The organism is Variovorax durovernensis, assembly GCF_977011995.1.
In genome coordinates, this window is record NZ_CDRNCW010000002.1 from 731,677 (window position 1) to 841,488 (window position 109,812).

The following is a 109,812-nucleotide window of genomic DNA, read 5'->3' on the forward strand; positions in this document are numbered from 1 at the left end:
CCCATCGAGATGCTCGGCGGCATCGCGCCCCGGCCGCTGGCCGCGATGGTGTTGCTGATCATGGGGGTACAGGCTGCGGGACAGGCTGCGGTGCGTTGGCTCGGCGTGCGCAGCGGCATGCTGGGCGCGGGCCTGGCTTCCGGCTTCGTGTCGAGCACGGCCACCATCGTCGCGTTCGGCAACCGCGCACGCGAGCAGCCGCTGCACACCGGCCTGCTGGCCAGCGCCGCGGCCTTGTCCGCGGTTGCTACCTGGGTGCTGGCCCTGGTGATGACTACCGCGCTGTCTCCGCAGGCGGCAGTCGCCTTGCTGCCTGTGGCATTGGCCGGTGCCGGAGGCGCGGCGGCGGTGGGTCTGTTGCCGCTTCTGTCGCACCCGCCGGCCGTCGCGCCGGAAGTGCCCGCCAGCGCCGGAAGCGCGCTGCATCCGCGCGAAGCGCTCATGGTTGCACTGGCTCTGGCGCTCGTCGCGCTGCTGGTGGGCACGGCGCAGCGGCACTTCGGCAATACGGGGCTGCAGATCAGCATCGCGCTCGCCGCACTGGTCGATGCGCATGCGCCCATCGCCTCGCTCGCCTCGCTGCAAGCGGCCGGCACGCTGTCGACGGAGCATTTCATCCGGGGCGTGCTGGTGGCTGTCGCAACCAACACGCTCACGCGCTGCGTGGTGGCCGTGGCAGCCGGCGGCAGGATCTACGCACTGCGCGTGGCCGCCGCGCTCGTGGCGAGCCTGGCCTGCGCATGCGTCGCCGCCGTCTGGCTCGTGGGCGCCTGAGCGCTCGCCGCGCCTTGATCCAGCGCAAGTCGCCGGGCCGGGCGACCTCCTAGAGTCGCCCCGAATTCATCACATCGCGCGGCAAGAGACCGGCACGACCGGCGGGCGCATACATGAGGAAAACCATGGCACGTCACTTCCGGATACCCGACATCACCGTGCGAATTCCCTTCGGGACCACGGAATCGGAGCGCACTGCCCTGCTGCGGGCCGCCGGCGTTCCGCTGGACGCGCACGGCGACATCGCCGGGGGTTTCCTGCACGAGCGCGGGCCCTTGAGATTCGGCGGCGACACCATCTGCCGCTGGCTCTGCACCGGCGACGCATCGCCGGCGCGACCCTTGGCCGATGAGGAGCCCGGCCCCATGTCCGCCCCGCAAGGAGCCTGAGATGAACGCGATCCGTTCGATCCTCGTCCATCTGGATGGCACCGACCGCGCCGAGGCTCGGCTGCGGCTCGCGCACCGGATGGCGGCCCTGCACGAGTCGGCGTTGACCGCGCTCTTCGCGGTGTCCCCCAGCGTGCTGGCGGTGCTGCCGATGATGGGCGGCATGCCGCCCATGCCGATGGCCGGCGAGGTAGACCGCGACCACCGCGCCCACGCCGCCGCCATGTTCGAGCGGCTTCTGCAGGACAACGCCAATCGCAGCGACTGGCGCGAACTGCGCGGTGAACCGGTCATCGAGAGCTTCGTGCGCAGCGCGCTCACCTGCGACCTCATGGTGCTCGGGCAACGCAATCCCAGGGACGCGGCCGGCTTCGACGTGCCCGGCGACTTCGTCGAGTCCGTCCTGCTCGGCAGCGGCAAGCCGGCGCTGATCGTTCCCTTCAGCGGGCGGATCTCGCCGGCGCCGGACAAGGTGCTGGTCGCCTGGCGCCCGACACGCGAGTCCGCCCATGCGCTCACCACCGCCCTGCCCATGCTGCAGTCGGCGAAGGAAGTCCATCTGGTGGCCTCGGTGGACGGCGACGATCCCTTGCTGCCGATATCCCGGCTGCGGGACTATCTGCGCCTTCACGGCATCGGGCAGACGCATGGGCATCGGCCCCTGGAAGACAACAGGCACACCGGCGAGGCGCTGCTATCGCTGGCGGCGCAGGTCGGCGCAGGGCTCATCGTCATGGGCGCCTACGGGCACAGCCGCGCGCGCGAGCTCGTGCTCGGCGGCGCCACCCGCACGGTGCTGGAATCGGCCACGATTCCGGTCTGGATGACGCACTGATGGGCGGGTAGACCGACATTCAGAGCGAGATCACCCGCCGGGTCTTGCCGCTGCGCCCGCAATGCGCGCCTTCGCCGCTGCGGCAATGGATGCGGATGCCCCGCGCGCCCTGCGCCTCGAGAAAGGCTCCGAGCACTTCGCGCCCCTTGCACAGGGTCTGTGCGGCCTGCGCATCCTTCGCGCAGGACTTCAGCAGCAGGTCGCGCGGCCCCTGCTGTACCAGCTGGAAGTCGAACAGGCCGGCCTCTTCCTCGAGCACCGTGCTCACCGCCAGCGGCAGCACCTTCACCGCCGGCATACCGCCGGTGCCCGCCAGGCGCAGCGTGTCGTCGTCGCGTCCCTGCACCTCGATGGCCGGCAGGTGCGAACCGCATTGGCAGTCCGCGTCCAGCAGCGTGACCCGGTCGCCCAGGTCGTAGCGGATCAAGGGCTGCAGGTGGTTCGCCAGGTTGGTGAGCAAGGTCGTCGTGCCGGCATGGCCTCGCGGCACGGCGCGGCCGTGCGCATCGACAGGCTCGAGGATCGCCCAGTCGCTGTTGAGGTGCATCACGCCGAGCGGACATTCGAAAGCGAGCGAGAGGAACTCCGAGGCGCCATAGCTGTTGGCCACCGGGCAGCCGAATGCGCCGCGCACGAACGCACGGCTGGCGGCCGACAGTGTCTCGCCACCGGTCCAGACCTCGCGCGGCGCCGCCTTGAGCCGGCCGGCGCGCCGCTCCTGCGCGAGCAGCACCGCGGCGCTGGGATAGGTCGCCACCACCGTGGGGGCGAATGCATCGAGTTCGGCGCACAGCCTGTCCAGCGGCTGCAGGAAGGAGATGCCGCGCAGGCGCTCCGAGAGGCCCGGCTGCAGGCGCCGCAGCCGCTCGACCGATACCGTGCTTGCGAAATGCCCGTCGGTCGCGCCGACGAAAGCAATGCGTTCGGTCAGGCTCCACGGATCGAGCAGGCGGTCCAGCGGCCGCAGCAAGGGGCGGCGCAGTGCCTCGAGCGCGTCGTATACCGCCATCGCGTGCGCATCCTGCACGAAGATGGCTGGCTCTCCCGTGCTGCCCGAGCTCTCCCACACGGTGTAGCGGCCCATGAAGGCCGTCGCGATCTTCGTGGGGTCGGCGACGAAGCCGCGCAGTGTCTGCAACGAAAGCGCCGGATCGGCCACCCAGCCTTCGAAATCGCGCATCAGCTCCGCCTTGTGCGACACCGGCAGGTCTTCGAGCCGCACGGTGGCCGGATCGCAGCCTGCCAGCAGACGCCGGTACCGCGGCGAGCGCGCGGCCGCACCCGCCAGGAGCGCCGCAAGCCGCTGCGCGCGCAGCGCGGCAAGCGATTCGGCAGCAGCCTGCGTGGCCATCGACACCTCGGCCGCGACCACGTACGCCTGCCATGGATCAAACGTCGGCGGCATGGGCGCGGCTTCAGGGAAATGGCGGTGCATGAAGGCTCCTTCGAGCTTGCAGCTTGCGCCCGCACCGGCGCGGCGGCTTGACATGCATCAAGCCACGAACCGGCACCGCCCCGCACCATGGCCGACCACTCCGGAGCCTTCCTTGAGCATTCGCCATCTCGACCGCCTGCTGTCGCCGGCCTCCGTCGCCGTGTTCGGCGCTTCCGGCCGGCCCGGCAGCGTCGGCGCCACGGTCTGGCGCAACCTGCGCGCCGGCAGCTTCGCGGGGCCGGTGTACGGCGTGAATCCCAAGCATGCATCGCTGGACGGCGTGCCGATCTTTCCCGATACCGCACATCTGCCTGCCGCGCCGGACCTCGCGCTGATCTGCACGCCGCCTGCCACCGTGGCGCCGCTGGTCGCCGAACTGGGCGCGCTCGGCACGCGCGCGGTGGTGGTCGTCACTGCGGGGTTGAGCGCGCAGCAGAAGCAGGCCGCGCTGGAGGCGGCACGCCCCTTCACGCTGCGGCTGCTCGGCCCGAACTGCCTGGGGCTCCTGAGCCCTCACATCGGCCTGAACGCCAGCTTCGCGCACACCGATGCGCTGGCGGGCGACGTGGCCTTCGTCTCGCAGTCGGGTGCGCTGGTCACGGCCGTGCTCGACTGGACACGCAGTCGCGGCGTGGGGCTGTCGCACCTGATCTCGCTGGGCGACCATTGCGACGTCGACTTCGGCGACCTGCTCGACCACCTGGCCAGCGATGCGCGCACACGCTCGATCCTGTTGTACGTGGAGTCCATCGAATCGCCGCGCAAGTTCATGTCGGCCGCACGCGCGGCCGCGCGCAACAAGCCGGTGATCGTGGTGAAGGCCGGGCGCGCGGGCAACGGCGTGAAGGCGGCCGCCTCGCACACGGGCGCGCTGGCGGGTTCGGACATGGTCCACGACGCGGCCATCCGCCGCGCCGGCATGCTGCGCGTCGACACACTGCAGGAGCTGTTCATCGCCGCCGAAACGCTTTCGTGCTTTCGTGGCAACAGGCACGGCACGCTCACCGTCATGACCAACGGCGGCGGCGCCGGCGTGATGGCCGCCGACGCGGCTGCCCGCGAGGGCGTCATGCTGGCCGAGCCCGGCGCGCAACTGCTGGCTCGCCTCGATGCACTGCTGCCCGCGAACTGGTCGCATGCCAACCCGGTGGACATCATCGGCGACGCGCCGGTCGAACGCTATGCCGAAACGCTCTCGGCGCTGCTGGCCGCCGACTCGGCGGGCGCGGTGCTCTTCATGCACGCGCCGACGGCCATCGTGCGCAGCGAGGACATCGCGCGTGCCTGCCTGCCGCTGGTGCGCAGCCACACTTCGCGCGTGATGAGCGCCTGGCTCGGCGACAACGGGGTCGCGCAGGCGCGCAAGCTGTTCGAGGACGCCGGCGTGGCCGACTACGCGACGCCGGAAGAGGCGGTGCACGCCTTCGCGATGCTGCAGACCTACCGGCGCAACCAGGAGATCCTCATGGAGACGCCAAGCGCCAGCCGCAATCCGGTGCCCGACGGCCTCACGGTACGCACGGCGCTGGATGCGGCACTGGCCGAGGGGCGCGAGTGGCTGGGCGAACAGGAAGCCAAGGCGCTGCTGCAGGCCTACGGCATCGAGACCGTGCCCACGCTGGCGGTGGCCGCGACAGTGCAGGCGGCCATCGAGGCCGCGCGCGGGGTTGGCTATCCGGTGGCGCTCAAGATACTGTCGCGCGACATCACCCACAAGTCGGACGTGGGCGGGGTGCGGCTCGGTATTTGCGATGAAGCCGCCCTGGCACAGGCCGCCCGCGAGATGCTCGATGCGGTGCGAAGCGCCCGGCCGCTGGCGCGGATCGACGGCTTCACCGTGCAGCGCACGGTGCATCGACCGCATGCGCAGGAGATCATCGTCGGCGCCAGCATCGACCGTGTTTTCGGGCCGGTGATCCTCTGCGGCCAGGGCGGCACCGCGGTCGAGGTCATCGGCGACACGGCCATCGCGCTGCCGCCGCTGAACCGCGCGCTGGCGCATGAACTGGTGTCGCGCACACGCGTGGCCCGCCTTCTGGGTGGATTTCGCGACCATCCGCCGGCCCAGGTCGACGCGCTGTACGACGTGCTCGTTGCGGTGTCTCAGATGCTGGCCGACCTGCCGCAACTGGCCGAGCTGGACATCAACCCGCTGTGGGTCGACGAGAACGGCGCGCTGGCGCTGGACGCCCGCGTGCGGCTGTCGCGCACGCCGGTGGGTGGCGCCGAGCGTTTCGCGATCCTTCCCTACCCCGCGCAGTGGGTGCGCGCGCAGACCTGGAACGCCCGCGCCATCGTGGTCCGGCCGATACGTCCCGAGGACGAGGCGCAGCAACGGCGCTTTCTCGAGTCGCTGGATGCGGAGGACACCCGCATGCGCTTCTTCTCCGTGCGCAAGGAGCTGCCGCGCAGCGAGCTCGCCCGGCTGACCCAGATCGACTATGACCGCGAAATGGCCTTCATCGCCGAGGCCACCGACGCGCAGGGCAATGCCGAGACACTGGGCGTCGCCCGCACGGTGAGCGACCCCGACAACGTGGAGGCCGAGTTCGCGATCATCGTGCGCTCCGATCTCAAGGGCCAGGGACTGGGCGCGCTGCTCTTCGAGCGCCTGATCGAACATGCGCGCCGCCGCGGCCTCGAACGCCTGGTCGGCTTCGTATTGCGCGAGAACAGCCGCATGCTGAAGCTCTCGGCCGCGATGGGCTTCAAGGCCGATCCGGCAGAGCCACCCACATCGGGGCTGAGGCGGATGGTGCTGGAGCTGAAGACTTCAGCAAGCCCGTCGTGTTCCCCGGCGTGAAGCCGTAGAAGCGATCGTTGAGGTAGCGGGAGACCTCCACGATGTCTTCGTCGCCCCAGCCCAGCGAGGATGCCTGCTGCCAGCGCCGCACCTGCTCTGCGAGGCTGTCCCAATCGTTGACCAATTTTCTGCCGCGCCAGTGCATCTTTTCGTTGTGGCACGCCACGCAGTTCGCGTTGTAGAGCAACTCGCCGCGGGACTGCGACTGGGTCTGGGCTCGCAGCGGACTCCCGTACAGGGCCGCGAGGGCTGGGAGGGCCGCCAGCACGGCCAGGCCCGCCACGCGGCGGCCACCTGCTGATGAGAAATGCATGAGACGCATGGGACTCTCCTGTTCGATGACGGAGGAAGAAGACGCCATGGTCTCGCGGCAACAGAACGCAGCCTTGATCCAGCGCAACGCAGCACGCGATGCGAGTGCCGAAGATCCGGTAGCCACGGCCCGACCGGCGGCGCCGACAGCGGGCCTGCCGCGAGTACCCACCGGTCTTCGAAGGAACCCGCATGCTCAGCGCCTACATCACCCATCCCGACTGCGCGCGCCACGACATGGGCGCGGGCCATCCGGAGTGCCCCGAGCGGCTCTCCGCCATCCATGACCGGCTGCTGATCGCGGGCCTGCTCGACTACATGGCGCCGTACGATGCGCCGCTTGCCACGCGCACCCAGCTCGCACGCGCGCACACGATGTCGTACGTGCGCGAACTCATTGCCGAAGCCCCCTCCGAAGGCCTTCGCTTCGTCGACCCCGACACTCTCATGAACCCGCACACCGTGCGGGCCGCGATGCGCGCCGCGGGCGCCGCCGTGCTGGCCACCGACCTGGTGCTGGCGGGCAAGGCGCCCACGGCCTTCTGCAACGTGCGCCCGCCCGGCCACCACGCCAAGCGCGGCGCGGCCATGGGCTTTTGCTTCTTCAACAACGTGGCGGTGGGCATCAGGCATGCGCTGGACGTGCACGGCCTGCGGCGCGTGGCCCTGATCGACTTCGACGTGCACCACGGCAACGGCAGCGCGGACATCTTCCGGGGCGACGACCGCGTGCTCATGTGTTCCATCTTCGAGAAGGGGATCTACCCCTTCTCTGGCGAGGACGACAACGGCACGCGCATGGTGAACGTGGGCCTGCCCGCGCGATCGGGCGGCGACGCGTTCCGCGCGGCCGTCACCGGGCGCTGGCTGCCGGCGCTCGACGCCTTTGCGCCGCAGCTCGTCTACGTTTCCGCGGGCTTCGACGGCCACCGGGAGGACGACATGGGCAACCTCGGCCTGGTGGAGAAAGACTACACCTGGGTCACGCGGCAGATCATGGACGTGGCGCAGCGCCATTGCCACGGCCGCGTCATCTCCTGCCTGGAGGGTGGCTATGCGCTCAGCGCCCTCGCCCGCAGCGCCGCGGCGCACGTGAAGGTGCTGATAGGCGCGGACTGACCACGGCGCAAGGCCGTGGCCGGCGGGCGGGCTCGGTTCTTTCGTTCAGTGCCCGCTCGCGCCATGCGCCCCGATGCCGGTCTCCGAGCGCACCTGCTGGGCGAGGAAGCCGCCCCGGTCGACCTGGGCGCGCGCGCTGCGGTCCAGCACCGAGAACAGCCAGATGCCCGCGAACGCGATGCTCATCGAGAACAGGCACGGCGAGGTGTAGGGGAACGGCGCCGATCCCGCCGGGTAGCCGAAGGTGGCCTCCCAGACAGAAGGCGACACCACCGTCAGCGCCACGGACGACACCAGCCCCAGGAAGCCGCCGATCACCGCGCCGCGCGTGGTGCAGCCCTTCCACAGCACCGACATGAACAGCACCGGGAAGTTGGCCGAGGCCGCGATGGCGAAGGCCAGCGAGACCATGAAGGCGATGTTCTGCTTCTCGAACACGATGCCCAGGAGCACCGCCAGCACACCGAGCGCCAGCGTCGTGATCTTGGAAACCCGCAGCTCGGCCGCGCTGCCTGCATCGCCCTTCTTGATGACGGTGGCGTACAGGTCGTGCGACACGGCCGAGGCGCCCGAGAGCGTGAGGCCCGCCACCACCGCAAGGATGGTCGCGAACGCCACCGCCGAGATGAAGCCGAGGAACACATTGCCGCCCACGGCATTGGCCAGGTGGACCGCCGCCATGTTGCCGCCGCCCCGCAGCACGCCTTTGGCGTCGAGGAACTCGGGGTTGGTCAGCACGAAGGTGATGGCGCCGAAGCCGATGATGAAGGTCAGCAGGTAGAAGTAGCCGATCCAGCCCGTGGCCCACATGACCGACTTGCGCGCTTCCTTGGCGCTGGGCACCGTGAAGAAGCGCATCAGGATGTGCGGCAGGCCGGCCGTGCCGAACATCAGCGCCATGCCGAAGGAGATGGCCGAGATCGGGTCCTTCACGAAGTTGCCCGGCCCCATGATCGACTGCCCGATGCTCGCTGCCACCTGGGCGGTCTTGCCGTCCTTGAGCGCCAGGTCGGTCTTGACCTTCACCGCGCCGGCGAACATCGCCTCCGGGCTGAAGCCGAAGTGCCACAGCACCGACACCGCCATGAAGCTTGCGCCGCCCAGCAGCAGGCCGGCCTTGATGATCTGCACCCAGGTGGTGGCCGTCATGCCTCCGAACAGCACGTAGACCATCATGAGCGAGCCCACGATGACCACGGCGATCCAGTAGTCGAGGCCGAACAGCAGCTTGATGAGCTGACCGGCGCCCACCATCTGCGCGATCAGGTAGAACGCCACCACCACCAGCGTGCCCGAGGCCGCGAAGATGCGCACCGGGGTCTGCTTGAAGCGGAAGGCCGCCACGTCGGCGAAGGTGAACTTGCCGAGGTTGCGCAGCCGCTCGGCCATCAGGAAGGTAATGACCGGCCAGCCGACGAGAAAGCCGATGGAGTAGATCAGCCCGTCGTAGCCCGTGGCCATCACCGCGGCCGAGATGCCCAGGAAAGACGCCGCCGACATGTAGTCGCCGGCAATCGCAAGCCCGTTCTGGAAGCCCGTGATGCCGCCGCCGGCCGTGTAGAAATCGGACGCCGAGCGGGTGCGCGCCGCGGCCCACTTGGTGATGAACAGCGTGCCCACCACGAAGAACGCGAACATGCCGATCGCGGTCCAGTTGGTGGGCTGCTGCTGGAGCTGCCCCAGGTCGGCGCCAGCAGAAAAAGCGCTCAGCGAGGCGGCGCACAGCGCCAGGAAAGCGGCGGTGGAGCGCGCGAAAGAGAGACCGGCTTTCATTTCTTCACTTCCTTGTTCACGTCTTTTTGCACGGCCCTGACCACGGTGTCGGACAGCGCGTCGAACTCGGCGTTGGCGCGCCGTACGTAATAGGCGGTGATCGCGATGGTGAAGACGATCACGCCGAAGCCGATCGGCATGCCCAGCGTCATCACGCCTTCGCCCATGCGCCTGGCCAGGAACTCCTTGTCGAAGGCCACGAGCAGGACGAAGCCGTAGTACACGAAGAGCATCAGCAACGCGAGCGTCCAGCCGAAACGGTCGCGCCGATGCTTGAGCTGCCGGTATTGGGGATGCGCGGCGATGCGCGCGACGAGGTCGTCTTCCATGGTGTCTCCTGGGGTGCGGGTGAGCGCATTAGGGGGCAGGGCAACGGTTCAAAGCTTGCGCTGGCGCAAGCTTTTCTCCTCGGGTGCGAGTCACGATGCAGGCACCCCTTTCATGCCTGCTCACGCCTGGGGCGTGCCGGCGTGATGCCGCCAACCCCCACGAAAGACACGAGACATGAACGCTCCCGACCTCCCGTCCCGCCTTCCGACCTACGCCCCGCCGGAAGCACTCGCCCGCACCGCCCACATCGCCGGCCGCGCCGCCTACGACGCGCTGGTGGCCGAAGCCGATGCCGACCACGAGGGCTACTGGGGCCGCCTGGCGCGCGAATTCATAGGCTGGAAGACGCCGTTCACCACGACGCTAGACAGCAGCGACGCGCCCTACTTCCGCTGGTTCGAGGACGGCACCCTCAACGCGTCGTGGAACTGCCTGGACCGCCAGGTGGATGCCGGCAAGGGCGACAAGGTGGCCATCGTCTTCGAGTCCGACGACGGCAAGGTCACCCGCACCACCTATGCGCAACTGCTCGCGCAGACCTGCCGCATGGCCAATGCGCTGAAGGCGCGCGGCGTGAAGAAGGGCGACCGCGTGGTCATCTACATGCCGATGTCGGTCGAAGGAGTGGTGGCGATGCAGGCCTGCGCGCGGCTGGGGGCAGTGCACTCGGTGGTGTTCGGCGGCTTCTCGGCGCATGCGCTGCGCGACCGCATCGCGGACACCGGCGCCGCGGTGGTCATTACCGCCGACCAGCAGGTGCGCGCCGGCAAGCAGCTTCCGCTCAAGGCGCTGGTGGACGAGGCGCTTGCGCTGGGCGGCTGCGAGGCCGTGACGTCGGTGATCGTCTACCGCCGCACCGGCGAGCCCATCGCATGGACGCCGCGCGACCTGTGGATGCACGAGATCACCGAGGCGCAGGCCGACAGTTGCGAGCCCGAATGGGTGGGTTCCGAGCACCCGCTCTTCCTGCTCTACACCTCGGGCTCAACCGGCAAGCCCAAGGGCGTGCAGCACAGCACGGGCGGCTACCTGCTGCACGCGGCGCTCACGACGAAGTGGACCTTCGACATCCACGACGACGATGTGTTCTGGTGCACCGCCGACATCGGCTGGGTCACGGGCCACACCTACATCGCCTACGGGCCGCTGGCCATCGGCGCCACGGAGGTGGTGTTCGAGGGCGTGCCCACATTCCCCGATGCCGGGCGCTTCTGGCAGATGATCGAGCGGCACCACGTCACGGTCTTCTACACCGCGCCCACCGCCATCCGCTCGCTCATCAAGGCCGCCGAAGGCAACCCGTTGGTTCACCCCGACCGCTACGACCTGCGCAGCTTGCGCGTGCTCGGTTCGGTCGGCGAGCCGATCAACCCGGCCGCTTGGGAGTGGTATCGCAAGCACGTGGGAGGCGGCCGCTGCCCGGTGCTCGACACCTGGTGGCAGACCGAGACCGGCGGCCACATGATCACGCCGCTGCCCGGGGCCACCGACCTGGTGCCGGGCTCCTGCACCCTGCCGTTCCCGGGCATCGCGGCGGCCATCGTCGATGAGACCGGCAACGACGTGCCCAACGGAGAAAGCGGCCTGCTGGTCATCAAGAAGCCCTGGCCCAGCATGATCCGCGCGGTCTGGGGCGACGACGCACGCTACCGCGCGAGCTATTACCCGCCCGAACTTCGCGGCTACTACCTGGCGGGCGACGGTGCCGCGCGCGACGCGCTCACGGGCTACTTCACCATCGGCGGGCGCATCGACGACGTGCTGAACGTCAGCGGCCACCGCATGGGGACGATGGAGATCGAGTCGGCACTCGTGGCCTGCACCGCTTTGGTGGCCGAGGCTGCGGTGGTCGGCCGGCCCGACGACACCACGGGCGAGGCGATCTGCGCCTTCGTGGTGCTCAAGCAGCCGCGGCCCGTGGGTGCCGATGCGGACCGCCTGGCCGCCGAGTTGCGCTCCTGGATCGGCAAGGAGATCGGACCCATCGCCAAGCCCAAGGAAATCCGTTTCGCAGACAACCTGCCCAAGACGCGCAGCGGAAAAATCATGCGCCGCCTGCTGCGCTCGGTGGCCAAGGGCGAGGCGATCGCACAGGACGTGTCCACGCTGGAGAACCCGGCGATCCTCGACCAGCTGACCGAGGCGCACTGAGCCTGCCTTGCGCCGGACCGTCCGGGATCCACGGCCCGGCCATGGCCGCTCAGGGCGCCAGCGTGAGCTTGAAGATCTTGTTGCCGTTGGATGCGGCCACGTAGACGGTTCCGTCGCCTGCCACCGCCACGCCGATCGGGAAATTGAAAGTCAGCGCCGTGCCGGTGCTGTCCCGCAGCGTGCTGATCTCACCGCCAGGCGTGACCACGCGCGCCACGCCATCCCAGGCCTGAGTCAGGAACACGTTGTCGTTCGCATCCACCGTCACGCCGTAGGCGTAGCCGAGCTTGGCCGGCGTGGCGGCCGTTCCGTCGACCACACCGGCGCCGGCGTTGCCGTTGGCGCAATCGCCCAGCAGCGTGCTCACCGTGGCGCTGGCCACATCGATCTTGCGCAGGCATGGACTGTCGGTGTCCGTGTCATACAGCGTCTTGCCGTCGCGGCTGAGCGCCAGGCCCTGCGGGCGCGACATCTGGGCAGCCGTGCCGACGCCGTCGAGATAGGCCTGCGTGCCGTCGCCCGCGAGCGTGCTCACGGTGCCGTTGGCCGCGACCTTGCGCACGCGCTTGTTTTCCGTGTCTGCCACGAACAGGTTGCCTGCGCCGTCCAGCGCAATACTCGCGGGGTTGTTGAACATCGCGGCGGCCGGGCTGTCGGCGTACCCGCTGGTAGTGCTGCCCACCCATGTGCTGTATGTCGTCGCGCTGGCGGCGATCTTGTTGATGCGATGCTGGTCGCTCACGTACAGGGTGCCATCGGCTGCCAGTGCCAGGCCGAACGGCGTGTTCATGGTCGTCCCCGGCGTTACTTCCGCGCCGTTGCCGCTGGCCGTGTCGATCCTGTAGACCGAACCATTTCCTCCCATGGCCACATAGAGGTTCGCGCCGCTGCCATCCAGTGCGAGTTGATAGGGACGACCGTAGGCCACCCCCGTGGTCGCCATCACGTTGGAGACCCAGGGCTTGACCGTCAGCGTGGCGGCATTGCTGTTCATGCTGCCGTCCGCGCCCGTCACACGCACGCGCAGTTGCTGTCCGCTGTCGGCCAGTTGACTGGCGCCCGTGGTGAAGCTGTCGGCGGTGGCGCCGGAGACATCGGCCCAGTTGGCGCCGCCGTCCACACTGCGCTGCCATTGGTAGGCCGTGGCGTGCACGGCCTGTACCTTCAACGTGGCGGCCACGCCCTGGCCAATGGTGGTATCCGATGGCTGCGTCGTGATGGAGAGCGTGGTGTCTTCCGGCGTCGGTGCCGGCGTCAGCGTTCCCTGAGGGGCAGGTGCTGGTGCTGGAGCGACAGCGAGGCCGGGGAAACCGCCGCCTCCGCCCCCACCACCGCCGCATGCCGCGAGCACGAGATTCATCATCAGCAACGCGGCGGGGGCGCGCCATGCACGGGAAACGGTACGACTGGTATTCATGATGGTCCTTCCTTCTTTCGATCGAGGTGAATGAGAAGGTCCACACGGTATGGAAGGCGACACCTGCAATCCAGTGTCGAAGGTCATCGCCAGGCACCGAAAAAAAGGTGCTCAGATTGAACTCAAGCGTACGTCGTATCGAGTCGAGGCAGCGATGAAAGCACCTGCAGAAGCCTGTCGGCGGCCACCGGCTTGAGCAGCACCTGCAATCCTGAGTCGAGCATCTCCCGTTGCCGCTGCGGCGCGGTTTCTCCGGTGATCAGCAGCACCTGCAAACCTGGACCGAAGCGCGCGCGCAGCCGCTGCGCCGCGGCCAGTCCATCGGCACCGTCGGCCAGCCGCACGTCGCACAAGAGCACTTCGACGGGGGCTCTTTCTTGTGTGGCTTGCACCAGCACGGCCTCGGCTTCGGCCTCGCCGGCCACCGCGTCGATGGTCACGCCGTGGGCCTGCAGCAGCCCTGTGACGGCTTGGCGGATCGCGGCTTCGTCATCGATGACGAGCACACGCTGCGGCAATGGCGAGGCGGCGCCCGGGCGCGCGGCAAGCGGCGCTGCACCCAAGGCCGACACCGCCGGAAGCACCAGCCGAAAGCGACTGCCGCGATGCAGGCGCGAGCGCACCTGCAACGGGTGCGCCAGCAAGCGCGAGAGCCGCTGCACGATGGACAGGCCGATGCCCAATCCCTTCGCTCGATCGCGCCCCGGATTACCGATCTGGTAGAACTCGTCGAAGATGCGGCCGAGGTGCTCGTCCGCGATGCCGATGCCGGTGTCGCGGATGTCGATCCACACCAGCGGCCCGCGTGCACGGGCGGCAACCACCACGCCGCCACGCGTCGTGTACTTGAGCGCGTTGTCCACGAGATTGGACAGCAGCCGCTGCAGCAGTTGCGGATCGCTCAGCACCCAGCAAGGCGTGGCACGCAGCCGCAGTTGCAGATCGCGGTCGGCCGCCTGCGCCACGAACACATTGTTGAGCGCGAGGAACAGCGGATTGAGCTCCACGGGCCGAATCTGCGGTGCCACCTCGCCGGCATCCAGCCGCGAGATGTCCAGCAGGATATCCAGCGAATCGCCGAGCGTTCCGACCGCATCCATCAACCGCACCGCATGGTCCCATTCCTCGGTGCCCTGAAGCTTCTTCTCGATGACGGCCCCGAACAACGCGATGGCATGCAGAGGCTGGCGCAGATCGTGGCTTGCCGCGGCAAGAAAACGCGTCTTCTCCTCGCTGGCACGCTGGGTTGCGGCAATCTGATGGCTCAGTTGCTCGGCCAGCGCCTCCTTTTCGAAACGCATGGTCAAAGACGCGGTCAGCAGCCGGTGATGCTGCAATGCGAACATGATCATTACGCACATGTACAGCAGGCAGCCGGTTGCCAGGAAAAGGTGCATGCTGTCGCCGCGCCAGGCCAGCGCCAAGGTCAGGCTCGCCATGCTGGGCACGATGAAGCGTGGAATGTTTCGCTTGAGAACCGCCAGCGACAGTGCGCCGCCGGCGCAGCCGCCCATCATCATCACGATGACCATGACCCAGAGCCCCAGGTGCGGCCCTGGTGGAACGCATAGCCAGGGCGCCAGGCCCCAGACGCAGGAGCGCAGCAGCACGTTGCGCGCGTTGAAGCGTGCCCAGTACTCGGGATGTGCGGCCGCATCAGGGCTGCGCTGATAGCGCCTGTAGGCGCGCCGCAGTGTCAATGCCAGGTGCAGCGCCATCCACAGCAGGACTTGCCAGCGCCATGTAGCCACGAACAGGCCGATGCCCAGCGACTGCGCCGTGAGCAAGTCCGCGAGATAGGCTGCTGGCGCGTTGGCATGGACCGCGGCCACTTGTTCGCGCAGCACCCGCCGGGCCAGCTCGGGCGGATGCAAGTCATTCATCGCAGGCATACCGGCATCGCCATGTCGAAGGCCGCATGGCGCGGAGGATCACCTCAGGCTGCTGATGAGCTGGGCTCGCGAGCGCATGCCGAACAGCAACAGCAGGGTGGACACATGGTTCTTGACAGTGCCCTCGGTCAGGCGCGACAGCTGTGCGATTTCCTTGTTCGACTTGCCGGCCAGCAGCCAATCGAGGATCTCGACCTGGCGCGCATTGAGTTGCGGCTGCAACGCTGCTGTCGCCACTTGCGTCACTGCAGTAACCGGGGCCGCGGACGGCCGTGCCGGCAGACCGACCAGATCGTTGTCCCTCACGTAGCGCAACACCTCGCCCAGGTGACCTGTCTTGGGCAGAAAGGCCTGCGCCCCGAGCGCCATCACGCCCTGCATCAGCACATGGCTGTCTTTGCCCGAGAGCACCACCACGCGCGATGCAGGAAAGGCGCGCTTGAAGCGCACCAGGGTGTCGAGCCCTTGGGCGTCGGGCAGATCGAGATCGAGCAGCACCAGGAGGTGCGACGCCACATGGAGCTCGTACAAGCGCAATGCGTCGGCCAGGCAGCGTGCCTCATGCACCGGCATGCTGCCGGTCTCCGCCAACAGCAATGCCCGCAGGCCCAGTCGCACCAACTCGTGATCGTCGACCACCAGGATGCCCCGCGCCGGAATGACAACGCCGGCCTCGCCACGCAATGGCGCGGCATGTGGCGGCAGTGGTGTGGCGGTGGCCATGGTGCGGGCATCTTAGTTTGGATGGTGGTGAACGTGAAATGACCAAAGTCATGAGAACCGGTGCGCAAGAAGGCATATGCAGGAAGACATAGGCCCTGCTCGCGAGGCCTCAACCGGCCAATGTCGGCGAGGAACGGGCAGTGAGGACTGCTGCCCGAATCGGATACAACATCCACATGAACCCCATCCCATTGCCATGCCAACGGTCTTCGGAGCATCACGGGCTCGTCATCATCGAAGGCATCATGGGCTCCGGAAAGTCGACGACCATGAGGTTCGTCGCCAAGGCGCTTGAAGATGCAGGCCGGCAGGCACTTCCTGTTCACGAACGCGCCGACCCGCACCCCGTAAGAGCGACCGACGAGCTCCAGCACTGGTTCGAACCCTGGCGCGAATCCACGGCTGAACAACTGGCGCTTCGAGCGCTTTCAAGATGGAGGTCGTTCATTGAAGAGGTTCGACTTGGCGCTGCAGTGCCCGTGCTGGACGGCCAGCTCTTTCACGGTGACCTCACCAATCTCTTCCTGATGGAGGCGAGCTTCGATGAAATCGCGATTTACTGCGCGAGCCTGACCCAGCTCATCGCACCCTTGCACCCGTTCATCGTCTACCTGCGGCAGGAGAGCGTGGAGCGCGCCGTGCGCACCGTTTGCGCGGAGCGGGGGGAGGCCTGGGTGAAGTATCAGGTCGACTGGAAGCTGAAGGGACCTTACGCGGTGCGCCGGAACTTGGTCGGTCTCGAAGGACTCATCGCCCTGTACCAGGACTACCGTCTCATGACTGACGCACTGTTCGAACGGCTGGCGCTGGACAAGGTGGTCATCGAGAACTCGGAACGAGATTGGGCGCGGTACAACCAGCAGGTTCTCGAACGGCTTGGCCTGGACGGCGTAACAAGCGCCAGTTGAGGTGCGTGTTCACAGGCAGGATGCGGTCGAGGGCGGACTCCGGCTTTTACTATCGGGCGGAAAATATCAAACCATGTCGGCCGAAACCATGCGCCAATTCCGCTCGATACCTCGTCAAGCAATACTTCTTCCCGCGCTGCTGGTGATGACATGCGGATGTGCTCCCCTCGAAGTGAGGGAAAGTCAAAAGCTGGATGCCATCTTGACAGCATCCAGGGGTGAGCCGCCTACAAAATTGGCTCGCAAGTTGGCTCTGGAAGGCTACGCGTGCACCACGCCCCCCGAGGTTCCATTGAGCAAGAACACGATGCTGCAGTGCTCCAGTCAGAAAGGCAACCTGTGGCCACCCTACTCCTGCATCTTTCGCGTTGACCTGGAGGCTGATTCCCAGATGGACTCAAACGACAAACCTCCGGTCGTGAGCCACGCATGTGCTGGGCTATAGGCTGGCGCCGGCCAGAACCCATGCGGGTCAATTCAAGCGGCGGCCGATGGGTTGGCTATGGCGCACAAGGCACGACCTCTCTAAACCAGAAGCGCTAACAGGCTCAGCGGGCTGCAGTCGGCCAGAACTGGCTATTCCGCTGCAAGGCAGAATTTGCCCGATAGCAGTCATACAAGGCGACGCAAGACGCGACGCCAATACACGAGGAACGGTGATGGCAGTTGGAGTGACGGTGGGTTCAATCACAGACGAGTTCGGTGCGCCGTCGTTCGTGCATTCGTTTTTCTCAACCATCAGCGCGCATTGCGAACCCACTGGCTGGGGCAGCCGCTTCCCGCATCTAATGAACGAACTCTATCAAGGCCGTTTACCTCACCTGAATGCCTCGCTTGCGCTTGCGGAGCTGAAGCAGGCAAAGGCGACCCTGAGCAATTTGCCTCCCACGTCTGTAGTGTGGGACATCGAGAACCGTCAGTCCAAGCCGCCCTGGGGCGACAACATCGCAGCGCACATCACGAGCCTTGGCAACTACTTCGTGTCGAGCACCGGACGCGACGTGTTCGACATACTGGAGAAGGCCTTGACGGCCTCTGCCGAGGAAGAGCGGGATGCCATTCTCCAGTGACGGGCGTATGCTGGCCGCAAGTCGTCCGTCACTTCAGACCTCGAATTTACTTCCATGTCCATCAATGAGACGTTTGACCATTCTCTTGTTCCTTCCCGCCTCGCTCGCTGTCGCCCAGGCGATTGAACTGAAGCGCCCGTCGGTGGCCGAGGCCAAGGCTGCGCTCGCTCAATTTTCCTCATCGCAGACCTTCGCGGCGCGCACGCAACGATTTCTGTAGGGGTTGGGAGCTCCTCGCTCTGAAGCGTGTGCACACGAACCAACCTGGCATCAACAATCTGCAAGGCGCGAAGGGGCTATCGCAACAATCAGCGTCAATCGAATCACGATGGGAATCTTCTCTCTATTTGCTGGTGCCAAGGCCGCACCAAAACTCGATCTCGAGGACCTCATCTACAACGTAGCGGAGTTCCAGCGCGACGAAGATTTCCAAGAGCTGTATCGTCGAATGAAGAACGGGGAGGTGTTTGTTCCTGTCGTTCAGTCTTCGCTTCCCCCCGATGCGCGGCCAGGGCAAAAGATCATCACGGATTCATCAATTTCCATTCGGATGCACACAATGCGCGCCCCAGATGGTCAGTTATTGATTCCTTGCGCGACCCAGCAAGATTCGTCAATCCTGAAAGGCGGCTATGTCGGCATGCGCTGGGAAGGATTCCTGGAAATGTCGCTGAAGGTAGACCCACCACCATATGGTGTCCTCCTCCAGGGGCAGCGGTCTTGGATTGCATTTGATCTGGTCCGCGTTCGTCGCGTCCTTCAGGTGACCTTAAGAAAGTGATGTCAACGCGTGTGCGCTCTTCATTTGACCAGCCACAATGGGCCGACAGCCGTTGTCGGCCGATTGTGTTGAAAAACTCTTCTCGAATCCTGTGCGCATCGGCGATCACGAGGATTCGCAGCTCGGTTGCGGGGGCGATAGAACCTGAGAGGCCTCGCGGCCCATCTCACGCGATCCTCATTCCCGCATCTGCTTCAATTGGCATCAACCACTTGGCCATTCGCCGAAGATTCTGGGCAGTTGCCGCCAGCAGGAACTCGTCCTGCGCACCACTGAGTCCGCGAAGCCGGAGCCGATCCAGTTTCATGATGCGTTTGAGGTGTGCGAACAGCATCTCGACCTTCTTCCTTTCCCTGCGCGACTGGCTGTACTCCGGTGTCTTTGCGATGGACCGTGCCGTCTCGCGGGCACCTTCATGGATGCTTCGGGCGATCTTGCGGAACGGCGTGTTCGGGCAACACCGATCTTTGACCCCGCAGTCGACGCAGTCGGTCTGGCTGGCTCGGTAGATCACGGTGTCGGCCTTCGTGACGTGGCTGCGCGGGATCGTGAACCGGCGTCGCTCATTGCGCAGCGCATGGCCTTCGGGACACGCGTACTCATTGCGCTCCGGCACCCACTGGAACTCGCCGATCGACAGGCTGCCATCCTTGCGAACCGTCTTGTCCCACACCGGAACGTGAGGTTCGATCTGCTTGTCTTCGACCATCCAGCCAAGCAGAGGTGCGGAGCCGTACGCGGTGTCGCCCACAAGCCTTCGCGGCTTGATGTCGAAGCGCTCTTCGACCCGATCGATCATGGTTCGGGTGGACTCGACCTCCGGTGTGCGATGCGCAGGCGTTGCCTCCACGTCCACGATGATGCCCGCCGACAGATCGATCAGGTAGTTGGTCGAGTACGCGTAGAACGCCGGGCCACCGGGTGCTGCGGTCCATTGCGCAGCAGGGTCGGTCGGAGAGATGTTCCGGGATGCAGTCTGCGTGTCGTACGTCCCTTCGGGCACACCGTCTGCAACTGGATTGGCCACGTCGAGCGCTTCAAGGTACTCGCGCACCGCGCGGCTGCACTGGGTGCCTCGGCGCCATTGCTCAACCTCAGAAGTAGGAGCATTACGCGCGCGATTGGCGTCGGCCTTGATGATGCTGGCGTCGATGGCGAAGCCTTCGCCTTGAACCAAGCCTTCGGTCATACAGCGGTGCAGTACCGTCTCGAAGACGAATCGGAATGCATCGCTCTGGCGGAAGCGGCCATGGCGGTTCTTGGAGAACGTCGAATGATCGGGGACTCTGTCTTCCAAGCCCAGGCGGCAGAACCATCGGTAGGCCAGGTTGAGATGGACTTCGTCACACAGCCGACGCTCAGACCGGATGCCTAGGCAGTAGCCGATGACGAGCATCCGGATCATGAGCTCGGGATCGATCGATGGCCGGCCGGTGTGGCTGTAGAACGGCGAAAGATGCTGACGCAATTCGCCGAGATCGAGGAAGCGGTCCACGCCCCGAAGCAGGTGATCACGTGGGACGTGATCGTCGAGGTTGAATGCGTAGAAGAGCTGATCTTGAACGGTTGCTTGCCCCATCATGATGCTTACCTCCGTCGGTGACAAAGGGCATGCAAACGGCGAGCCAGCTACTGGGATTCGGCCGAGTTTTTCAACAAAATCGGCCACAACCAGACAGTCACGGGTGACACCCAAACTTCACAATTGGTCCAGATAGATGCCATCAAACAACGCTGCCACGGTAGTCCAAGCTCAGCTCGATGCCTACAACGCGAGAGACTTGGAAGCGCTTCTGAGAACCTACGCGGCTGACGCGGCGCTTTTTGACCTGCACGGTGAACGAACAGCCTCTGGAAGAACCGAGCTACGCGCGCGGTTCTCGTTGCGGCTGGCAGAGCCCGATCTTCACGCTCGGCTGTTGACGAGAACCGTCATGGGAAATGTCGTCGTGGACTTCGAGATCGTCACGCGAAATTTCCCAGAGGGATCCGGCACCATGGAGATGCTCTGCGTCTATGAGGTTCGAGATGGGCACATTCAGAAAGCAACTTTCGCTGCAGGCGAGAAGCGTATCCACACGGCAGCCTAGCCGCGTTGGGCCCACTGCTTTCGATTGGACGCCGACCTCGCACACCGATCAGACCTATGTTGTATCGCCTTTACTGCTCAAGCGGGAATACCTTAGGGGTCGACGAGTACGTGTGCTACTCGGAGATCGGAGCGGACGGCACTTGGGTACGTTACGTAGAGGTCAAGTCAGACGGGATGGCGCTCAGATATGACAGAGAGCGCGCGGCTGATCAGTATGGAGTTCTTCCAGAAGGCGCATGGGAGGAAGTGGAAGCCACAAAGAAGGAGTACGGCATCGTTGCAACGATTTCCGCAGATCTTTTTCAGGCGGTCTGGTCGGTGACGCGCTGTGTCAACGACGATGGCGGGGAAAGCGCGAGACCCAATTGAACAGATGAGCCAGATCAGTTTTGCGGATGCCGAGCAAGTGGGCAAGAGGAAGAAGACGAGGCGAGAAGTCTTACTTGGCGAGATTCGGGGCATCCGGCGATGCGGTTCATCACCATGCACACCATCGGCCCTCAGCGCACGCCAATTTGTGACCTGTTCAGACTTTCCCTAGTTCACGACCACGGTGGTCGCACCGCGCTTGAGTTCGATGCGGATGTCAGATTCAGTCGGCGAGGACGGGGCGTCGAACTGTACCGGCACGAACGCCGCCTTGGCTTGACCCCGCGGCATGTCGACAGTCGCCTCGACAGAGTCGGCGCTGGGCAACCGTTGACCGCCTTGCTCGATCCAGTGGCACAAACAGGTTCGCATTGATGCCATTGGCCAATGCCACCGAGGCGATCGGCACGCCGGGCCGAGACTCCCTTCACCGTATCGATAGTGTTCACGTGGGGGCGTCCATCCCATTGCTTACTACTCGTTTGCCAAGTTTGATGAAGAGCTCGACTGCTCGGATTCGATCTTCGTAGGAATAAAAGAACTACTTTCAGGTAGTCCAAGTTTTTGTCCTCATCGCCAGGTGTGTGTACTAAGTCACGTTCCACTGTGTTTTTGCTTTTCGGCGTCGTCTAAGCGATACGACGCTGGCGCTAGGTGTCAAGAACAATTGTTAACCCTCGTCAACAAAGTTAACAATCATGTCCCACTCCGTTCGATACCGGGTCGTTGTTTCCGCAGCTTCTTCTCTCTTGCTGTTCTCAGCATTGAAACCATGGGATGCCTATGCGGCGTGCACCGTGTCCGGACTGACGACGAACTGCGATACGACAGCGCCCAATCCTTGGGCCACGACCATCGGCACGGGACCGACCACACCATCGGGATCCATCGTCACAGTGGGACCCAACGCGCAGGTTGCCGTTGGGAACGCGAACGCGATCAGTCTGGGGGACAACGCAAACATCACGATCCAGAGCGGCGCGATTGTGCGAAACAGTGCCACGAATACCAACGGCCTCTACGTCGCCGGTGGCAACACCATCGAATTCAGAAATAACAGCACGCTGACGGTGGCGCAGGGCGCGCAGGTCACAGCGGGTGGAACGCAAGGCAATGGGGAGGCGGTCAACCCAATCGGCAGCGGCAATACCATCATCAACAACGGAACCATCCGCAGCGTCGCCGCAGCCGCCATCTGGTTCGAAAACTCCAGCGGACTGAACACGGTCATCAACAACGAGACCGGCATCATCCAGGCACCCGGCAACGTGATTGGCGCCTCCGGCAACGGCTCGGTCGATTTCAGCAACAAGGGCCAGGTCATCGGCAACCTCGTGTTTGCTGGAGGCAATGACACGCTGCGGCTGTACACAGGCTCTGTCATCACGGGCAACTTCGATGGCGGTGGCGGGAACAACACCATCTTCCTGAGTGGCACCGGTAACGCATCGCTGCCTGGGAACATGACCAATTTCACGACGCTCTACAAGAACGACCCGGGCATCTGGACATTGACCGGCACGATCAAGGGAGTCACGGTGGCGCAGGTCCAGCAGGGCACGCTCGTGCTGACGGGCAACAACAGCCAGTACACGGGCAAGGTGATCGTCGATCCTGCGGGCACGCTCGAAGCGCGCGCGCAGAGCCTGCCGCCCACCGTGACGGACAACGGGCTGGTGCGCTTCGCACAGCCCGACAACGGCACGTACACGGGCCTGATCTCGGGGACAGGCGCGGTCGAGAAGACGCAGGCCGGCACGTTGGTGCTGGCGCCCTCGGCCGCCGGCGGCAACACCTATTCGGGCGGAACGACGATCACGGCGGGCACCGTGGCCGTGAGCGCCGACAGTGCCCTGGGCGCGAACACGGGCGGGATCACATTCAACGGCGGCACGCTGCAACTCCAGCAGAACCTCGACCTGGCCGCGTCCCGTGCAGTCACGCTGAACGCACCGGGCGGCACGATAGATACGCAAGGGTTCACGTCCACGCTGGCACAAGGCATGACAGGGCCCGGTGCATTCACCAAGGCCGGCACGGGCAGCCTGACATTGACGGGCACCAACGCCTATGCCGGTGGCACGACGATCTCCGCGGGCACGCTGCAACTCGGCAATGGCGGTACCAGCGGAAGCATCACGGGAGACGTGACCAACAACGGTTCGCTGGTGTTCAACCGGTCCGACAGCGTGATCTTCCCCGGTGCGGTTTCAGGTTCGGGCGCGGTGACCCAGGCGGGCACCGGCACCACGGTGCTGACTGCCAACAACACCTACAGCGGCGGCACAACGATCTCGGCCGGGACGCTGCAGCTTGGCAACGGGGGCTCAACCGGCGCGATCGTCGGCGACGTGAAGAACAACGGCTCGCTTGTCTTCAATCGTTCCGACAACGTGACCTTCCCCGGAACGATCTCGGGCACGGGGACGGTCACCCAGGCAGGCAGTGGCATGACGGTCCTGACCGCGAACAACACCTACAGCGGCATCACCACGGTAGCCACCGGCGCGCTCGCCGTGGGCGATGCCGCGCATCCCGGCGCGGCGCTGTCCGGCGGCGGCAACACGAATATCTCTCCGGGCGCCACGCTGGGAGGCTACGGTAGCGTCACTGGCAAGGTCACCAACAATGGAACGGTCGCGGTGGCCGATGGCCTGCCGCAATTCGCCGGTTCGGGGATGGGCGCCTTCACGATCAACGGGCAATTGATCAACGCGGGGCTGGTGCAGGTCGGCGGCCTGGGTGTGGGCAACCGGCTCAACGTCGTCGGCAACTATGTCGGCCAGAACGGCGTCATTGGACTGAACACCTACGTGGCGGGAGACGGCGCGCCATCCGACCGGCTCGTCGTCAATGGAGGTACTGCGACCGGAACGTCCAGCCTGCGCATCCGTAATGTCGGCGGCGGGGGCGCGCAGACGCTCGCCGACGGTATCCAGGTGGTCCAGGCCACCAACGGTGCGACGACTGCGGCGAGCGCCTTCACGCTCGCAGGCCCGGTCAAGGCTGGCGCGTACTCCTACTATCTCGCCAAGGGTGGGGTGAGCGGCGGTACGTCGCAGAACTGGTACCTGCGCAACGTCGTGCCGCCTGTGCCAGGTGGCGACACTGAAACCCCCACGCCATCCGAAGGGACGCCACCGCTCCCACCTTCGGGGATCACGCCCATTCCGCTATACCGGCCGGAGGTTGCGATCTATGCCGAATTGCCGGCAATCGCCCGCCAGATCGGTATCCAGCAACTCGACAACTTCCATGATCGACAGGGTGATCAGTCGCTGTTGACGGGGGACGGCAAGTTGCCAGCCGCATGGGGGCGCGTGTGGGGCGGACGCACCACCTTGCGTCAGGACGGCACCGTCAACCCCGGATACAAGGGATCGATTGCGGGCTTGCAGACCGGGCTGGACATCTATGCGGACTCCAACGCCAGCGGACACCGCAACCACTACGGGCTGTTCGTCGGCTATGCGCGCGCGAGCGGCGACGTTGATGGTTTCGCGATGGGCTGGCAGGGCTCGGCCGTCGGCCGCCTCGCGATCGACGCGTACAGCTTGGGCGGGTATTGGACGCATATCGGGCCGGGAGGCTGGTACACGGATACGGTGTTGATGGGAAGTTCGCTGTCCATCGACACGAATTCGCGCGATGGTCTCGGAACCTCGGTCCACGGCAAGTCGTTCAGCGGCTCCATCGAGGGCGGCTGGCCGATCGCGTTGAACGAGAACCTGACGATCGAGCCGCAGGCGCAGCTGCTCTGGCAGAAGGTGTCGATCAACGACCTGAACGACACCGCATCCACGGTCGCGTTCAATAGCGGCAATACTTTTCTCGGCCGCGTGGGCGTGCGGCTGCAGGGCCGTTTTGAAACCCCCGGCGTCGTCTGGCAGCCCTATGTGCGCTTGAACCTGTTGCGCAATTTCGGTTCAAGCGACAACGCTGTCTTCGGCGGTGCGACGGCCATCACGACGAACGTGAGCCAGTCGGCCGCGCAAATCAACGCGGGTCTGGTCGCCAAGATCAACAAGTCGACCAGTGCATTCGTGACGGCGAGCTATACCGCCAACCTCGGTGGAAAGCGCCAGCGAACGGTGATGGGCAACGCGGGGATACGTTGGACCTGGTGATTGGCCGACAAGAAGAGAGGGTGTCGTCAGCGGGGATCAATCAAGCGAAAGACGCCCAATTTCTCTAGCGACTTGGCCTGCGTGCTGAGTGACCGGCTCTGGCCGACTGTAGCCCGTCAGGGCCAGCGAGCTTTGAGCCCTGAGCGGACCTCCGCCGGGGCTCGAACGGCCTTCTCTCAGAGCTGAAAGAATTTCCCTCGCCTTGATGCGTGCCAGAGCAGGCGCTGGCTGCGGACTCGTCCGCACCGGAAGACTTGACGAGATTCAGCACAGTGCCTGCCGGGCGATTCGTGCTACGGCCAGTTCGTTGTCGGCCTCGTCGCGCTCTCCGTCTTCCAGAAACCAGGCGGCCGACAACGCGGCATGGGCCATCACCCACTGGAGCAGGCGGCGGCGTTCCAGCCCAGCGAGGTTGACGACGATGTCGACTTGCTGCGCAAAGCGCGACGGTTCGGTGCAGGTCTTCAGATCGGGGTTGCACAGAACGTTGACGTAGTCGTAGCAGCGCTCGCCGGTCACGCGCTTGGGATCGATTGCTAGCCAGCCGCGCGCGCCGAAATCAAGGATGTTGCTATGGTGCGCATCGCCGTGCAGCACGACGTGCTCACGCTGCGTGCCCAACAGCTCATCTGCCACGGCTGCACATTCGGCCATCAGGCCGCCTTCACGCCGCGCCATCGGCGCCAGCGATTCGAAGAAGCACGTCAGCGGCAGCAGTCCTTCTGGCGGCGGTAAGGGCCGCTTCGCATGCAGCCGCCCGATGGTGCGGCAGACGATGCTTGTGGCCGCGTCGTCATCACCTTCTAGAGCCATTTTTAGCAGATGACCCGCGCCGGTAGCACGCTCCATCAGCAGTACGCCCGCGCTCTCATCGAGGGCATACACGCGCGCAGCGCCATCGCGTCCCACCAGCGCATCACTTGAGCGCCGACCCGCTCGTCAATGTGACGCGCGATCTTGATCATTCCGGCGCGACCGTCCGGATGTCCATCGAGACGGACCGGTAGTAGGTGGCCGGCGTGGGTTGCAAAGGGCTCGCCGTCAGGCTGCGCGTTCCAGCTTTGGAGGTAGGAATTGAAGAGTGTCAGGTTGGACATGCGGCCAATTTCGCGTGGCCATCGATTCTCGAGGGTCTTCGTCGATGACGTCGAATTCCCGCTCATGGCCGACTGTAGTTGCGCAGGCCGTTCACGCAAATGACCCTGAGCCGTCTTTGGCGCATTAGTTCCAGATGTCCGCTTTGCAGTGCGGTCCTTCCCTCTCACTAGAACCTATGACTGCAATGACGGCGAAAGAAGACTGCGCGGCAATCTTCGGCTGATGAGACAGAGTGCGAGTCGAACGCGACATCGACAGACCAGGGACGGTGCCGACGTTCTGAAGGTGCATCTAGCGCAGAGCCAGAATGGAACTTGCCGGCACCTCTTTGCGAGCCAACTTTGAAATTGCACCAGCTTTGGAGCGGATTCTGTGCCAGATCACGCTGCCCACCCGGCACGGTCTATGACCTCGGACGTCATGGTGGCCACGACGCGGCGCGTCACAATCGGCTGCATGACCACTGCCCTTGAAACGCGTCCCGGCGTCCGCGACTCCTTCGGAATGCACCTGCGGCATTGGCGCGAGCACCGCCGCTTGAGCCAACTCGACCTGGCGCAAGAGGCACGGGTCTCGACGCGCCACCTGAGCTGTGTGGAGACCGGCCGAGCGGCGCCGAGCCGCGAGATGGTGCTGCGCCTGGTGGAGCGACTGGACGTGCCGCTGCGCGAACGAAATGCCTTGCTGGTGGCGGCAGGCTACGCGCCCATGTACCACCAGCGCGCGCTGGACGATCCGGCGCTTCAGGCCGCGCGAGGTGCGGTGGACCTTGTGCTCAAGGGGCACGAGCCCTATCCGGCGCTGGCGGTGGACCGACACTGGAATCAGGTGGCGCACAACGCACTGGTGCCGCTGCTGAGGGCCGGTGCCGAACCGGCGCTGCTGCAGCATCCGCTGAACGTGCTGCGTTTGTCGCTGCACCCCGAGGGGATGGCCAGGCGCATCGTGAACCTGGCGCAATGGCGTGCCCATCTGCTCGAGCGCCTGGCCCAGCAGATCGCCGCCACCGGGGACCCGGTGCTGAAGGCGCTGCGCAGAGAACTGGCCGCTTACCCTATGGCCGACCCCGGGCCGACCCCGACTGGCGACTTGTCCGGCGTGGTCGTGCCCTTGCAGTTGCGCACTGAGACCGGCGTGCTGAGCTTCATCAGCACGACGACCATCTTTGGCACGCCCGTGGACGTGACGCTGCAGGAGTTGGCGGTCGAGTCCTTCTTTCCCGCTGATGCGGCAACTGCGCAGGCCTTGACGGCGCTGGCCGGGCGAGCGGGCTGAAGCGGGACCTCGGTGGTACCGAAGGGCACCCGGCGATCACTACCCCGCCAAACGAATCACCATGGCATTCGGTGCCGGTCTCCGAATTTTTCCGTGGCGATATCTGGCGCTCCTGGAGATCAAGCCGAACGCCGCGAGCGCCACGCCGAAGTCGGCCCTGGAATGGATCGCGCTGGTCCAGACGGGGTCGTAAAGCGCGGCGCCCGTGAAGGATGTCGAGGCCGGCGAAGTGGCGCAAGCTTGCCCGCGCCGCTCCGCCGCTCCGTGTCACCGACGCCCCCCGGAATCAGGCCTTCCTGGACCAGGCGCCGCACCAGCCTTTCGCGTTCACCGGCTTGCCTGCGAACAGCGCGCAGTTGCCCATGGCGTCAGTGGGTTTGGCCTGCCACAGCGCGCAGCCGCTGCAGACCTGCGTGTTGTCGTGCTTCGGGTACTTCCTGGCATCGGCTTTCGTCGTGTCGGCGACGTAGCCGAGGGCCACGGCCTGCGGATCCTTCTCATCGAGCTTGGCCTGGGAGAAGGCCTCGGTGACGGACATGAGACCGCCGGTTGCGACAAGGGTCAGAAGAAAGGTGCGGCGATGTGAGGGCATGGTTGTTCTCGCAGTGAAAAGAAAAGAGCGGACCTGCTTCAGCGCGGCGCAGGCTGTGCTTTCATTCTTGTGCGGTGGAGTTTTGCGGACCTTGTGCGGGATCAACATCGCCGTGCCGGAACTCCAGCGCCTGCAGTTGCCCCAGGATCGTCTTCAGCGACAGTGCTCGCGTCAGCACGGCGACCAGGCTCTTCGCGGACCATTGAGGCAGCTCGTCGAACCCCGCCCACCGGTAGGCATCCATCTCCGGACGCGGGCGGCCGCGGCGATCGACGAACTGGCTGCCGCATGTGCACGCATGCGCGTCGAAGTTGTCCGTCAGGACCGCGTAGAGCTGCAGGTCCTTTCCCGCGCGATAGGCGAAGCAACCCAGCGGCAGGAGGTCTTCGGGCGCCAGTCGCAGGCCGCATTCCTCGAAGGTCTCCCGCACAGCTGTCTGCCGACCGGTTTCGGTCAGCGTGCCGCCGCCCTTTGGGATGTCCCAGTAGGGGCCGTCGGTGGCGTGGCAGAGCAGCAGTTGCGCGTCGCCATTGAAGATCAATACGCCGTGGCTGATCGACTTCATCGCCGGTTCTCAGTTGGCCGCCGCGGCCGCGTCGGGCCGGCGGGCCGTCGACACGGCGCCCGGCCTGCGCGGTGCGATGGGCACGAAGCCTCGGGCGTTGCCGCGCATGATGAGCAATGCGACGGTCTCGTCGTCGCCGATGGATTTGATCGCCGCATCGAAATCGGCCTGGCCCGAGACGCTCACGTCGTTGACCGCGAGCACCATGTCGCCGAACCTCAGCCCCGCCCGTTGCGCCGAGCCCGAGACGGACTTGACGTAGAGCCCGGGGTCGAGCAACCCGACGCCCAGCGGACCCTTGCGCTCCGCGAGTTCGAGGCCGAACCGGACCTCGTGCATGTCGGTTCGCCGCGTGACCTGTGGCACGGCATCCGCCACGCCTTGTGCCACCGCCACCTGCATCGGCAGCGCGGACCTGTGGCGCCAGACGCTCAATGCCAGCCGGCTGCCAGGGCGGGCCGAGGACACGCGGTTCTGGATGTCTTCATAGGGCATCGCCTGCGCCGCGTCGACGGAAAGAATCACGTCCCCGCTACGAAGGCCCGCGATCTCCGCCGGGCTTCCTGCATCGACACGCACGATCAGGGCCCCTGTCGCCGCCGCCAGTCCGAAGGCCGGGGCGAGCTCGTCCGTGAGCGGCTGCGTCCTGGCGCCGATCTGCCCCCTCGTGACCTTCCCCGTCGCGCGAAGCTCTTCGGCGATGCGCATGACGGTATCGATCGGGAGGCTGAACGACAGGCCGATGTAGCTGCCGCCGACGGCGTAGATCATCGAATTCATTCCCACGACCTCGCCTCGTTCGTCGAACAGCGGACCGCCTGAGTTGCCCGGGTTGAGCGCGACGTCCGTCTGTATGAGCGGCACGCCGCCGCCGCCGGGCATGTAGCGCGGATTCGCGCTGACCACGCCCGCTGTCACGCTGCGTTCGAATCCGAAGGGGGCGCCCATCGCGGCGACCCATTCGCCCGGGCACAGCTTGCCTGTCCGGTCCAGGGCAACCGTCGGTAGGTTGCCGCCCGGTATCTTGAGCAGTGCGATATCGGTGCGCCGGTCGAGGCCCACGATCACGGCATCGAACCGATGCCTGTCGGCCGTGGACACGACAACCTGCTGGGCGCCGAGGACGGCATGCGCACTGGTCAGGACATAGCCGTCGCGGCTGAAGATGAACCCCGAGGCCAGGCCACGCCCCGCGGCCTGTTCGAACGGTGCCGACACATGCGCTGAAGTGTCGATGGTCGGCCAGTCGTCGCGCTGCCCGAGGACGGTCACGCCGACGACGGCCGGTGCCTGGCGAGCCGCCGCGGCGGCGAAGTCCACGCCCTGCGGCGACGGCTGGGTCCGCTGCGCGCACGCCTGGTCCTGCGACCAGGAAACATGAGGCCCGAGCAGCGCCAGCACGCCCAACACGATTGCGACGGCGCGGCCGGCCGACTTGCGCTTCGCGCGGTCGCCACCATCGAGGGCAGGCGGGATCTTCATGGCGGTTCTTTCGACGGGGACATTCCCGATGGCCGGATGGTCGCCGCGACGCCTTCGCACCGCCTTGCGCCACATCAAGCCGGCCACGGGCCGCGCCGCCTAAATTGACCTCCATGAATGCAGCAGAGGCCAGCATGAACAACGTCCTTGTGATCGTCTATTCCTACACCGGCACTAGCCGCCGTCTCGCCCAGCTTCTTTGCAGCCAGCAGGGCTGGGAGATGGCCGAGATTCACGACCTGCACCCGCGAAGCGGCGCACTCGGCAACTGGCGCTGCCTGATGGACTCGTTCTTCCGGCGGCTGCCCGCCATCCGCTACGACGGGCCGCCGCCCGGCGACTACAAGGCCGTGGTGCTGATCTCGCCGATCTGGGGCCAGCGGCTGGCCGGCCCGATGCGCACCTTCGTCGACCGCAAGGGCGCTCGCCTGCCCGACTTGGCAATGATCTCCGTCATGGGCGGACGCGGCGCTCCCAACGCCGTGGCCGAAGTCGGCAAGCGGCTTGGCCGGGTTCCCATCCTGAGTGCCGCATTCACCATGCACGAGGTCGACGACGGCAGTTGTGCCGCCCGGCTGCAGGCATTCGGCACCGCGGTGCAGAGCGCGGAAGATTCGCGCGCCGTGGTGCGTCCCGCCAACTTGTCGCCACAGGCGGTCTGACCCATGCGCTCTCCCGGCGCCATCCGCATGGCGGCCCTGCTGGCGTGCGGCTGTCTTCTGAGTGCCTGCGCGACCGGGCCGACCGTGGCGCAACCCCATGCGGCGACGGCGATCGCGGCAAGCCCCGCCAGCTCTTCAAGCCCGCCGGTCGCTCGCGATTTCGCGTCCCTCGTGGCCAGCCGCAGCGCCTGGGTGGTCGACATCAGCACGCTGCGCGTCGGGCGCGACGAAAGCTCGGAAGACATCGAACTCGAGATCGCCCCGGAGCGCGACTTCGCCGATCGCCTGGCCTGGCCGCTGCCGACGAGCGCCCGGATCAGCCAGATCCGCGACCTCGCCTCGGGCCTGATCATCGACAGTGACGGACTGATCCTCACGAGCGCCCACGTGGTCGCGAACATCGACGAGGCGCAGGTCCAGCTGGATGACGGGCGCCGCTTCACGGCGAAGGTGGTCGGTGTCGACAAGCGCACCGACGTCGGGCTCCTGAAGATCGATGCACACGCGCTGCCCGTGGCCGTCATCGGGGACTCCGCGTCGCTGGCCGCTGGCGACTGGGTCGCCGCGATCAGCTCGCCCTTCGGCTTCCACGGCAGTGTCACGGCCGGTGTCGTCAGCGCTGTGGGACGCGTCATGGGCGGCGCAGGCGAGATTCCCTTCATCCAGACCGATGTCGCCATCAATCCGGGCAGCTCGGGCAGCCCGCTGCTCAACAGCCGGGGCGAAGTGGTGGGCATCAACTCGATGATCTACAGCGGCAGCGGCGGCTACATGGGCCTGTCCTTCGCGGTGCCGATCAACCTGGCGATGCAGGTCGCGCAGCAGTTGCGCGCGCATGGCGCGGTGCGCCGTGCCTACCTGGGCGCCGAGTTCCAGGAGGTGACGCCCGCGCTGGCCCAGTCCTTCGGCCTGCCGGCGACCACCGGCGCCCTGGTGGTGCGGGTCGAGAAAGGCAGCCCCGCCGACGCGTCGGGCCTGGCGCAGGGAGATGCGGTGCTGGTGTTCGACGGCAAGCCTCTCGCGCATGTCATCGATCTGCCGCAGCAGATCGCGCAACGCAAACCCGGCAGCCGCATGCAGCTGGAGGTATGGCGCCACGGCACGAGCCGCCTGCTCCAGGTGTCCCTGGCGGCGCAGCCCGGGGCACCCGAGACATCCCTCACGAGCGCGCGCCCCGAGTGGAACGACGGACTGGGCCTGAGCCTGGGCGATCTTTCGCCTGCGCAGCGGCTGCAGTTGCACATAGACAGCGGCCTGATCGTGCGGGAAGCAGACGGCGTTGCGCGCAGCGAAGGCATTCGCGGGGGCGACGTGATCGTGGCACTGAACACCGTGAAGCTCCATCGCCTGGAAGATTTCAGGCAAGGCCTGTCGCAGCAGCCTGCCGGAAGCATGGTCGCACTGCTGGTGCTGCGTGACCGGCGGCTCGCCTACCTGGCGGTGCGCATGCCGGCATCGCGCGAACGCCCCTGACCCGGCACCCGCGGAACCTCGGCAGTCATCTCTTCACTTTTTGCAAGGACACACCATGAGACATCTGAACGCAAGCGATCGCCTCGCCATTCGCCAGCAACTCGACCTGCTGAAGCAGCAGGTGCTCGAAGAACTCCGCGCCTCGGCGCCTTCGGCGCACCTCATGCCCGTCGAGGACGCGCACGAAGTGAAGACCCATGCCGACGAGGCCGAAGCGGAGCGTGCCGCCGACGTGTACATGGCCGAGGTGGAGATCGACTACACCAGGCTCGAAGAGATCGAGCGGGCGCTTGGGCGCATGGAGGACGGACGCTACGGCATCTGCGAGGACTGCGGCACGGAGATTCCGCGCACACGGCTGCTCGCGCAGCCCATCGCCATCCGCTGCACTGCATGCCAGACGGCGGCCGAGGCACGGCATCGGACTTGAGGGCACAAGGCCGCCCTCATTCGTGATCGCCCTTGCGGCGGTCCTTTGCCTTCTTTCCGTTCTTTGTCTTCTTTTCCTTCTTCTTTCCGTCAGGCGAGCGCTCTTCTTGCGCGACCTGCTGCTGTCCGACGCCATGTAGCAAAGACTTCTTGACGTTCCCGGTCGCTGCTTCGTCGCGCGCGTAGCTCACCACCCGGTACACCGAGCGGTTGGCGCCGCCGCAGCCCAGGTTGCAGATCACCGTGTCGTTCTTGCTCTCGCTGTCGTTCTCGAAATCGGGGGCCTCGTCCTCGAGCCAGTCGTGGTTCTCGATGGTCGTCTCGATGCGGCATTCGTGCGGCACCACGATGCCTATCCTGCGCAGGAATTCGCGCGGCCGTCCCAGGTAGGCGCGGAACTCGGCAGGCGTGCAAGCCCAGAAATGCGCGTTGAAAGGTTCGGCCCGAATGACTTCGGACCGGGCGGAGAAATCGACGACTCTGGTCGGCATGTTCTGCTCCGGTGGATTGCAAGGGCGTGTTGTCCACAGCGTAGGGACACTTGCCCGTGCCGCCTTGATGCTGGTCAAGGCGCGGGGCGAGCGCACCCCGCAGGCTCGGCGATGACGACTGGACGCCCTGGCCCTTGGCCCGAGTGGCGATTCGCCTAGTGCTTGTGGCTGCCCGATGGCGGCGCGGACGATGCCAGGGTTGTCCCGTCCATCAACACGCCGAAGTCGGTCACCGCCGCCTCGCCGGTCACGTAGACCGCCTCGTTGTCCCGGCGCACGAGGCCTCGGCTCTCCATGTCGCGCATGGTCTTGTTGACCACCTCTCTGGAGAGGCCTGCGTAGGACGCGATCACGGCCTGCGAAATCCGCTTGTCGAAGCCGCCGGTGCTGGAGGAAGGCGCCAGATCCGTCAGCTGGTGCAGGACCCGGTGCACCACGGCTTCGGGCGGCAGCGAGGAGATGCGGCGCATCTGGGTGCGCAACATGCTCGTGCGCTTCATTGCCAGCCCCAGCAGACCGAAGACAACCTCAGGGTGCCGTGCGCAGACGTCGCGCATCGCGGCTATCGGCACGAAGTAGACCGCCGACGGAAGCGCGGCGACCAGCTTGTGCTTCGACTGGTAGCAGTCTTCGCGGATCGACAGATCGAAGAAGAAGTCCCGGCGCGCGACGAACTCGGTCGTCACCTCGGTGCCTTGGTCGCGTGCCGGGGTGACGACCCGCAGCAGACCACTTGCAACGTAGTAGATCTGGTCGGTCGATTCACCCGCGTCCAGCAATGTGTCGTTGCGCTTGTATTCGCGAAGTTCGCTGCACTTGATGAGCGCCTCGCGCTCCGCAGCCGGCAGGCCGGCCGTCAGGGGATTCAGGTACATGCGGGCGATCATGAACGTCCCGCGCCTGAACATCAATCACCTGGATATGGGATTTGCAACGACGAGCGGACGTGAAAAGGCCCTAAAGCTCCGGGCCAAGGCCGATGGGCGCCGGCACGATGTTCACGATGCGCGTGAAAAGCGCGTTGTATTCGAGATCCGCCACGTGCCCGGTCAGCGGGTCCCGGTTCTGCGAGAAGGCCTCGTCCAGGTCGCGCCAGTCGCTCTCGGTCAGCACGCGTTCGGCCAGGGGCAGTATCTCTCGCTCCTCCAGGGCCATATGGTTCAGGTAGAAGTCCACATAGTCGTTGACCGCGTTTTCGAAGGCCTCGCGCCGCGGCTCGCCCAGCATCTCGAACGCCAGCAGCGCGTGTTCGACGTTGCGGATCCTGCGCTCGCCCCAGGCATGGTCGCTGTCGAGCCGGTCCATCAGCTCACGCGACATCGGCGTCCTGGCGCGCAGCTTCGGGAACAGCAGGTCGGTTTCCTTGCGGTGATGCCGCTTCTCGGGAAACTCGTCGACGTAGAAGAGCATGGCGCGCAGTGCCGCGAAATCGGGCAGTGTGCCCTTCTTGCGGTGCTGCTCGAGCAGCATGACGATGGAGCGAAGCATGGCCGCGAGCGCGGCATGCTCCTGGCGAATGATGCGGGTGGTGGCGTGGATCATGGGGGCTTCCTGTGCATGCCCGAAGGGTCGCGCCTTCGGCAGTGCGCAGGGTTGCTCCAGATCAAAGACAGGCCAATGGCGGGCTTCGCGCTTGATCAATGTCAATCGGCGCGGCCACTTCGTCCGGATACTGGGCCGATCCATTCAGCTCATCGGAGTCTTGCCATGTACCAGCAAATTCTTGTTCCCATCGACGGCAGTTCCACGTCGGCCCGGGGTCTGGCCGAAGCCATCCGCCTGGCGAAGCTCACCGGCGGACGCCTGCGACTGGTACACGTCATCGACGAGCTGTCGTTCGCACTGGCCATGGATGCCTATTCCGGCTATGCCGGCAACTGGCTCGAGGAATTGCGCAGGGATGCCAGGAAGCTGCTCGAGGACGCGCGCGCCGAAGCCGCCGCTGCAGGTGTCACGGCCGACGCCGTGCTGCTCGACAGCTTCAAGGGGGCCGTGCACGACCAGGTGATCGCCGAAGCGGTGTCGTCGAAGGCCGAACTGATCGTGATCGGCACGCACGGTCGGCGCGGAATCGGCCGCTGGGTCATGGGCAGCAGCGCTGAACACATCCTGCGCATGTCGCCGGTGCCGGTGTTGCTGGTCCGTGCGCCCGAAAGCGCCAAGGCAGAGTCCGAGCACTTCACGCTGCCGAGCGGGATGCTTGCCAGCCAGTGATCCTTCGTCAGCGAGCTACGGAGCGCCAGCGTGCCGCGACCTGCGCAATGTCGATGGTGTCTTCCGTGGAGACTTCGATGGCCAGCGCGTGTTCCCCGGGCTCGAGCGCCTCGTGGCTTTCCAGCTGGCGTTGCAGCACCGCCAGGCCGGCTTCCGAGGCGTCCGAGCGGGCCGCATCGCGCTCGGCCACGCGGCGGTGCAGCGTGGCGTGTGCGGCGCGGCAATCCAGGATCGCGAAGGGTACGTGCAGCTCGGCGGCCAGGTTCTCGAAGCTGCGCCGCTCCGCACGGCGAAGAAAAGCTGCATCGACGATCACCGGGTAGCCCGCCAGCAGCGCATCGCGCGCGCAGGCGTGCAGCCTGTCGAAGGTCCGCCGGGTCGCTTGCGCGCCGTAGATGTCGAGCCCGAGTTCGGCGGAGCGCGCCAGCGGCGCCAGCCCGTGCAGGCGCTTGCGCTCCACGTCCGAGCGCACGCGCACGGCACCCGTGGCGCATAGCAGTTGCAGGGCGACGCTGGATTTGCCCGAGCCCGAGAAACCGTGCGTGATCAGCAGCCGGGCATCCCCCGGCGGGCATGCGGCCAGTTGCGCCGCGCACCCCAGGTAGTCGGGGCGGCCCTTCCGATCGTCGCCGCCGGGACCGAGGCCGCAGGCCATGGCACGCACCAGCGCCCGATAGACCTCGTAGAAGCGCAGCACCTGCAGGCCCCGGTAGTCACCGCCGTGCTGCAGCCATGCGTCCAGGAAGCGATACGCGAGATCGGCGCGCCCGTGGGCCTGCAGGTCCATGGTGAGGAAGGCGATGTCGCTCATGACGTCGATGCTTCGCAATGCCGGGTCGAACTCGATGCAGTCGAAGGGCGTGAGCGCGCCGTCGACGAGGACGACATTGGCCGTGTGCAGGTCGCCGTGGCATTCCCGCACCGCACCGCTCTGCTGCCGCGCGATCCAGGCCATGCGCAACGCCTGCGCCTGCTCGCCGATCCACGCGCGCAGCGCCACGAGGCGAGCGTCGTCGCCGCGCGCCTGCAGCGCGTCCAGGACATCCGTGGCCGCGCGGGCGATCAGCTCGGGGCTGCCGAAGCCCGACACCGGCGCCATCCGTTGTGCGGTCTCATGCAACCCGGCAAGCCGCTCGGCGAAACCGTCGAGCCATTCGGGCTGGAACCGTTCGGCCATCAGCAGGTTGCGCAACAGCGACGATTCGGGAAAACGCCGCATCCGGACCACGTGGTCGATCGGCGTGCCGTCGCCCCCGATCCGCGGCGACGTGTGCGTGCCGCAGACCGGCGCCACATCGATGTACAGCGAGGGGGCGAAGCGCCGGTTCAGGCGAAGCTCCTCCTCGCAGAAATGCTTGCGGGCCTCGACGCTGCCGAAGTCCAGGAAAGGCAGGCGCACCGGCTTCTTGAGCTTGAAGGCCAGCGTCGCAGTCAGCAGCACCCAGGAGATGTGCGTCTCCACGAGCGAGACCGGCTCGCCGGTTTCCTGCCGGAGCGTTTCCCGCAGCGCATCGACCAGCGTGGTGTCCATGGCGCGAATTCTCGCTACAACTGCGCCGGCAGGCCCACGTCGGGTTGCTCAATGCGCCATCAGGACCGGCACGGTCATCTGCGCGAGGATCTGCCGCGTCACGCCGCCCAGCACCCGCTCGCGCAGGCGCGAATGGCTGTAGCCGCCCATCACGAGCAGGTCGGCGCCCAGGTCCGAAAGCCGCGACAGGAGCGCATCGGCAATGTCGATCTCGGTCACCTCGGATTCGGCATGCGCCTGCACGCCGTGGCGCAGCAGGAACTGGATCATGTCCGGCAGCAGCAGACGTTGCGTGTTGTCTTCGTCATTCGGGTGGCGCAGCGAAATGAGGGTGACGCGCGCCGCCTGGCGCAGCGCCGGCAACGCGGCCCGAAGCGCGACGGCGGATTCACGCGAGCCGTCCCAGGCCGCGACGATGGTCTTCGGGCGCCCCTCGAAGACACCAGCAGAAGGCACGACCAGCACCGGCCGCCCCACCTCCATCAGCACGTCATCGACGAGCCTGCGGGTCGTGGTGTCGCCCCTGTTCGAGTCGTCGCCCTGACCGAGCACGACGAGGTCGCTCGCGCGCCCATACCGCACCACGGCATCGGCCGCCACGTCGTCGACCATCCGCACCTCGTACGACTGCGGCCCCGATCTGGCGATGTCCGTCCTGAACTCCCGCGCGATCGCCTCGGCGCGCCGGCGCAGATAGTCGCTCGATTCGGCGATGTAGTCGGTCATGCCGGTGGCGATGGCACCGGCGGGAATGATGCCGTCGTACAGACCCGACGGCACGAGCCCGACAAGATGACTCTCGTGTGCCCGTGCCCAACGGGCGGCCAGGGCGGCGCGCGCGGGACTTCGGAGCGAGTGATCCAGGTGAACGAGGATGGTCTTGTAATTCATGCGTGCCCCGCAAGCGGCTCGGTGGATGGACGGTGGGCTGATGTTCATGCCGTGAATGCAGGGTGGCATTGACGACGATCAAGCCAGCACCTCTGCGCGCGGGATTTGCTCCATTTCGAAGCAAAGCTGACTGGCACGGTCAGCCAGAAACAACTAGCGGCAGATAGAATTTTTTATGTGAACATCGTCCGCCTTCGTCGCCTCGCCGCAACGCATTGCCTGTGGTGGTGCTTCGCCGGCGTGGCGCTTTCGATGTTGCAGCCGTTCCTTTTCACGCACTTCCGCCAGGACGGCTGGGAAGACGAGCCAGGCTTTCGCGTGCGCAATGTGGAAGCCATGGCGTTGTTCTCGCCCGATGACCGGGCGGACCACAGGAAGGAACTCGAGACGACGCTGTACGTTCCGGCCGGCGCGCATGTCGACACGCCGGATGCATTCCAGCACGGCATCGAAGCGCTGATGGCTCTCGTGCTCCTGGTGCTGCCCCTGGCGGTGGTGCTGATGCGGCTCCTCTTGCCTGTGGCCCGCGCCATGTGCGAGCGCGTGCCGTACACCGGAGGGGCTCCCCCTGCGGCTGTGCTCTGGCGGACTCAACCGCCTCCCACTGCCCCGCCCCTGACGGCCTGACAAGCGACGTCGCCTGACGTCATGCCCGGTTGCGCGCTCGCGCAGCCGGCCCTCTTGTTCCTGGCCGAAAGGTTCACATGACTTCGATTTCATGGTGCTCCACGAGCGCCCCGTATGCGTTCGCCTGTTCGATTGGCGGGCTGACTGAGCGCGCAGGCAAAGCGACGATGCGGGGTGCATCGTGAGCGCGCTCAACATCGCGCTGCTGCAGTGGATCGCCGCTGGCGAAGATCCAGGCTCGTGGGCGCTTCTTGCCGGGCGCACGATGGCACTCTGGGGCGGTCCTGCCAGCGCGGCGATCCTTCTATGGGCGGGATGGAAGAAGCCGTCCGAGCGGGCCTATCTCCTCGTCGTGATCGCGAGTGCGGCCGCGGCATCGCTGCTGTCGCACACGCTGGCGTCAGTCTTGAACTTCCAGAGGCCTTTCGTCCAGGGGCTGGTGCCGGGCTACATCACCCACGACGCGAGCGGTTCCCTGCCGAGCACTCATGCCACGGTGATGTTCTTCATCGCGGCAGCCTTCCTGATGCGCGATGAACTGCGCCGCGCCGGATGGGCGCTCGTTGTCTTGGCAGCCTTCACCGGTTGGTCGCGTGTCTACGTCGGTGTGCACTTTCCGCTGGACATCGCCGCGGGGCTCGTGCTCGGCCTGTGCCTGGCCGGCGTGCTGGCGGCTGCCCGTTGGATGCATTCGAATGGGCGCGGCGCACACGCGGAGCCGGCCGTCCGACACGTCGGCCGCGAAGCAGCGAGGCTCACGCCTGCACGCCGAACAGGGCTCCCACCCCGGCCGTGATTCCCATGGCCAGCGTGCCCCAGAAGGCCACGCGCCAGACGCTTCGCGCGATCGGCGTGCCCCCGATCCTGGCTGCGACAGCCCCCAGCAAAGCGAGGAATGCGATCGCGGTGCACACGGTCCAGGGAAGGAGCGCGTCGGAAGGCGCACATGCGACCACGACAAGTGGCAGCGCCGCCCCCACGGAAAAACTCCCTGCCGACGCCAGCGCGGCCTGCAACGGCCGTGCGCTCAGTGTTTCCGAGATGCCGAGTTCGTCACGCGCGTGCGCGCCGAGTGCGTCGTGGGCCATGAGCTGCGCGGCGACCTGCTGCGCGAGCTTGAACTCGAGACCGCGGCGCACGTAGATCGCCGTGAGTTCGCGATGCTCCGCATCCGGCTCCGTGGCAAGTTCGACGCGCTCGCGCTCGAGGTCGGCTTTCTCGGTGTCGGCCTGCGAATGCACCGACACGAACTCGCCGGCGGCCATCGACATCGCGCCCGCGACCAGCCCTGCAATGGCGGTCGTCAGGATGGCCTCGTGGCTGGCGTGGGCGGCGGTGACGCCCACGACAAGGCTGGCCGTGGAGATGATGCCGTCGTTGGCGCCCAGCACGGCGGCGCGCAGCCAGCCGATGTGTTCGGTGCGGTGGCGCTCGGCGTGCGCGCGGTAGTGGAATGATTTCATGGGAAATTGGCAGTCAGCGTGAAGAGCGCCCGGGCAGCATGCGAACGAGCGTGTTGTCGTGGGTGAGGTAGTGATGGGCCAGCGCCGCGGCGGCATGCAGCCCGATGAGGAAGTAGCCGGCCGTGGCCAGGGTCTCGTGCACGTCCTTGAGTTGCTCCGACAGGGCTTCGTTCGCCCCCAGCAGCGAAGGAACGGACAGGCCGAACAGCACGATGGGCTTGCCCTCGGCGCTGAGCGTGAGCCAGCCCAGCAAGGGTGTGGCGATCATGAAGGCGTACAGCGCCAGGTGCATGAGCTGCGACAGCCTGTGCTGCCATGCCGGCGGTGCCGGCACGATCTCGGGCGCCGCGCCCGCGCTCCAGCGCACGGCGAGTCGCGCGGCCACCAGCGCCAGCACACTCAGGCCGAGCAGAAAATGCAGGGGTTTCAATGCGCTGCGCAGATCGCTGCCCCTGGGCGCGAGCCCGCGCAGTTCCATGCAGGCATAGACGGCGGCGAGCAGCAGCAACATCACCCAATGCAGGGCGATGACGGTGGTGCCGTAGCGGGAGGTTGAATTTTTCCAGGCCATGTCGAGCGCCTTCAAAAGTGCGTACCGACGATGAACTTCAGCAGCCAGCGGTCGGCCTCGCTGGTCAGGCCCTTGCCGATGCCGACGTTCACGTCGAAGCGATCGAATTCGTGGTCCAGCGCCACGAACAGCGTCTTGCTGTTCTTGCGCAGCGGATCGAGATGTGACAGCGGACCGAGTTCGTTGTAGGTCTCCACGCCGATCTGGGTCTTGTCGTTCAGGGCATAGGCGATCTTGGCGTCCACGTCGAGCGTGACGGGCCCGCCGTGCCGCGACAGGCTCCAGTCGATGTTGGGATTCAGCGCCAGCGTCCAGGGGCCGGTGCGGTATCCAAGAATGCCCTTGAGCTCGGCGTTCCATGCGGTGGGAGACACGCGCAGGCTGGTCTTGCCGATCTCCAGGTTCGCGCCCCAGAACATCCCCTGCGTCTTGTCGTGCGGTGCGATGTATTTGATTCGGACCTTGGCGCCGTCTACCTTGGGATCGGCATTGGGGGCGCGGCTGGAGAGCACGTAGAGCCCGAGCTCCAGCGTGTCGCTGACGCCGTAGTAGAACTCGGGCGTGAGGCGGTAGACATGCCGCGGCGGCTGTTCGCCAGCATAGCCCGGCGTGGACGCGCCGGAGAAGACGTAGTTGTTGTGCACATCGACACCGAATTGCCCCGGGGCACTCATGTCGTCGAGATAGACCTGGATTTCCTCGGGGGCGGCCATGGCCGGCGGCGCAACGGACGCCGCGCCGGCAAGAAGCAGGATGCCGATGGCGCCATGGACGCGCGCGCGGCTTGAAGATGAATTCACGATAGAACCTTTCGACACTGAACAAGATCGCTGCGCGAGCGCGCGCAGCAGGGTCGACGTCGCATGGCGAAGTCGCTGCTCAGGTCGATGCGGGGGGTGCGGTCTTGGGCGGAAGGCTGCGCCATATGGCGGTGGGCGGAGGCGCCCGGCAACGCGCATGCAGACGCTCGAGCGGCCCGCGCGAGGCAGGCGGCCGAGGCACGGGCAGGGGCACGATCAACGGCAGCAAGGCCAGGACCAGTGCCATCAGGCCGGCCAGCCCGTCGTGGAATGCATCGGGCTGGTCGATGCTGGCGCCCGACGGCACGAACACCGTGGTCTCGGGGCTGGCCACGTGACCGGGCCGCTCGTCGGGCTCGAACTGCACGGTGGCACTGACCGCGCGTATGCGAAAGCCGGGTTCGTCCTCCCAGCCGTCATCGCGGAAATGGATGGCGATGAAGGGCTGCAGGGCAACCAGCACCATGGCGACCAGCAGCCACCACGCGGTGGATTCCGGGCGTCGGCGCAGATGCCGGTACGGCTGCAGTTTCATGCGATCTCGAACCCTGGTCGGAAGGCGGCTGTGGGTGGACAAGATAGTCCGGTTGCGCAAGCCCATATGCGCCAAGGGTAAGCAGGTTGAGCGCAGGAACAAAGGAGCGCATCGCAATGTGCCCGGGATGCCAAAGAGAATCAGTCTTCTTATGAGCTCCCGCCAGGAGCGACCTTCTCTTTGGCGACCGGCCTCATCCCGCCTTCATCGGCGTTGCCATGCCGGCGTGCACCGAGAAATAGCGCCTGGCCAGCGCCACGAGTTCATTGCTGCTCAGATGGCCCACCGTCTCCCATCCGACGATGCGGTGCGCCACCTCGGGGCGATGCTTCTCGACGTAGTGGCGGAAATCGGCCTGCGCGGTATGGGAGCCGGCAACGAGTACCTCGGTGATGCCCGTGATCGCATCGCATACCTCGCCGAAGAATTCGTGCTCGCTGCGTACGTCGCTGCCATGCTGGCGGGTGTAGTGGACATGCGCCCTGACCTGCTGCGCGAGTACCTGCGAAGCGTCGAACTGGAGGATTTGCGCCGAGTGGTGATCGACCCAGGCGACGGCATGGAAAAGCGACATGGATGAACCCGCTGAAAAAAGTGGAAGGGAAAGAATGTCCGGCTGCCGCGAGGGCCTACGCCTCGATGATCACTTTCAGCGCGTGCGTCTCGGCCGCGCGCGCGAAGGTGTCGTAGGCCTCCAGGACCTGGTCGAGCCTGAACCGGTGCGTGATCAGCAACTTCGGGTCCACCTTGCGGGACTGCACCGTCTTCAGCAGCATCGGAGTCGACACCGTGTCGACCAGCCGCGTGGCGATCGCGATGTTCTGCGACCACAGCCGTTCCAGATGAAGTTCCACCGGATGCCCGTGAACGCCGATATTCGCGATGGTGCCGCCGGGCGCCACGATGTCCTGGCACAGCAGGAAGGTGGCCGGTATGCCGACCGCCTCGATCGACACGTCGACGCCGCGTCCGCCTGTCAGCGCGAGCACCGCATCGGCCGCCTTGCCGTCGGCGCTGTTGACGGTGTGCGTCGCGCCGAAGCGGCGCGCGACCTCGAGCCGGCCGTCGTCCAGGTCGATCAGGATGATCTGCGACGGCGAATAGAACCGGGCGGTGAGCAGCGTGGCCAGCCCGATCGGGCCCGCGCCCACGATGGCCACCGTGCTGCCAGGCGCGACCTTGCCGTTGAGCACGCCGCATTCGAAGCCGGTCGGCAGGATGTCGCTGAGCATCACCAGCGCCTCCTCGTCCGCGCCCGGCGGAATCGGATAGAGGCTGGTGTCCGCATGCGGGATGCGCACGTACTCGGCCTGCGTGCCGTCGATGGTGTTGCCCAGGATCCAGCCGCCGGTGGCGCAGTGCGAGTACATGCCGCGCCGGCAGTACTCGCACTTGCCGCACGACGAGATGCACGAGATCAGCACATGGTCGCCCGGATGGAAGGCCGTCACGCCGCCGCCGATGCTTTCGACGACGCCCACGCCCTCATGCCCGAGGATGCGGCCCGGCGTGCAGGTCGGCACGTCGCCCTTGAGGATGTGTAGATCGGTGCCGCAGATGGTCGTCTTGAGGATCCGCACGATGGCGTCGCCCGGCGCCTGGATCTCCGGCTTGGGGCGGTCTTCGAGCGACTTGAGGCCTGGTCCCTGGTATACGAGTGCTTTCATGCAACCACGTTATGTGCAGTTGCCCGCGCGCTCCTTGAGATAGCGCAAGGAAAGCCCTTCAGGCATAGGAACGCAGGCGCCGGGAGAAATCCGCCAGGGGTGCAATGCCGCTCGCCTCGGCGCGCTGGCACCAGTCCTGCAGTTGCCTTGCGAGCTGTTCGCCGGTGGCGGCGGATCGGCTCCACAAGGCGGTCAGCTCCCCGCGCATCGCATACATCGTGGCCAGCACCTGCGATGCGCTCAATGCCTGCATCACCTGCTGTTGCCGCGACGGGCCCAGCATCCCCTGGTCCTTGCCGAGCAGCGGCTTGACCGTCTTCAGGGCGCGCGCGGCCTCCGGCGACATGCGGCGAAGGCGCTGCAGTTCCGCTACGCAGGCCTTCTTCAGCGAGCGCGTGTAGTTGGACAGCACGTCGTAGTGGCAGCGGATGACCGCCTGCACCGTGGCAAGGTCGATGTCGGCCTTGGGCGCGACAAGGCGCGGGGTCGGCGCCACGTGCTTCACCTTCGCCAGGCCCAGGGCCTGCAGCACGCGGATGTAGAGCCAGCCGATGTCGAACTCGAACCACTTGCTCGAAAGCTTGGCCGACGAGGGAAAGGCGTGGTGGTTGTTGTGCAGTTCCTCCCCGCCGATGAGGATGCCGATCGGCGAGATGTTGGTGCTGGCGTCCATGGCCGGCCAATTGCGGTAGCCCCAGTAGTGGCCGATGCCGTTGACCACGCCGGCCGCCCAGAACGGGATCCACGCGATCTGCGTGAGCAGGATCAGGCCGCCCGGCACCGCGCCGAACAGCGCCATGTCCACCACACCCATCAGCACGATGCCGAGGATCTTGTATCTCGAATAGAGGCGCCGTTCCATCCAGTCGTCGGGCGTGCCGTGCCCATAGCGTTCGAGTGTTTCCGCATTCGCCGCTTCGCGCACGTAGAGGAACACGCCGCCCCACAGCACCCGGTTGAGGCCGTATACCTGCGGACTGTGCGGGTCTTCGGGCGTCTCGCACTTGGCGTGGTGCTTGCGGTGCACGGCGGCCCACTCCTTGGTCACCATGCCGGTGGTCAGCCACAGCCAGAAGCGGAAGAAATGGCTGGCCACGGGGTGCAGTTCGAGCGCGCGATGCGCCTGGTGGCGGTGCAGGAAGATGGTGACCGACGCGATGGTGACGTGCGTGAGCGCCAGCGCAACCAGCACCGCGCCCCACCAGGGAAGATCAAAAACACCGGAATAGAGCAAGGATTGCATGCGTACCTCATTGACAGTGCGCAGCATTCTGCGGACCGTGCCCGGCCGGGGCCTTGACGCAGGTCAAGCCAACGGGAGCGCATTCAACGGGATGCGAAGGTACGAGACCCCGTTGTCGTCGGCGGGAGGAAGCCGCCCTCCCCGCACATTCACCTGGATCGACGGAAGAATGAGCGTCGGCACCTCCAGGCTCGCGTCCCGGGCGGTGCGCATCGCAACGAACTCGTCGACACCGATGCCGTCGCGCGCGTGGATGTTGTGCGTGCGCTGCTGCGCCACCGTGGTCTGCCAGCAGGCCTGGCGCGACGCCGGCGGGTAGTCGTGGCAGACGTACACAACGGTGTCGAGCGGCAGGTCCAGCAGCCTGCGCATCGACGCGTGGAGCTGGCGGGCGTCACCACCGGGGAAGTCGGCGCGGGCGCTGCCGAGGTCGGGCATGAAAAGCGTGTCGCCGACGAAGACGGCACCGTCCACCAGATAGGCCATGTCGGCCGGCGTGTGGCCCGGCACCGCCAGCGCGGTGATCTCGACCTCGCCGATCCTGAAGACCTCGCCGTCCTTGAACAGGTGATCGAACTGGCTGCCGTCCGGCAAGAAGCCGCGCTCGAAGTTGAAGAGCGTCTTGAAGGTCGACTGGACGACACGGATGTTCTCGCCGATGGCGATCTTTCCTCCCACCTGCGCCTGGATGTGGCGGGCGCCGGACAGGTGATCGGCGTGTGCATGGGTCTCCAGGATCCAGTCGACCTGCAGGCCATGGCTCATGACGTAGGCGAGCAGCCTGTCGGCCGACACCGTGCGCGTGTGCCCGGACTTGAAGTCGTAGTCCAGCACCGGGTCGATGACCGCGGCGCGCCTCGTCGCGTGTTCCCACACGACGTAGGAAATCGTCCATGTCGCGGGATCGAAAAAACCTTGGGTCGTCGTGCGGGCTGTCATGGGGGCTCCATCCATGGATGTTCGGTGGGGTCGGCAACAATATATATATTTCTATATAATATATCGGCAGCAAGCGAAATCCAAAATCCATGAAAACCTCCTCCTCCGTGAGCATCGATCCCGAAGTGCTGCGCGGTGCCGCCGGCCGGGCGGTCGTGGCACTCAAGCTCCTGGCCAATGAAGACCGCCTGTTGCTGCTGTGCCAGCTGTCCCAGGGCGAGATGTGCGTGGGCGACCTGGAGCAGAAGCTGGGCATCCACCAGCCCACGCTGTCGCAGCAACTGGGGGTGCTGCGCAACGAAGGCGTGGTCAACACCCGGCGCGAGGGCAAGAACATCTTCTACAGCGTGGCCGACCCGGCGATGCTGGAAATCCTTGCGGTTCTCTACCGCCTCTACTGTCCCAAGGAGGAATGATGTCCATCGACTGGAACCATTTCACGCCGTTCACCGCGCTCGCCGGGGGCGTGCTCATCGGCATCGCCGCGGCGATGTTCGTGCTTCTGAACGGGCGCATCGCCGGTATCAGCGGCGTGCTCGGAGGGCTGCTCAGGCCGTCCAGTGGCGACGTCGCCTGGCGTGTCGCCTTCGTGCTCGGACTGGTCGGCGCGCCGTGGGTCTATCTGCTCTTCGCGGCGCTGCCGAGGGTTCGGATCGACGCGGGTTACGGCGCGTTGATCCTGGCCGGACTGCTCGTGGGCGTGGGCACCCGCTACGGGGCCGGCTGCACCAGCGGCCACGGGGTCTGCGGCCTGTCCCGCCTGTCGCCGCGCTCGCTCGTGGCCACGGCGGCATTCATGGGCGCCGGCTTCGCCACGGTGTTCGTGGCGCGCCATCTGTTCGGCGTCTGAGGAGATTGCCATGATCGCTCTCGCTTCGTTGCTTGCCGGCCTGGTCTTCGGGCTCGGGCTTGTCGTCTCCGGCATGGCCAATCCGGCCAAGGTGCTCGGCTTCCTCGACCTTGCCGGCTCATGGGATCCCTCGCTGGCCTTCGTGATGGCCGGCGCCATCGCCGTCGCCATGGTCGGCTTCCTGGCGGCCCGGCGCCGCGCGTTGTCGCTCCTGGGCGCGGAGATGCGCATGCCCTCCGCGCGCCGAATCGACCGTCGCCTTGTGCTCGGCAGCCTGCTCTTCGGCGTGGGCTGGGGCATCGCAGGCTTCTGCCCCGGACCGGGCCTCGTCGCCCTCGGGATGGGCGAGACCAAGGCCCTGGTCTTCGTGGCCGCGATGCTGGCCGGCATGGGCATCTTCGAACTGCTCGAGCGTCGCGAGCGGCAGACAGGATCGCGTACCGCCTGAAACAACGGCACCCGCCGTCGCGGATCGCGCCGCGCCTTCTGGGCACGCATCAAGTCGTCGGCGAGTTCGAGCGATGTTGACGTGGCGCAAGCCCGTCGCGGGCGCGCGGCCGAAGAATTCGTCTGCCCGTCGCGCCAGGGCCGGCGGCAGGTGACTGTTCCAGGCGGCCCCGAGGAAAGAACACCATGTCCTTGTACGCTGCGCGAAGTCACGCAGGGCCGTGTCGCCGACATCGTGATGGGCACCCATGGCCGCCGGGGCTTCAGCCGGCTGGCGCTGGGCAGCGACGCGGAGCGCGTCGTCAGAGGCAGCGCCGTGCCGGTCCTGCTGGTGCGCCGGGAAGCCGCCGATTGAGCCCCCCGAACCGATCGCTCCCAACCTTCGTTCAAGCGAGACCCTCATGACAAGCACCCGCGCCTTTCGCACTCTGCTGGCGCCGATCGCCATCGCGCTCGGCACCACGGCTTTCGCAGCCGACTACACGGCCCCCGCCCAACTGACTCCGCCCGAAAGCGCGATGCAGAAGAAAACCCGTGATGCCGCCCACAGGGCCGCGCAGGATGCGGAGCGTGCGGCCCGCAAGGCCGCCGACGCCGCCAGGGATGCGGCGCAGAAGGGCAAGGTCGGTGCGGGCAAGGTGTCGCATGCAGTGGCCGAAGGCATCCGTCGCGCCGCGCAAAAGGCCGCGCAAGCCGCCACCCGGCTGGAGGAAAAAACCGCCGCCGCGAGCACCAGGGCGCTCGATGAAACCAAGGATGCCGCGCGGGCCGCCCAGGAAGAGGGCAGCAAGGCCGCGACCGCGACCGGGGAAGCGCTTGCCAGGGCCGAGGAGTCGGTCGCGCGCTCCGCGCAGGCGAGCAAGGAAGAAGCCGAAAAGGCTGCGCATGCGACGCGCGAGGCACTCGACAAGGCGGAGGAAGCCACCCGCGCCGCCGCCAAGGCCGCGGCGGACGCCTCTGCGCGGACGCTCGAAGCCATGAAGCGCGCAGCCCGCCCCGCGGGCGCCGACAAGACCTGATTTCGTTCGCCTGCTCTTCCGAAAGGATCGCCATGAACCCGGACATTCAACTCAGGCACGATGTTTTCGCCCAGCTCAACTGGGACCCTGCCGTCAACGCATGCGACGTCGACGTGCGCGTGGAGAACGGCGTCGTGACCCTGTGCGGCAAGGTGGCCGACGAAGCCCAGCGGCAGGCCGCCGAGCGCGCCGCGCGCCGCACCGAAGGACTGAGCACGCTGCTGAACAGGCTCGTCGTACGTGACTCCAGCGGCGTACATACGCTTACTCAACGCACGACTTGATGCAGATCAAGGCGCGCCGAAAGTCACGCCTCAAGAATGAAGCCTCCAGCAAGAGAGAGGCAGGTTGATCTTGGACGCCTTCCAGCCCAATACATCGCCGTTGACGCGCGGAGCCCCTCCATGGCTTTCAAGACTTGAGGAGGCGTCCGCCAGGGAAGGCAACGGGGCATCGCGAAGCGCATGGCCGAATTTCCTGGCCGGCCAGGCAGAAAAGCCGGTGCGGGTGCTGCTGGTCGACGAGGATGTCGGCGCGCGGCGCGCGATCGCTCACGAACTGGTGATGGATCCGCGCGTGTGTGTCGTCGGCGAGGCGGGCAGCATGCTGGAATGCAAGCGGCTGCTGGCACAGCATGAGTTCGACGTGCTCATCCTCGACGTGCGCCTCGGGGGCGGCAAGGGATTCGACCTGATCGAAAGCACCAGGCGCCATTACAGCTCGGCCGAGATCATCGTGCACTCGGCGCTGGAGGACGAGGCCCATGTGCGCCGTGCGTTCGCGGCGGGCGCCTCGGGCTATCTGGTCAAGAACTCATGGTTCCAGAACTTCACGCAGGCCGTGCTGCAGGTCGTCAACGGCGGCGCGGCCGTATCGCCGAGCGTGGTGCGGCATCTGCTCATGCGGTTAAGGCGCTCCTCCACGCCCGAAGGGCCGCAGGCCGTCGGTACGCCGCCCAAGGCCCTGTCGATGCGCGAGCGCGAAGTGCTCCGGCTCGTCGCCAAGGGCCGCGTCACGCGCGACATCGCGACGGAACTCTCCATCAGCGGACAAACCGTGTGCGCGCATGTGAAGAGCATCTGCCACAAGCTGCAGGTGCGCACGCGCGCGCATGCGGTGACCGAGGCCGCCACCCGCGGGTTGATCTAGCACCTCAGTCAGTGGGCGATGAGTATCGGCACCGTGGCACGCGCTAGCAGGTCGCGCGTCACGCCGCCCAGCATGCGCTCGCGCATCCGGGCGTGACCGTAGCCGCCCATCACGAGCAGGTCGCTCTCCAGCGAGGCGGCGCTGTCCAGCAGGGCATCGGAGAAATGCCAGGAGGTCTCGACCTGCTCGATGTCTGCCCGGATGCCGTGCCGCAGCAGCCAGTTGCTCATCTCGCCGGGGCACAGCGCGCGGCCGGCATCGGCGTCGCCTTCCTGAAGAAATGAAATCAGGGTGACTTTGGCTGCCTTGCGCAGCAGCGGCAGTGCATGGCGCACGGAGATCGCGGCCTCCCTGCTTCCGTCCCAGGCCACGAGGACCCTGTCCAGCGCGCGGTCGAAGCGGCCGGCGCGTGGAACGATGAGCACTGGCCGCCCCGCTTGCAGCATCACCTCTTCGGGGAGCCGGCGCATCGCATGATCGACAACGGCGCATTCGTCCGCCTGGCCCACGACGACGAGGTCGCTGGCGCGGCCATGGCCGATCACGGCGCCCACAGGCTCGCCGTCGACCAGCCGCGTGTCGAAGGACGGCAGCGCCGGCGCCGCGATGCGGCAGCGGAACACATGCGCGACGGTTTCGGCCCTCCTGCGCAGGTGAAGCGACGCGCCGGCGATGCAGTCCTCCAGCTCGGCGTGGGCCGGCATGGTCGGCGGTGTGACCTCGATGCCGGTCGTGACGATGCCCACAAGATGGCTGCGATGCCGCCTGGCGAGCCGTGCCGCCAGCAGGGTGCGGACCTCGCAACGCTCGGTGTGGTCCAGGTGGACGGCGATGGTCGGTAGCGTCATGTCTTCCTTCGCCCCGCGGCCACCGGGGCCCTGGGCCGGGATCGGCGCGGCGCCGGTGCCGCGGCCAGCGCCGTGTGAAGGGTGCACAGGGCGTCGTGCACCACGTCGCCGCGGGAGGCCGGGGCATCGGCCGCATGCGCTTGAGCGGCCCCGCTGCCAGTCTGTACGCACGAAGCGCGTTCCCGCTGCTGTCCGACGGTGGCATCGGGCCAGAACGCGTGCAGCGGCGTCAGGGCCAGCGCCTGCCAGTCATCGGCGCGCATGACCGCATCCGTCTCGGCACGGGTCTCCTCGATGCCGCGCTGCAGCGCGTGCGAGCCGATGGTCTCCAGCATTTCGAGCGTATGCAGCCAGATGCTCCACTGCGCCTTGCACAGTGCCAGCGGAAATGTGATCTCGGTGCTCATGGTGTGTCCTCTGGGCCGGTGTCCGTTGGAACGAATGCTGAAGCCGCGGCGGCGCGCCGGGCTTGCGCGGGATCAACATTGACGAAGCTCAAGCCGATGCGCGGCCGGGTCCGCATACTGCGGTGCTCTTCCAGGAAGAAAACGGCCCGACGTGGTCTCCTCCTCCGCACCGGCCGGCCTTCGGATCGTCAGCGCTGCGTCCAGCGCCAGTTCTCGATCTCGGGCATGTCCTTGCCGTGGCGCACGATGTAGGCCCGGTGTTCGAGCAGACGGTCGCGCAGGTGCTGCTGCACATGGCCGGCGGTGTCGCGGATGCGCGGCACGCGGTCGATGGCGTCGGCGGCCAGGTGGAAGCGGTCGAGCCGGTTGAGCACCGTCATGTCGAAGGGCGTGGTGGTGGTGCCTTCTTCCAGGTAGCCGTGCACATGGAAGTTGCCGTGGTTGCGCCGCTTGTAGGTCAGCCGGTGGATCAGCGCGGGATAGCCGTGGAAGGCGAAGATCACCGGCGCGTCGGTGCTGAAGATCGAGTCGAACACCGCGTCGTCCAGCCCGTGCGGATGGCTCGAAGGCGATTCGAGCGCCATCAGGTCGACCACGTTCACCACGCGCACCTTCAGCTCGGGCAGCAGCGTGCGCAGCAGGTCGACCGCGGCCATGGTCTCCAGCGTGGGCACGTCGCCGGCGCAGGCCATCACCACGTCTGGCGCCACGCCGTTGTCGTTGCTCGCCCAGTCCCAGATGCCCAGGCCCACCGTGCAGTGGCGCTCGGCCGCGGCCATGTCCAGCCACTGCGCCTCGGGCTGCTTGCCGGCCACGATCACGTTCACGTAGTCGCGGCTGCGCAGGCAGTGGTCGGTGACGGACAGCAGCGTGTTGGCGTCGGGCGGCAGGTACACCCGCACCACCTCGGCCTTCTTGTTGACGACGTGGTCGATGAACCCCGGGTCCTGGTGGCTGAAGCCGTTGTGGTCCTGGCGCCAGACGTGGCTGGTCAGCAGGTAGTTCAGCGACGCGATGGGGCGGCGCCACGGAATGTGGCGCGTCACCTTCAGCCACTTCGCATGCTGGTTGAACATCGAGTCGACGATGTGGATGAAGGCTTCGTAGCACGAGAAGAAGCCGTGCCGCCCGGTCAGCAGGTAGCCTTCGAGCCAGCCCTGGCACAGGTGCTCGCTGAGCACTTCCATCACACGGCCATCGGGCGCCACGTGGTCGTCGCCGGGCAGGATCTCGGCGGTCGAGGTGCGGTTGCTCACCTCGAACACCGCACCCAGGCGGTTGGACGCGGTCTCGTCGGGGCCCATGAGCCGGAAGTTGCTGTCCGCCGCATTGAGCCGCATCACGTCGCGCAGGAACTCGCCCATGACGCGGGTGGCCTCGGCATCGACGGCGCCGGGCTTCGCCACCGCCACGGCGTAGTCGCGGAAGTCGGGCAGCTTGAGGTTCTTCAGCAGCAGGCCGCCGTTGGCGTGCGGGTTCGCGCCCATGCGGCGCGTGCCCTGCGGCGACAGGGCGGCGATGTCGGCGCGCAGGGTGCCTTCGGCGTCGAACAGCTCTTCGGGCCGGTAACTTTGCATCCATTGCTGAAGCAGGGCGATGTGCTCGGGCTTGTCGGCAAAGCCGGTCAGGGGCACCTGGTGCGCGCGCTGCGTGCCCTCGATGGGCACGCCGTCCACTGTCTTCGGCCCGGTCCAGCCCTTGGGCGAGCGCAGCACGATCATGGGCCAGCGGTGGCGGCGGCTGAAGCCGTCGGAGCGCGCTTCCACCTGAATGGCGCGGATGGCGTCGAGCGACGCGTCCAGCGCGGCCGCCATCTGCCCGTGCATCAGCACGGGATCGTGGCCCGACACGAAGCGCGGCTCATAGCCGTAGCCGCGCAACAGCTGCGTGAGCTGTTCGTCGCCGATGCGCGCGAGCACCGTCGGCCCGGCGATCTTGTAGCCGTTCAGGTGCAGGATCGGCAGCACCGCGCCGTCGCGTGCGGGGTTGAGGAACTTGTTCGAATGCCAGCTGGCCGCGAGCGCGCCGGTCTCGGCCTCGCCGTCGCCGATGACGCAGCAGGCCAGCAGGTCGGGGTTGTCGAACACCGCGCCGTGCGCGTGCAGCAGCGAATAGCCGAGCTCGCCGCCTTCATGGATCGACCCCGGCGTCTCGGGCGACACGTGGCTCGGTATGCCGCCGGGGAACGAGAACTGCGTGAAGAGGCGCTTGAGGCCTTCGACGTCGCGCGAGATGTGCGGATAGACCTCGCTGTAGGTGCCTTCGAGGTACGTGCTGGCCACAACGCCCGGCCCGCCGTGGCCCGGCCCGGCGATGAAGATCGCATCGAGGTCCCGAGCGTTGATGGCCCGGTTCATGTGCGCATAGATGAAGTTCAGGCCAGGCGTGGTGCCCCAGTGGCCGAGCAGGCGCGGCTTGATGTGTTCCAGCGTCAGCGGCTCGCGCAGCAGCGGATTGCCCATCAGGTAGATCTGGCCCACCGAGAGGTAGTTGGCGGCGCGCCACCAAGCGTCGAGCAGGGTGAAGTCTTCGGGAATCTGCGAGTGCGCGGATGTTGCCATGTCGAGATGCCTGATGCGTGAAAGAACCAGACCAGTATGGGAGGCAAGCCGGGCGCGTGCATTGACGTGCATCAATACCTCGGCGTCGGAGCGGGAACCGTCGCTTGTTTGAGTCAGGGAAGGTCTTATATGGGCGCCTCCCGGATCACAAGCAACTCGTGGCGCGAAGAAGCAGGAGACGAAAGACAGCAGTCACGGCAGAAGTGCATTCGCACCTCGTGCCAGCACAGTGCCTTGCCGACTGGGAGGCCGCGCGTTGGGAGTCGCTGAAGCAGCGCCTGCGCGACCAGGGCGCGAACATGATCGGCGGAGGTTGCGCCGACTCATTGCTGATGGGTGCCGATGGCGATGCGAACCATCCCATCATCCGGGACCGGCAGTGCATCTCGTCGCGAACTCTTCAGATCAGCACTTCATGGCCGCGCTTGTGCAGCGAAAGCGTCAGTGTTGGTCAAACCATTCACCGGGCAGCGGTGAGCGCTGCGAACGAGTCTTTCAACAGAATCGGCCGGCTGTCGCGGGTCATGCAACAAGCGAGGGCTGTCAGACAGACGCGCCTTCGCGCTTTCGTCCCTGAAGAAAGCCGGCCACCAACAGCACGACGCCGAGGCCCATCAGGAACATGGCGAAAGAGTTGCCACCGATCTCGCTGTTGTTGGCCGCGCTGATCGCCTTTGCTGCGGCGTTGGCGTCCGTGGCCGTCATAGCGGTCGCGAAGGCAACTTCCTTGCACTGGGCCAGCAAGGCGGTGTCCGCGTTCTGGGCCGTCATCTTCGTCCGGCACTGCGCCGCGAGCGCGGCATCCGCCTCGCGCGGGCCTCCGAAAAAACCAAGAATGGCGCCAATCAGCAGTGCGATCGCGCCAGTGAGCATGAGCATTCGAGCCGTGTTTTTCATCGATCTCCCTTGTGTCGAGAATCATGATAGTCGGGGCGACGCGTCTTCCCGCGGGCCCGGCAAAATGGGACCAGCCGACCACACTTGGCCCGAGCACGAGGGTCGACTCCGCAGCTCATCTGACCTTGAGCGCTTAATGGGACATCGTCAAAGGAGCCACAAATGGAGGAAGTAGTCCGCGGCCTTGGAGCCATGTGGGAGATAGAGAGCCTACGGCCTTGGCTCCTGGGCGCCGTCGCCACCGCGGTAGCGATCGGCGGGCTGGTGGCCGCAGCACATCGGTGGGCGCGACGCAGGGGCGCTGACGATGCAATCGGCCTGCGCGTGCAGCCCACCGGCCGTTTTTTCCTGTCGCTGCTGTTTGGATTGGGGTGTGTCGCTGTGGCGGGACGCACCGATGTCCCGTGGCCCTTCCCCGCGGCTGGCATCGCGCTCGCCATCTTTTTGATGACGTATTTCGGAAGCCAAGTCTTGCATCCTCCCCAGGATCAGGACTGATCGCCTCCTGTTGCAGTCCCGTTATGGGACGCGCCCGCATCGGCCTGCTGCCCGCAAGCCTTGCTACGCATCGTGCCTCGCCGCGTGGGCTTCACCGTTAGAAGTCGACGTTTTGACGTGGTGCCTGCATGAAGGCGTTGCTGGCCGAACGGCCGGTTCTGAACGAATGTAGCGGCTCTCCGCCGCGGCCCGGTGAGATTTCCAGAGCGCATCACGGCGTGCTCTTCAATGGCTGGTTCTCCGGCTGTCAGTGGACCAGGTGCATGCCTCCCCCTAACTCGAGGCGATGAACCAGCTCCATCAGAATGCCCTTGACGACCTGCGCAGGCTCCGACAGCGGCAGATGATCGGAAGCGCAGAGCGCCAGCGGAATCTCGATATGCGGCGACACCAGGCGCCCGACGTCGACCGGCGCCATGGCCGCGACGGAGCGTGCAAGCGACACGGGCAGGATCGTCGCACCCACGCCTGAGGCGACCGCAGCGGACAGCGTGCTCGAAGACTCCATCTCCGCCACCACGCGAGGAATCATCTTCGCCGAGGCAAAGGCCCGGTTCACGCTGCGGCGCAGCTGGTTGTCGATGCTGGGCAGGAGCAGGTCCACATTCCGCAGCTCGGCCAGCTCCAGCTCTTCGCCGTCCATGCGCAGCATGCCGTGGGAGGCCACGACGCAGAGGTCCTCGGTAAGCAACGGGTCGAACGCCAAGCCTCGCACCGCCTGTTCGCCGCCGTAGAACACGGCCATGTCCATGAGGCCGTTGCGCACCACGTCGCACAGCGTGGTTCCGAAGTTCTCGTTGATGTGCAGCATGAGCTGCGGATGCCGCTCCTGCACCGTCTGCAGCAGCGGCAAGGCCAGGCCCGATGCAGCGGTGCCCGGCGCGAGGCCGACCGATACCTGCCCCGCCAGACTGCGCCCGGCATTGACGACATCGGCACGCGCCTGCTCGAACTGGCGCAGTATCAATTGCGCATGGCGGTACAGCACCATGCCGGCTTCGGTGGGCACCACGCCCTTCTGCGTTCGCAGCAACAGGCGCTGGTTGAACTCACCTTCGAGCGTGGCCAGCTGCTGGCTCAGCGCAGGTTGCGCGACGTGCAGCACCTCCGAGGCTTGCGTGAGGCTGCCCACGTCGACGATCTTCACGAAATACTTCAACCGCCTGAGGTTCACCGGATCTCCGTTGTCTTTCTGTTCTATGAACAAGCAAGCATCGAGCCACGCGTTGCCAGCGTCAACCGGGGTTACGATCAGTGCGCTTCCGATTCACCAATGACGGTCAATTTCAAAACCCTCAAGAGCTTCGTGACCGCGGTGGACGCACGCAGCCTCTCCGCGGCCGCCGCGCAGTTGAGCGTTGCACAGCCGGCGTTGAGCCAGCACATCGCCTCGCTCGAGGAACACTTCAAGCACAAGCTGCTGAACCGCTCCAACGCCGGCGTGACACCCACGCCGGCCGGCGTCGAGCTCTACCGCCACGCGCAGATCATGCTCAGCCACCTGGAGCAGGTGGAGCGCGACCTGATGAACCGCACGGACGAGAGCTTCATCTGCGGCCCGGTATCGGTCGGGCTGGCCACCTACAGCACAGCCTCGGCGCTGTCGATGCCGTTGCTGCAGGCAGTGCGCAGCGCCTACCCGGGCGTCAACCTCTTCATCAACGACAACTTCGGCCTGGTGCTGAGCGAGATGGTGATGACCGGGCGCCTGGACATGGCCATCATCTACGCGGGCAGCCCCATGAAGGGGCTCGCGCTGCAGCCGCTGCTGACCGAAGACCTGTTCCTCATCGCCCCGCCGGGCATGGAGCTGGAACCGCAGGGCGACCAGACCATCGCTCTGCACGCGCTGGCCGGCATCGACCTGCTGCTGCCGAGCCGCATGCACTTCCTGCGCCGGATGGTCGACGAGGCCTTCGCGCGCATCGGCGTGGTGCCGAACATCCGCGCCGAGATCGAGTCCGCCGAAACGCTGCGCCAGGCGATCCAGGCGGGCGTGGGCGCCACCATCCTGCCTTCGGCGCTGGCGGACTTTCCGCCGATCGCGAAGCCGCCGGTGATCCGCCGCATCGTGGAGCCCGGCTTGCAGGCCACCGTGTCGCTGTGCGTGCCGGACCACCTGCCGATGTCCGACCAGGCGCGCGCCGTGCTGGAAATCCTGCGGCAGCAGATCGGCAACCTGTTCGAAGCCGGGCGCCTCGAGGGCATCCGCGTACCGGAAGCCGGGTCACCGCCGGCCTGAACGACCGCGCAGGCTCAGTGCGCGCCGGCGACGGCCACCACGGGCTGAGACAGACTGCGCATCGCCGCGACGCCTTCCGTCACGAACGGGTCGGCGTGGTAGTACAGCAGCTGTGCGCCAATCGACACCAGGTGTTCGACGTCCTGCTTCACGACAAGGGTGCCGGCGATCTTTCCGGCCGCGCGAATGCGCTGCAGCGTCTGGTCGACCAGGTCGAGCGCGGGTTGCGGGCGGCGCTTGCCCGGTGCCACCGCGGGCGAGTACCCCATCGACTGCGACAGGTCGCCAGGCCCGACGAAGAACACGTCGATGCCTTCGACCGCCAGGATCTCGTCGAGATTGCGCACCGCCTCGACCGACTCCACCATGCCGATGAGCAGCCGGGTCTCGTGATCGTCGGGGCAGGCATAGCGGAAGGTATGCACCACCTGGCGCGCGATCTCCGCGGTGTGGATCAGCGGCACCATCACGCCGTCCGCGCCCGCGTTGAGGCAGCGCGTGATGGTGGAGCGCTCCTGGTTCTGCGGGCGCACGATGCCGAAGCCACCCGCATAGCGCGCGGCCTTGGCCATGTGGTGGATGTCCTCGAAGCTGGCCAGGCCGTGCTCACAGTCGATGAAGACCGAGTCCGCGCCCGAGCGCACGAGCTTCTCGCACAGCGTGGGGGACACATGGTTCGGGTTGACCATCAGCACGGAGTCGCCGCGTGCCAGGCGTTGATGAAGGGTGTCGCTCATGCTTCGTCTCGTTCAGGGTTTGCCGGGTGTTCCGTCGGGGGCGCCGAGCCAGCGGCTGATCTCGATGTCGGGGCCCTGGTCGCGCGCGCGGGTCGGGCTGATCACCAGCTGTTCGATGGTGGTGCCCTGCGGCAGGGTGCAGGCCAGCAGGATCGCGCGCGCCACGTCGTCGGGCGCGACCATGGCCGCACGCTCGTCCGCGCTCGGCGGGCGCACGCGCGTGTCCATGATGGGCGTGTCGACCTCGCCCGGCAGGATGGTGGTGGAGCGGATGTTGTTGTTGCGGAAGGTGCCGTGCACGAAGCCCATGAGGTTCGTCACCGCCGCCTTGGCCGCGCCGTAGGGTGCGCCGCCCAGCAGGTTCGGCCGCACGGCCGCCAGCGAGGACACCGTGACGATGGTGCCGGCACCGGCTTCGAGCATGCCCGGCAGCACGGCCTGGATCAGCACATACACGGCCGTCAGGTTGACCGACACGGCCGACTCCCAGTCGTCCGGTTCGATCCAGCGGATGTTGCGCACGCGGCTCGTGAGGCCCGCGTTGTTGACCAGGATGCCGATGGGGCCGACCTCCCTGGCCGTCCACTGCACCAGCGCGAGCAGCTGTTCGCGCTCCTGCAGATCCGCCTGGCGGGCCCAGGCTTGCCCGCCCGCGTCACGGATCTCGGCCACCACAGCCTGCAGCGGTTCGATGCGGCGGCCCATCACGACCACGCGCGCGCCTTCCGCGGCCAGCATCCGCGCGGTCGAGCGGCCGATGCCCGAGCCGCCACCGGTCACCAGGGCCACTTGCCCCTGCAAGGCGCCGGCCGTCATGCCGCCACCTTCTTCTCTTCGTAGCCGTAGTCGGCCTGCGCGCCGGCCGCGCTGACAAGACCCTGGCGCAGGTCGTCTTCGATCAGTTCGTGCGAGCGCTGCTGCGCGTCGCCCCAGCCGCCACCGCCGGGCAGCTCGATCGTGAGGCGCTCGCCCGGCGCCAGCACCAGCCGCCCCTTCGGGAACACGGCCTTGCCGTCGTGCAGTACCGCGCCATTGCGCCCGGCCTGGCCGCCCAGCACACCGAGGCAGGGGTACTTCACGTGCTCGGTGCTCAGGTAGATGTTCATCTCGCGGTCCGACAGATTGCGGATCACGCCGCGCTGGCCCAGGCCGCCGCGGAATTTGCCGGGGCCGCCGGAGTCCGGAATGAGCTCCTTGCATTCGGTGAGCACGGGCACCGCCAGCTCGTACATCTCGATCGGCGTCACGCGGCAGTTCGACGGAAAGCTCAGCGTGTCCAGCCCGTCCATCGACGAACGACCACCCTGCCCGCCGTGGAAGTTTTGCGCGCTGCCATAGGCCGTGCCGTCTGAGCGCTGGCCCTGGCAGTTGATGCCCCAGATCGGCGCGCCGCCACTGTCGCCCATCGCGCCTTCGGGCACCACATGCTGCAACGCCTTGAAGATCAGGCTCGGAATGCAATGGCCCACGAGGTTGCGCGCGGCGCCCGCCGCATGCGGTCGCGGGTTGAGGATGGAGCCCACCGGCGCCGAGTCTGTCAGCGCGACCATGCAGCCCTCGTTGTTCGGCGTCTCCGGGTCGAGCAGGCATTTGAGCGCATACACGCTGTGCGCCACGCGGTAGTGCGGCACCACGTTGATGCCGCGCGCCACCTCGGGCGAGGTGCCGGTGTAGTCGACGTGGATCGAGTCGTCGCGCACCTCCACGCTCACGCACAGCTTCACGTCGGACTCGAAGCCGTCGATGGTCATGTCGGCCTTGTAGCTGCCGTTCGGCCAGGCCGCGATGGCCTGGCGCATGTGGCGCTCCGAGCGGCTGAAGATCGCTTCGCCCAGGCCGTCGCAGTCTTCGAGGCCGTATTCGTCCATGAAGCGCGTGAGCTCGCGGCTCATCACCTCGTTGGCGGCCACCATGCTCTGGATGTCGCCGCGCACCTCGTGCGGCAGGCGCACGCTGGCCTCGATGACCGAGAACACGTCGGTGTTCGGCTGGCCGGCCTTGAAGAGCTTGAGCATCGGGATGCGGATGCCCTCCTCGAACATGTCGGTCGAGTCGGGCGACTGCGGCCGGCCGCCGATGTCCGGCAGGTGGGCGATGCTGCCCGCGTAGGCCACGATCTTGCCCTTGCGGAAGATCGGCGTGAGCATGACCATGTCCGGCAGATGGCCGGTGCCGATCACCGGGTCGTTGGTGGCCAGCACGTCGCCGGGCTCCAGCGACTCGGGCGGAAAGGCCTTGAGGAAGTAGTTCTGCGCGGCCATGGGCAGCGTGGTGATGAACACCGGAATGGACCAGGTGCACTGCGCCAGCGCGCGGCCCTTGGCGTCGAGCAGCACGTTCACGTAGTCGTGGTTCTCGCGCACGATCGGCGAGAAGGCCGTGCGGCCGAGTGCGCTGTCGGCCTGGTCGGCAATGAAGACGAGGCGGTCCCACATCACCTGCAGGGTGATCGGATCGTTGAAATCGGGTTTGAGCATGGACATGGCAAGACCTCAGGACAAAAGCATGATCAGGTTGTGCTCGGCATCGAGCGAGGCAGAGGCATTGGGCCCCATCACCACGGTCGACTCGCGCTGCTCGATGATCGCGGGACCCTCGACCGGCACGCCGGGCACCAGCGCATAGTGGTCGTAGACCGGCGTGTCGACGTACTTGCCGAGCTCCGGGAAGAACACGGGCCGCGTGCCCTTGCGTGCATCGCGCTTCACTTCCGACTCGCCGCGCAGGCTGGCCAGCGACACCGGCGCCTTCGGCCCGCTGGCGCGCACGCGCCAGGTGATGACCTCGGCATCGGTGCCCGAGACGCCGCGGCCGTACAGGGCCACGTAGGCGGCATGGAAGCGCGCCAGCAGTTCCTCGATGAACTTCGGGTCCGCCGGGTCCAGCGCCGGCAACGGCACCGAGATTTCGTAGCCCTGGCCGACGTGACGCATGTCCACGGTGTACGAATAGCTGATGTGGTCCACCGGCACCTTGCTCGCCAGCACCACTTCGCGCCCCTGGTCCGCCAGCGTGGCCTTGACCACGTTCACCGCGCTCGGGTTCCAGGCCGAGATGCGCATCGGCAGGCTGGCCGACAGGTCGGCCGCCACCGGCGCACCCAGGAGGCCGATGGCCGAGGTGACACCCGCACCCAGCGGGCAGATCACCTTGCGGATGCCCAGCTTGCGGGCCACGCCGTACGCATGCACCGGCCCGGCCCCGCCGAAGGCGATCAGCGGCAGCGCGCGCGGGTCGACGCCGCTGTCGGTGGCCTGCATCGAGGCGGCCTCGGCCATGCTCTCGTTGACCATGTCGTGGATGCCCCAGGCGCAGCGCTCCAGCGAAATACCCAGGTCCTTCGCGAGCCGGGCCATCGCCGATTCGGCGGCGGGCTTGTCGAGCGCGAAGTCACCGCCGAGGAAGGAGTTTTCGTTCAGGTAGCCCAGCAGCAGGTCGGCGTCGGTCACCGTCGGCTCGGTGCCGCCGCGTCCATAGCAGGCCGGCCCCGGTGCCGCGGCCGCGCTGCGCGGCCCCACGCCCAGCAGGCCGAGCTTGTTGCGCGCCGCGATGCTGCCGCCGCCCGCACCGATCTCGATCATGTGGATCGACTGGATCTTCAGCGGAAAGCCACTGCCCTTGCGGAAACGCTCATGCCGCGCCACCTCGAGGTCGTTGGCCACCATGGGCTGGCCGTTCGGAATCAGGCACAGCTTGGCCGTGGTGCCACCCATGTCGAAGGACAGCACGCTCGACTCGCCGGCCTGGCGCGCATAGTCCGCCGCCGCCACCGCACCGGCCGCGGGGCCGGATTCGATCAGCCGCACCGGCGTGCGCGAGGCCGACGAACTCGGCACCACGCCGCCGCTCGAGGTCATCCAGAGCAGTTGCCCTTCGACGCCGCGCTTCGACAGCTCGCGCTCGAGGTGGTTCACGTGCCCGACCATCATCGGCCGTGTGTAGGCGTTGACGACAGTCGTCGAGGCGCGGTCGTACTCGCGCACTTCGGGGCACACCGTGGAAGACAGCGAGACGGAAATGCCTGGCGCCACCTCGGCCAGGATTTCGCCGATGCGCCGCTCGTGCTGCGCGTACTTGTAGGCGTGCAGCAGGCACACGGCCACCGACTCGACCTTCTTGTCGAGCAGCACGCGGGCGATGGTGCGCACGCCGTCCTCGTCGAGTGCCTTGATCACCGTGCCGTCGGCGGCAATGCGCTCTTCCACGCCGAAGCACAGCTCGCGCGAGACCAGCGGATCGGGGTACTGGATGCGCAGGTCGTACAGGTCGTAGCGCCCTTCCGTGCGAATGCGCAGCATGTCCTGGAAGCCGTCGGTGGTGATGAAGGCGGTGGGCACGCCGCGGCGCTCCAGCACCGCGTTGGTCACGACCGTGGTCGCGCCCAGGATCTGCAGCTGGCCGTTGCCTGTGGCCTTGGCCCCGTTGCGCTCGCGCACCTTGGCGAGCAGCTCGTCCACGCCCTGGAGCACGGCGCGCGCGGGCGCATCGGGGGTGCTCAGCACTTTGTGCAGCAGGATGGTTCCGTCGTCGTCCGTCATCGCGAAGTCGGTGAACGTGCCACCTGTGTCAAATGCCAGTTTCATGCCTTTCAGCTCCTTCTGTGTTCGGTTGAGATGTGTGTTCAGGCAGTGGCCGCATCGCGCACGCGCTTGCCCGTCATGAACAGTTCGCCCAGGTCGGCGGTGCTCAGCGCCTGGACCGGGCTGTCCCAGATGACCTTGCCAAGCCGCAGCACCACGGCGCGCTCGGCGGCCTCCATGGCCTTGCGGGTGTTCTGCTCGACCAGCAGGATCGTTCGGCCGCCCTTGTGCAGGCGCTTGAGCTCGTTGAAAACCAGCGTGATGGCCTGCGGAGAGAGGCCGACCGATGGCTCGTCCACCAGCAGGATCTCGGGGCGCCGCAGCACGGCCATCGCCATCTCGAGCAATTGCTGCTCGCCGCCGGACATGTTGCCGGCCAGCTCGTTGCGGCGCTTGCGCAGGATGGGGAACAGGTCGTACACGTACTCGCGCTCGCCCTTCAGGTCGCCGCCCTTGATGGTGTAGGCGGCCATCTCGAGGTTCTCGTCGATGGACATCAACTGGAAGTTGCAGCGGCCCTGCGGCACGTAGGCAATGCCGTGGCCGAGCATCGCCTGCGGGCGCAGGCCCGCGATGTCCTTGCCCTTCCAGCGGATAGCCCCGCCCTTGTGGGTGGTCATGCCGAAGAGCGACTTCAGCAGCGTCGACTTGCCGGCCCCGTTGGGCCCCAGCAGCGTGACGAATTCGCCGTGCCGGATCTTCAGGTCCACGCCGTGCAGGATGTCCAGGTGGCCGTAGCCGGCACGCAGGTTGTCGATTTCGAGTTCCATGGTGTTGTTCTTTCGTGTCAGCCGCCGAGGTAGGCCTCGATGACCTCCGGGTTGCGGACCACCTCTTCCGGCGTGGCGTCGGCGAGCTTGGCGCCCTGGTGCAGCACGACCACGCGGTGGCTGAGGCTCATCAGCACGTCGGTGTTGTGCTCGATCAGCACGAAGGTCACGCCCAGCTTCTGGTTGGCATGCTCGATGCACTGGATGACCTTTTCGATGAGCACTGGGTTGATGCCCGCCAGCGGTTCGTCCAGCAGGATCAGCTCGGGTTCGGGCATGAGCATCGAGGCGAACTGCAGCAGCTTCTGCTGGCCGCCGGACATGTGGCCCGCCGGCAGGTGGGCCACGCGCGCCAGCCCGGTCACTTCGATCAGTTCCTTCGCGCGTTCGCGCAGCGCGTGGATGCGCTTCCTGGCCGACGGCCCGACCCAGAAGGTCGACAGCACGTTCGGAAAGCGCGACATCTGCCCGGCCAGAACCAGGTTCTCCTCGGAGTCCAGCGTGGGGAAGACCACGGTCTTCTGGAAGCTGCGCAGGAAGCGGCCCTCGCGGGCGATGCGGTTCATCGGCCAGCCGGTGATGTCCATGCCCTTGAGCAGCACGCGGCCCGAGTCGCTGCGCTGAAGCCCGGTGCAGCAGTCGAACAGGGTCGACTTGCCCGAGCCGTTGGGGCCGATGAGCCCCATCACCTCGCCGCGGCGGACTTCGATGTCCACGCCCTGGAGCGCGGCAACGGCGCCGTAGTTCTTGCGCAGGCCTTCGATGCGAAGCATGACGGGTTCAGCGGACATCGCTCGACCCCTTTCCGATGCCGGCAATGCGCTCTGCCGCCCGCTGGAACAGCGGCGCCAGCCCTTGCGGAAACAGGAACACCAGACCGAGCAGCACGAAGCCGTAGATGACCATGCGCAGCTCGGGCGTGATGCGCAATGCTTCGGACACGGCCACGAAGACGAAGCTGCCGATGATCGCGCCCGGCACCTTGCCCACGCCGCCGCCCAGCACGATGATCAGGATCGTGTTCGAGTAGTAGGCCTGGAACACCAGGGGGCTCACGACCGTCGAGAAATGCGCGTAGAGGCTGCCACCGAGCCCGGCGAAGACGGCGCTCAGCATGAACACCAGCAGCTTGTAGGTCCAGGTCGGCACGCCCAGCGATTCGGCCAGTGTCTCGTTGTCGCGGATGGCCACCATGCAGCGGCCCGCGGGCGAGCGGATCAGCGCCACGAATGCGGCAACCGCCAGCGCCGCGACGGCGAGCACCAGGTAGAAGTACTCGGGCGCCTTGATGACGGTATAGACCCAGTCGCCGAAGCCCAGGCGCGGCCGGGCCACACCCGACAGCCCCATGTCGCCGCGCGTCAGGTCGATCCAGTTCTTCGACAACATCTGCGCGATCACGACCATGCCCAGCGTGCACATGACGAAGGAGGTGTCGCGTAGCCGCAGTGCCGGAATGCCCAGGGGCAACGCCACCAGCCCGGCCACCAGGCCCGCGACCAGGAAGTTCACCAGGAACGGCGTGCCGAAGTGGATCGACATGAGGGCCGACGCATAGGCGCCGAGCCCGAAGAACACGCCCTGCGCGAGGGACAGCATGCCGGTGTAGCCCAGGATGAGATTCAGCCCCAGCGCCGGCAGCAGGAAGATCATCGCGAGGACCATTGCATGCAGGTAGTAGTCGCCGAGGAAGAGTGGCGCGCAGAGCAGCGCCGCCACGCCGAAGGCGCATGCGCTCCAATTGACGGCGGCGACCCGGGCGGCCGGCAGACGCGGCGTGTCCAGCGTGGTGGTAGACAAGATGGCCTGTTTCATTGCTTTGACTTCCTCAGAAACGTGCCTTGCTGCTGAACAGACCGTGCGGCCGGAACATGAGCATGAGCAGGAGCACGACGAAGCCGACCGAGTCTCGGTACTGCAGGCCGATGAAGGCCGCGACCAGGCTTTCGATGACGCCCAGAAGGCCGCCGGCGATCAGGGTGCCGCGCACGTTGCCCATGCCGCCCATGACGATCACCGCGAAGGTCTTCAGGGTGATCGACTCGCCCATGCCGCCGTAGATGCTGACGTTGATGGGGCCGGTCAGGACGCCGGAGAGCGCAGCGATGGCCACGCCGATGAGGAAGGTGCGGCGCACCACCTGCTCGACGTCGATGCCGTTGACCTGGCAGCACTCGATGTTCTGCGACACCGCGCGGATCGAGCGGCCCAGGCGGGTGCTGCGCACCATCCACTCGAGCCCGGCAAACACCGCCAGCGTGACGACCACCAGGATCACGCGCTGCTGCGACATGCCGAAGTCGCCCATCTCGATCGGCTCCAGCCAGCCGCCCGAGAACACCTTGTAGCCGCCGCCGAAGGCGAGGATGACCACGTTCTGCAGGATGAGCGACAGCCCCAGCGTGGCCAGCACGCCGGCCTGGAAAGGTTGGCCGATAAGGCGCTGCATCACGGCGCGCCCGATCACCACGGCGATCACGCTGACGATCGCCACGCCGCCGATGATGGCGATGCTGTAGTCGGCCATCAGCTTCGACATGACCCACCAGGCCGCGAACGTGCCCAGCATGTAGTACTCGCCGTGGGCGAAGTTGATGGCCCGCAGCACGCCGAAGATCATCGTCATGCCGGCGGCCACCAGGGCGTAGACCGACCCGGTGATGATGCCGTTGACGATCTGTTCAAAAAGGAATGAGCTCACGGTGTTCTCGCAGGCTGGGAACGGTGCGTCACTTCGCGCCGGCCGCGTAGTCGACCTTGGTCGCGATCATTCCCTTGATGGCCGGCTTCCCGTCGGTGATCTCGAGCAGCACCATGGGCATGACCGCCTGGTTGTGGTCGTCGAAGGTCACGACGCCCATGGGGCTGTCGTACTTGATCTTCGCCATGGCGTTGCGGATGTCTTCGGCCTTCAGGCTGTTGGCACTCCTGATCGCGGCCACGATGAGGTTCAGCGTGTCGTAGTGCGTGTAGGCGTGGTTGTTCGGCATCTCGCCGCCGTTGGCCTTCTTGTAGTCCTCCACGAACTTCAGGCTGCGCGGCGCCGGCACCTCGGGCAGCCAGGCGGCGGCCTCGACCGCGCCGTTCATCACCTTCGGCGCGGCGGCGATGGTTTCCTTGGTGTTGAACTCGCCGTTGCCGACCAGCGCGACCTTGCCGGCCAGGCCGAGCTCGAGCATCTGGCGCGCGATGATGGGCGTGGTGTCGGCCTGGCCGTACAGGATGATGGCCTGCGCGCCCGAGCGGCGGATCTTGCTCAGCACCGAGCGGAAGTCGGTCTCCGAGTCCTTGTAGTAGTCCTCGCTCAGGATCTCGGCGCCCTCGTACTTTGGCAGGTAGCGCTTGGTGAACTTGATGGCGCCGCGGCCGTAGTCGCTGTCGACCGAGAGCACCGCGAACTTCTTGAAGCCCTTGGTCTTCGACGCGTACTCCAGCACTGTCGCGGCCCGCACCTCGTCGGTCGGGTAGTTGCGGAAGGTCCACTTGAAGCCGCCCACGCCGGCCTTGTAGGTGATGTCGGGGTTCGACGAGGCCGCATTCACCAGCAGCACCTTCGACTCCTCGGCCAGCGGCTGCATCGCGAGCGTTACCGAGCTGCAGACGTCGCCGATGATCACCGGCGTTTTCTCGAGGCTGATCATGCGCTGCATGGCAGCCACGCCCTCTGCCGGCACGCACTGGCTGTCCCCGCTCACGAGCTCGATCTGTTTGCCGAGCACGCCGCCGGCGGCGTTGATTTCCTTGGCGGCGAGCGCCGCGCCCTTGTTCGCGAAGGCGCCGTAGCGGGCATTGGGGCCGCTCATGGGCGCGATGACACCGATCTTGAAGGTGTCGGTCTGCGCATTGGCGGGCGCCAATGTGCAGAAGCCGGCGATCGCGGCAATGGCCACCAAGGCCGCGCCGCGCAATCTCGAGTTCGTGGGGTAGCTCATTGCTTTTCTCCGGGTCATGGAAGGGTTGAAGGAATAGTAGGAAGAGGCTGCTGCGGCGGCCAATACGTTATGGACCTTCGCCTATAAGGATTCTTGATAGGCAAGGTCCGCAGGCCGGAGGTCAGGCGAGCTTCGCCACCGCCGAGGCGATGCGCCGGCAGCCCTCCTCGATCTGCTCGACGCTGGCGGCCGTCGACATGCGGAAGTACGGCGACACCCCGTACGCCGTACCCGCCAGCACCATGACGCCGCCCGCTTCGAGCAGGTAGATCACGACGTCGTTGTCGGTCTCCAGCGTCTTGCCCTCGGGCGTGCGCTTGCCGATCAGGCCGCCGCAGTGGGGATAGAGGTAGAACGCGCCGCCCGGCGCGCGCGCGCGAATGCCGGGAATGCCGTTGAGCAGCCGCGTGGCGGTGTCGCGGCGCTGCCTGTACGTGGCCACCCAGTCGGGGAGAAAGGCCGCGTCGCTGTTCAGCGCCGCCACGGCGGCAGCCTGGCTTACGGAGGAGGCACCGCTGGTCGACTGCGACTGCAGCATGTCCAGCGCCGCGATGATGTCCGCGGGGCCGGCCGCATAGCCGATGCGCCAGCCCGTCATGGCGTAGGTCTTCGACACGCCGTTGACCACCAGCGTGCGGTCGCGCAGGCCGGGCTCGATGGCCAGCAAATGGGGTGGTGCGGCATCGGTGAAGCGGATGTGCTCGTAGATGTCGTCGGTCAGCACCATCACCTGGGGGTGGCGCATCAGCACGTCGGCCAGCGCGCGCATCTGCTCGCCGGTGTAGGTCGTGCCGGTGGGATTGGTCGGCGAATTGAAGACCAGCCAGCGCGTGGCCGGCGTGATGGCCGCCTCGAGGGCGTCGGGGGTCAGGCGGAAATCGTCTTCCTCCTTGCAGGCCACGGTGACCGGCGTGCCGTCGCAGGCCAGCACCATGTCCGGGTACGACACCCAGTACGGCGCCGGCACGATCACCTCGTGTCCCTCCTCCACCGTCACCGACAGTGCGTTGAACAGCGCGTGCTTGGCCCCGACCGTGACGATGATCTCGCGCGGGCTGTAGCTCAGGCCGTTTTCGCGCAGCAGCTTGGCAGCGATGGCTTCCCGCAGGGCCAGCGTTCCGGCGACGGGTGTGTAGCGCGTCTCGCCGCGTTCGATGGCCGCGCAGCCTGCTTCGCGGATATGCGCGGGCGTGTCGAAATCGGGTTCACCGATGGCGAGATTGATGATGTCCTTGCCGGCCTTGCGCAGTTCGGCGAACCGGTCCGCCGCGGCGCTGCTGGGGGAGGGCTTGATGCGGCGGATGCGCCTGGAGATACGGGACGGGCTGGACTGGCTCACGAGACTTCCTCTTCGGTGTCAATGACAGAGGCATGACGGTAGGAGCGTCCCGTTGCGGGCGCAAAGACGGACTTGTTCTAGGGGTGACGCATTTCCTTATGGGGACCCCCGCCATCTCTCCAGATGTTGTGCGGGGCTGTCGTCGCCGCTCAAGCAGCCGACTCGGGGGGGTGCGGACGAAAACTTGGGCTACCAGGAGGTAGTTCGTGTATTCCTACGAGGATCGGATTCGAGCCGTTGAGCTCTACATCAAGCGTGGCAAACGCGTCAGACCCACTAGCGGCGAGAAAACGCCAGCGTTGATCGTCATGCACGGGGGGGTCGAGCAACGGCCACTGTTTGACGACGACACCGTGCTGGTGTATCGGACGGGTCATCCCTTGACCATGCAGCGTGTGGTGACCTGGGCTGACGTCGCTCCCTTTCCATGAGTACTGCCGCCGACGGACTCGTTGCTTCGGCAGCCCCTGATCGCGGCATTTCACGCCTACGGATTGGAAACTCCCACTGATCACGTTGAGACGCTCTCGCTGAATGTGACGTCAACCTACGTACGGATCACTGATGCCATTGCGTCAATGCCGGACAGCTCGGCCACCCGCCTGGCAGCCGAAGGTGTTCTCGCCAAACTGCCGCTTCGGCTTTCCAAGTTGATGCGCCCGGTTGGCGTGCTTTGGATACGCGAGAACCGCGGTTCGCAATACAGCAGCGGAAGCATCCAACCGCTTGGGATGGCGAAGACTCTGAACTGCGCCCCCTCGGTGCATCCACGCTGCCTCAGGCCGTGTGGTCAAAAACGCCTTGGAGGCGGGCGAAACGGGACGGCTGCATCCGGGCCAGATAGATCGCGTACAGCCAACCCCATGCCGCGGTAACTGCCAGAATCCAGGGCAACGCGTTGATGGCGGACGAATCGGACCCGCTCAGGACGTTGAGGTTCCTGGCGACCATGACCAGCGCCGCACCCATGCCCACAGTGGCGATGACCGGAGCAATCAGCCGGCTCCAGAGCGACGCACCCGCGCGGGGGTTGCGCATGAAGAAGACCACCACCGCCACGGACACAGTCGCCTGCAGCAGCAGGATACCCATGGTGGCCAGTGCCGAGCACCAGGCGAAGACCACGGCCATCGGGTCTTGCTGCAGCAGTGCCACGATGGCAACGATGCACACCATCCCGATGGCCTGCGCGATGCTGGCCACGTAGGGGGTGCGGTAGGTCGGGTGCACCTTGGAAAACGACTTCATGAGAAAGCCATCGCGGCTGATCGCGAACATGTAGCGCGACATCGTGTTGTGGAACGCCTGGGAAGCGGCAAACAGACTGGTGATCAGCAGCACCGACATCAGCAACAAGGCCTTGGGCCCCAGGGCCTGCGAGGCGATATTGAACACGAAGCTGCCGGGGTCCTTGGCCGCCGCAGCTACCACGCCAGCCGCTCCGTGGAATTGCACAAAGCACCAACTCGTGAGGCCGAAGAACAATGTGATCAGCGTCACCGAAACGAAGGTGGCGCGAGGGATCGTTCGCCTGGGATCGCGGCACTCTTCCGAGTAGATCGCCGTGGCCTCGAAGCCGATGAAGGAACTGATGGCAAAAACCATTGCGATGCCTACCGCCCCGCTCAATGCCACCGAAGGAGCAAAGGGGCTCCAATCCCATGAAGTGCCGGCGCCAGCGTGATGCATCAGCACGCCCGCATCGACTGCAAGGACAATACCCACTTCCGCCAGCATCAGCAGACCGAGCACCATACCCCCGAGCTCCACCTTCAGAATACCCAGCAGCAGCACGAGGAACTGCATTGCGATGCTGCAGGCCCACCAAGGAATGCTCAAGCCGAAGTTTTCGGCAAGAAACATCTGCGAGAAGAAGCCGAACATGGCGATCACCGAGATCTGGATGGCGGTGTAGGTCATCAAGGCGACGTTGAGCCCCGCCATGCCCAGCCTGGGACCCAGGCCGACCGCCACGTACGAATAGAACGCGCCTGCGTTGACCACATGACGGCTCATGGCGACGAAGCCGAACGAGAAGATCCACAGCAGCAGGCCGGCCAGGACATAGACGCCGGGCAAGCCCGCGCCGTTGCCGGACATGAAGGCGATAGGCATGGCGCCAATCACGCCCGTGATCGGAGACGCGGCCGCCACGACAAAGAAAACGATGGACCACAGGCCCAGTGTGTCTTTCTTGAGTTGTGCTTGAGTCATGTGATGTTCTTCCAGGTGAGATTGGAGTGCGTCAGAACATCTTGGTGGCCGACACATAGACACGGCGCTTTCCAACGTCCTTGGTGTCGGACGAGTCGCGATTCGACGGCGTGCCGTTGAGTAACGCGGTGTTGCTGTTCCATGCCACGCCCAGCGATACCGACAGGCCCTCGGGGAAGTTGCGCGTCACGCCGATGCGGTAGTCCTGGAAGTTCGGATTGCGCGAACCGTTGGCGGTGGGCGCGACGAGCTTGGCGGTCACGTTCTGATGGCCGGCGTGCAGGTTCAGAACGTAGTCGTCGGAGACCGGAATATCGGCGCTCAGGTCGATGTAGCTCGAGCCCCGCGTGCCGCCGGTGTAGCCGGTCTTCTCGTTGAATCCGAGCAGGTCCGTGAGCGTGCGCGAATACTTGAGGCTGACCCACTTGTAGGCGACGAACAGGTTGGCCTCTGCGAAGTCGTAGCGCTGGGAGGGCAGGCTGGTGTATCGCACCTTGTCGTAGTTGCCGCCGGGGTAGTAGACCCACAGCAGGCCGGTGCCGACGGTCCAGTCGTCGCTCAGGGCCTTCTTGTAGCCCACCGAAAGATCGATCTCCGTGTTGGCCCCGGCGTAGACCTTGGAACTCACGTTGGATGCCCAGATGCTGGCGCTTAAGCCCAAGTCTGTGTTCAGGTCGATGCTGCCTTGCGCGGCGGGTTTGTTCCAGGTCTGCGTCATGCCCTTGAACAGATAGTCCGAGACCAAGGTCGCGGAGCCCGAGACACGAATCGGTGGCGCAGGGGCGGCGTCCTCTGCGGCGAGGGCAGACGTACTCAAGGCAGCAAGTGCAGTCATGGCTGTAATCGTGGCTTTCATGAGAGCTCTCCGGAGTGGTGGGGCACAGCTGCGGTCCGCCTGGGATGCTGGCCGTGCCGGTTACGTGGAAGGTTCGCAGTATCCGAACGGACCCGGAAAGCGCGTTATCGAGATTCGGCACATCTGGATGCCGGTTCCCCGCTTCACATCAACTGTGCCGAATCTCGATAACGCCGGAATGCAAGTGCCCGGGACACTGCGGTCACCCTGGTGCAGCGCCGGCGATTTGCGTCGCTGCTGCCTGGAACACACCCTCGACGACATCGGAGATGCACGGCACGTGCATGGCGCTCAAATGATTCAAATGGAAGCCGCGACCTACTACACCGCGACAAAGAAGTACGAGCTCAGCTTTCCCAGCCTGGAACAGGACATCGACGTCGATGTCGTGGTCATCGGTGGTGGCTTCAGCGGGGTCAACACCGCGCTGGAGCTCGCCGAAAAAGGCATCCGCAGCGTTGCCGTGCTGGAAGCCAAGTACCTCGGATTCGGAGGTACGGGCCGCAACGGCGGGCAGATCATGGCCGGCATCGGACACGACCTGGGCAAGATCCGCAAGGACGTGGGCGAGGACGGTCTGCGCGCGATCTTCGAGATCAGCGATCTGGGAGCGGAGATCATCCAGCACCGCGTGGACCGCTACGGCATCCAGGCCGACTTCTGCCGCGGTTACGGCTACCTGGGCTACAACGGACGCCAGGCCGCCACGCTGCGCCAGTGGGAGCGCGAGTTCAGGTCGCTCAACCCGCCGCACGAGATTCGCTACCTGGAAGGCGCCGAGGTGCGCGAGATCATCGGCTCTGAGGTCTATAGCAGCGCCCTGCTGCACATGGGGGGCGGCCATGTCCACTCGCTGAACCTGCTGCTGGGCGAGGCGCAGGCATTGGTCGGGCATGGCGCTCGCATCTTCGAGTTCTCCCCCGCGGTGGAGGTGACCTATGGCGAGACGATCAAGGTGCGCACCCCCAAAGGTTCGGTCACCGCACGCAAACTGCTCTGGGCCTGCGACAGCTTCCTCAACGGACTCGAGCCCGAGCTGCATCGCTCGACCATCAACACCCATGCCTTCCAGTGCGTGACGGAGCCGCTGTCTGACGCGTTGATCGAACAAATCAGCCCGATCCGGGGCGCCTACAGCGACATCCGGCCGGTCATCGACTACTTTCGCGTCACACGAGAGAACAGGCTGCTGTTCGGCTCGGCCACGCCCTACATCGAGCACATTCCGAGCGACCTCAAGGCGTGGAACCGTGCGCTCATGCTCAAGGTGTTTCCGTACCTCCACGACGTGAAGATCGACCTGGCCTGGGGCGGCCCCATGGCCTGCAGTCCCAACCTGTTTCCGCAGATCGGATCACTGCCGGGTCATGGCAACGTGTACTTCGTGCAGGGCTACACCGGCTTCGGTGTGACGCCCAGCCACATCATCTGCAAGATCCTGGCGGAGGGCATGTCCGAGGGCTCGCCGCGCTACGACCTGATCAGTTCCATTCGCCGTGCCACGCTGATCGGAAAAGACAAGCTGCGCCCGCTGATCGTCAGTGCCGGAAAGATCTGGCACCAGGCGTCCGGCTTTGCCAACGGACGGCGCTGAATTCATTGACGACCTTCCCACAACTTCAAGGACCGACACCATGAGCCTCATCTCCATTGCCCCTCCGCGCTCCATCGACGACATGCACGCCATCGGCCCCGTGACCCTGTTGGGGTCCGAGATCCTGTCGGGTGAATGCATGGCTTACGCCCAGAGCACGTTCGGCGGCCCGACGGACCCTGTCTCGGCAGGCTACTTTGCCGTGACGCCCGGGAGCTTTCGCATGACCTACCCGTTCAACGAACAAGCGGTGGTGGTGCAGGGCAGCGTGACGCTGACCGACGTGAAGACCGGCATCGCCGCCCACTACGGCGTAGGCGACAGCTGGTTCGTCACCAAAGGCACCGATGTGCTTTGGGACGTGAGCGGCGGCGTGTTCATCAAGCACTTCTTCGCCGTCGTGGATTGACGCCAGAGGGCATTCCGGACTCCGGGGACGGAAGCCCATGCCGAGCAGCGCAGACCAGAGGCGTCAGGCCAGCTTGCGGTACCGCGCGTACTGCACGGTGTCCGATGGCGACTCGCCGAACAACCGCTTGTAGTCGACCGAGAACTGCGAGACATGCCAGAAGCCCCAATCGATGGCGATGTCTCCGATCATCCGGGTGGCCGGTGCGTTCAGGATGTCGCGCCGCACACCGTTGAGCCGCTGGGCCTTCAGGAACTGGGCGGGGCTTTCGCCGGTCACCTTGACAAAGTATTTCTGCAGGTTGCGCCGCGAGGTGTACGTGGCGCTGCACAGGCTGTCGATGGAGACCATCTCGCCGCGCCGCTCGTGCATGTAGTCCATCGCACGGTGGACCACCTGGATGGCGCGGCCGCGGCTGGCCTCCAGCGGTTCGCCGCCTGCAATACGCAGGCAGTCGTCGGCCAGGTTCTGCATGTCGGCGCAAAAAAGGCGGCGCGCACTTTCGCGGCTGAAACGCAAGGGCTGGGTCAGCAACTGGCCCAGAGCCTGACGAATCTGCCGGCGCAGCAGTTGGGCCAGTTCGGGGTGATGCACGAAATGGTGGAGCTCGCGGCGCTCTGCCGATTCGGTGAACCGGAGGTGCGGCAGGCACAGCACCAGCAGGGTGCTCTCCTTGGGCGTGGACAGCAGCAGCTCGCCACCGCTGTCCAGAAGAATCACGTCGTCGATGGTGACGGGCTTTCCGAACCAACGGGCCTCTCCGGAGAGCGATGCGAACACTCCCAGGCTGATGCATCCCTGGCGCATGGCGCCCGTCTGGAAAACAGACTGGGCCAGCGTCTCCTGGTAGATGTGGACGCCGTCGATCCAAGCTTCATTGAGACTGCCCTGAAAGCGCCCGCGCGAGAGCTGTTCGTAGGTCAGTCCCCAGCCGTCGAGCAGTCTCATGTGGTCGGACGCCTCCTGGATGCCGGACGACTGCCGGATGCTGTACTGAGCCTCGGCGATGGCGCAGGGTGAAGCGGAGGTCATGAGGTGATCGTTCAGGGATTGATAAACAGTGCCAAGGGCGGTGTACCGCCTGCCCACATGTTTAGCAACGGATGTGCCAGAAGGCCATACGTGAAAGCACCGGGGGCGGGCTGTCCGCTGGCATGCGCTGGACCAGCGCCACCCGTGGGCCTTTTCACTTGGCGATACTGATCATCTGCCGGGTCGAGACCGACTTGAGTCCGTCCGTGCCGATCTCCACGCCCCGGCCAGAGTGCTTGATGCCTTCACAGGGCACCAAAGCGGGGGCACCGCGCCGTGCTGGTTCACCCAGACTGTGCAGGCTTGCAGTTGCCTGGCGACCTGCCGGATCAATGGCGGGTTCTGTCCCCACACGGAGGCTCCGAGCCTTAGTGGATGACGGGTAGCGCGGGACCGAACCGCTCCTCGTCCACGGCGGGATCGCCGGCCTGTGTCTGCCTCGCCGATGCGCGTAACTTGTTCGGCAGACTCGCCAACCTCCGTTGACTTCGTCTACACCCGGCGGCCTCAAGTCTGGAGTGCAACACCCCTTCAAGCAAGGTGTTCCATGCAAGAACTGGCGATGGAAGGAATAGGCGGCGCCCGGCCTACCACTGGTAGCCCGCCTGCACCCGCCCCCCGACCTGCGCGCCGGAGCCGGTGGCGACGGACAGGCCGCCGCCGACCTGCCAGTGCTCGTCGAACTGGTACGCAAAACCCACGCCGACCGCACTCTGGCCCGCGTAGTTCGCCGCCGCTGCCCCCACCCACCTGCGGCCTGCCTGCAGCATCGGCACCGAGGGCATGGCCATGGCCTGCGCGATGCCGCGCGCCGCGAACTCGCGCACGGCCTGCACCTGGGTACCGAGTTGCGCGCTCGTGCGTTCGAGCTGCGAGAGATTGACCGCGTCCGTGGGCTGGGTCCCCGGGGCCACGTTGGCGATCTGGCGCGGCGCGGCCGCGCTGCCCACGCTCACCGTGGAGGGCCGGTCGGCCACCGAGCCCTGGCCGAGCGCCACCGACTCAGGCGCCAGTGCCTGCGCGTTCGCGCCCAGCGCCACCGCGTTGACCCCGTTGGCAAGCGATGCCGCGCCGATGGCGACGCTAGGGTCGGCCAGCGCCCGCGCGCCGTCGCCGATGGCCAGCGAACCCGCATGAAGCGCCTGGGCGTTGCGTCCGATGGCCTGCGCCCCGTCGCCCTGCGCCGAGGCGCCGATGCCCACCGCGACGGCGCCCATGCCGCTGGCACTGGCAGCCGCCTGCCCGGCTACCGAGCAGCGCAGCGCGCCGCCATCCACGGTGCATACGCCCAGCTGGCCGTTCACCACCGCCTGCAGCTGCACCGACTGGGCCTGGATCTGCGTGGTGTGCGACTGGAGCTGCTGCGTCATGTCGATCACCTGCGAACCCTGCGTGGTCGCGAGGGTCAGGGCCTGTTCGGCGGTGGTGCGCACGCCGTACAGCTGGGCTCCATTGACCGCGTCGGAGGAAGTGGCGCTGACCTCGCCGGCGGTGACGCCGCCGATGCGCCCTGCATTGGCAATGCCGGCGCCGCGGTTGTCGATGCCGCCCTGGGTGACCAGCCGGCCGCTCACCACCGCGTCCCCGCTGACGGACAGCGAGCCGGCACTGACCTGGCCGCTGGCCTCGACGCCCGCGACGTTGGTCAGCGTGCGCCCGCTGCCCGGGGTGCCGAAGGAGACCACGTCGCTGCGGCCGCCATCGCTGCTCTGGGCGCCGATGGCCACCGAGTTCTGGCCCCTGGCCTCGCTGAGCGCCCCCAGGGCCATGGAACTCAGGCCGCTGGCCAATGCGCTGCGTCCCATCGCCAGCGCTCCGTCGGCATTGGCGAAGCTGGCATAGCCCATCGCCAGGGCGCCATAGCCGGCCGCGCGCGCCGCCGAACCCAGCACGGTACTGCCATAGCCGCTGGCATCGCTGTCGGCACCGACGGCGACGCTGCGCTCGTCGCGGGCCTTGCTGTTGACGCCCCAGGCGCTGGCGCGCGCGCCGCTCGCCTGGCTGTCGTTGCCCACCGCGACCGAACGGTCTCCGCTGGCCGCGCTGTCCGCGCCGATCGACACCGCCTCCACGGCCGACGCCGCGCTGCGGTAGCCAAGGGCGACCGACGACTCGCCACCGGCCTTGGCGGCATTGCCCACCGCCAATGCCGAGCCGGCGCTGGCCTCCGTGAAGGAGCCGATCGCGGTGGCCGAGTTCGCGCTGGCTTTGCTGGAGAGCCCTATCGCGGTCGCGCCGTTGCCTGCCGCCTGGGCACGGATGCCGTAGGCCGAGGCAGAACCGCCGCTGGCAGTGGACGAGCGCCCTATCGCGGTGTTGCCCGCCGTCAGGTCGATGCCGGCCTGCGACTCGGCGCCGCCGGCGATGTTGCTCTGGCAGTCGGCCTGCACCACGTCGCGGGCAGTGCTGAAGCCGGAGTAGGCGCCGTCGTCGCGACTGCTGTAGAGCGTGCCGCCCGGGCACAGTTTGGGATTGAGCACCTGCGCCTGCGCGAGCGGCGGCGCGCAAAGGTTCAGGGCGCACAGCACCGACGCCACAGGCAGCAGGCGCAGTGATGGATGACGTTTCATGGTGTTTTCTCCTCGCTCGTGCGGCTCTCATGGCCGCCATGGCGATGCTGCGGTCGCGGCGCGTCCGGCCCGTACCATGCTTTGTGGTAGCCTGCGGCGCCCTCGCCCGCCCGCCTCCTGCCCGGCCCTTGAGCACAGCCCGCGCGCCATGCCTCCACGGACATCACCCTCCGATCCCGCCGCTCTGACCTCTTCCGGCGCCGAGCCGCTGCCGCTGCCGCTGCTGCGGCTGGCCCGCACCACCGGCAGCGAACGCTTCCAGCATGAGCTGCTGCGCCGCCTGCTGGACGAATTCCGTGCCGACCACGGCGCCATCAACACCTGGCATCCGCGCAGCTTCGTCTCGTCGGTGGGCATCGGCTACGACCTGGCCGCGATGAGCGAGCAATGGAACCGCATCAACGGCGCGGAGCTGGACTTCATCACCTTCGCCATGCGCGCGCAGCCCGAGCAGGCCGCGTTCGCCAACGACGACGACCCGCGCTGGAAGCAGACGCCACCGGCATGGCGCGAGTTCCTCTCGCGCCACGGCATCGCCCACCAGATGGGCGTGGCGATCCCCTTCGAGGGCAGCGACACCTTCGTGCACCTGTACCTCAACCGCGGTCCCGGTTCACCCGCGCACACCGAACGCGATGCGCGCGCGCTGACCGCGCTCACGCCGCAGATCCGCGAGGCCCTGCTGGTCAACCGGCTGTACGCGCATGCCCGCCAGGGCCTGGACGAGGAGGCGCAGCCGTTGGCCCTCACCGACCCGCAGGGCTGGGTGCTGTTCGCCAACCGCGCCTTCTGCGCAGCCTGGCCCGCGCTCTCGGAGCTGGCGGGCGCGACCTCGCCGCGCCTGCCCGATGCCTGGCTGTCGGGCCGGCGCGGGGCGCTGCGGCGGCTGGAGGGCGCAGGCTGGTCGATCGAGGTTGGCCGCGACGAAAGCGGCCTGCGCGTTGCCCTGCGCCGCCGCCCTTCGCGCGACGGAGTCGCCACCCTCACGCCCCGGCAGGCCGAGATCGCGCGGCTGTATTGCGCGGGCCACTCCAGCAAGGATGTAGCCCTGCGGCTCGGCCTGTCGCCTGCCACGGTGCGGGTGCACCTGCGCAACGCCTACGACCGCGCGGGCGTGGGCAGCCGCGCGGCGCTGCGGGCCTGGCTGGGCATCTGAGGTACCCATCCCGGGGGATGTCGCGGCGCGGCATGCGTGCTACGCTCCCGGCGATACAGGATGCCCACGGCATCCGCATTCCATTTCCCTCCTGCCATCGCATGAAACAAGCCTCCCACATCGCGGTGCTCGACGATGAAGTCGACATCACGCTGCTGCTGGCCAACTACCTCCAAAGCCACGGCTTCCGGGTCACCCAGGTTCACGACGGCCGCTCGCTGACGGCGCTCATGGGAACGGACCCGGCAGACCTCGTGCTGCTCGACCTGGGCCTGCCCGGCGAAGATGGCTTTTCCATTGCCCGCCACATCCGCGAAAACTGGCGCTGCGGCCTCGTCATCGTCACCGGCCGCGGCGACGCCGTCGACAAGATCGTGGGCCTGGAAGTCGGGGCGGACGACTACGTGACCAAGCCCTTCGACCTGCGCGAGCTGGTCGCGCGGGTCAAGGCGGTGCTGCGGCGGCTGACGCCGGAGGCGCCCGCCGCGCCGGCCGCAGCCGCCAGCGCCTCCACCGACCGCCTGTGCTTCGCCGGCTGGCGGCTGGACACCGCCGCGCGCAGCCTGCACAGCCCGCAGGGCGCCGAGGTGCCGCTCACGGGCGGCGAGTTCGACCTCCTGTGCGCCTTTGCCCGGCACCCCGGCCGCGTGCTCTCGCGCGACTTCCTGCTCGAGCAGACGCGCGGTCGCGAGGCCGCCCCCTTCGACCGCACGATCGACGTGCAGGTCGGCCGCCTGCGCAAGAAGATCGAGGCCGACGTGGACGACCCGCAGCTCATCAAGTCGGTGCGCGGCGCGGGCTACATCCTGGTGCCGCCCGTCTCCAATGACTGATTCCGAGAACACGCCGCCTTTCCTGCCCGAGCGGCCGCCCATCCCGGGCCTGCCGTCCGGCATCGAGGAAGGCAGCGTGTTCCGCTCGCTCTTCATCGCCTACCCGGACTCGCTGCTGCTGGTGGACCAGTCGGGCCACATCATGCTGGCCAACCCCTCGGCCGCCGCGCTGATGGGCTATACCGTCGAGGAGCTGGTCGGGCTGAACGTGGACGTGCTGGTGCCCGACAGCATCCGTCCGCGCCATGCGTCCTACCGCGAAGCCTATGGCCGCGCCCCGCGTCCGCGTCCCATGGGCACGCACATGGAGCTGGTGGCCAAGCGCAAGGATGGCAGCGAGGTCATGGTCGAGATTGCGCTGAGCCCGCTGCAGGACCACGGGCTGCCCTTCGTGGTGGCGGCCATCCGCGACATCGGCGCCTACCCCCGCGTGAAGCAGGCGTTGCAGCGTGCCCGCTACAGCGAGCACCTCGCCCAGCTGGGCCGCCTTGCGGTCGACACGCGCGACCTGCAGGTTCTCCTCAAGCATGTGCCGGAGATCATTACCACTGCGCTGCAGGTCGAAGTGGCCGTGGTCTGGCTGCTCGACGGCAACCGTCTCGAATTCCGCGTGGCCAGCGGCGTCGGCCTGATCGCCGGCGAGGAGATCGGCATGCGCGCGGCCAACCGGCCCGACACGCCCCCCGGCTTCGTGCTCTCCCAGGGCCGGCCGGTCGTGGTGCCCGACTACCGCAACGAGCATCGCTTCGCGGTGCCCCAGGCCTACCTCGACGCCGGCCTGACCAGCGCGCTCGCGGTGCCGTTGTCCGACCGGGGACGGGTGATCGGCATGCTGTCGGTGCGCTCGAAGGAGGCCAAGCGCTTCGGCGACGAGGAACTGCGCTTTCTGGAGTCGCTGTCCAGCCTGCTTGCCACCAGCCTGCAGCGCGTGCAGACCGAAGAGGCGCTCAACCATGCGCAGCGGCTGGAAAGCGTCGGCCAGCTCACCGGCGGCATCGCGCACGACTTCAACAACCTGCTTACTGTGATCCAGGGCAACCTGCAGGTGCTGGGGGAACTGCCCGCGCTGGCGCAGGACGCCTATGCGCAGCAGCTGGTGAACGCCGCCACGCGCGCCTCGCGGCGCGGCGCCGAACTCACGGGCAAGCTGCTGGCGTTCTCCAGGCGGCAGGTGCTGCAGCCGATGGCGGTGGACACCCATGCGCTGCTGCATTCGCTGGCCGACATGCTGCGCCGCACGCTCGATCAGCGCATCGGCATCGAGATCGATACCGCCCCCGGCTGCCCCCCGGTGCTGGCGGACCCCGGACAACTGGAGTCGGCGCTGCTGAACATCGCGATCAATGCTCGCGACGCCATGCCCGAGGGCGGTGTGCTGCGGTTTCGCACCGAGATGTGCGAGTCGCTGCCGGCCGTCCTGCACGGTGAGCGCAACGATCCGCCGGGCCAACCCCACGGCCGCTTCGTCGCGATCTCGATCGCCGACAGCGGCACCGGCATGGACGAAGACGTCAAGGAGCGCGCCTTCGAACCCTTCTTCACCACCAAGGAGGCCGGCCGCGGCACCGGCCTGGGCCTGAGCACGGTCTATGGCTTCGTCACGCAGTCCAGGGGGGGTGTCGCCATCGACAGCAAGCCGGGCCAGGGCACGACGGTCAGGCTCTATCTGCCGCTACTCGAAGCAGCGGATTCGCCGGGTGTCGAGGAGGAGGAACACCCCGACGAGACGATCCCGCCGGGCCTGCGCGTGATGCTGGTGGAGGACGATGCCGAAGTCCGCCAGGTGATTCACACCTTCCTGGCAACGCTGGGCTGCGAGATCACCACGGCCGCCACGGCCGAACAGGCGCTCCTGGTCATGGGCGCCGACGGTGCCGCCTTCGACCTGCTCCTGAGCGACATCGCGCTCGGCCCGGGCATGCGCGGGACCCGGCTGGCCGCCGAGGCACGGCAGCGCTTTGCGCAACTGGCGGTGCTGCTGATGTCGGGTTTCTCGTCCGAGTTGCTGGATGCGGACCGCGAGGTTCCGCAGGATTGGGAACTGCTGCACAAGCCCTGCACGCGCGCCGAACTCGCGCGGGCGATGTCCCGGGCGATCGCCGGCCACGCCTGAACGCGGCGGCCCCGCCTTTTCACTGCAGCATCGCGGGTGCCGGTGCCAGGCAGCGCTGCACGAAGGCCGACAGCGCGCCCACGTCGGGAATCTGCACGTCGCGGCGGCCCTTCTCGGCAAAGCCGATGACCTTGTCGCGCGCCAGCCTCGACAGCGCCCGGCTCACGGTTTCCAGCGTCATGCCCAGGTAGTTGCCGATCTCGGCGCGGGTCATGCGCAAGGTGATCTGGTCGGTGCGCATGCCGCGCTCGGCGAGCGACTCCGCCCAGTAGCGCAGGAAGTCGGCCACGCGCGCGTCCGCCGGCAGCGTGCAGACCGACATCAGCGAATCGCGGTCGTGCGCGATCTCGCGGCTCATTGCCGCATGCAGCACCTGCAGCAAGGCGGGATGCGGGATGCAGGCGCTCATCAGCGCTTCGTAGGAAACGACCCAGATCTCGCCGGTGTCCATCGCCACCGCGTCGCAGGAATAGCAGCCGTCGGCGATGCCGTCGAAGCCGAGCCAGTCGCCGCGGAACTTCAGGCCGACCACCTGTTCGCGGCCGTCCGCCGTGAGGTTCACGATCTTGAAGAAGCCCGAGTTCAGGATGTAGAGATTGCCGAAGCGCTCGCCGGCCTGGTAGATCACGTCGCCCGTATGCACCACACGGCGCTGCGGCTTCAGCTGCTCGGCCAACAGCCTCAAGTTGTCGGACGTCTGCTGGCCCGTCATGGCCGTTGCTGTCTTCTCGATGGTGGCAATCGTGAGCATCTGGGACTCCTGGGTTGTCTGTCGCGTGTCTGTCGATGGATGGATGCTAGGAAGCCGCCGGCAATGCAGAGACAACGCTCGGAATCGGTGCGTAACGCTCGGTGAATCGAATGTGTCCGGCGTGTATCAGCGCCGCGGCTTTGACCTGGATCAAGCTCGGTGCAAGCAGTCTGACTAGCCTCGACGGGTCACATATCAATCATTTCCATGCGCCTTCCGAACCGACTCCGCGAGCCCGAGGCCGGGCCCCAGCTTTCGCCGCTGGACGTGGCGAGCCTGCTGTGCCGGGCGCGCATGCTGCAGCGCGCCGCATTGGAGGGAACCACGCCCAGGCCGCTGCGAGGCAAGAATCTGGGGCTGCTGTACGAAACCCCCTGCGACGCGGCGCAGGCGCTGTTCTACGATGCCGCCGATACGCTGGGAGCGCGCGTCGCGACGATGCGTTCGAGCCTGTCGCTCGACAGTCCGCCGCAGGAGGTGCTGCACACCGCACGCATGCTCGGGCGCCTCTACGAGGCCGTGGAGTGCCAGGGCATGGACCCGGTGCTGGTGCGGCAGATCGGCGAGCACGCGGGCATTCCGGTCTTCGACGGCGCGGCCATGGAAGACCATGCGGCCGCCCGGCTGGCCGAAATGCTCGGCGACAAGACCTCGCTGGCCGACAACCGGCGCTTCATGGTGCAGGCCCTTCTGCTGGAGCGCATCGGCTGAACCGCCGGGCGCGTTCCGCGCCGCGCTTGATCCAGCGCAATGCGCCCAGGCCTGCGGCTTCCTACAGTGGGTTGCACGGCTCATGCGATTCCTTCGCGACGGCCGCCCTCCAACTCATCGCAAGGAATCCCCATGAAGACCGATACCCAATTGCGCGACGACGTCCAGGCCGAACTGAGCTGGGACCCGGCATTCAAGGCCTCCGACATCGGCGTGATCGTCAAGGACGGCGTGGTGACCCTCACCGGCCACCTTGCCAGCCACGCGGAGAAGTACGCCGTGGAGCGCGCCGTGCAGCGCGTGCACGGCGTGAAGGCGGTGGCCGTCGAAATGACGGTGAAGCTGCCCTTCGGCAACGAGCGCACCGACGCCGACATCGCCATGGCGGCCGAGCGCGCGCTCGAATGGAACGTGCTGGTGCCGGACGGCAAGATCCGTCCCCTGGTCGAAAAGGGCTGGCTCACGCTCCAGGGCGAAGTCGAGTGGGGCTACCAGCGCAGCGCCGCCGAAGGCGCGGTGCGCGACCTCATGGGCGTGACCGGCGTGTCCAACCTCGTGAAGGTCAAGCCGAAGGTGAGCCCCGCCGACGTGGAAAAGAAGATTCACGACGCGCTTTCCCGCCAGGCCGAGCGCGAGGCCAGCCGGCTCTCCATCAGCGTCAACGGCTCGCAGGTCACGCTGCGCGGCGTCGTGCATTCCTGGACCGAGCGCGACGCGGTGCAAGGCGCCGCCTGGGCCACGCCCGGCGTCTCGGCTGTGGTGAACGACCTGCTCGTGGACGCCTGAGCATGGCCTGAGGCGGCGCCGCATCGGCGCGTCCCGGGCTACCCTTCATTCCCGTGCCAGAGAGGTCCGCCATGCCCATGATGAAAGCCGCCGTGGTCCGCGCGTTCGGGCAGCCCTTGCAGATAGAGGAAGTACCGGTACCCGGCGTGCCGCCCGGACAGGTGCTGGTGAAGGTCGCGTCCTCCGGTGTGTGCCACACCGATCTCCACGCCGCCGACGGCGACTGGCCCGTGAGGCCGACCCTGCCCTTCATTCCCGGCCACGAGGGCGTGGGCCACGTGGCGGCGGTGGGCGCCGGCGTGAAGCATGTCAAGGAAGGCGACCGCGTGGGCGTGCCATGGCTTCACACGGCCTGCGGCCACTGCGAGTTCTGCATCACCGGCTGGGAAACGCTGTGCGACCACCAGCAGATGACCGGCTACTCCGTGGACGGCGCCTATGCCGAGTACGTTCAGGCCGACGCGGGCTACGTCGGCCACCTGCCCGCCAACGTGGGATTCAGCGAGATCGCGCCGGTGCTGTGCGCCGGGGTCACGGTCTACAAGGGCCTGAAGATGCTCGACTGCAAGCCGGGCGACTGGGTCGCGATCTCGGGCCTCGGTGGCCTGGGCCATCTGGCGGTGCAGTACGCCAGGGCAATGGGTTTTCATGTGGTGGGCGTCGACATCGACGAGACCAAGCTCGACATGGCCAGGGCGCTCGGCGCCGACATGGTCGTCAACGCCGCCACCCAGGACCCGGCGCAGGAAATGCAGCGCGCCATGCACGGCGTGCACGGCGCGCTGGTGACCGCCGTATCGCGCAGCGCCTTCGCGCAGGCGCTGGGCATGCTGCACAAGCGCGGCACCATGGCGCTGGTGGGGCTTCCGCCGGGCGATTTCGCGCTGCCGATCTTCGACGTGGTGCTCAACGCCAAGACCGTGCGCGGCTCCATCGTGGGCACGCGCAAGGACCTGCAGGAGGCGCTCGACTTCGCCGGCGAAGGCAAGGTGCACACCATCTTCAGCACCGACCGGCTGGAAAATATCAACAACGTGCTCGAACGCATGCGCCAGGGGCGCATCGAGGGCCGCGTGGTCCTGAGCCTCACCGACGAGATCTGAACATCATGCGTGCAATGGTGCTCGGCGCGGCGTGGCTTCCCCTCGAACTGGAGTGCCGCGCGACACCGCAGCCCGGTCCCGGCGAATTGCGCCTGCGCGTGCTGGCCTGTGCGGTCTGCCGCACCGACCTGCACATCGTCGACGGCGAATTGCCGCTGCCCGTGCTGCCGATCGTGCCGGGGCATGAGATCGTCGGCGTGGTGGAGGCGCTCGGTGCCGGCGTAGAGGGCTTTGCCATCGGCGAGCGGGTGGGCGTGCCCTGGCTGGGCCACAGCTGCGGCTGCTGTGCCTTCTGCATGGACGCGCACGAGAACCTGTGCGATGCGCCGCGCTTCACCGGCTACCACCGCGACGGCGGCTTCGCGAGCCACGTGATCGCGGAAGCGGCGTTCTGCCTGCCGTTGACCCTGCCCGAGCCCGACGCCGCCCGCATCGCTCCCCTGCTCTGCGCGGGCCTGATCGGCTGGCGCAGCCTCAAGGCCGCGGGCGAGCTTGCGCATGCGCGCCGGCTGGGCCTCTACGGTTTCGGTGCCGCCGCGCACCTCATGACGCAGGTGGCCGTCGCCCAGGGACGCGAGGTATACGCCTTCACGCGGCCCGGCGACCAGGCCACCCAGGCTTTTGCGCGCAGCCTGGGTGCGGCATGGGCCGGCGGCTCGGACCAGCGCCCGCCCGAACCGCTGGACGCGGCGATTCTGTTCGCGCCTGCCGGCGAACTCGTGCCGGCCGCATTGCGCGCCGTGCGCAAGGGCGGCAGGGTCGTCTGCGGCGGCATCCACATGAGCGACATCCCCTCCTTCGCCTACCGGCTGCTCTGGGAAGAACGCAGCGTGGTCTCCGTGGCGAACCTGACGCGCGCCGATGCCCGCGAGTTCCTGGATTTCGCCCAGTCCCATCCGCTGCAGGTGCATGTGAAGACCTATGCGCTCACCCAGGCCAACGAGGCGCTGGCCGATCTGCGCGCGGGCCGGATCGAAGGCGCGGCGGTGCTGGTGCCGTGAGCCGGCGCGGAACCGGCAGTGCCTGCCTTCACGCTCAGTGCGACATCAGCACCGGCAGCGTCATCCACTGAAGGATCGACAGCGTCGCCCCGCCCATCACCCATTCGCGTGCCCGGCTATGGCCATAGCAGCCCATGACCAGCAGGTCCGCGCTCAGGTCGGCCGCGAAGGACAGCAGCCTGTTGCCGGCGTCGTCGTCCTTGTTGCCGCCCGCGTGCAGGGTGGCATTCACGACACCCTGGGCCCGCAGGTAGTCCTGCAGGCGCTGCAAGGAGCCTTCGGCGTCCTCGCCATAGGCGACCACATGCACGCGCGACGCGGTGCGCAGCCATGGCAGCGCCGCCGTCACCGCGCGCGCGGCTTCGCGGGTCTCCTTCCATGCCACCAGCACGTTGCGGCCGACCGGACCGACGGGCCCCGCATAGGGCAGCACCAGCGCCGGCCGGCCGCTTTGCACCAGCACGCTGGGCAGGAAGTCGCCAGGCAGTTCGCCGTCCATCGGGTCGTTGCGGTCGCGCTGGCCCAGGATCATCAGGTCGGCATAGAGCGCGCGCCGCGCGAACCCCCAGGGGCCGTCGCTTTCAGGTTCGGCCCAGTGCATGCGCTGCGAGCCCGCACTGCTGGCCATGAAGGTGGCGTGCATCTTGTCGCGCGCCGCCTTGTCGATCTCCTGCATGATCGCGACGGCTTCGGCCGCGGCCTCGATGGCGAACGGATAACGCATGAGCGCGGACAGGGTGCAGGGCCTGCCCGTGACCTCGGCGTCGAAGGTCTCGGCCAGCTGGCGCGCCAGCTTGATGCGCTCCACCGTGCGGGCGGAGCCGTCGAGGTGAAGCAGGATAGATCTGGGCGTTTGCATGAAAGCTCCTTTGGCCGGCGGCAGGTGATGTGCAGACCTTAGGCCGCGGCTTGCCGCGAAGCATTGCGCTGCATCAACCGCGCGCTGATGCGTGACCGCCGTGTTGCTTGATCGGGCGCAAACCCGCACCGCAGGCACCGGCCTAGCCTCGGGACGACTTCTCGACTTGGCTTCGAAGTCGCGGCCGGATATCGCGCGCCTGTCGTGGCGCCGCCGGCATCACCAAAGGAACCACACCATGACTGCCTTCCAACAAGCCTGCATCGTGGGCAGTGGCATCGGGGCGCTGTCCGCCGCCGTGCTGCTGATCCGCGACGCCGGCATGCCCGGCTCGCAAATCCGCATCCTCGAGGAATCCACGCTGCCCGGCGGCGCGCTCGACGGCGGCGGCAATGCACCGCAGGGCTACGTGACGCGCGGCGGGCGCATGTTCACCGACGAGACCTACACCTGCCTGTGGAATGTGCTCGAGAGCATTCCCTCGCCCGGCACGCCCAACCGCACGGTGCGCGACGAGATCCGGGCCTTCAACGCGCTGTGGCGCTCCGATGCGCATGCCCGGCTGATCGACCGCAACCGCCGCATACTCGATGCAAGCGACCTGGGCTTCAACTTCCAGGACCGGCTGGAGCTGATGCGCCTGCTCGCCACGCCAGAGCGCGCGCTGGGCACCAAGCGCATCGAGGAGTGCTTTTCCACCCACTTCCTGGACACCCATTTCTGGGCCATGTGGCGCACCACCTTCGCGTTCCAGAACTGGCACAGCGCGGTCGAGCTGAAGCGCTACATGCTGCGCTTCCTGCAGGAGCTGCCGCGCATCCACACGCTGGGCGGCGTGCGGCGAACCGAGTTCAACCAGTACGACAGCATCGTGCGCCCGATGGTGAAGTGGCTGCTTGAGCACGGCGTGCGCTTCGACTACGGCACCCGCGTGGTCGATGCGGACTTCACCGCCGGCGCGCAGGGCCTGCGGCTCGACACACTGCATTGCATGCGCGAGGGGCGACCGTTCACCTATCGCCTGGGCGCGCAGGAGTGCGCCTTCATCACCATCGGCTCGATGACGGCCGACTCGCGCAACGGCAACGATCACCAGGCGCCGGAACTGGTGCGCGACCAGCGCGACGGCGCCTGGACCCTGTGGCGAAACATGGCGCGCAAGGCACCGTGCTTCGGCCGGCCGGAGGCCTTCTGCGGCAACGTCGACGAGAGCAAGTGGGAGTCGTTCACCCTCACGATGCGCAGTCCGCTGCTGATCCGGCGCATCCAGGCCTTCTCGGGCAACGCCCCCGGCACCGGCGGCCTCATGACCTTCAAGGACTCGAGCTGGCTGATGTCGATCGTGGTGCCGCATGCGCCGCATTTCGAGGACCAGCCCGAAGGCGTCTTCACCTTGTGGGGCTACGGCCTGCTCCTGGACACCCAGGGCAACTACATCGAGAAGACGATGTCCGAGGCCGGCGGCCAGGACATACTGACGGAGCTCATGCACCACCTGGGCTTCGAGGACATCCTCGAAGAAGTGCGGCGCACCACGACCGTGGTGCCGGTGATGATGCCCTACATCACCAGCGAGTTCGAATGCAGGAGCGCGTCGGACCGGCCGCCGGTCATACCCGTCGGCGCGCAGAACTTCGCCTTGCTGGGCCAGTACGTGGAAATTCCCGAGGACGTGGTCTTCACGGTCGAGTATTCCGTGCGCGGCGCGATGCACGGTGTCTACGGACTCATGGGCCTGGACACCGAAGTGCCAGCGATCTACCACGGTATTGCGGACCCGAAGGTGGCGCTGGCCAGCCTGCGCACGCTGATGGGCTGAGGGCAGCAGGGCCTGCACGCAGCCGCGCTCGAAGATTGATCCATCGCAAGGCCGCTTGCCGGTCGGCCGCGCAAGATCTTCATTCATCGAGTCCAAGGAGAAAGCTTCATGTCTTTCCTGTCGAACAATGTCGGAACCCTCGACCGCGCGGTGCGCATCGGCGCCGGCGTGCTGCTGATCGCGCTGGCCGCCATGGGAACCATCGGCGCCTGGGGCTACATCGGCGTGGTGCCGCTGCTGACCGGCGTGGTGGGCACTTGCCCGGCCTACTCCCTCCTCGGCTTCAGCACCTGTGCACGCCGCGGGCGCTGAGAGCCGAGTCCACTCGCCTCGCCGGGTCGGGAGCCTCCCATGCCGTTCTTATTCTGGCTACGCATTGCGCTGTGCGTGGCGCTGGGCGCCGCCGTCCTGTGGTGGGCGATGCGGCTGCTCATCATGTGGGTCACGCTGGACTGAGGCCTGCGCGCAGGTACATCCATGTGCATGGCTCTCCTCAAGAAGCTCGCTACCGTACGGCTTCCCCATTCCGAAGCCGATCCCGCGATGATCGACAGGTTGCGTGTGCTCGAGGCCGCCGGCCACATCAGGGTGCTGATCCCGCCCGTGCATGTGGACTGCGATCACTGCATGCGCCAGCCGCCGGCCACCGTGCTCGAGATCACACCCCAGGGACGCAGGGCCCTGAACACGGAGGTGATCGAAGAGGATGCATCACTGCCCGCCATGCACAGCATGCATGCCCGGACGCGCCGGAACAAAGGCGCCAGCGCCGCGCTGGACCTCGCCCAACTGGCCGCGTGGTTCAGCGGCACCAGGCCTCGATCTGGCGACTGAGGCTCGGCCGCGTCGCTGCGCCGGCCGAGGAAACTGCTATTGGATGCTGGAGGCAAACCATCGAAAGGTGTTCTTCCGGTTCTGCGAGTTGCCTCCGGTCCGGATGAACAGGAAGCCGAATTGCGCATTGCCCAGCGAGTCGACTGGAATGCCCGCGGCTCGCAGGGCCGCGATTTCATCGTGCAGGCTCAGGTCGAGCGGCAGTTTCAGCGTGATGGTCGCGCTGTGGATGGTCTGCTTTTGCATTGTTCACTTCCCTTGCGTATTCCCGAATATCCCAACCAGTCCCCTATGAAGGGCCGGCAGCCAGGAGCCTTGCGCGCAGCATGCCTTCGCGCAACGCATCGACGACATCGGCGGGCATGCCGCTCCCCAGGTCAAAGGCGGTCGCCTCGCCTGCATCCGATTGCACGACGATGACGTCGCGCACGCCGGCCTGCGAAACATCGTCGATGGGGTGATGCGCATCGACCGGCATCTCCGTCGCTCGCCGCAGGTACAGATCGAAGCGCCCATGAAAGCCGAGCGGCAGCAATTCGCCATGCACCTGCCGGACGACTTGCCGATGACGCGGTCCGGGGTAGAAAGCGGACGTCCAGCGAATGCGCGCCCTCGTGTCATCGATGGAGGTCACGCGGGCTCCGACGAAAACCGCGCCGTGGGCGAACATGCGGAATTCCCCGAGTGCCTCGAAATACCGGAACTGACGGTCGACACGGTCCTGAACCCAGGCAATTCCGTGCCCGTTCGGCTTCAGCGCACGCGAGGCCTGGCAGGCGGCCCTCACGCGCTCACCGAGCGTTCTGCCCGCAGCGAATTCGCTGACGGTTGCCAGGCGCAGATAACGGTACATGGCCGTCAGCGGACGCGCACAGCGCCGTCGACCGGACGATGCAACAAGAGCATTGGCATGGGATTCCCTCGAGAAACGCCGGCAGTGAATGATTTTTTAGCGAACCGGCAGCGAGTTCATCCTAAGACTGCGAAAGGACTAAATCCAGGATAGAAATTTCGTCCAACAGATACAAAACTATCCGCTTCGGATGAGCGGAGTGCCGATAGAACCCGAGCGATTCATCTGCTCACATGACCCATCGCCAATTGCCCCTGTCCCAGTGATGGAAGAGCTATCATCGATTTTCTTTCTATCTGAAACAGCGCCTACCCTAGGGCTGTGAATAGCCGTCAACTAATTCGCGAAGGACGCAAGCGCCTCCAGATGAGCGAGCAGCAATTTGCTGATGCGCTGGGGGTTAGCCGTGGCGCAGTACAGCAATGGGAAAAGCAAGGCGGCACAGCTCCCAAGCGGGCCAACCAGGCACGCGTGGCGAAACTGCTTGGTATTTCCGTAGCCGAACTGGTCTCGGGTGTGTCGGCGGGTGCACGAGGGGTCGACGTGCGTGCTGAAGTTCCCCTGGTCTCCGAGGTCGAGGCTGGCAACTACACAGTCATCGACAACTTCAAGCCGACGACGCAGTTCGACTCCATCCCTGTGAGCGTGCCGGTCAAGCGGCATACCTACGCACTGAGGGTCCATGGCGACAGCATGGTCAGCGAAACCGGCGACTCGTTCCCCTCCGGCTCCATCCTGATCGTGGAACCGGAGATGGAGGCCATCCCCGGCGACTATGTGATCGCGCTGAACGAGGCCAGCGAAACCACGTTCAAGCAACTCGTGAAAGACGGCGGAGACCTGTATCTCAAGCCATTGAATGGCCGATACCCCATCAAGCCGCTCGGCGAAGCCCGGGTCATCGGCGTCGTGCGCGAGTTCACCAAGCGTTTTAGGTAGCGGGCGCGAAAAATCGCAAAGATATAGATAGATTTTCTACGAAAGGATACATTTTCCATCCTGGCGCAGCGACCGCCTGGCTCATTCGGGCAAGGCATGGCTGCGGCGAAAAGGATCGAAACATGGATCCCCCGCAGCTGCTCACAACCGGCGCGAGTTCTCGCCGGCCAGAAGAACCGGCCGGCAACCGGGGCTGCCCGAATCCTGGCGAAAGCAGGTGGCAATGAAGCTGATCCTGCCGCCACAGTACCGGGACCGGTTCGAGTTCGTGTTCCACGTCGACCAGAGCTTCGACGGCCAGACCGTCGTGTGCAAGGCCGAGATCTTCGAGCACTCTGTCCTCAAAGCCGTCTTGCAGATCGTGGACACGAAGCGCACGCGCCTCGAAGTCGTCGATGCGGTCCTGGTTCGCTGCATCCGCTGGGCGGATCTTCGGATCAGCGACGGAGCCGGCGTCTGATTCATCTCTCCCTCAGCGGCACCAGGCGTCGATCTGGCGAACAAGGTCCGACCACAGGGCCTGTACCGCCACCGCAGCCAGCAGCACCCCAGCCAACCGGGCGCCCCACGTCTGGCCCGCCCCGCCGCCGGCCAACCGCAAATGCCGCCAAAGCCATGGCCCGATCAGCAGCGAGATGGCGCTGCCGGCAGCAAACAACGCCATGAGCGCCGCGCCCTCCAGGGCCCCGTTGCCCAGGCCGGCCAGCATCAACGCCGAATACAGCAGCCCGCAAGGCAGCGCCACCCACAGCAGCCCGGTTGCAAGCACGCCCAGCCACGTGCCGCCGGCATGGGAGCGGAGACGCGATTCGAGCGAGCGGCCGATGCGCTGCGCCCACAGCGGCTGCCGGCCCGTGGCGGCCAGCATCGCGCCCCAGGCGAACACGAACACATGCAGCAGCACCCACAGCGGCCGCAGCGCGGCAATCTGGGTGCTGGCCAGTGCCAGGCTGTCGACGCTGGCAGCGGCGACGGCGCCCGCCGCCGCGTAGCTCGCGACGCGTCCCAGGTGAAAAGCGCCCGGCGCCGCGAGCAGCGGCATCGCACCGTGCTGCCCCGTGGGCGCGAGCGGCACGATGCGGATGACCGCCGACGAAGCCGCACCGCACATCGCCACGCAATGCGGGCCGCCGGCAAGGCCCATGACAAACGCGGCACCGGCGAGCGCGAGCTGCATGGTCAGACCACGCGGGAAAAGCGCGTGCGGTTCGCGCGGGCGTAGCGGTCGAACACCATCGCGACGGCACGCACCAGGAACCAGCCCTGTTCGGTGACCGTGACGTCGTGGTCGCTCAACCGCACCATGCCGCAGGCGGCCAGCGGCCCGAGCGCCGCGAATTCGGTGGCGAAGTAGTGCCGGAAATCGACCGCGTGGGCCTCGCCCATTGCATCGAAGTCGACCCGGCCGCGGCACATCAGCGCCATGATCACCGCGCGGCGCAGCAGGTCGTCGCGCGACAGCGCAAGGCCGCGCACCACGGGCAGAAGCCCCCGGTCGAGACGGTCGTAGTACTCGTCGAGCGTCTTGGCGTTCTGGCTGTAGGTGGCGCCCACGCGTCCGATGGCGGAGACGCCCAGCGCGATGAGGTCGCCTTCGGGCCGCGTGCCGTAGCCCTGGAAGTCGCGCTGCAGCCTTCCGTGCCGCTTCGCGGCGGCAAGCGGATCGTCGGGCAATGCGAAATGATCCATGCCGATGTACACGTAGCCGGCTTGCGTGAGCACATCGATCGCACGCGCGAGCATGCGCACCCGCCCGGCCGCATCCGGCAGTTCCTCGGCCACGATGCGCCGTTGCGGCTTGAAGCGCTCGGGCAGGTGCGCATAGGCGTAAAGCGCGATTCGGTCGGGCCGCAGTTCGCGGATCTGCGCCAGCGTGCGTTCGAAAGAGGCGTCGTTCTGCCGCGGCAGTCCGTAGATCAGGTCCACGTTGATCGACTCGAAGCCCAGCGCACGCGCGGCCGCCATCAGCGAGAAGACCTGCGACGACGGCTGCACGCGGTGCACGGCTTGCTGCACCGCGGGGTCGAAGTCCTGCACGCCGAAACTCAGGCGGTTGAAGCCCAGTGCCGCCAGGTTCGACAGCCGCTGCGCGTCGACGGTGCGTGGATCGATCTCTATCGACCGCTCGCCGCCGCGCTCGAAGGAGAAGGAGCGGTGCAGCAGTGCGGCGAGTTCGCCCAGTTCCTGGTCGTCCAGGAAGGTCGGCGAGCCGCCGCCCAGGTGCAGTTGGCTCACGGTCGCGCCGCGCCCAAGCTGCGCCGCCTGCAGTTCGATCTCGCGCGCCAGGTAGGCCAGGTACTGCCGTCCCCGCTCCCGGTGGCGCGTGACGACCTTGTTGCAGGCGCAGTAGTAGCAAAGCGATTCGCAAAACGGGATGTGCACGTAGAGCGAAAGCGGCCCCGCTTGCGCGCTGGCGTCGCGTCGCTCGCGCAGCGCCTGCAGGTAGTCGTCGGCACCGAAGGCCTCGACGAAGCGGTCGGCGGTGGGGTAGGAGGTATAGCGCGGCCCGGGAACGTCGAACTGCCGCAGCAGATCGATGGGCAAGGCAGGCGCGGGGACGCCGAGGACGGCTGAGGACATGGTCATCACGAAGAGGTTTGCTGCGGGACACCGCGGCGCTCGGACGCTGGCGGCCTGGCGAGCAGCACCGTGCAGGCGCTCGATGCCGCCGCCATCAGCCAGAAGACGAAGAACGCCACTGTGTAGAGGCTCTGGCGGGACATCCGCAGCGCATCTGCGCCGCAGAAGGTGTTCAGCGGATCGAACAGCGCGAACACCAGCACCTCCATGCCGCAGGCCACCAGAAAGGAGGGCCAGAGGATGGTCGCCAGCTGGCGCCACCCGTTCATGACCCGGGCCTCCCCGATGGCAGCGGCACATCTTCGGCGGGCGTGAGCGCATGGTTTCGCCCTGCGAGCGCGGGCATGAGTTTCTTGTCGCCCAGCGTCTTGTTGATCTCCATGCCCTCGCGGTAGTAGTCCTCGGACACCAGCACTTCGGGGCGGGAGAGCGCGAGCCAGAGCGTCACGAAGCCTGCGACCACCACCACAGCCGGCCCCGCGATCACCATCCACAGCATCGGGTAACGCCACCATGCAAGCGCCGGGGGTTCAGTTGTTGTTGCCATCGTGTTCATCTCGACCTTTCAGCGCGGCACCAGGAAGACCGCTTTTTCGGAAACCTGCACCGCGCCACCCTCTTCCCGGATGTCGAAGTGCACCGTGTGGGAGCCGGCCGGCACTGCGCCGTAAGGCACCTGCAGCCGCACCGCGACCCAGCGCGACTGGGCCGGCTCGACCGCAACCGATTCGTCCGGCGAGACGCTCAGGCCTTCGATGCCGTGCGCGGCGATCCGGTAGCGCTGCGGCTGCTCGGTGGCGTTCATGACCTGGAGCCGGTAGACGTTCTCCAGGCGCCCGCCTTCCACGATGCGCGCGAGCGATGCGCGGTCGCGCACCACGTCGACCTTCAGCGGCGTGCGCGTGACGAGGCTGGCCAGCAGTCCGGCCACCAGCAGCGCGAGGACCGCCGCGTAGACCAGCACGCGCGGACGCAGCACGCGGCGCAGCAGCTGGCGGCCGCTCCAGCGGCCTTCCATGCCGTTGTGCGTGTCATAGCGGATCAGCCGCGGCGCATAGCCCATCTTCGTCATGACGGTGTCGCAGGCATCCACGCACAGGCCGCAGCCGATGCATTCGTACTGCAGGCCCTCGCGGATGTCGATGCCGGTCGGGCACACCTGGACGCACAGGCCGCAGTCGATGCAGTCGCCCAGCGCCAGCGTGCGCGGGTCCGGCCCCTTGCGGCGCGGTGCGCGCGGCTCGCCGCGCGCCGGGTCGTAGGTGACGATGAGCGTGTCGCGGTCGAACATGGCGCTCTGGAAGCGCGCATAGGGGCACATGTACTTGCACACCTGCTCGCGCATGAAGCCGGCGTTGCCGTAGGTGGCCAGGCCGTAGAAGAAGACCCAGAACACTTCCCAGGAGCCCATCTGCGTCTGCAGGAAGGCCATGCCCAGCTCGCGGATGGGCGTGAAGTAACCCACGAAGGTGAACCCGGTCCACAGCGCGATGCCGATCCACACGATGTGCTTGAACCACTTCTTCACCAGCTTCTCGAGCGACATCGGCTCCGCGTCCAGCCGCATGCGCGCGGTGCGGTTGCCCTCGATCCTGTGCTCGACCCACATGAAGATCTCGGTGTAGACCGTCTGCGGGCAGGCATAGCCGCACCACAGGCGGCCCGCCACCGCGGTGAACAGGAAGAGCGACAGCGCGCTGACGACCAGCAGGCCCGAGAGATAGATCAGGTCCTGCGGATACAGCACCACGCCGAAGATGAAGAAGCGGCGCGCGGCCAGGTCGAACAGCACCATCTGCCGCCCGCCCCACTCCATCCAGGGCATGCCGTAGAACACGAGCTGGGTCAGGAAGACCATGGCCCAGCGCCAGCGCGCGAACACGCCGCGCACCGTGCGGGGATAGATCTTCTTCGAAGCCTCGTAGAGGCCGACCTCCTCGGCCGCCGGGACGCTGGCGATGGGAATGATCTTGCGCGACATGGACCTGCGGCCTCAGGGGCCGGCCGCCACAGGCACGGCAGCCGTGGTGTTCGTGTTCGAGAACCCCCAGACATACGAGGCCAGCAGCTTGATCTGTGCCTCGGTGAGCCGGCCCTGCTGCGCCGGCATTTCGTTGCGCTTGCCCTCGTTGATCATCTGGATGATGGCGGCCTCGCCGTAGCCGTGCAGCCAGATCTTGTCGCTGAGGTTGGGCGCGCCCAGCGCCTGGTTGCCGACGCCGCCGATGCCGTGGCAGGCCGCGCAGGCGGTGAACTTCGATTTGCCGAGGCCGGCGCGCAGCGAGTCGTGCGGTTCGCCCGACAGGCTCAGCACGTAGTTGGCCAGGTTCTTCACGTCGTCCGGCGTCCCGACGGCCGCGGCCATGGGCGGCATCATGCCGATGCGGCCGTTCGTGATGGTCTCGACGAGCTTGTCGGGCGTGCCGCCGTGCAGCCAGTCCTTGTCGGTGAGATTGGGAAACCCTTTGCTTCCGCGCGCATCCGAGCCGTGGCACTGCGCGCAGTTGTTCATGAACAGGCGCTCGCCGATGCCCTTGGCCTGCGGGTCGCGCGCCACCTCCTCGACCGGCATGGCCGTGAAGCGGGCATAGACCGGGGCAAGCGCCTGCGTGGCCTTGGCGACCTCCGCTTCGTAGGCGCCGCGCGAGCTCCAGCTGGACTGCCCCCCGAAGCTTCCCAGGCCGGGGAAGATTGCCAGGTAGCCCAGAGCGAAAACGATGGTCAGCACGAACAGCCCGATCCACCACATCGGCAGCGGGTTGTTGGCTTCGCGCAGGTCTTCGTCCCAGACGTGGCCGGTGGTGTTGTCGGCGCTGGCGGGCACGCGCTTGCGGGCCGTCAGCCACAGCAGCAGCACGCAGCCGAGGATGCTCAGCAGCGACGCCACGGCGACGTAGTTCGACCAGAAATGGCTGATGAAATCGCTCATCGTGATCTCCTTCAGTCCTGCTCGAACGGCAGGCGGGCCGCTTCCTGGAAGTCGCGCGCATTGCGCCGCGAGTACGCCCAGATCACGATGCCGATGAAAAGCACGAAGCAGACGACGGTGGCGGCAACGCGCAAGGTGGTGATGTCGATCATTGGTTTCGCTCCTTCGCTGCTTACTTGAGTGCCAGGCCCAGCGACTGCAGGTAGGCCACCGTGGCTTCCATCTCGGTCTTGCCCGCGACCTCGTCCCGGGCCTTGGCGATCTCCTCGTCGGTGTAGGGCACGCCGACTCGGCGCAGGGCGCGCATGTGGGCCGGCAGCGACTCGGCGTCGACCGGGCTCTTCTCCAGCCATGTGTAGGCCGGCATGTTCGACTCGGGCACGAGGTCGCGCGGATTGTTCAGGTGGATGCGATGCCACTCGTCGCTGTACTTGCCGCCCACGCGATGCAGGTCGGGTCCGGTGCGCTTGCTGCCCCACTGGAACGGGTGGTCGTAGACGAACTCGCCGGCCACGGAGTAGTGGCCGTAGCGCAGCGTTTCCGAGCGGAAGGGGCGGATCATCTGCGAGTGGCAGTTGTAGCAACCCTCGCGCAGGTAGATGTCGCGCCCTGCGAGCTGCAGCGGCGTGAGCGGCTTGACGCCCTGCACCGCCTCGGTGGTCGATTTCTGGAAGAACAGCGGCACGATCTCGACGAGGCCGCCGATGGCCACGACCACCAGGATCAGGACGATCATCAGCAGGTTGTTGGTCTCGATCTTCTCGTGGGAGAAGCCTGCGGACCCGGGTGTCTTGGGGTTCATGGTGTGTCCTCAGGCGTGGGCCATTGCGGGTGGAATGCTTGCGCGCACCGAGAAGCCCGAGATGACGGTCATCCAGACGTTCCAGGCCATCACCAGCATCCCGCTCAGGTAGAGCAGGCCGCCGATCAGGCGCACCACGTAGAACGGGAAGGTGGCCTTCACGCTCTCCACGAAGGTATAGGTGAGCGTGCCGTCGGGGTTGATGGAGCGCCACATCAGGCCCTGCATCACGCCGGCGATCCACATGGCCGCGATGTACAGCACGATGCCGATCGTGGCCGTCCAGAAGTGCACCTCGATCGCCTTCACGCTGTACATGGTGGTGCGGCCGTACATGCGCGGGATCAGGTAGTACAGCGAGCCCATGGTGATGAAGCCCACCCAGCCGAGCGCGTCGGAGTGCACATGGCCGATGGTCCAGTCGGTGTAGTGGCTCAGGGCGTTGACCGTCTTGATGGACATCATCGGGCCTTCGAAGGTCGACATGCCGTAGAACGACAGCGCGACGATCAGGAAACGCATGATCGGGTCGGTGCGCAGCTTGTGCCAGGCGCCCGAGAGCGTCATCACGCCGTTGATCATGCCGCCCCAGCTCGGCGCCAGCAGGATCAGCGAGAACACCATGCCCAGCGACTGCGTCCAGTCGGGCAGTGCGGTGTAGTGCAGGTGGTGGGGGCCCGCCCACATGTAGGTGAAGATCAGCGCCCAGAAGTGCACGATGGACAGCCGGTACGAATACACCGGGCGGCCCGCCTGCTTGGGGATGTAGTAATACATCATCCCCAGGAAGCCGGCCGTGAGGAAGAAGCCGACGGCGTTGTGGCCGTACCACCACTGCACCATCGCGTCCTGCACGCCTGCATAGGCCGAATAGCTCTTCATCCAGCCGGCGGGAACCACCGCGCCGTTCACGATGTGCAGCAACGCCACCGCGATGATGAACGCGCCGTAGAACCAGTTGGCCACGTAGATGTGGCGAACCTTTCGCCGGCCGATGGTGCCGAAGAACACGATGGCGTAAGCCACCCAGACCACGGCGATCAGGATGCCGATGGGCCATTCGAGTTCGGCGTATTCCTTGCCTCGGGTGTAGCCCAGCGGCAGGCTGATGGCGGCCGCCACGATCACCAGCTGCCAACCCCAGAACACGAAGGAAGCGAGCGCAGGCGCGAACAGCCGGACCTGGCAGGTGCGCTGCACCACATGGAAGCTCGTGGCCATCAGTGCGCAGCCGCCGAATGCGAAGATCACTGCGTTGGTGTGCAGCGGCCGCAGCCGCCCGTAGCTGAGCCATGGAATGCCGAGGTTGAGTTCAGGCCATGTCAGCTGGGACGCGATGATCACGCCGACCAGCATGCCGACCACCCCCCAGACCACGGACATGAGAGCGAACTGCCGCACGACCGTATCGTCGTAAATCGCGGCGGGTGGGTTCGTTGCTTGCATCGTCGTGCCCTTTGTTGGATGACGGGGAGTCTCTCCGCGGCCTCGCTCGCGAGCCTTGATGCAAATCAATCGTTGTGCAGGATGCGGTCGCCCTCGACCTCGATGTCCTCGAACTGGCCGCGCTCGATGGCCCACCAGAGCCCGCCGAGGATCACGAGCACCAGCATCACGGACAGCGGGATGAGCAGGAAGAGGATGTCCATCAGCGGACTGCCTGGCCGGCGGCGGCGAGCCGCGCCGCGTTGAGGACCACCACGAGCGAGCTCGCGGCCATGCCGAGGCCGGCAAGCCACGCCGGCAGCCAGCCGGCGACGGCGAGCGGCACGCACAGCGCGTTGTAGCCCGCGGCCCACGCGAGGTTCTGGCGCACCACGCGCATGGTCCGGCGTGCCTGCGCGATCGCCTCCGGAATGGCGCACAGCCGGTCCCCCAGCACGACGAAATCGGCGCGCGCCCGCGACAGCGGCACGGCGCGGCCGAAGGCGAAGGACGCGTTGGCGCGCGCCAGCGACGGGCCGTCGTTGAGGCCGTCGCCCACCATCACGATTCGCCGGCCCTCGGCCTGCAGCCGCCACAGCACGTCGAGCTTGTCCTCCGGCGTGCAGCCGCCCTGCGCGAATGCAATGCCGGCTTGAGCGCCGATGTCTTTCGCGGCGCTCTCGCGGTCGCCCGACAGCAGCCGCACCGTCAGTCCCTGCGCGCGCAGCGCCGCCACCGCCGCGCCGGCATCCGTGCGCAGTTCCTCTGTCAGCACGAAGCTGGCGACCCATCCCTTCCCGTCGGACAGATGGACCTGCACAGCCTCCACCTGCAAAGGCGGTACGCCGCAGAAGGCGGCCGATCCGAGGCGCGTGCGCTGCCGTGCGCCCGAGCCATCGCGGCCGCGTCGCATCACGCCTTCGAGCCCGAGTCCGGCGGTCTCGCCGACGTGCGTCACGCTCCAGTCCGGCGGTGTGCGGAACTGGGCATGCCACGCATTCACCAGCCCCTGCGCGACAGGGTGCAGCGACTGCGCCGCGAGCGCTGCCGCCATTTCCAGCGCATCGCCGGGCCGCAGGCCCTGCCGGCAATAGATGCGCTCCAGGCGCGGGATGTCGCCGGTCAAGGTGCCGGTCTTGTCGAACACGACCGTGTCGACCGACGCCAGGGCCTCCAGCGCCTGCAGGTTGGACGTCAGCACGCCGCCGCGCGCCAGCGCGCCCGCGCTCGCGAGCATGGCGGCCGGCGTGGCCAGCGAAAGCGCGCACGGGCAGGTCACGATCAGCACCGCCACCGCCACCATCAACGCCCGGCCCGGGTCCACCCGCCACCAGAACGCCGCCGCGGCCACCGCGGATGCCAGCACCACGACGAGGAACGGCCGCGCCACCCGGTCCGCCAGCAGCGCCAGGCGCGGCTTGTTCATAGCCGCGCTTTCCATCAGCCGCACGATCTGTGCAAAGCGCGTGCTCTCGCCCACCGATTCGATGCGCACCCGGACCACCGCCGACAGGTTGTGGCTGCCGGCCAGCACGTGGTCGCCGCAAGGGCGCGGCACGGGGCGCGATTCGCCGGTGAGCAGGGCCTCGTCCGCGCTGGTGTCGCCATCGATCACCACGCCGTCGGCCGGAAACGCCTCGCCGGGGCGCACCCGGACCACGTCGCCGACCACGAGCCGGCGCGCGGCCACGCGGACCCAGCTGCCGTTGCGGGCCAGCCGCTCCACGCTGTCGGGCAGCCGGTGCATCAGGGCCTCGAGCGACCCGGCAGTGCGCTCGCGCAGGCGGGCCTCCAGCCAGCGTCCGGTCAACAGGAAGAAGACGAACATCGTCAGCGAGTCGAAGTAGACCTCGTGGCCCAGCGGCCCCCCGCTGTCGAAGGTGGCGGCGCTGCTGACCACGAAGGTCATGAGCACGCCGAAGGCCACGGGCAGGTCCATGCCGATGCGCCCCGCGCGCAGGTCGCGCCAGGCGCTGCGGAAGAATGGACCGCAGGAGAACAGCACGACGGGCAGCGTGAGCACCCATGAGGCCCAGCGCAGCAGTTGCGCCGCGTCGGCCGTCATGTCGCCGGGCCTGGCGATGTAGGCCGGGTAGGCGTACATCATGACCTGCATCATGCAGAAGCCCGAGACCAGCCAGCGCCAGAGCGCCATGCGCAGTTCGCGCGCGCGCTGCAGGCTCGCAGGCTGGCTGTCGGCGGGAAGCAGCGGGTAGCCGGCGGCGGCCGAGGCCTCGAACCAGCGCGAAGGCCGGGTGGCCGCGGCCGACCACACCACGCGCGCGCGCCTGCTCGCGGCGTTGACCTGCGCTTCGAGCACGCCCGGCACCTTCCGCAGCGTGTCTTCGACGGTGAAGGCGCAGGCGGCGCAGTGCATGCCCTCTACCGCGACCTGCGATGCCCACTGACCAGTGGCCGCATCGCCTTGCTCCAACTGGCTGAAGGCCGCCCACTCGAGCGGGTCGTCGAGCAACCGCCAGGTCTCGGCTGTGGCCGTAGCGGCGGGTGCGGACGATGGATGCGGAGAGAACGGGGCGAGCGCGGCTTGCATCGCAGCGAGGCTAAGGCCGGCCCCAGCCGCGCTTCTTGATCTGCATCAACGAGCGGGGCCCCGGCCTGCCTAAGCTCGCGCAACACCTTCCCCGGAGACCCCACATGTTCAAACGCATCCTCGTCGCCACCGACGGCTCCACGCTCTCGAAGAAGGCCGTGACGAGCGCGATCGCACTCGCCGCCCAGAACGACGCCGACCTCGTGGCGCTCAACGTGATTCCGCGCTATCCCAGGAGCTACCTGGAAGGCTCCATGACTTTCTCGGCGGAAGACATCGGGCGCATCGAGCAACAGTGGGCCGAGAAGGCACAGGCAATGCTCGACACCGTGAGCGCGCGCGCCAAGGAAAGCGGCGTGCGGATCAAGACGGCGACGGCCAACTCCGATCTGGTGGCGGAATCGATCATCGCCGCGGCGAAGAAATACAAGAGCGACCTGATCGTGATGGCGTCGCACGGGCGCAAGGGCATCAAGCGCCTGCTGCTGGGCAGCGAGACGCAGCACGTGCTTGCGCACTCGACGCTGCCGGTGCTCGTCCTTCGCTAGTGCGTTTCCGACGATAGAGAGTCGCGCGCCTGCGCGATCTCTCGAACCTGCCTCCCCGCCTCGCCTGGCAGCGGGGACTGCACACGACCGTTCCCAGCGTCGTTGGCAGGTTCTGAGCGCTGCAAGTATTGCAGCGCGGCCGTGGCGCATCCGGCCGCCCGGCAGCCTGTCCTTCCGAATCATTTGAAGCGGCGGTTTTCGCTCGATTTCAAAATAGGAAGGGATTTCCATAATGGAAATAATTTCCACAAAATTCCTATGATCGCCCCCGGCCGACTCCGTGACCGCGGAGCAGCCGGCCAGCACCGGCAGAGCGCTCGCACCTCTGCGCCATCGATCAGAACGAGGAGACTCCCTTGGAATTTGGCAAATCATTGACTTTCAGGCTCGCATCGACCGCGGCCCTGGCACTGGCCGTGACCGCATGTGGAGGAGGAGACGGCGGCGGCGGCGCAGGCATACCCATCGCCGCCCTGTCCGCTTCGCCGGCCGCACCCAGCAGTCCGGCGGCCCCTGTCGAAGAAGCGCCGCTCGCGCCGACGGATCCGGTCGCGGAGGCGCCGGACGACAGCTTCGACACCTACTACAACGTCTGCAGAGGCACGAACCCCAAGTGCTACAACGACTGGGGCGCCTTTGCCACGACGCCTGACCGGGTGCTGGTCTATTCGCGCACCGCAGGCCCGCGCCATGCGGTGCTGGGCACGCCGATGGCAGCCGGCCTGAACCCCGTGATGAACCCGGACAACGTGATGCAGGCAGGCCTGGTGCGCATGCTGTCGGCCGAGGGCATCACCGTCGACTGGACGGAAGACGTCGCGATCCTCAGCGGCCGCATCAACAACTACAAGGCGATCATCTTCGCGAGCTCGAACCGCGACACCTTGTGGAACGGCGCGGTCAGCACGAGCCAGGATGCCGCGCGCACGGCGCTGCGCAACTACATGCGCCGCGGAGGCGGCTTCGTCGGCCTGCACAACGCCTTCGGCGCGGAATACAACTGGCCCTACTACGAAGGCCTGCTGGGCAACGCGAACTTCTACAACCACGGGCCGAACCGCGGCGGCGATGTCGAAATCGTCTCGGACGACCCTTCGACGAAGGACGTGCCCAAGCGCTTCTCCTTCCAGGACGAGTGGTACAACCTCATGCCCTTCCCCACCAAGGTGAAGTTCCTGGCCAAGGTCGATACCTCGACGCTGAAACCGCTCACGGCGGCACCGCACCCGGGCCACGCCGACTTCCATCCGGTCGCCTGGTGCCAGTACTACGACGGCGGCCGCGCCTGGCTCACGACCCTCGGTCACAACGCCCACTCGTTCACCGCCGACCTGCAAGGCGTCGGTGCCATCGAGTTCCAGAAGCTCGTCGTCCAGGGCGTCAAGTCGGCCATGGGCCTCACGCCTTTCTGCACCGAGTGACGCCCAGCAACCGTTCACGGGACAGACATCCATGAAGCAAAAATCATTGGTCACGTTGCTGGTTTCCTGCGGCGTGCTCGCATCGCCATTGCTGATCACCGCCTGCGGCGGCTCGAGCGGCGACGGCACACCCTTCCTGCCGGTAGCGCCGGCTCCAGCGCCGCCACCGTCATCCAGCGCGCCACCGCCAGCGCCGCCGCCGGCGGCCGCAGCGCCCGCGTCCGACCTGTCGGACTGCTGCACCGCCGGCGACAAGGACTTTCCGAAGGTGGGAGGCAACCTCGGCAACCAGAACTACTCCAGCCTGCGCAAAATCGACAAGGGCGCGATCGGCCGATTGGGCGGCGCCTGGGTCAACCAGATCGAAGGCGGCATGGCCACCGGCAACAACCAGAGCACGACGGTGGTGGTCGACGGCGTCATCTACATCGAATCGGCCGTCGGCAATGTGGTCGCGGTGGACGGCAAGACCGGTCTTACGAAATGGAAATGGACCACGCCCTACGGCGCCATCACCCGCCGCGGCGTGGCCGTCGCGAAGGATCTGGGCCTGGTGTTCACCGTGGCCACAGGCAACCGGCTGGTGGCGCTGCGTACCGACACGGGCGCCATCGCCTGGATCAAGCAATATCCGAGCAGCACCACCGACCCCGACTATCAGGGCGCGCTGCAGAAGGTGGCTCTGGTCTATCACGACAAGCGCCTCTACCTGGGCACCAACGACGGCAACCGCGGCGCCGCCTTCTCCGCCGATGCGCTGACCGGCAAGGTGCTGACTTCGTTCTGGGGCGTACCGCGCGCCGGCGAAATCGGCTACGACACCTGGGGTGGTGCCGCCGAGTCCGATCGCACGGGCGCGACGCCCTGGATCCATCCGGCCGTGGACCCGGAACTGGGCCTTGTCTACTGGACCTTCGGCAATGTGCGCGGCGGCTCGTCGCAGAACGGGTCCGCGCGACCCGGGCTGAACCTGTTCGCCAATTCGATCGTCGCCCTCGACCTCAAGACCGGCGAGTACAAGTGGCACTTCCAGTCCGTCCACCACGACATCTGGGACATGGACAACGTCATGTCGCCGGTGCTTGCGGACGTGAAGATCGACGGGCGTGATCGCAAGGTCGTGATCTACGGCAGCAAGACCGGCATGTACTACATACTCGATCGCAAGGACGGCAGCGCGCCGCTGGGCATCGACGAAGTGCCGGTGAAGCAGGATGCCCGCCAGGCCAGCTGGCCCACGCAGCCCATGCCGCGCCAGGGCGCCTGGACCGAGACCTGCATCGTGGACCAGCCATTGGGCACGGCGATTCCGGGCGATCCCAACCGCGCGGTGCCGAACTATGTGAAGGGCTGCCTCTACGACGCGCATTGGGACGTGCCGATCCTCTCCATCCCGGGGCACGGCGGCGGTGCCAACTGGAACCACCAGTCGTACAGCCAGCGCACCGGCCTGGTCTACACAGGCATGGGCTACGTGTCGGCCGCGCATTCGCTGACCGAGGCGAGCAACGGCCTGCGCCCGCCGGGCACCTACATGACCGGCGCCGTCGTGGCCGTCGATCCGGGCACCAACCTCGTCAAGTGGAAGAAGCAGATGCCGTACTCGCTTGCGCACGGCAACGGCATCCTGACCACGGCGTCCGATCTTCTCTTCATCGGCCAGCCCGACGGCAACCTGCTGGCCATGGATGCCAATGACGGCAGCGAGCTGTGGCGCTTCCAGACGGGAGCCGCGATCAGCGCCAGCCCGATCACCTACGAGATCGACGGCGAGCAGTATGTGGCGGTGTTCTCCGGCGGTACGAGCATTCCGTATGGCGACTCGGCGCCTCGCGGCGACCGCCTGTGGGCATTCAAGGTCGGCGGCACGGTGCAGCCGCCCGCGACGCCGACTCCGCCTGTCGTGCGTCGCCCGGTGTCTGGGTCGGCCGTGGAAGGTGCGGCGCTGCCCACCCCCAACACGGTGTTCCTGGCGCGTGTACAGACTGCCGGAAACGCACCCGGAACGGTCGAGTCGACGGCGGTCAACGCCATGACACCGACCTTCATGCGCGTGCCGGTGAACACCACGGTCACCTTCACCAACCCGGGCGGCAACGCCAACACGCATTGCGCCACCCAGTTCTTCGAAGGCCGCTTCGACTTCAGGCTGGCGCCGGGACAGTCTGCGAACCACACCTTCGACGCGCCTGGCGAGTACTTCTACAACGACTGCCACAGTCCGCGGCCCACGGGCAAGATCGTCGTGTACTGATCTGCGTCGTTCGCAGACTCCAGGCAAAAAAACACCGGCATTTGCCGGTGTTTTTTTGCTCGCAAGGATCAGGGGCGGATCAGCGCAACCGCTCCTTGAGCGGGTCTCCGACCAGTGCGACCCGGCCATCCGGATGGCGTATCCACAGGCGCTCATTGCCATGGCCGTCATCCGCCACGAAGAGCACCGCCTCTGCGAGCGTACGAAAGCCCAGCGGCATCGAGTTGCGAGGACCTGCCGCGACATCGGCCACGGTGCGGGTACCGGCCGACGAACCGTCGCTCGTCCATGGCTCGACGCCGCTCGCTGACCCGCCGTTCGCTGAAAACCACAGCCGCGACCCGATGGCCGCGAAGCGTGCCGGAGAGCCGCTTTCGGCGCCTGGCGCGATGTCCTTGACGAGTGCGGTCCCCTTTGCCGTGCCGTCGCTGCGCCACAGTTCCGCACCGGACACACCGTCTGTCGCGGCGAAATAAAGCCGCCCTCCCATCGTCGACAAGGGGCTTGCAATGGCGCCCTCCGCGCCCGGGCGAATGTCCGTCACAAGCGTCGTGCCGGCCGTGGTGCCGTCGCTCTTCCACAGTTCGGTGCCATGGACGCCGTCGTTGGCGGCGAAGTACAGCATGCGATCGAGTGCGATCAGATGCGCGGGGCGCGAGGATGCCTCTCCCGGGCGAATGTCCTTCACCATTTGCGTGCCCCGCTCGGTGCCGTCGCTCTTCCACAGCTCGGCCCCGTGCGCACCGTCGTTCGCGGTGAAGTAGATGCTGTCGCCCACGGCGGTCAGGCCCTGAATGTCAGCGTCCTCGAGCCCCGGGCGGATGTCCTTCACCATGCGTGTGCTCTGCGGGGTTCCATCGGTGACCCAGAGTTCGTGGCCGTGTTCGCGCGTGGTCGCGGTGAAGAACAGGCGCTTGCCGGCGACCGTGAGCTGGCGTGCGACCGCGCGGGGACCGGCGTTGATCGAGGACACGCGCGTGGTGGTTCGCGCGCTGCCCGAGGTCTTCCACACCTGGAAGCCGGTGCTGCCGTCATTGGCGACAAAGTACAGCGCGTCGCCGAACACCGTCAGCTCGCTGGGCATGGAGCCTTCCTCGCCCGGCCGCAGATCGATCACCAGCGAAGTGCCCGCGGCCGTTCCGTCGGTGGCCCAGAGTTCGAGGCCGCGCTCGCCGTCCGTGGCGGTGAAGTACACGCGGCCGCGGAACGGCGTCTGCCAGACGGGAAAGGACCCCCGGAAGCCGGGACGGATGTCCTTGAGCATCTTCGTGCCCGCGGCGCTGCCGTCCGTGATCCAGAGCTCCTGGCCCGAGCTCACGTGGAAGGCGGAAAAGAGCATCCGCGCGCCCAGCGGCGTCAGTCCGGTGGGAGAGACGAAGGCAAGCCGCTGGCGCTGTTCAGGAAGAACTTCGCGATCGGGGTCCTGCGCAAACGCGGGAGACTGGGCGAAGAGCGCCAGCGCGGCAAACCACGCGGGGCGCGCGAAGCGCATCGCAGCCTTGGCCATCTCAGCCCCCGAACCATCGGGCCGGCACCGTCACCAGTTGCGGGAACAGCACCATGACGAACATGATTGCGAACTCGGCCGCCATGAACGGCAGAACGCCGCGGGTGACGTCGTCCATCTTCATCTTTCCGACGCCTGCAACGACGTTCAGCACCACCCCCACCGGCGGCGTGATGAGGCCGATCGAGTTGTTGATGATGAACATCACGCCGAAGTAGACCGGATCGATGCCCGCGGCAATGACGACCGGCATCAATACCGGCGTCAGGATCAGGATGGTGGGCGTCATGTCCATCGCCGTGCCCACGGCCATGACCAGCAGCATGATCGTGATCATCAGAAGGATCTTGTTCCCCATGAAGGGCTGGAGAAGTCCCACCACTTTGGACGGCAGGTCCGCCACCGTGATCAGCCAGGCGCTGACCATGGCCGCCGCAATCAGGAACATGACCACGGCGCTCGTCTTCGCGGCGCTCACGAACACCTTGTAGAGCTCACCGAAGCTCAGCTCGCGGTAGATGAAGGTGGCGACAAAGAATGCGTAGACGGCGGCGACCACGGCAGCTTCCGTCGGCGTGAAAACCCCCATGCGCAGGCCGACCAGGATGATGACGGGCAGCATCAATGCCCAGCCGGCATCCCGCGCGGCCTTCATGACTTCGCGTGCCGGCTTGCGCGGCGGCGGCTGGATCTTCTCGTGCCGAACGAGCCATGCCCAGGTCACCCACAGTGCGCCGCCGATCAGCAACCCCGGCACGATGGCCGCCATGAAGAGCTTGGAGATCGAGACATTGGCGGCAACGCCGAATATCACCAGGCCGATGCTGGGCGGAATCACGGGGCCGATGATCCCCGTGGCGGCGATGAGGCCGCCTGCCCGCGCCTTGTCATGGCCCGCCCTGACCATCATCGGCAGCAGCAGTGCGGTCAGCGCGGCGGCGTCTGCGACGGCCGAGCCCGACAGCGCCGAGAGCAGGCAGCCGGCCATGATGGTCACGTAGCCGAGGCCTCCCCTCACATGCCCGACCAGCGCAAGCGCAAGGTCGACGATGCGCTTGGACAGGCCGCCGGCATTCATGATCTCGCCGGCCAGCATGAAGAAGGGAACCGCCAGCAGCGGAAAACTGTCGGCACCGCCGATCACGTTCTGCGCGAGGATCTGCGCATCGAACAGATCGAGATGCCACATCAGCGCCACGCCGCATGCGAGCAGCGAGAACGCGATGGGAATGCCCATCGCCATGGCCGCGAGCAGGGAGCCCACAAAGACGAGAATGGTCATTTGCGCGCTCCTGGAGCCTCATCTTTCGATCCGAGGATCTGCTTGAGCTGGACGGCCTCCTCCGACTCCTGGATCATCACGAGCTCGTCGTCGGCGATGCGCCCCGTCAGCAGCCGAAGCAGATCGAGCGCCAGGATGAACCCGGCCAACACCGAAAACACCACGCCGGAGGCATAGACGATGGCCATCGAAGCGCCGGTGACCGGTGCCGTGACGTCCCAGTTGATGCGTGCCTGCGCCACGCTGCCCTGGAAGAGCAGCCAGACGATGTAGAGCATGACCACGTGGCCCACCGCCAGGCAGATCTTCTTGCCGAGGGGCGGCAACTTCTGCACCACCATGTCCACGCCCAGGTGGCCGTGCTCCTTGAGCGCGACCACCGCGCCAAGGAAGGTCATCCAGATGAAGAGCCAGCGCGACACCTCTTCGGACATGGTGATGCCCGAATTGAAACCGTACCGCAGCACCACGTTGCCGAACACGAGCACCACCATGACCACGAGCGCGGCGGCGATCAGTGCCTCGATGCCGGCACAGCACCGATCGATCCATTGATTCATCTTGTTTTCTCTGTGGCTGTCCGTCGACGCCGGACAGCATGGTGTTTCAGGAGGCGGCCGCCTTCTTCTGCATATCGACCAGTGCGCGCAATGCCGCCAGGTAAGAGTGCGGCCCCAGGCCTTGCACCGTACCTTTCACTGCCGGCGAGATGATCGAGTGCGCACGCCAGGTTTCGCGCGCGGCGATGTTCGACATGTGCACCTCGATGGTCGGAAATGGCATGGCCTTGATGGCGTCGTGCAACGGCACGCCATGCTGGGTGAGCCCTGCGGGGTTGACCAGCGCACCTTGGGCATCGTCGATGTGGGTATGCAGGAAGTCGATGAGATCGCCTTCGTGGTTCGACTGGATCGTCTCCAGTGTCACGCCGAGTTCGCTCGCCAGCGCTTGCAGCTGGGCATTGATTTCCGCAAGCGTGGTCTTGCCGTAGATATGAGGCTCGCGGCGCCCGAACAGGTTGAGGTTCGGGCCGTGGAGAACGAGGATTTTCATGAGAGCAACTGTGCGGGCGGTCATTGTTTGCGGATGCGGGCGAGCTCGTCGTTGTAGAGCTTGACGATGCCGGGGTCGTATTGCGACGCGAACTTGTCGATCGCAGGCTTGGCGATCTCGCGCATGCGCACTTGCTCCGCCGTGCTCACTTCGTTGAACTGCGCGCCCTTGGCTTGCAGGTCTCCGATCGCCTTCTGGGCCGCGGCGCGGCTGACCTGCCGCTGATAGCCGCGCGCCTCGTTGGCCGCGTCATTCATCATCTTCTGCTCGGCGGCGCTCAGCGAATCCCAGAACTTCTTGCTGACCAGCACGATGTTGGCCGCGTACACGTGGTTCGTGGCGCTCACGAACTTCTGCACCTCGAAGAACTTGTTCGACAGGATCACCGAATAGGGGTTCTCCTGGCCGTCGACCGCTTTCGACTCGAGGGCGCCATAGAGCTCGGCGAAAGGCATCGGCACCGGATTGGCCTTGAAGGACTTGAAGGTTTCAAGGAACACGGGATTGGGAATGACCCGGATCTTCAGGCCCTCGAGATCCTCCGGCTTGGCAATGGGGCGCTTGCTGTTCGTCACGTTGCGAAAGCCCAGGTCCCAATAGCCCAGGGCGACGAGGCCCTTTTCCGGCAGCTTGGCGATCAGCGCCTGCCCCAGCGGGCCGTCGAGCAATGCATCGGCCTGCGCGAAGTTGTTTACCGAGAAGGGGAAGTCGACCAGGCCGAATTCCTTGACGATGCCTGCAAGCGAGGTGGTGGCAGGTGCCGACATCTGCTGCACGCCGCCTTGCAAGGCGGACTGCTGCTGCATCTCGTTGCCGAGCTGGGAGGCCGGGTATTCCTGCACCTTCATCTTGCCGCCGCTCTTGGCGGCGAGCAGCTCGGCGAAGCGCTTCACGCCGAAGCTC

The 109,812-nt window shown here is 66.6% G+C and carries 112 protein-coding genes and 1 pseudogene (2 of these 113 cut by a window edge); 47 read left to right on the forward strand and 66 right to left on the reverse strand.

Features of this window, described 5'->3' with window-relative positions; genetic code table 11:
- From ACWV14_RS35445 to ACWV14_RS35455, 3 genes are all read left to right on the forward strand, one after another.
- Positions 1–774, forward strand: the 3' portion of a protein-coding gene (locus tag ACWV14_RS35445; protein ID WP_454908503.1) for an MgtC/SapB family protein. It extends 486 nt beyond the left edge of the window; 774 of the gene's 1,260 nt are visible here — the last part of the coding sequence; its start codon lies beyond the left edge, outside the window; the stop codon is at positions 772–774.
- 125 nt (positions 775–899) lie between these two features.
- Complete coding sequence (locus ACWV14_RS35450; protein ID WP_454908504.1) at positions 900–1,163, forward strand: hypothetical protein; 264 nt, start codon at positions 900–902, stop codon at positions 1,161–1,163.
- 1 nt (position 1,164) lies between these two features.
- Positions 1,165–1,998: a universal stress protein gene (locus tag ACWV14_RS35455; protein ID WP_454908505.1), complete on the forward strand. Its 834-nt coding sequence runs from the start codon at positions 1,165–1,167 to the stop codon at positions 1,996–1,998.
- A 19-nt stretch (positions 1,999–2,017) separates the two neighbouring features.
- On the opposite strand, the gene ACWV14_RS35460 is transcribed toward ACWV14_RS35455, so the two are convergent.
- Positions 2,018–3,433 (reverse strand): phenylacetate--CoA ligase family protein, encoded by a 1,416-nt coding sequence (locus ACWV14_RS35460; protein ID WP_454908506.1) that lies wholly within the window; start codon positions 3,431–3,433, stop codon positions 2,018–2,020.
- Between the two features lie 112 nt (positions 3,434–3,545).
- On the opposite strand from ACWV14_RS35460, the gene ACWV14_RS35465 reads away from it, so the two are divergent.
- Positions 3,546–6,236, forward strand: coding sequence for a bifunctional acetate--CoA ligase family protein/GNAT family N-acetyltransferase (locus tag ACWV14_RS35465; protein ID WP_454908507.1), 2,691 nt, complete (start codon positions 3,546–3,548; stop codon positions 6,234–6,236).
- Here ACWV14_RS35465 and ACWV14_RS35470 read toward each other — a convergent pair.
- The gene (locus ACWV14_RS35470; RefSeq protein WP_455240236.1) at positions 6,142–6,636 is read right to left on the reverse strand and encodes a c-type cytochrome; all 495 of its coding nucleotides are present in this window, start codon (positions 6,634–6,636) and stop codon (positions 6,142–6,144) included. The two genes, ACWV14_RS35465 and ACWV14_RS35470, sit on opposite strands and share 95 nt — an antisense overlap.
- Before the next feature lie 104 nt (positions 6,637–6,740).
- Here ACWV14_RS35470 and ACWV14_RS35475 point away from each other — a divergent pair, with 104 nt between their 5' ends.
- Positions 6,741–7,667 (forward strand): histone deacetylase family protein, encoded by a 927-nt coding sequence (locus tag ACWV14_RS35475; protein ID WP_454908509.1) that lies wholly within the window; start codon positions 6,741–6,743, stop codon positions 7,665–7,667.
- Between the two features lie 45 nt (positions 7,668–7,712).
- Here ACWV14_RS35475 and ACWV14_RS35480 read toward each other — a convergent pair whose 3' ends face one another.
- Together ACWV14_RS35480 and ACWV14_RS35485 are read right to left on the reverse strand one after the other, a co-directional pair.
- Positions 7,713–9,440, reverse strand: coding sequence for a cation acetate symporter (locus ACWV14_RS35480; protein ID WP_454908510.1), 1,728 nt, complete (start codon positions 9,438–9,440; stop codon positions 7,713–7,715).
- A complete protein-coding gene (locus ACWV14_RS35485; RefSeq protein ID WP_454908511.1) occupies positions 9,437–9,769 on the reverse strand; it encodes a DUF485 domain-containing protein in 333 nt (110 codons plus the stop codon). The genes ACWV14_RS35480 and ACWV14_RS35485 overlap by 4 nt, the downstream gene beginning before the upstream one ends.
- Before the next feature lie 175 nt (positions 9,770–9,944).
- Here ACWV14_RS35485 and acs point away from each other — a divergent pair, with 175 nt between their 5' ends.
- On the forward strand, positions 9,945–11,921 hold the full coding sequence (gene acs, locus ACWV14_RS35490) for an acetate--CoA ligase (RefSeq protein ID WP_454908512.1): 1,977 nt from the start codon (positions 9,945–9,947) through the stop codon (positions 11,919–11,921).
- A gap of 49 nt (positions 11,922–11,970) precedes the next feature.
- On the opposite strand, the gene ACWV14_RS35495 is transcribed toward acs, so the two are convergent.
- The 3 genes from ACWV14_RS35495 to ACWV14_RS35505 form a co-directional block, all read right to left on the reverse strand.
- Positions 11,971–13,338, reverse strand: a complete 1,368-nt coding sequence (locus ACWV14_RS35495; RefSeq protein WP_454908513.1) for a hypothetical protein — start codon at positions 13,336–13,338, stop codon at positions 11,971–11,973.
- A gap of 122 nt (positions 13,339–13,460) precedes the next feature.
- On the reverse strand, positions 13,461–15,221 hold the full coding sequence (locus ACWV14_RS35500; protein ID WP_454912873.1) for an ATP-binding protein: 1,761 nt from the start codon (positions 15,219–15,221) through the stop codon (positions 13,461–13,463).
- Positions 15,222–15,269: 48 nt separating this feature from the next.
- Positions 15,270–15,953: a response regulator gene (locus ACWV14_RS35505; RefSeq protein WP_454908515.1), complete on the reverse strand. Its 684-nt coding sequence runs from the start codon at positions 15,951–15,953 to the stop codon at positions 15,270–15,272.
- A 176-nt stretch (positions 15,954–16,129) separates the two neighbouring features.
- Between ACWV14_RS35505 and ACWV14_RS35510 the strand changes: the two genes are divergently transcribed.
- From ACWV14_RS35510 to ACWV14_RS35525, 4 genes are all read left to right on the forward strand, one after another.
- Positions 16,130–16,861 (forward strand): hypothetical protein, encoded by a 732-nt coding sequence (locus tag ACWV14_RS35510; RefSeq protein ID WP_454908516.1) that lies wholly within the window; start codon positions 16,130–16,132, stop codon positions 16,859–16,861.
- Positions 16,862–17,520: 659 nt separating this feature from the next.
- The gene (locus tag ACWV14_RS35515) at positions 17,521–17,931 is read left to right on the forward strand and encodes an immunity 70 family protein (protein WP_454908517.1); all 411 of its coding nucleotides are present in this window, start codon (positions 17,521–17,523) and stop codon (positions 17,929–17,931) included.
- Between the two features lie 73 nt (positions 17,932–18,004).
- Positions 18,005–18,151 (forward strand): hypothetical protein, encoded by a 147-nt coding sequence (locus tag ACWV14_RS35520; protein ID WP_454912874.1) that lies wholly within the window; start codon positions 18,005–18,007, stop codon positions 18,149–18,151.
- 108 nt (positions 18,152–18,259) lie between these two features.
- On the forward strand, positions 18,260–18,712 hold the full coding sequence (locus ACWV14_RS35525; RefSeq protein WP_454908519.1) for an SseB family protein: 453 nt from the start codon (positions 18,260–18,262) through the stop codon (positions 18,710–18,712).
- A gap of 166 nt (positions 18,713–18,878) precedes the next feature.
- Here the strand turns inward: ACWV14_RS35525 and ACWV14_RS35530 are convergent, their stop codons facing one another.
- Complete coding sequence (locus ACWV14_RS35530; protein WP_454904799.1) at positions 18,879–20,294, reverse strand: IS1182 family transposase; 1,416 nt, start codon at positions 20,292–20,294, stop codon at positions 18,879–18,881.
- 136 nt (positions 20,295–20,430) lie between these two features.
- Between ACWV14_RS35530 and ACWV14_RS35535 the strand changes: the two genes are divergently transcribed.
- Entirely contained in the window at positions 20,431–20,802 is a 372-nt protein-coding gene (locus ACWV14_RS35535; protein ID WP_454908520.1) for a nuclear transport factor 2 family protein, read from the forward strand.
- Positions 20,803–21,341: 539 nt separating this feature from the next.
- On the opposite strand, the gene ACWV14_RS35540 is transcribed toward ACWV14_RS35535, so the two are convergent.
- Positions 21,342–21,464 (reverse strand): hypothetical protein, encoded by a 123-nt coding sequence (locus ACWV14_RS35540; protein WP_454908522.1) that lies wholly within the window; start codon positions 21,462–21,464, stop codon positions 21,342–21,344.
- A 407-nt stretch (positions 21,465–21,871) separates the two neighbouring features.
- Between ACWV14_RS35540 and ACWV14_RS35545 the strand changes: the two genes are divergently transcribed.
- A complete protein-coding gene (locus tag ACWV14_RS35545) occupies positions 21,872–25,300 on the forward strand; it encodes an autotransporter outer membrane beta-barrel domain-containing protein (protein ID WP_454908523.1) in 3,429 nt (1,142 codons plus the stop codon).
- Between the two features lie 264 nt (positions 25,301–25,564).
- On the opposite strand, the gene ACWV14_RS35550 is transcribed toward ACWV14_RS35545, so the two are convergent.
- Both ACWV14_RS35550 and ACWV14_RS35555 read right to left on the reverse strand, forming a co-directional pair.
- Complete coding sequence (locus tag ACWV14_RS35550; RefSeq protein ID WP_454908524.1) at positions 25,565–26,185, reverse strand: aminoglycoside phosphotransferase family protein; 621 nt, start codon at positions 26,183–26,185, stop codon at positions 25,565–25,567.
- Positions 26,149–26,397 (reverse strand): aminoglycoside phosphotransferase family protein, encoded by a 249-nt coding sequence (locus tag ACWV14_RS35555; RefSeq protein WP_454908525.1) that lies wholly within the window; start codon positions 26,395–26,397, stop codon positions 26,149–26,151. The genes ACWV14_RS35550 and ACWV14_RS35555 overlap by 37 nt, the downstream gene beginning before the upstream one ends.
- Before the next feature lie 457 nt (positions 26,398–26,854).
- On the opposite strand from ACWV14_RS35555, the gene ACWV14_RS35560 reads away from it, so the two are divergent.
- Together ACWV14_RS35560 and ACWV14_RS35565 are read left to right on the forward strand one after the other, a co-directional pair.
- Positions 26,855–27,673 (forward strand): helix-turn-helix domain-containing protein, encoded by an 819-nt coding sequence (locus tag ACWV14_RS35560; RefSeq protein ID WP_454908526.1) that lies wholly within the window; start codon positions 26,855–26,857, stop codon positions 27,671–27,673.
- A 61-nt stretch (positions 27,674–27,734) separates the two neighbouring features.
- The gene (locus tag ACWV14_RS35565; RefSeq protein ID WP_454908527.1) at positions 27,735–27,866 is read left to right on the forward strand and encodes a hypothetical protein; all 132 of its coding nucleotides are present in this window, start codon (positions 27,735–27,737) and stop codon (positions 27,864–27,866) included.
- Positions 27,867–27,959: 93 nt separating this feature from the next.
- Here ACWV14_RS35565 and ACWV14_RS35570 read toward each other — a convergent pair whose 3' ends face one another.
- The 3 genes from ACWV14_RS35570 to ACWV14_RS35580 form a co-directional block, all read right to left on the reverse strand.
- Entirely contained in the window at positions 27,960–28,265 is a 306-nt protein-coding gene (locus ACWV14_RS35570) for a high-potential iron-sulfur protein (RefSeq protein ID WP_454908528.1), read from the reverse strand.
- A 61-nt stretch (positions 28,266–28,326) separates the two neighbouring features.
- The gene (locus ACWV14_RS35575) at positions 28,327–28,830 is read right to left on the reverse strand and encodes an NUDIX domain-containing protein (protein ID WP_454908529.1); all 504 of its coding nucleotides are present in this window, start codon (positions 28,828–28,830) and stop codon (positions 28,327–28,329) included.
- Between the two features lie 9 nt (positions 28,831–28,839).
- Positions 28,840–30,312 (reverse strand): trypsin-like peptidase domain-containing protein, encoded by a 1,473-nt coding sequence (locus ACWV14_RS35580; protein WP_454908530.1) that lies wholly within the window; start codon positions 30,310–30,312, stop codon positions 28,840–28,842.
- Between the two features lie 134 nt (positions 30,313–30,446).
- Here ACWV14_RS35580 and ACWV14_RS35585 point away from each other — a divergent pair, with 134 nt between their 5' ends.
- Genes ACWV14_RS35585 through ACWV14_RS35595 form a run of 3 tightly spaced genes read left to right on the forward strand, consistent with a single transcriptional unit; the run spans position 30,447 to position 32,877 of the window.
- Complete coding sequence (locus tag ACWV14_RS35585; RefSeq protein ID WP_454908531.1) at positions 30,447–30,974, forward strand: flavodoxin family protein; 528 nt, start codon at positions 30,447–30,449, stop codon at positions 30,972–30,974.
- Between the two features lie 3 nt (positions 30,975–30,977).
- The gene (locus tag ACWV14_RS35590; protein ID WP_454908532.1) at positions 30,978–32,447 is read left to right on the forward strand and encodes a trypsin-like peptidase domain-containing protein; all 1,470 of its coding nucleotides are present in this window, start codon (positions 30,978–30,980) and stop codon (positions 32,445–32,447) included.
- Positions 32,448–32,502: 55 nt separating this feature from the next.
- Positions 32,503–32,877, forward strand: a complete 375-nt coding sequence (locus ACWV14_RS35595; protein WP_454908533.1) for a TraR/DksA family transcriptional regulator — start codon at positions 32,503–32,505, stop codon at positions 32,875–32,877.
- 16 nt (positions 32,878–32,893) lie between these two features.
- Here the strand turns inward: ACWV14_RS35595 and ACWV14_RS35600 are convergent, their stop codons facing one another.
- The 3 genes from ACWV14_RS35600 to ACWV14_RS35610 form a co-directional block, all read right to left on the reverse strand.
- Positions 32,894–33,367 carry a hypothetical protein gene (locus ACWV14_RS35600; RefSeq protein ID WP_454908534.1) on the reverse strand — a complete coding sequence of 158 codons (474 nt, stop codon included), beginning with the start codon at positions 33,365–33,367 and terminating at the stop codon, positions 32,894–32,896.
- Positions 33,368–33,522: 155 nt separating this feature from the next.
- Complete coding sequence (locus ACWV14_RS35605; RefSeq protein ID WP_455342542.1) at positions 33,523–34,254, reverse strand: Crp/Fnr family transcriptional regulator; 732 nt, start codon at positions 34,252–34,254, stop codon at positions 33,523–33,525.
- Positions 34,255–34,324: 70 nt separating this feature from the next.
- Positions 34,325–34,909, reverse strand: coding sequence for a hemerythrin domain-containing protein (locus tag ACWV14_RS35610; RefSeq protein ID WP_454908536.1), 585 nt, complete (start codon positions 34,907–34,909; stop codon positions 34,325–34,327).
- Positions 34,910–35,074: 165 nt separating this feature from the next.
- On the opposite strand from ACWV14_RS35610, the gene ACWV14_RS35615 reads away from it, so the two are divergent.
- Entirely contained in the window at positions 35,075–35,581 is a 507-nt protein-coding gene (locus ACWV14_RS35615) for a universal stress protein (RefSeq protein ID WP_454908537.1), read from the forward strand.
- 7 nt (positions 35,582–35,588) lie between these two features.
- Here the strand turns inward: ACWV14_RS35615 and ACWV14_RS35620 are convergent, their stop codons facing one another.
- Positions 35,589–37,112 (reverse strand): bifunctional aminoglycoside phosphotransferase/ATP-binding protein, encoded by a 1,524-nt coding sequence (locus ACWV14_RS35620; protein WP_454908538.1) that lies wholly within the window; start codon positions 37,110–37,112, stop codon positions 35,589–35,591.
- Between the two features lie 48 nt (positions 37,113–37,160).
- Complete coding sequence (locus ACWV14_RS35625; RefSeq protein WP_454908539.1) at positions 37,161–38,003, reverse strand: universal stress protein; 843 nt, start codon at positions 38,001–38,003, stop codon at positions 37,161–37,163.
- 105 nt (positions 38,004–38,108) lie between these two features.
- Between ACWV14_RS35625 and ACWV14_RS35630 the strand changes: the two genes are divergently transcribed.
- Positions 38,109–38,630 (forward strand): hypothetical protein, encoded by a 522-nt coding sequence (locus ACWV14_RS35630; RefSeq protein WP_454908540.1) that lies wholly within the window; start codon positions 38,109–38,111, stop codon positions 38,628–38,630.
- A gap of 181 nt (positions 38,631–38,811) precedes the next feature.
- Entirely contained in the window at positions 38,812–39,426 is a 615-nt protein-coding gene (locus tag ACWV14_RS35635; RefSeq protein WP_454908541.1) for a phosphatase PAP2 family protein, read from the forward strand.
- Here ACWV14_RS35635 and ACWV14_RS35640 read toward each other — a convergent pair.
- From ACWV14_RS35640 to ACWV14_RS35675, 8 genes are all read right to left on the reverse strand, one after another.
- The gene (locus tag ACWV14_RS35640; RefSeq protein WP_454908542.1) at positions 39,386–40,093 is read right to left on the reverse strand and encodes a VIT1/CCC1 transporter family protein; all 708 of its coding nucleotides are present in this window, start codon (positions 40,091–40,093) and stop codon (positions 39,386–39,388) included. The two genes, ACWV14_RS35635 and ACWV14_RS35640, sit on opposite strands and share 41 nt — an antisense overlap.
- A 13-nt stretch (positions 40,094–40,106) precedes the next feature.
- On the reverse strand, positions 40,107–40,664 hold the full coding sequence (locus tag ACWV14_RS35645) for a cytochrome b (RefSeq protein WP_454908543.1): 558 nt from the start codon (positions 40,662–40,664) through the stop codon (positions 40,107–40,109).
- 11 nt (positions 40,665–40,675) lie between these two features.
- The gene (locus ACWV14_RS35650; protein ID WP_454908544.1) at positions 40,676–41,464 is read right to left on the reverse strand and encodes a hypothetical protein; all 789 of its coding nucleotides are present in this window, start codon (positions 41,462–41,464) and stop codon (positions 40,676–40,678) included.
- A gap of 79 nt (positions 41,465–41,543) precedes the next feature.
- On the reverse strand, positions 41,544–41,999 hold the full coding sequence (locus tag ACWV14_RS35655; protein WP_454908545.1) for a hypothetical protein: 456 nt from the start codon (positions 41,997–41,999) through the stop codon (positions 41,544–41,546).
- Positions 42,000–42,192: 193 nt separating this feature from the next.
- Positions 42,193–42,573: a hypothetical protein gene (locus tag ACWV14_RS35660; protein WP_454908546.1), complete on the reverse strand. Its 381-nt coding sequence runs from the start codon at positions 42,571–42,573 to the stop codon at positions 42,193–42,195.
- 55 nt (positions 42,574–42,628) lie between these two features.
- The gene (locus ACWV14_RS35665; RefSeq protein WP_454908547.1) at positions 42,629–43,666 is read right to left on the reverse strand and encodes a zinc-dependent alcohol dehydrogenase family protein; all 1,038 of its coding nucleotides are present in this window, start codon (positions 43,664–43,666) and stop codon (positions 42,629–42,631) included.
- A gap of 58 nt (positions 43,667–43,724) precedes the next feature.
- The gene (locus tag ACWV14_RS35670) at positions 43,725–44,909 is read right to left on the reverse strand and encodes a DesA family fatty acid desaturase (RefSeq protein ID WP_454908548.1); all 1,185 of its coding nucleotides are present in this window, start codon (positions 44,907–44,909) and stop codon (positions 43,725–43,727) included.
- 63 nt (positions 44,910–44,972) lie between these two features.
- On the reverse strand, positions 44,973–45,848 hold the full coding sequence (locus ACWV14_RS35675) for an MBL fold metallo-hydrolase (RefSeq protein WP_454908549.1): 876 nt from the start codon (positions 45,846–45,848) through the stop codon (positions 44,973–44,975).
- An 89-nt stretch (positions 45,849–45,937) separates the two neighbouring features.
- On the opposite strand from ACWV14_RS35675, the gene ACWV14_RS35680 reads away from it, so the two are divergent.
- From ACWV14_RS35680 to ACWV14_RS35710, 7 genes and pseudogenes are all read left to right on the forward strand, one after another.
- A complete protein-coding gene (locus tag ACWV14_RS35680; RefSeq protein ID WP_454908550.1) occupies positions 45,938–46,264 on the forward strand; it encodes a metalloregulator ArsR/SmtB family transcription factor in 327 nt (108 codons plus the stop codon).
- Positions 46,264–46,698, forward strand: a complete 435-nt coding sequence (locus ACWV14_RS35685) for a YeeE/YedE family protein (protein ID WP_454908551.1) — start codon at positions 46,264–46,266, stop codon at positions 46,696–46,698. The genes ACWV14_RS35680 and ACWV14_RS35685 overlap by 1 nt, the downstream gene beginning before the upstream one ends.
- 10 nt (positions 46,699–46,708) lie before the next feature.
- Positions 46,709–47,146, forward strand: a complete 438-nt coding sequence (locus tag ACWV14_RS35690) for a DUF6691 family protein (protein WP_454908552.1) — start codon at positions 46,709–46,711, stop codon at positions 47,144–47,146.
- Positions 47,147–47,344: 198 nt separating this feature from the next.
- Positions 47,345–47,500 (forward strand): annotated as a pseudogene (locus ACWV14_RS35695) (universal stress protein); the annotation flags it as partial.
- Between the two features lie 46 nt (positions 47,501–47,546).
- Positions 47,547–48,164 (forward strand): hypothetical protein, encoded by a 618-nt coding sequence (locus tag ACWV14_RS35700; protein WP_454908553.1) that lies wholly within the window; start codon positions 47,547–47,549, stop codon positions 48,162–48,164.
- A gap of 32 nt (positions 48,165–48,196) precedes the next feature.
- Positions 48,197–48,448 carry a BON domain-containing protein gene (locus tag ACWV14_RS35705; protein ID WP_454908554.1) on the forward strand — a complete coding sequence of 84 codons (252 nt, stop codon included), beginning with the start codon at positions 48,197–48,199 and terminating at the stop codon, positions 48,446–48,448.
- Positions 48,449–48,665: 217 nt separating this feature from the next.
- Positions 48,666–49,313: a response regulator gene (locus ACWV14_RS35710; RefSeq protein ID WP_454908555.1), complete on the forward strand. Its 648-nt coding sequence runs from the start codon at positions 48,666–48,668 to the stop codon at positions 49,311–49,313.
- A gap of 8 nt (positions 49,314–49,321) precedes the next feature.
- Here ACWV14_RS35710 and ACWV14_RS35715 read toward each other — a convergent pair whose 3' ends face one another.
- The 4 genes from ACWV14_RS35715 to ACWV14_RS35730 form a co-directional block, all read right to left on the reverse strand.
- Positions 49,322–50,161: a universal stress protein gene (locus ACWV14_RS35715; protein WP_454908556.1), complete on the reverse strand. Its 840-nt coding sequence runs from the start codon at positions 50,159–50,161 to the stop codon at positions 49,322–49,324.
- Positions 50,158–50,568 carry a hypothetical protein gene (locus tag ACWV14_RS35720; RefSeq protein ID WP_454908557.1) on the reverse strand — a complete coding sequence of 137 codons (411 nt, stop codon included), beginning with the start codon at positions 50,566–50,568 and terminating at the stop codon, positions 50,158–50,160. Before ACWV14_RS35720 ends, ACWV14_RS35715 begins: the two co-directional genes overlap by 4 nt.
- A gap of 188 nt (positions 50,569–50,756) precedes the next feature.
- Complete coding sequence (locus tag ACWV14_RS35725) at positions 50,757–53,129, reverse strand: phosphoketolase family protein (RefSeq protein ID WP_454908558.1); 2,373 nt, start codon at positions 53,127–53,129, stop codon at positions 50,757–50,759.
- A gap of 543 nt (positions 53,130–53,672) precedes the next feature.
- A complete protein-coding gene (locus ACWV14_RS35730; protein WP_454908559.1) occupies positions 53,673–54,026 on the reverse strand; it encodes a hypothetical protein in 354 nt (117 codons plus the stop codon).
- 162 nt (positions 54,027–54,188) lie between these two features.
- On the opposite strand from ACWV14_RS35730, the gene ACWV14_RS35735 reads away from it, so the two are divergent.
- The gene (locus ACWV14_RS35735) at positions 54,189–54,524 is read left to right on the forward strand and encodes a hypothetical protein (protein ID WP_454908560.1); all 336 of its coding nucleotides are present in this window, start codon (positions 54,189–54,191) and stop codon (positions 54,522–54,524) included.
- Positions 54,525–54,771: 247 nt separating this feature from the next.
- Here the strand turns inward: ACWV14_RS35735 and nac are convergent, their stop codons facing one another.
- Positions 54,772–55,698 (reverse strand): nitrogen assimilation transcriptional regulator NAC, encoded by a 927-nt coding sequence (nac, locus tag ACWV14_RS35740; protein WP_454908561.1) that lies wholly within the window; start codon positions 55,696–55,698, stop codon positions 54,772–54,774.
- A gap of 99 nt (positions 55,699–55,797) precedes the next feature.
- Here nac and ACWV14_RS35745 point away from each other — a divergent pair, with 99 nt between their 5' ends.
- Entirely contained in the window at positions 55,798–56,766 is a 969-nt protein-coding gene (locus tag ACWV14_RS35745) for a LysR substrate-binding domain-containing protein (RefSeq protein ID WP_454908562.1), read from the forward strand.
- 14 nt (positions 56,767–56,780) lie between these two features.
- Here the strand turns inward: ACWV14_RS35745 and ACWV14_RS35750 are convergent, their stop codons facing one another.
- The 10 genes from ACWV14_RS35750 to ACWV14_RS35795 all read right to left on the reverse strand — a co-directional run bounded on the left by ACWV14_RS35750 (position 56,781) and on the right by ACWV14_RS35795 (position 68,124).
- The gene (locus ACWV14_RS35750) at positions 56,781–57,503 is read right to left on the reverse strand and encodes an HpcH/HpaI aldolase family protein (RefSeq protein WP_454908563.1); all 723 of its coding nucleotides are present in this window, start codon (positions 57,501–57,503) and stop codon (positions 56,781–56,783) included.
- 12 nt (positions 57,504–57,515) lie between these two features.
- Positions 57,516–58,319, reverse strand: a complete 804-nt coding sequence (locus tag ACWV14_RS35755) for an SDR family oxidoreductase (RefSeq protein ID WP_454908564.1) — start codon at positions 58,317–58,319, stop codon at positions 57,516–57,518.
- Positions 58,316–59,986: a hydantoinase B/oxoprolinase family protein gene (locus ACWV14_RS35760; protein ID WP_454908565.1), complete on the reverse strand. Its 1,671-nt coding sequence runs from the start codon at positions 59,984–59,986 to the stop codon at positions 58,316–58,318. The genes ACWV14_RS35755 and ACWV14_RS35760 overlap by 4 nt, the downstream gene beginning before the upstream one ends.
- Before the next feature lie 9 nt (positions 59,987–59,995).
- The gene (locus ACWV14_RS35765) at positions 59,996–62,086 is read right to left on the reverse strand and encodes a hydantoinase/oxoprolinase family protein (protein WP_454908566.1); all 2,091 of its coding nucleotides are present in this window, start codon (positions 62,084–62,086) and stop codon (positions 59,996–59,998) included.
- Positions 62,087–62,124: 38 nt separating this feature from the next.
- A complete protein-coding gene (locus tag ACWV14_RS35770; protein ID WP_454908567.1) occupies positions 62,125–62,853 on the reverse strand; it encodes a branched-chain amino acid ABC transporter ATP-binding protein in 729 nt (242 codons plus the stop codon).
- 17 nt (positions 62,854–62,870) lie between these two features.
- On the reverse strand, positions 62,871–63,644 hold the full coding sequence (locus tag ACWV14_RS35775; protein ID WP_454908568.1) for an ABC transporter ATP-binding protein: 774 nt from the start codon (positions 63,642–63,644) through the stop codon (positions 62,871–62,873).
- Entirely contained in the window at positions 63,634–64,668 is a 1,035-nt protein-coding gene (locus ACWV14_RS35780) for a branched-chain amino acid ABC transporter permease (protein ID WP_454908569.1), read from the reverse strand. The genes ACWV14_RS35775 and ACWV14_RS35780 overlap by 11 nt, the downstream gene beginning before the upstream one ends.
- A gap of 13 nt (positions 64,669–64,681) precedes the next feature.
- The gene (locus ACWV14_RS35785) at positions 64,682–65,554 is read right to left on the reverse strand and encodes a branched-chain amino acid ABC transporter permease (protein ID WP_454908570.1); all 873 of its coding nucleotides are present in this window, start codon (positions 65,552–65,554) and stop codon (positions 64,682–64,684) included.
- Between the two features lie 28 nt (positions 65,555–65,582).
- Positions 65,583–66,785, reverse strand: coding sequence for an ABC transporter substrate-binding protein (locus ACWV14_RS35790; RefSeq protein ID WP_454908571.1), 1,203 nt, complete (start codon positions 66,783–66,785; stop codon positions 65,583–65,585).
- 121 nt (positions 66,786–66,906) lie between these two features.
- Positions 66,907–68,124: an aspartate transaminase gene (locus ACWV14_RS35795; protein WP_454908572.1), complete on the reverse strand. Its 1,218-nt coding sequence runs from the start codon at positions 68,122–68,124 to the stop codon at positions 66,907–66,909.
- 206 nt (positions 68,125–68,330) lie between these two features.
- Between ACWV14_RS35795 and ACWV14_RS35800 the strand changes: the two genes are divergently transcribed.
- Entirely contained in the window at positions 68,331–68,555 is a 225-nt protein-coding gene (locus tag ACWV14_RS35800) for a hypothetical protein (protein WP_454908836.1), read from the forward strand.
- A 346-nt stretch (positions 68,556–68,901) separates the two neighbouring features.
- Here ACWV14_RS35800 and ACWV14_RS35805 read toward each other — a convergent pair whose 3' ends face one another.
- On the reverse strand, positions 68,902–70,395 hold the full coding sequence (locus tag ACWV14_RS35805) for an APC family permease (RefSeq protein ID WP_454908828.1): 1,494 nt from the start codon (positions 70,393–70,395) through the stop codon (positions 68,902–68,904).
- A complete protein-coding gene (locus ACWV14_RS35810) occupies positions 70,370–71,194 on the reverse strand; it encodes a TorF family putative porin (protein WP_454908573.1) in 825 nt (274 codons plus the stop codon). The genes ACWV14_RS35805 and ACWV14_RS35810 overlap by 26 nt, the downstream gene beginning before the upstream one ends.
- 295 nt (positions 71,195–71,489) lie before the next feature.
- On the opposite strand from ACWV14_RS35810, the gene ACWV14_RS35815 reads away from it, so the two are divergent.
- Both ACWV14_RS35815 and ACWV14_RS35820 read left to right on the forward strand, forming a co-directional pair.
- The gene (locus ACWV14_RS35815) at positions 71,490–72,788 is read left to right on the forward strand and encodes an NAD(P)/FAD-dependent oxidoreductase (protein WP_454908574.1); all 1,299 of its coding nucleotides are present in this window, start codon (positions 71,490–71,492) and stop codon (positions 72,786–72,788) included.
- A 40-nt stretch (positions 72,789–72,828) separates the two neighbouring features.
- A complete protein-coding gene (locus tag ACWV14_RS35820; RefSeq protein WP_454908575.1) occupies positions 72,829–73,197 on the forward strand; it encodes a cupin domain-containing protein in 369 nt (122 codons plus the stop codon).
- A gap of 63 nt (positions 73,198–73,260) precedes the next feature.
- Here ACWV14_RS35820 and ACWV14_RS35825 read toward each other — a convergent pair whose 3' ends face one another.
- Both ACWV14_RS35825 and ACWV14_RS35830 read right to left on the reverse strand, forming a co-directional pair.
- Entirely contained in the window at positions 73,261–74,229 is a 969-nt protein-coding gene (locus ACWV14_RS35825; RefSeq protein ID WP_454908576.1) for a helix-turn-helix domain-containing protein, read from the reverse strand.
- A 587-nt stretch (positions 74,230–74,816) separates the two neighbouring features.
- Positions 74,817–76,799 carry a YadA family autotransporter adhesin gene (locus ACWV14_RS35830; protein WP_454908577.1) on the reverse strand — a complete coding sequence of 661 codons (1,983 nt, stop codon included), beginning with the start codon at positions 76,797–76,799 and terminating at the stop codon, positions 74,817–74,819.
- 148 nt (positions 76,800–76,947) lie between these two features.
- On the opposite strand from ACWV14_RS35830, the gene ACWV14_RS35835 reads away from it, so the two are divergent.
- The 3 genes from ACWV14_RS35835 (at position 76,948) to ACWV14_RS35845 (ending at position 80,901) form a co-directional block, all read left to right on the forward strand.
- On the forward strand, positions 76,948–77,955 hold the full coding sequence (locus ACWV14_RS35835) for a response regulator transcription factor (protein ID WP_454908578.1): 1,008 nt from the start codon (positions 76,948–76,950) through the stop codon (positions 77,953–77,955).
- Positions 77,956–78,056: 101 nt separating this feature from the next.
- Entirely contained in the window at positions 78,057–78,788 is a 732-nt protein-coding gene (locus ACWV14_RS35840) for a winged helix-turn-helix domain-containing protein (protein ID WP_454908579.1), read from the forward strand.
- Positions 78,781–80,901: a PAS domain S-box protein gene (locus ACWV14_RS35845; protein ID WP_454908580.1), complete on the forward strand. Its 2,121-nt coding sequence runs from the start codon at positions 78,781–78,783 to the stop codon at positions 80,899–80,901. The genes ACWV14_RS35840 and ACWV14_RS35845 overlap by 8 nt, the downstream gene beginning before the upstream one ends.
- 19 nt (positions 80,902–80,920) lie before the next feature.
- Here the strand turns inward: ACWV14_RS35845 and ACWV14_RS35850 are convergent, their stop codons facing one another.
- Positions 80,921–81,652: a Crp/Fnr family transcriptional regulator gene (locus ACWV14_RS35850; RefSeq protein ID WP_454908581.1), complete on the reverse strand. Its 732-nt coding sequence runs from the start codon at positions 81,650–81,652 to the stop codon at positions 80,921–80,923.
- A gap of 207 nt (positions 81,653–81,859) precedes the next feature.
- Between ACWV14_RS35850 and ACWV14_RS35855 the strand changes: the two genes are divergently transcribed.
- The 4 genes from ACWV14_RS35855 to ACWV14_RS35870 all read left to right on the forward strand — a co-directional run bounded on the left by ACWV14_RS35855 (position 81,860) and on the right by ACWV14_RS35870 (position 85,253).
- Positions 81,860–82,363 carry an ornithine carbamoyltransferase gene (locus ACWV14_RS35855; protein ID WP_454908582.1) on the forward strand — a complete coding sequence of 168 codons (504 nt, stop codon included), beginning with the start codon at positions 81,860–81,862 and terminating at the stop codon, positions 82,361–82,363.
- A 132-nt stretch (positions 82,364–82,495) separates the two neighbouring features.
- Positions 82,496–83,149 carry a BON domain-containing protein gene (locus tag ACWV14_RS35860; RefSeq protein ID WP_454908583.1) on the forward strand — a complete coding sequence of 218 codons (654 nt, stop codon included), beginning with the start codon at positions 82,496–82,498 and terminating at the stop codon, positions 83,147–83,149.
- Between the two features lie 71 nt (positions 83,150–83,220).
- Positions 83,221–84,252 carry an alcohol dehydrogenase AdhP gene (gene adhP, locus ACWV14_RS35865; RefSeq protein ID WP_454908584.1) on the forward strand — a complete coding sequence of 344 codons (1,032 nt, stop codon included), beginning with the start codon at positions 83,221–83,223 and terminating at the stop codon, positions 84,250–84,252.
- A gap of 5 nt (positions 84,253–84,257) precedes the next feature.
- Positions 84,258–85,253, forward strand: coding sequence for a zinc-dependent alcohol dehydrogenase family protein (locus ACWV14_RS35870; RefSeq protein WP_454908585.1), 996 nt, complete (start codon positions 84,258–84,260; stop codon positions 85,251–85,253).
- Between the two features lie 34 nt (positions 85,254–85,287).
- On the opposite strand, the gene ACWV14_RS35875 is transcribed toward ACWV14_RS35870, so the two are convergent.
- Entirely contained in the window at positions 85,288–86,112 is an 825-nt protein-coding gene (locus ACWV14_RS35875) for a universal stress protein (protein ID WP_454908586.1), read from the reverse strand.
- Between the two features lie 238 nt (positions 86,113–86,350).
- Here ACWV14_RS35875 and ACWV14_RS35880 point away from each other — a divergent pair, with 238 nt between their 5' ends.
- The 3 genes from ACWV14_RS35880 (at position 86,351) to ACWV14_RS35890 (ending at position 88,765) form a co-directional block, all read left to right on the forward strand.
- Positions 86,351–87,931: an oleate hydratase gene (locus tag ACWV14_RS35880; protein ID WP_454908587.1), complete on the forward strand. Its 1,581-nt coding sequence runs from the start codon at positions 86,351–86,353 to the stop codon at positions 87,929–87,931.
- Positions 87,932–88,039: 108 nt separating this feature from the next.
- Positions 88,040–88,243, forward strand: coding sequence for a YgaP family membrane protein (locus tag ACWV14_RS35885; RefSeq protein ID WP_454908588.1), 204 nt, complete (start codon positions 88,040–88,042; stop codon positions 88,241–88,243).
- A 171-nt stretch (positions 88,244–88,414) separates the two neighbouring features.
- On the forward strand, positions 88,415–88,765 hold the full coding sequence (locus ACWV14_RS35890; RefSeq protein WP_454908589.1) for a hypothetical protein: 351 nt from the start codon (positions 88,415–88,417) through the stop codon (positions 88,763–88,765).
- 36 nt (positions 88,766–88,801) lie between these two features.
- Here the strand turns inward: ACWV14_RS35890 and ACWV14_RS35895 are convergent, their stop codons facing one another.
- Positions 88,802–89,011: a hypothetical protein gene (locus ACWV14_RS35895; RefSeq protein WP_454908590.1), complete on the reverse strand. Its 210-nt coding sequence runs from the start codon at positions 89,009–89,011 to the stop codon at positions 88,802–88,804.
- Between the two features lie 43 nt (positions 89,012–89,054).
- Positions 89,055–89,618, reverse strand: coding sequence for a hypothetical protein (locus ACWV14_RS35900; protein WP_454908591.1), 564 nt, complete (start codon positions 89,616–89,618; stop codon positions 89,055–89,057).
- 321 nt (positions 89,619–89,939) lie between these two features.
- Here ACWV14_RS35900 and ACWV14_RS35905 point away from each other — a divergent pair, with 321 nt between their 5' ends.
- Together ACWV14_RS35905 and ACWV14_RS35910 are read left to right on the forward strand one after the other, a co-directional pair.
- Positions 89,940–90,557, forward strand: coding sequence for a LexA family protein (locus tag ACWV14_RS35905; RefSeq protein ID WP_454908592.1), 618 nt, complete (start codon positions 89,940–89,942; stop codon positions 90,555–90,557).
- Positions 90,558–90,780: 223 nt separating this feature from the next.
- Positions 90,781–91,017, forward strand: coding sequence for a hypothetical protein (locus ACWV14_RS35910; protein ID WP_454908593.1), 237 nt, complete (start codon positions 90,781–90,783; stop codon positions 91,015–91,017).
- Positions 91,018–91,029: 12 nt separating this feature from the next.
- Here the strand turns inward: ACWV14_RS35910 and ACWV14_RS35915 are convergent, their stop codons facing one another.
- The 11 genes from ACWV14_RS35915 to ACWV14_RS35965 form a co-directional block, all read right to left on the reverse strand.
- Positions 91,030–91,734, reverse strand: coding sequence for a sulfite exporter TauE/SafE family protein (locus ACWV14_RS35915; RefSeq protein WP_454908594.1), 705 nt, complete (start codon positions 91,732–91,734; stop codon positions 91,030–91,032).
- A gap of 2 nt (positions 91,735–91,736) precedes the next feature.
- Positions 91,737–93,137: an oxygen-independent coproporphyrinogen III oxidase gene (gene hemN / locus ACWV14_RS35920; protein WP_454908595.1), complete on the reverse strand. Its 1,401-nt coding sequence runs from the start codon at positions 93,135–93,137 to the stop codon at positions 91,737–91,739.
- 5 nt (positions 93,138–93,142) lie between these two features.
- Complete coding sequence (locus tag ACWV14_RS35925) at positions 93,143–93,406, reverse strand: hypothetical protein (protein WP_454908596.1); 264 nt, start codon at positions 93,404–93,406, stop codon at positions 93,143–93,145.
- A complete protein-coding gene (locus tag ACWV14_RS35930) occupies positions 93,403–93,684 on the reverse strand; it encodes a FixH family protein (protein WP_454908597.1) in 282 nt (93 codons plus the stop codon). Before ACWV14_RS35930 ends, ACWV14_RS35925 begins: the two co-directional genes overlap by 4 nt.
- An 18-nt stretch (positions 93,685–93,702) precedes the next feature.
- A complete protein-coding gene (gene ccoG, locus ACWV14_RS35935) occupies positions 93,703–95,118 on the reverse strand; it encodes a cytochrome c oxidase accessory protein CcoG (RefSeq protein WP_454908598.1) in 1,416 nt (471 codons plus the stop codon).
- Positions 95,119–95,130: 12 nt separating this feature from the next.
- Positions 95,131–96,066, reverse strand: coding sequence for a cytochrome-c oxidase, cbb3-type subunit III (gene ccoP, locus ACWV14_RS35940; RefSeq protein WP_454908599.1), 936 nt, complete (start codon positions 96,064–96,066; stop codon positions 95,131–95,133).
- 11 nt (positions 96,067–96,077) lie between these two features.
- Complete coding sequence (locus ACWV14_RS35945) at positions 96,078–96,218, reverse strand: cbb3-type cytochrome oxidase subunit 3 (RefSeq protein WP_081267746.1); 141 nt, start codon at positions 96,216–96,218, stop codon at positions 96,078–96,080.
- A gap of 20 nt (positions 96,219–96,238) precedes the next feature.
- Positions 96,239–96,868, reverse strand: coding sequence for a cytochrome-c oxidase, cbb3-type subunit II (gene ccoO, locus ACWV14_RS35950; RefSeq protein WP_454908600.1), 630 nt, complete (start codon positions 96,866–96,868; stop codon positions 96,239–96,241).
- Between the two features lie 9 nt (positions 96,869–96,877).
- Positions 96,878–98,314, reverse strand: a complete 1,437-nt coding sequence (gene ccoN, locus ACWV14_RS35955) for a cytochrome-c oxidase, cbb3-type subunit I (protein ID WP_454908601.1) — start codon at positions 98,312–98,314, stop codon at positions 96,878–96,880.
- 65 nt (positions 98,315–98,379) lie between these two features.
- Positions 98,380–98,517 (reverse strand): cbb3-type cytochrome oxidase assembly protein CcoS, encoded by a 138-nt coding sequence (gene ccoS, locus ACWV14_RS35960; RefSeq protein ID WP_454908602.1) that lies wholly within the window; start codon positions 98,515–98,517, stop codon positions 98,380–98,382.
- Positions 98,517–100,844 carry a heavy metal translocating P-type ATPase gene (locus ACWV14_RS35965; RefSeq protein WP_454908603.1) on the reverse strand — a complete coding sequence of 776 codons (2,328 nt, stop codon included), beginning with the start codon at positions 100,842–100,844 and terminating at the stop codon, positions 98,517–98,519. The genes ccoS and ACWV14_RS35965 overlap by 1 nt, the downstream gene beginning before the upstream one ends.
- 104 nt (positions 100,845–100,948) lie before the next feature.
- Between ACWV14_RS35965 and ACWV14_RS35970 the strand changes: the two genes are divergently transcribed.
- From ACWV14_RS35970 to ACWV14_RS35980, 3 genes are all read left to right on the forward strand, one after another.
- A complete protein-coding gene (locus ACWV14_RS35970) occupies positions 100,949–101,392 on the forward strand; it encodes a universal stress protein (RefSeq protein ID WP_454908604.1) in 444 nt (147 codons plus the stop codon).
- Positions 101,393–101,748: 356 nt separating this feature from the next.
- Complete coding sequence (locus ACWV14_RS35975; RefSeq protein WP_454908605.1) at positions 101,749–102,813, forward strand: ThuA domain-containing protein; 1,065 nt, start codon at positions 101,749–101,751, stop codon at positions 102,811–102,813.
- Positions 102,814–102,844: 31 nt separating this feature from the next.
- Positions 102,845–105,067: an outer membrane protein assembly factor BamB family protein gene (locus ACWV14_RS35980; protein WP_454908606.1), complete on the forward strand. Its 2,223-nt coding sequence runs from the start codon at positions 102,845–102,847 to the stop codon at positions 105,065–105,067.
- Positions 105,068–105,146: 79 nt separating this feature from the next.
- On the opposite strand, the gene ACWV14_RS35985 is transcribed toward ACWV14_RS35980, so the two are convergent.
- The 5 genes in view from ACWV14_RS35985 to ACWV14_RS36005 are tightly spaced (at most 46 nt apart) and all read right to left on the reverse strand, a layout consistent with a single transcriptional unit that may run on beyond the window.
- Positions 105,147–106,574: an ELWxxDGT repeat protein gene (locus ACWV14_RS35985; protein WP_454908607.1), complete on the reverse strand. Its 1,428-nt coding sequence runs from the start codon at positions 106,572–106,574 to the stop codon at positions 105,147–105,149.
- A gap of 1 nt (position 106,575) precedes the next feature.
- Positions 106,576–107,856, reverse strand: coding sequence for a TRAP transporter large permease subunit (locus ACWV14_RS35990; RefSeq protein ID WP_454908608.1), 1,281 nt, complete (start codon positions 107,854–107,856; stop codon positions 106,576–106,578).
- Positions 107,853–108,416: a TRAP transporter small permease gene (locus tag ACWV14_RS35995; RefSeq protein ID WP_454908609.1), complete on the reverse strand. Its 564-nt coding sequence runs from the start codon at positions 108,414–108,416 to the stop codon at positions 107,853–107,855. The genes ACWV14_RS35990 and ACWV14_RS35995 overlap by 4 nt, the downstream gene beginning before the upstream one ends.
- A gap of 46 nt (positions 108,417–108,462) precedes the next feature.
- On the reverse strand, positions 108,463–108,909 hold the full coding sequence (locus ACWV14_RS36000) for a type II 3-dehydroquinate dehydratase (protein WP_454908610.1): 447 nt from the start codon (positions 108,907–108,909) through the stop codon (positions 108,463–108,465).
- Positions 108,910–108,929: 20 nt separating this feature from the next.
- Positions 108,930–109,812, reverse strand: the 3' portion of a protein-coding gene (locus tag ACWV14_RS36005; protein ID WP_454908611.1) for a TRAP transporter substrate-binding protein. 119 nt of this gene lie beyond the right edge of the window; only the last 883 of its 1,002 coding nucleotides appear in the window; the start codon falls outside the window, past its right edge; the stop codon is at positions 108,930–108,932.

What these genes read in the sequence shown, in the direction of transcription:
- ACWV14_RS35450 (WP_454908504.1), top strand. Translation starts at nt 900, where the DNA reads ATGGCACGTCACTTCCGGATACCCGACATCACCGTGCGAATTCCCTTC.
- ACWV14_RS35455 (WP_454908505.1), top strand. Translation starts at nt 1,165, where the DNA reads ATGAACGCGATCCGTTCGATCCTCGTCCATCTGGATGGCACCGACCGC.
- ACWV14_RS35460 (WP_454908506.1), bottom strand. Translation starts at nt 3,433, where the DNA reads ATGCACCGCCATTTCCCTGAAGCCGCGCCCATGCCGCCGACGTTTGAT.
- ACWV14_RS35475 (WP_454908509.1), top strand. Translation starts at nt 6,741, where the DNA reads ATGCTCAGCGCCTACATCACCCATCCCGACTGCGCGCGCCACGACATG.
- ACWV14_RS35480 (WP_454908510.1), bottom strand. Translation starts at nt 9,440, where the DNA reads ATGAAAGCCGGTCTCTCTTTCGCGCGCTCCACCGCCGCTTTCCTGGCG.
- ACWV14_RS35485 (WP_454908511.1), bottom strand. Translation starts at nt 9,769, where the DNA reads ATGGAAGACGACCTCGTCGCGCGCATCGCCGCGCATCCCCAATACCGG.
- acs (WP_454908512.1), top strand. Translation starts at nt 9,945, where the DNA reads ATGAACGCTCCCGACCTCCCGTCCCGCCTTCCGACCTACGCCCCGCCG.
- ACWV14_RS35495 (WP_454908513.1), bottom strand. Translation starts at nt 13,338, where the DNA reads ATGAATACCAGTCGTACCGTTTCCCGTGCATGGCGCGCCCCCGCCGCG.
- ACWV14_RS35500 (WP_454912873.1), bottom strand. Translation starts at nt 15,221, where the DNA reads ATGAATGACTTGCATCCGCCCGAGCTGGCCCGGCGGGTGCTGCGCGAA.
- ACWV14_RS35505 (WP_454908515.1), bottom strand. Translation starts at nt 15,953, where the DNA reads ATGGCCACCGCCACACCACTGCCGCCACATGCCGCGCCATTGCGTGGC.
- ACWV14_RS35510 (WP_454908516.1), top strand. Translation starts at nt 16,130, where the DNA reads ATGAACCCCATCCCATTGCCATGCCAACGGTCTTCGGAGCATCACGGG.
- ACWV14_RS35515 (WP_454908517.1), top strand. Translation starts at nt 17,521, where the DNA reads ATGGCAGTTGGAGTGACGGTGGGTTCAATCACAGACGAGTTCGGTGCG.
- ACWV14_RS35525 (WP_454908519.1), top strand. Translation starts at nt 18,260, where the DNA reads ATGGGAATCTTCTCTCTATTTGCTGGTGCCAAGGCCGCACCAAAACTC.
- ACWV14_RS35530 (WP_454904799.1), bottom strand. Translation starts at nt 20,294, where the DNA reads ATGATGGGGCAAGCAACCGTTCAAGATCAGCTCTTCTACGCATTCAAC.
- ACWV14_RS35535 (WP_454908520.1), top strand. Translation starts at nt 20,431, where the DNA reads ATGCCATCAAACAACGCTGCCACGGTAGTCCAAGCTCAGCTCGATGCC.
- ACWV14_RS35540 (WP_454908522.1), bottom strand. Translation starts at nt 21,464, where the DNA reads ATGCCGCGGGGTCAAGCCAAGGCGGCGTTCGTGCCGGTACAGTTCGAC.
- ACWV14_RS35545 (WP_454908523.1), top strand. Translation starts at nt 21,872, where the DNA reads ATGTCCCACTCCGTTCGATACCGGGTCGTTGTTTCCGCAGCTTCTTCT.
- ACWV14_RS35555 (WP_454908525.1), bottom strand. Translation starts at nt 26,397, where the DNA reads ATGTCCAACCTGACACTCTTCAATTCCTACCTCCAAAGCTGGAACGCG.
- ACWV14_RS35560 (WP_454908526.1), top strand. Translation starts at nt 26,855, where the DNA reads ATGACCACTGCCCTTGAAACGCGTCCCGGCGTCCGCGACTCCTTCGGA.
- ACWV14_RS35565 (WP_454908527.1), top strand. Translation starts at nt 27,735, where the DNA reads ATGGCATTCGGTGCCGGTCTCCGAATTTTTCCGTGGCGATATCTGGCG.
- ACWV14_RS35570 (WP_454908528.1), bottom strand. Translation starts at nt 28,265, where the DNA reads ATGCCCTCACATCGCCGCACCTTTCTTCTGACCCTTGTCGCAACCGGC.
- ACWV14_RS35575 (WP_454908529.1), bottom strand. Translation starts at nt 28,830, where the DNA reads ATGAAGTCGATCAGCCACGGCGTATTGATCTTCAATGGCGACGCGCAA.
- ACWV14_RS35580 (WP_454908530.1), bottom strand. Translation starts at nt 30,312, where the DNA reads ATGAAGATCCCGCCTGCCCTCGATGGTGGCGACCGCGCGAAGCGCAAG.
- ACWV14_RS35585 (WP_454908531.1), top strand. Translation starts at nt 30,447, where the DNA reads ATGAACAACGTCCTTGTGATCGTCTATTCCTACACCGGCACTAGCCGC.
- ACWV14_RS35590 (WP_454908532.1), top strand. Translation starts at nt 30,978, where the DNA reads ATGCGCTCTCCCGGCGCCATCCGCATGGCGGCCCTGCTGGCGTGCGGC.
- ACWV14_RS35595 (WP_454908533.1), top strand. Translation starts at nt 32,503, where the DNA reads ATGAGACATCTGAACGCAAGCGATCGCCTCGCCATTCGCCAGCAACTC.
- ACWV14_RS35600 (WP_454908534.1), bottom strand. Translation starts at nt 33,367, where the DNA reads ATGCCGACCAGAGTCGTCGATTTCTCCGCCCGGTCCGAAGTCATTCGG.
- ACWV14_RS35605 (WP_455342542.1), bottom strand. Translation starts at nt 34,254, where the DNA reads ATGATCGCCCGCATGTACCTGAATCCCCTGACGGCCGGCCTGCCGGCT.
- ACWV14_RS35610 (WP_454908536.1), bottom strand. Translation starts at nt 34,909, where the DNA reads ATGATCCACGCCACCACCCGCATCATTCGCCAGGAGCATGCCGCGCTC.
- ACWV14_RS35615 (WP_454908537.1), top strand. Translation starts at nt 35,075, where the DNA reads ATGTACCAGCAAATTCTTGTTCCCATCGACGGCAGTTCCACGTCGGCC.
- ACWV14_RS35620 (WP_454908538.1), bottom strand. Translation starts at nt 37,112, where the DNA reads ATGGACACCACGCTGGTCGATGCGCTGCGGGAAACGCTCCGGCAGGAA.
- ACWV14_RS35625 (WP_454908539.1), bottom strand. Translation starts at nt 38,003, where the DNA reads ATGAATTACAAGACCATCCTCGTTCACCTGGATCACTCGCTCCGAAGT.
- ACWV14_RS35640 (WP_454908542.1), bottom strand. Translation starts at nt 40,093, where the DNA reads ATGAAATCATTCCACTACCGCGCGCACGCCGAGCGCCACCGCACCGAA.
- ACWV14_RS35645 (WP_454908543.1), bottom strand. Translation starts at nt 40,664, where the DNA reads ATGGCCTGGAAAAATTCAACCTCCCGCTACGGCACCACCGTCATCGCC.
- ACWV14_RS35655 (WP_454908545.1), bottom strand. Translation starts at nt 41,999, where the DNA reads ATGAAACTGCAGCCGTACCGGCATCTGCGCCGACGCCCGGAATCCACC.
- ACWV14_RS35660 (WP_454908546.1), bottom strand. Translation starts at nt 42,573, where the DNA reads ATGTCGCTTTTCCATGCCGTCGCCTGGGTCGATCACCACTCGGCGCAA.
- ACWV14_RS35665 (WP_454908547.1), bottom strand. Translation starts at nt 43,666, where the DNA reads ATGAAAGCACTCGTATACCAGGGACCAGGCCTCAAGTCGCTCGAAGAC.
- ACWV14_RS35670 (WP_454908548.1), bottom strand. Translation starts at nt 44,909, where the DNA reads ATGCAATCCTTGCTCTATTCCGGTGTTTTTGATCTTCCCTGGTGGGGC.
- ACWV14_RS35675 (WP_454908549.1), bottom strand. Translation starts at nt 45,848, where the DNA reads ATGACAGCCCGCACGACGACCCAAGGTTTTTTCGATCCCGCGACATGG.
- ACWV14_RS35680 (WP_454908550.1), top strand. Translation starts at nt 45,938, where the DNA reads ATGAAAACCTCCTCCTCCGTGAGCATCGATCCCGAAGTGCTGCGCGGT.
- ACWV14_RS35685 (WP_454908551.1), top strand. Translation starts at nt 46,264, where the DNA reads ATGTCCATCGACTGGAACCATTTCACGCCGTTCACCGCGCTCGCCGGG.
- ACWV14_RS35690 (WP_454908552.1), top strand. Translation starts at nt 46,709, where the DNA reads ATGATCGCTCTCGCTTCGTTGCTTGCCGGCCTGGTCTTCGGGCTCGGG.
- ACWV14_RS35700 (WP_454908553.1), top strand. Translation starts at nt 47,547, where the DNA reads ATGACAAGCACCCGCGCCTTTCGCACTCTGCTGGCGCCGATCGCCATC.
- ACWV14_RS35705 (WP_454908554.1), top strand. Translation starts at nt 48,197, where the DNA reads ATGAACCCGGACATTCAACTCAGGCACGATGTTTTCGCCCAGCTCAAC.
- ACWV14_RS35715 (WP_454908556.1), bottom strand. Translation starts at nt 50,161, where the DNA reads ATGACGCTACCGACCATCGCCGTCCACCTGGACCACACCGAGCGTTGC.
- ACWV14_RS35720 (WP_454908557.1), bottom strand. Translation starts at nt 50,568, where the DNA reads ATGAGCACCGAGATCACATTTCCGCTGGCACTGTGCAAGGCGCAGTGG.
- ACWV14_RS35725 (WP_454908558.1), bottom strand. Translation starts at nt 53,129, where the DNA reads ATGGCAACATCCGCGCACTCGCAGATTCCCGAAGACTTCACCCTGCTC.
- ACWV14_RS35730 (WP_454908559.1), bottom strand. Translation starts at nt 54,026, where the DNA reads ATGAAAAACACGGCTCGAATGCTCATGCTCACTGGCGCGATCGCACTG.
- ACWV14_RS35735 (WP_454908560.1), top strand. Translation starts at nt 54,189, where the DNA reads ATGGAGGAAGTAGTCCGCGGCCTTGGAGCCATGTGGGAGATAGAGAGC.
- ACWV14_RS35745 (WP_454908562.1), top strand. Translation starts at nt 55,798, where the DNA reads ATGACGGTCAATTTCAAAACCCTCAAGAGCTTCGTGACCGCGGTGGAC.
- ACWV14_RS35750 (WP_454908563.1), bottom strand. Translation starts at nt 57,503, where the DNA reads ATGAGCGACACCCTTCATCAACGCCTGGCACGCGGCGACTCCGTGCTG.
- ACWV14_RS35755 (WP_454908564.1), bottom strand. Translation starts at nt 58,319, where the DNA reads ATGACGGCCGGCGCCTTGCAGGGGCAAGTGGCCCTGGTGACCGGTGGC.
- ACWV14_RS35760 (WP_454908565.1), bottom strand. Translation starts at nt 59,986, where the DNA reads ATGTCCATGCTCAAACCCGATTTCAACGATCCGATCACCCTGCAGGTG.
- ACWV14_RS35765 (WP_454908566.1), bottom strand. Translation starts at nt 62,086, where the DNA reads ATGAAACTGGCATTTGACACAGGTGGCACGTTCACCGACTTCGCGATG.
- ACWV14_RS35770 (WP_454908567.1), bottom strand. Translation starts at nt 62,853, where the DNA reads ATGGAACTCGAAATCGACAACCTGCGTGCCGGCTACGGCCACCTGGAC.
- ACWV14_RS35775 (WP_454908568.1), bottom strand. Translation starts at nt 63,644, where the DNA reads ATGTCCGCTGAACCCGTCATGCTTCGCATCGAAGGCCTGCGCAAGAAC.
- ACWV14_RS35780 (WP_454908569.1), bottom strand. Translation starts at nt 64,668, where the DNA reads ATGAAACAGGCCATCTTGTCTACCACCACGCTGGACACGCCGCGTCTG.
- ACWV14_RS35790 (WP_454908571.1), bottom strand. Translation starts at nt 66,785, where the DNA reads ATGAGCTACCCCACGAACTCGAGATTGCGCGGCGCGGCCTTGGTGGCC.
- ACWV14_RS35805 (WP_454908828.1), bottom strand. Translation starts at nt 70,395, where the DNA reads ATGTGTCGGCCACCAAGATGTTCTGACGCACTCCAATCTCACCTGGAA.
- ACWV14_RS35810 (WP_454908573.1), bottom strand. Translation starts at nt 71,194, where the DNA reads ATGAAAGCCACGATTACAGCCATGACTGCACTTGCTGCCTTGAGTACG.
- ACWV14_RS35815 (WP_454908574.1), top strand. Translation starts at nt 71,490, where the DNA reads ATGATTCAAATGGAAGCCGCGACCTACTACACCGCGACAAAGAAGTAC.
- ACWV14_RS35820 (WP_454908575.1), top strand. Translation starts at nt 72,829, where the DNA reads ATGAGCCTCATCTCCATTGCCCCTCCGCGCTCCATCGACGACATGCAC.
- ACWV14_RS35825 (WP_454908576.1), bottom strand. Translation starts at nt 74,229, where the DNA reads ATGACCTCCGCTTCACCCTGCGCCATCGCCGAGGCTCAGTACAGCATC.
- ACWV14_RS35830 (WP_454908577.1), bottom strand. Translation starts at nt 76,799, where the DNA reads ATGAAACGTCATCCATCACTGCGCCTGCTGCCTGTGGCGTCGGTGCTG.
- ACWV14_RS35835 (WP_454908578.1), top strand. Translation starts at nt 76,948, where the DNA reads ATGCCTCCACGGACATCACCCTCCGATCCCGCCGCTCTGACCTCTTCC.
- ACWV14_RS35840 (WP_454908579.1), top strand. Translation starts at nt 78,057, where the DNA reads ATGAAACAAGCCTCCCACATCGCGGTGCTCGACGATGAAGTCGACATC.
- ACWV14_RS35845 (WP_454908580.1), top strand. Translation starts at nt 78,781, where the DNA reads ATGACTGATTCCGAGAACACGCCGCCTTTCCTGCCCGAGCGGCCGCCC.
- ACWV14_RS35850 (WP_454908581.1), bottom strand. Translation starts at nt 81,652, where the DNA reads ATGCTCACGATTGCCACCATCGAGAAGACAGCAACGGCCATGACGGGC.
- ACWV14_RS35855 (WP_454908582.1), top strand. Translation starts at nt 81,860, where the DNA reads ATGCGCCTTCCGAACCGACTCCGCGAGCCCGAGGCCGGGCCCCAGCTT.
- ACWV14_RS35860 (WP_454908583.1), top strand. Translation starts at nt 82,496, where the DNA reads ATGAAGACCGATACCCAATTGCGCGACGACGTCCAGGCCGAACTGAGC.
- adhP (WP_454908584.1), top strand. Translation starts at nt 83,221, where the DNA reads ATGCCCATGATGAAAGCCGCCGTGGTCCGCGCGTTCGGGCAGCCCTTG.
- ACWV14_RS35870 (WP_454908585.1), top strand. Translation starts at nt 84,258, where the DNA reads ATGCGTGCAATGGTGCTCGGCGCGGCGTGGCTTCCCCTCGAACTGGAG.
- ACWV14_RS35875 (WP_454908586.1), bottom strand. Translation starts at nt 86,112, where the DNA reads ATGCAAACGCCCAGATCTATCCTGCTTCACCTCGACGGCTCCGCCCGC.
- ACWV14_RS35880 (WP_454908587.1), top strand. Translation starts at nt 86,351, where the DNA reads ATGACTGCCTTCCAACAAGCCTGCATCGTGGGCAGTGGCATCGGGGCG.
- ACWV14_RS35885 (WP_454908588.1), top strand. Translation starts at nt 88,040, where the DNA reads ATGTCTTTCCTGTCGAACAATGTCGGAACCCTCGACCGCGCGGTGCGC.
- ACWV14_RS35890 (WP_454908589.1), top strand. Translation starts at nt 88,415, where the DNA reads ATGGCTCTCCTCAAGAAGCTCGCTACCGTACGGCTTCCCCATTCCGAA.
- ACWV14_RS35895 (WP_454908590.1), bottom strand. Translation starts at nt 89,011, where the DNA reads ATGCAAAAGCAGACCATCCACAGCGCGACCATCACGCTGAAACTGCCG.
- ACWV14_RS35900 (WP_454908591.1), bottom strand. Translation starts at nt 89,618, where the DNA reads ATGTACCGTTATCTGCGCCTGGCAACCGTCAGCGAATTCGCTGCGGGC.
- ACWV14_RS35910 (WP_454908593.1), top strand. Translation starts at nt 90,781, where the DNA reads ATGAAGCTGATCCTGCCGCCACAGTACCGGGACCGGTTCGAGTTCGTG.
- ACWV14_RS35915 (WP_454908594.1), bottom strand. Translation starts at nt 91,734, where the DNA reads ATGCAGCTCGCGCTCGCCGGTGCCGCGTTTGTCATGGGCCTTGCCGGC.
- hemN (WP_454908595.1), bottom strand. Translation starts at nt 93,137, where the DNA reads ATGTCCTCAGCCGTCCTCGGCGTCCCCGCGCCTGCCTTGCCCATCGAT.
- ACWV14_RS35925 (WP_454908596.1), bottom strand. Translation starts at nt 93,406, where the DNA reads ATGAACGGGTGGCGCCAGCTGGCGACCATCCTCTGGCCCTCCTTTCTG.
- ACWV14_RS35930 (WP_454908597.1), bottom strand. Translation starts at nt 93,684, where the DNA reads ATGGCAACAACAACTGAACCCCCGGCGCTTGCATGGTGGCGTTACCCG.
- ccoG (WP_454908598.1), bottom strand. Translation starts at nt 95,118, where the DNA reads ATGTCGCGCAAGATCATTCCCATCGCCAGCGTCCCGGCGGCCGAGGAG.
- ccoP (WP_454908599.1), bottom strand. Translation starts at nt 96,066, where the DNA reads ATGAGCGATTTCATCAGCCATTTCTGGTCGAACTACGTCGCCGTGGCG.
- ACWV14_RS35945 (WP_081267746.1), bottom strand. Translation starts at nt 96,218, where the DNA reads ATGATCGACATCACCACCTTGCGCGTTGCCGCCACCGTCGTCTGCTTC.
- ccoO (WP_454908600.1), bottom strand. Translation starts at nt 96,868, where the DNA reads ATGAACCCCAAGACACCCGGGTCCGCAGGCTTCTCCCACGAGAAGATC.
- ccoN (WP_454908601.1), bottom strand. Translation starts at nt 98,314, where the DNA reads ATGCAAGCAACGAACCCACCCGCCGCGATTTACGACGATACGGTCGTG.
- ccoS (WP_454908602.1), bottom strand. Translation starts at nt 98,517, where the DNA reads ATGGACATCCTCTTCCTGCTCATCCCGCTGTCCGTGATGCTGGTGCTC.
- ACWV14_RS35965 (WP_454908603.1), bottom strand. Translation starts at nt 100,844, where the DNA reads ATGCAAGCCGCGCTCGCCCCGTTCTCTCCGCATCCATCGTCCGCACCC.
- ACWV14_RS35970 (WP_454908604.1), top strand. Translation starts at nt 100,949, where the DNA reads ATGTTCAAACGCATCCTCGTCGCCACCGACGGCTCCACGCTCTCGAAG.
- ACWV14_RS35980 (WP_454908606.1), top strand. Translation starts at nt 102,845, where the DNA reads ATGAAGCAAAAATCATTGGTCACGTTGCTGGTTTCCTGCGGCGTGCTC.
- ACWV14_RS35985 (WP_454908607.1), bottom strand. Translation starts at nt 106,574, where the DNA reads ATGGCCAAGGCTGCGATGCGCTTCGCGCGCCCCGCGTGGTTTGCCGCG.
- ACWV14_RS35990 (WP_454908608.1), bottom strand. Translation starts at nt 107,856, where the DNA reads ATGACCATTCTCGTCTTTGTGGGCTCCCTGCTCGCGGCCATGGCGATG.
- ACWV14_RS35995 (WP_454908609.1), bottom strand. Translation starts at nt 108,416, where the DNA reads ATGAATCAATGGATCGATCGGTGCTGTGCCGGCATCGAGGCACTGATC.
- ACWV14_RS36000 (WP_454908610.1), bottom strand. Translation starts at nt 108,909, where the DNA reads ATGAAAATCCTCGTTCTCCACGGCCCGAACCTCAACCTGTTCGGGCGC.